86 protein-coding genes, 6 tRNA genes, 1 rRNA gene and 2 pseudogenes (1 of these 95 running past the window's edge) are annotated in these 115,343 nt (G+C 22.5%); 54 read left to right on the forward strand and 41 right to left on the reverse strand.

The genetic code is table 11. The features are described from left to right. From rsmH to map, 5 genes are all read right to left on the reverse strand, one after another. Positions 1–22 carry the beginning of a 16S rRNA (cytosine(1402)-N(4))-methyltransferase RsmH gene (rsmH, locus tag BUCISPPA3004_RS00725; RefSeq protein WP_154048840.1) on the reverse strand. It extends 899 nt beyond the left edge of the window, so 22 of the gene's 921 nt are visible here — the first part of the coding sequence; it begins with the start codon at positions 20–22; the stop codon falls past the left edge of the window. Positions 23–178: 156 nt separating this feature from the next. Further along, entirely contained in the window at positions 179–658 is a 480-nt protein-coding gene (ilvN, locus tag BUCISPPA3004_RS00730) for an acetolactate synthase small subunit (protein ID WP_154048841.1), read from the reverse strand. Between the two features lie 14 nt (positions 659–672). Next, entirely contained in the window at positions 673–2,391 is a 1,719-nt protein-coding gene (gene ilvB, locus BUCISPPA3004_RS00735) for a biosynthetic-type acetolactate synthase large subunit (protein ID WP_154048842.1), read from the reverse strand. Between the two features lie 182 nt (positions 2,392–2,573). Beyond that, positions 2,574–3,404 carry a 2,3,4,5-tetrahydropyridine-2,6-dicarboxylate N-succinyltransferase gene (gene dapD, locus BUCISPPA3004_RS00740; RefSeq protein ID WP_154048843.1) on the reverse strand — a complete coding sequence of 277 codons (831 nt, stop codon included), beginning with the start codon at positions 3,402–3,404 and terminating at the stop codon, positions 2,574–2,576. Positions 3,405–3,545: 141 nt separating this feature from the next. Beyond that, on the reverse strand, positions 3,546–4,337 hold the full coding sequence (gene map / locus BUCISPPA3004_RS00745; protein ID WP_154048844.1) for a type I methionyl aminopeptidase: 792 nt from the start codon (positions 4,335–4,337) through the stop codon (positions 3,546–3,548). Positions 4,338–4,688: 351 nt separating this feature from the next. On the opposite strand from map, the gene rpsB reads away from it, so the two are divergent. From rpsB to dnaE, 7 genes are all read left to right on the forward strand, one after another. Beyond that, complete coding sequence (gene rpsB, locus BUCISPPA3004_RS00750) at positions 4,689–5,414, forward strand: 30S ribosomal protein S2 (protein ID WP_154048845.1); 726 nt, start codon at positions 4,689–4,691, stop codon at positions 5,412–5,414. 46 nt (positions 5,415–5,460) lie between these two features. After that, positions 5,461–6,273, forward strand: a complete 813-nt coding sequence (tsf, locus tag BUCISPPA3004_RS00755; RefSeq protein ID WP_154048846.1) for a translation elongation factor Ts — start codon at positions 5,461–5,463, stop codon at positions 6,271–6,273. Positions 6,274–6,384: 111 nt separating this feature from the next. Further along, the gene (pyrH, locus tag BUCISPPA3004_RS00760) at positions 6,385–7,107 is read left to right on the forward strand and encodes a UMP kinase (RefSeq protein WP_154048847.1); all 723 of its coding nucleotides are present in this window, start codon (positions 6,385–6,387) and stop codon (positions 7,105–7,107) included. 43 nt (positions 7,108–7,150) lie between these two features. Next, on the forward strand, positions 7,151–7,708 hold the full coding sequence (gene frr, locus BUCISPPA3004_RS00765) for a ribosome recycling factor (protein WP_154048848.1): 558 nt from the start codon (positions 7,151–7,153) through the stop codon (positions 7,706–7,708). A 259-nt stretch (positions 7,709–7,967) separates the two neighbouring features. Further along, positions 7,968–10,397 (forward strand): outer membrane protein assembly factor BamA, encoded by a 2,430-nt coding sequence (gene bamA / locus BUCISPPA3004_RS00770; protein WP_154048849.1) that lies wholly within the window; start codon positions 7,968–7,970, stop codon positions 10,395–10,397. 76 nt (positions 10,398–10,473) lie between these two features. Then, positions 10,474–10,932 (forward strand): 3-hydroxyacyl-ACP dehydratase FabZ, encoded by a 459-nt coding sequence (fabZ, locus tag BUCISPPA3004_RS00775; RefSeq protein WP_154048850.1) that lies wholly within the window; start codon positions 10,474–10,476, stop codon positions 10,930–10,932. Positions 10,933–11,222: 290 nt separating this feature from the next. Beyond that, positions 11,223–14,744, forward strand: a complete 3,522-nt coding sequence (gene dnaE, locus BUCISPPA3004_RS00780) for a DNA polymerase III subunit alpha (protein WP_154048851.1) — start codon at positions 11,223–11,225, stop codon at positions 14,742–14,744. 113 nt (positions 14,745–14,857) lie between these two features. Here the strand turns inward: dnaE and proS are convergent, their stop codons facing one another. Further along, positions 14,858–16,468 (reverse strand): proline--tRNA ligase, encoded by a 1,611-nt coding sequence (proS, locus tag BUCISPPA3004_RS00785; protein ID WP_172598685.1) that lies wholly within the window; start codon positions 16,466–16,468, stop codon positions 14,858–14,860. 479 nt (positions 16,469–16,947) lie between these two features. Between proS and BUCISPPA3004_RS00790 the strand changes: the two genes are divergently transcribed. Both BUCISPPA3004_RS00790 and BUCISPPA3004_RS00795 read left to right on the forward strand, forming a co-directional pair. Next, positions 16,948–18,057, forward strand: a complete 1,110-nt coding sequence (locus BUCISPPA3004_RS00790; protein WP_154048853.1) for an EscU/YscU/HrcU family type III secretion system export apparatus switch protein — start codon at positions 16,948–16,950, stop codon at positions 18,055–18,057. Positions 18,058–18,095: 38 nt separating this feature from the next. Further along, complete coding sequence (locus BUCISPPA3004_RS00795) at positions 18,096–20,177, forward strand: flagellar biosynthesis protein FlhA (RefSeq protein WP_154049070.1); 2,082 nt, start codon at positions 18,096–18,098, stop codon at positions 20,175–20,177. 27 nt (positions 20,178–20,204) lie between these two features. On the opposite strand, the gene argS is transcribed toward BUCISPPA3004_RS00795, so the two are convergent. Then, the gene (gene argS / locus BUCISPPA3004_RS00800; RefSeq protein WP_154048854.1) at positions 20,205–21,920 is read right to left on the reverse strand and encodes an arginine--tRNA ligase; all 1,716 of its coding nucleotides are present in this window, start codon (positions 21,918–21,920) and stop codon (positions 20,205–20,207) included. A gap of 446 nt (positions 21,921–22,366) precedes the next feature. Between argS and BUCISPPA3004_RS00805 the strand changes: the two genes are divergently transcribed. From BUCISPPA3004_RS00805 to tadA, 8 genes are all read left to right on the forward strand, one after another. Continuing rightward, positions 22,367–23,922: ribosomal RNA gene (locus BUCISPPA3004_RS00805) — 16S ribosomal RNA — on the forward strand. A 64-nt stretch (positions 23,923–23,986) separates the two neighbouring features. Then, positions 23,987–24,063, forward strand: a tRNA-Ile gene (locus BUCISPPA3004_RS00810). A gap of 10 nt (positions 24,064–24,073) precedes the next feature. Beyond that, positions 24,074–24,146: transfer RNA gene (locus BUCISPPA3004_RS00815), tRNA-Ala, on the forward strand. A 183-nt stretch (positions 24,147–24,329) separates the two neighbouring features. After that, positions 24,330–25,037 (forward strand): DNA polymerase III subunit epsilon, encoded by a 708-nt coding sequence (gene dnaQ, locus BUCISPPA3004_RS00820; protein ID WP_154048855.1) that lies wholly within the window; start codon positions 24,330–24,332, stop codon positions 25,035–25,037. A 79-nt stretch (positions 25,038–25,116) separates the two neighbouring features. Beyond that, positions 25,117–25,190: transfer RNA gene (locus BUCISPPA3004_RS00825), tRNA-Asp, on the forward strand. 153 nt (positions 25,191–25,343) lie between these two features. Next, the gene (locus BUCISPPA3004_RS00830) at positions 25,344–25,880 is read left to right on the forward strand and encodes a nucleotide exchange factor GrpE (protein WP_154048856.1); all 537 of its coding nucleotides are present in this window, start codon (positions 25,344–25,346) and stop codon (positions 25,878–25,880) included. Between the two features lie 87 nt (positions 25,881–25,967). Beyond that, positions 25,968–26,456, forward strand: coding sequence for an SsrA-binding protein SmpB (gene smpB, locus BUCISPPA3004_RS00835; protein ID WP_154048857.1), 489 nt, complete (start codon positions 25,968–25,970; stop codon positions 26,454–26,456). Between the two features lie 25 nt (positions 26,457–26,481). Then, positions 26,482–26,943 (forward strand): tRNA adenosine(34) deaminase TadA, encoded by a 462-nt coding sequence (gene tadA / locus BUCISPPA3004_RS00840; RefSeq protein ID WP_154048858.1) that lies wholly within the window; start codon positions 26,482–26,484, stop codon positions 26,941–26,943. Between the two features lie 12 nt (positions 26,944–26,955). Here tadA and acpS read toward each other — a convergent pair whose 3' ends face one another. From acpS to lepA, 5 genes are all read right to left on the reverse strand, one after another. Next, positions 26,956–27,336, reverse strand: a complete 381-nt coding sequence (gene acpS, locus BUCISPPA3004_RS00845; protein WP_154048859.1) for a holo-ACP synthase — start codon at positions 27,334–27,336, stop codon at positions 26,956–26,958. A gap of 33 nt (positions 27,337–27,369) precedes the next feature. Further along, the gene (gene era, locus BUCISPPA3004_RS00850) at positions 27,370–28,215 is read right to left on the reverse strand and encodes a GTPase Era (RefSeq protein WP_154048860.1); all 846 of its coding nucleotides are present in this window, start codon (positions 28,213–28,215) and stop codon (positions 27,370–27,372) included. Between the two features lie 7 nt (positions 28,216–28,222). Next, positions 28,223–28,903, reverse strand: coding sequence for a ribonuclease III (gene rnc / locus BUCISPPA3004_RS00855; RefSeq protein ID WP_154048861.1), 681 nt, complete (start codon positions 28,901–28,903; stop codon positions 28,223–28,225). Between the two features lie 82 nt (positions 28,904–28,985). Continuing rightward, on the reverse strand, positions 28,986–29,876 hold the full coding sequence (gene lepB, locus BUCISPPA3004_RS00860; RefSeq protein WP_154048862.1) for a signal peptidase I: 891 nt from the start codon (positions 29,874–29,876) through the stop codon (positions 28,986–28,988). A gap of 22 nt (positions 29,877–29,898) precedes the next feature. Next, a complete protein-coding gene (gene lepA, locus BUCISPPA3004_RS00865) occupies positions 29,899–31,689 on the reverse strand; it encodes a translation elongation factor 4 (protein ID WP_154048863.1) in 1,791 nt (596 codons plus the stop codon). A gap of 307 nt (positions 31,690–31,996) precedes the next feature. On the opposite strand from lepA, the gene mnmA reads away from it, so the two are divergent. From mnmA to lipA, 6 genes and pseudogenes are all read left to right on the forward strand, one after another. After that, positions 31,997–33,106, forward strand: coding sequence for a tRNA 2-thiouridine(34) synthase MnmA (gene mnmA, locus BUCISPPA3004_RS00870; RefSeq protein ID WP_420021853.1), 1,110 nt, complete (start codon positions 31,997–31,999; stop codon positions 33,104–33,106). Positions 33,107–33,381: 275 nt separating this feature from the next. Beyond that, the gene (locus BUCISPPA3004_RS00875) at positions 33,382–34,146 is read left to right on the forward strand and encodes an enoyl-ACP reductase FabI (protein WP_154048865.1); all 765 of its coding nucleotides are present in this window, start codon (positions 33,382–33,384) and stop codon (positions 34,144–34,146) included. Positions 34,147–34,264: 118 nt separating this feature from the next. Beyond that, positions 34,265–36,217, forward strand: coding sequence for an exoribonuclease II (locus tag BUCISPPA3004_RS00880; RefSeq protein WP_154048866.1), 1,953 nt, complete (start codon positions 34,265–34,267; stop codon positions 36,215–36,217). A 141-nt stretch (positions 36,218–36,358) separates the two neighbouring features. Further along, on the forward strand, positions 36,359–37,009 hold the full coding sequence (locus BUCISPPA3004_RS00885) for a MarC family protein (RefSeq protein ID WP_154048867.1): 651 nt from the start codon (positions 36,359–36,361) through the stop codon (positions 37,007–37,009). Between the two features lie 140 nt (positions 37,010–37,149). Continuing rightward, positions 37,150–37,715, forward strand: a pseudogene (gene lipB / locus BUCISPPA3004_RS02115) (lipoyl(octanoyl) transferase LipB). A 90-nt stretch (positions 37,716–37,805) separates the two neighbouring features. Beyond that, complete coding sequence (gene lipA / locus BUCISPPA3004_RS00895) at positions 37,806–38,747, forward strand: lipoyl synthase (protein ID WP_154048868.1); 942 nt, start codon at positions 37,806–37,808, stop codon at positions 38,745–38,747. Between the two features lie 204 nt (positions 38,748–38,951). Here lipA and sppA read toward each other — a convergent pair whose 3' ends face one another. The 7 genes from sppA to trpD all read right to left on the reverse strand — a co-directional run bounded on the left by sppA (position 38,952) and on the right by trpD (position 47,149). Next, positions 38,952–40,817, reverse strand: coding sequence for a signal peptide peptidase SppA (sppA, locus tag BUCISPPA3004_RS00900; protein WP_154048869.1), 1,866 nt, complete (start codon positions 40,815–40,817; stop codon positions 38,952–38,954). 376 nt (positions 40,818–41,193) lie between these two features. Continuing rightward, positions 41,194–41,616, reverse strand: coding sequence for an acyl-CoA thioester hydrolase YciA (gene yciA / locus BUCISPPA3004_RS00905; RefSeq protein WP_154048870.1), 423 nt, complete (start codon positions 41,614–41,616; stop codon positions 41,194–41,196). Between the two features lie 234 nt (positions 41,617–41,850). After that, positions 41,851–42,588: a YciC family protein gene (locus BUCISPPA3004_RS02120; RefSeq protein ID WP_420021854.1), complete on the reverse strand. Its 738-nt coding sequence runs from the start codon at positions 42,586–42,588 to the stop codon at positions 41,851–41,853. Between the two features lie 122 nt (positions 42,589–42,710). Then, a complete protein-coding gene (trpA, locus tag BUCISPPA3004_RS00915) occupies positions 42,711–43,532 on the reverse strand; it encodes a tryptophan synthase subunit alpha (RefSeq protein ID WP_154048872.1) in 822 nt (273 codons plus the stop codon). Positions 43,533–43,540: 8 nt separating this feature from the next. Then, a complete protein-coding gene (trpB, locus tag BUCISPPA3004_RS00920) occupies positions 43,541–44,725 on the reverse strand; it encodes a tryptophan synthase subunit beta (RefSeq protein WP_154049071.1) in 1,185 nt (394 codons plus the stop codon). A gap of 4 nt (positions 44,726–44,729) precedes the next feature. Then, entirely contained in the window at positions 44,730–46,130 is a 1,401-nt protein-coding gene (trpCF, locus tag BUCISPPA3004_RS00925; RefSeq protein WP_154048873.1) for a bifunctional indole-3-glycerol-phosphate synthase TrpC/phosphoribosylanthranilate isomerase TrpF, read from the reverse strand. 23 nt (positions 46,131–46,153) lie between these two features. Next, a complete protein-coding gene (trpD, locus tag BUCISPPA3004_RS00930) occupies positions 46,154–47,149 on the reverse strand; it encodes an anthranilate phosphoribosyltransferase (RefSeq protein WP_172598686.1) in 996 nt (331 codons plus the stop codon). Positions 47,150–47,953: 804 nt separating this feature from the next. On the opposite strand from trpD, the gene BUCISPPA3004_RS00935 reads away from it, so the two are divergent. Continuing rightward, positions 47,954–48,685, forward strand: a complete 732-nt coding sequence (locus BUCISPPA3004_RS00935) for a pseudouridine synthase (protein WP_154048875.1) — start codon at positions 47,954–47,956, stop codon at positions 48,683–48,685. Positions 48,686–48,862: 177 nt separating this feature from the next. On the opposite strand, the gene BUCISPPA3004_RS00940 is transcribed toward BUCISPPA3004_RS00935, so the two are convergent. Then, positions 48,863–49,672, reverse strand: coding sequence for an inositol monophosphatase family protein (locus tag BUCISPPA3004_RS00940; RefSeq protein ID WP_154048876.1), 810 nt, complete (start codon positions 49,670–49,672; stop codon positions 48,863–48,865). 180 nt (positions 49,673–49,852) lie between these two features. On the opposite strand from BUCISPPA3004_RS00940, the gene rlmN reads away from it, so the two are divergent. The 3 genes from rlmN (at position 49,853) to glyA (ending at position 53,713) form a co-directional block, all read left to right on the forward strand. Continuing rightward, on the forward strand, positions 49,853–50,974 hold the full coding sequence (gene rlmN, locus BUCISPPA3004_RS00945; RefSeq protein ID WP_154048877.1) for a 23S rRNA (adenine(2503)-C(2))-methyltransferase RlmN: 1,122 nt from the start codon (positions 49,853–49,855) through the stop codon (positions 50,972–50,974). 97 nt (positions 50,975–51,071) lie between these two features. Continuing rightward, complete coding sequence (gene hisS, locus BUCISPPA3004_RS00950) at positions 51,072–52,349, forward strand: histidine--tRNA ligase (RefSeq protein ID WP_154048878.1); 1,278 nt, start codon at positions 51,072–51,074, stop codon at positions 52,347–52,349. A gap of 113 nt (positions 52,350–52,462) precedes the next feature. Then, a complete protein-coding gene (gene glyA / locus BUCISPPA3004_RS00955; RefSeq protein WP_154048879.1) occupies positions 52,463–53,713 on the forward strand; it encodes a serine hydroxymethyltransferase in 1,251 nt (416 codons plus the stop codon). Positions 53,714–54,035: 322 nt separating this feature from the next. Here glyA and BUCISPPA3004_RS00960 read toward each other — a convergent pair whose 3' ends face one another. Then, positions 54,036–55,031, reverse strand: coding sequence for a beta-propeller fold lactonase family protein (locus tag BUCISPPA3004_RS00960; RefSeq protein ID WP_172598687.1), 996 nt, complete (start codon positions 55,029–55,031; stop codon positions 54,036–54,038). A gap of 75 nt (positions 55,032–55,106) precedes the next feature. Continuing rightward, positions 55,107–57,218 carry a transcription-repair coupling factor gene (mfd, locus tag BUCISPPA3004_RS00965; RefSeq protein ID WP_154048881.1) on the reverse strand — a complete coding sequence of 704 codons (2,112 nt, stop codon included), beginning with the start codon at positions 57,216–57,218 and terminating at the stop codon, positions 55,107–55,109. Between the two features lie 657 nt (positions 57,219–57,875). Between mfd and gap the strand changes: the two genes are divergently transcribed. Beyond that, positions 57,876–58,874: a type I glyceraldehyde-3-phosphate dehydrogenase gene (gene gap, locus BUCISPPA3004_RS00970; protein ID WP_154048882.1), complete on the forward strand. Its 999-nt coding sequence runs from the start codon at positions 57,876–57,878 to the stop codon at positions 58,872–58,874. A 166-nt stretch (positions 58,875–59,040) separates the two neighbouring features. Here the strand turns inward: gap and fldA are convergent, their stop codons facing one another. Then, a complete protein-coding gene (gene fldA, locus BUCISPPA3004_RS00975) occupies positions 59,041–59,562 on the reverse strand; it encodes a flavodoxin FldA (RefSeq protein ID WP_154048883.1) in 522 nt (173 codons plus the stop codon). A 1,472-nt stretch (positions 59,563–61,034) separates the two neighbouring features. On the opposite strand from fldA, the gene BUCISPPA3004_RS00980 reads away from it, so the two are divergent. The 5 genes from BUCISPPA3004_RS00980 (at position 61,035) to pfkA (ending at position 68,157) form a co-directional block, all read left to right on the forward strand. Continuing rightward, positions 61,035–61,784: a Nif3-like dinuclear metal center hexameric protein gene (locus BUCISPPA3004_RS00980; protein WP_154048884.1), complete on the forward strand. Its 750-nt coding sequence runs from the start codon at positions 61,035–61,037 to the stop codon at positions 61,782–61,784. Between the two features lie 64 nt (positions 61,785–61,848). After that, complete coding sequence (locus BUCISPPA3004_RS00985; protein ID WP_154048885.1) at positions 61,849–64,680, forward strand: 2-oxoglutarate dehydrogenase E1 component; 2,832 nt, start codon at positions 61,849–61,851, stop codon at positions 64,678–64,680. A 12-nt stretch (positions 64,681–64,692) separates the two neighbouring features. Next, complete coding sequence (gene sucB, locus BUCISPPA3004_RS00990; protein WP_154048886.1) at positions 64,693–65,904, forward strand: dihydrolipoyllysine-residue succinyltransferase; 1,212 nt, start codon at positions 64,693–64,695, stop codon at positions 65,902–65,904. A gap of 400 nt (positions 65,905–66,304) precedes the next feature. Next, positions 66,305–66,997 (forward strand): 2,3-diphosphoglycerate-dependent phosphoglycerate mutase, encoded by a 693-nt coding sequence (gpmA, locus tag BUCISPPA3004_RS00995; protein ID WP_154048887.1) that lies wholly within the window; start codon positions 66,305–66,307, stop codon positions 66,995–66,997. A gap of 194 nt (positions 66,998–67,191) precedes the next feature. Further along, entirely contained in the window at positions 67,192–68,157 is a 966-nt protein-coding gene (pfkA, locus tag BUCISPPA3004_RS01000) for a 6-phosphofructokinase (RefSeq protein ID WP_154048888.1), read from the forward strand. 258 nt (positions 68,158–68,415) lie between these two features. On the opposite strand, the gene tpiA is transcribed toward pfkA, so the two are convergent. The 5 genes from tpiA to serS form a co-directional block, all read right to left on the reverse strand. Beyond that, a complete protein-coding gene (tpiA, locus tag BUCISPPA3004_RS01005) occupies positions 68,416–69,180 on the reverse strand; it encodes a triose-phosphate isomerase (RefSeq protein ID WP_154048889.1) in 765 nt (254 codons plus the stop codon). Between the two features lie 433 nt (positions 69,181–69,613). Continuing rightward, positions 69,614–71,284 carry a 30S ribosomal protein S1 gene (rpsA, locus tag BUCISPPA3004_RS01010; protein ID WP_154048890.1) on the reverse strand — a complete coding sequence of 557 codons (1,671 nt, stop codon included), beginning with the start codon at positions 71,282–71,284 and terminating at the stop codon, positions 69,614–69,616. Positions 71,285–71,782: 498 nt separating this feature from the next. Next, entirely contained in the window at positions 71,783–73,069 is a 1,287-nt protein-coding gene (gene aroA / locus BUCISPPA3004_RS01015) for a 3-phosphoshikimate 1-carboxyvinyltransferase (RefSeq protein WP_154048891.1), read from the reverse strand. A 57-nt stretch (positions 73,070–73,126) separates the two neighbouring features. Further along, on the reverse strand, positions 73,127–74,215 hold the full coding sequence (gene serC / locus BUCISPPA3004_RS01020; RefSeq protein ID WP_154048892.1) for a 3-phosphoserine/phosphohydroxythreonine transaminase: 1,089 nt from the start codon (positions 74,213–74,215) through the stop codon (positions 73,127–73,129). A 95-nt stretch (positions 74,216–74,310) separates the two neighbouring features. Further along, complete coding sequence (serS, locus tag BUCISPPA3004_RS01025; protein WP_154048893.1) at positions 74,311–75,615, reverse strand: serine--tRNA ligase; 1,305 nt, start codon at positions 75,613–75,615, stop codon at positions 74,311–74,313. A 327-nt stretch (positions 75,616–75,942) separates the two neighbouring features. Here serS and trxB point away from each other — a divergent pair, with 327 nt between their 5' ends. The 4 genes from trxB to BUCISPPA3004_RS01045 all read left to right on the forward strand — a co-directional run bounded on the left by trxB (position 75,943) and on the right by BUCISPPA3004_RS01045 (position 79,882). Next, positions 75,943–76,908: a thioredoxin-disulfide reductase gene (gene trxB / locus BUCISPPA3004_RS01030; RefSeq protein WP_154048894.1), complete on the forward strand. Its 966-nt coding sequence runs from the start codon at positions 75,943–75,945 to the stop codon at positions 76,906–76,908. A gap of 37 nt (positions 76,909–76,945) precedes the next feature. Then, a complete protein-coding gene (gene infA, locus BUCISPPA3004_RS01035; RefSeq protein WP_154048895.1) occupies positions 76,946–77,161 on the forward strand; it encodes a translation initiation factor IF-1 in 216 nt (71 codons plus the stop codon). Positions 77,162–77,333: 172 nt separating this feature from the next. Then, positions 77,334–79,049, forward strand: coding sequence for an aspartate--tRNA ligase (aspS, locus tag BUCISPPA3004_RS01040; RefSeq protein ID WP_154048896.1), 1,716 nt, complete (start codon positions 77,334–77,336; stop codon positions 79,047–79,049). A gap of 110 nt (positions 79,050–79,159) precedes the next feature. After that, complete coding sequence (locus BUCISPPA3004_RS01045) at positions 79,160–79,882, forward strand: YebC/PmpR family DNA-binding transcriptional regulator (RefSeq protein WP_154048897.1); 723 nt, start codon at positions 79,160–79,162, stop codon at positions 79,880–79,882. Between the two features lie 415 nt (positions 79,883–80,297). On the opposite strand, the gene pyk is transcribed toward BUCISPPA3004_RS01045, so the two are convergent. Further along, positions 80,298–81,740 carry a pyruvate kinase gene (gene pyk, locus BUCISPPA3004_RS01050; protein ID WP_154048898.1) on the reverse strand — a complete coding sequence of 481 codons (1,443 nt, stop codon included), beginning with the start codon at positions 81,738–81,740 and terminating at the stop codon, positions 80,298–80,300. A 412-nt stretch (positions 81,741–82,152) separates the two neighbouring features. Here pyk and zwf point away from each other — a divergent pair, with 412 nt between their 5' ends. The 3 genes from zwf (at position 82,153) to tsaB (ending at position 87,032) form a co-directional block, all read left to right on the forward strand. Next, positions 82,153–83,616 carry a glucose-6-phosphate dehydrogenase gene (gene zwf / locus BUCISPPA3004_RS01055; protein WP_154048899.1) on the forward strand — a complete coding sequence of 488 codons (1,464 nt, stop codon included), beginning with the start codon at positions 82,153–82,155 and terminating at the stop codon, positions 83,614–83,616. A 1,101-nt stretch (positions 83,617–84,717) separates the two neighbouring features. Further along, positions 84,718–86,307 (forward strand): TerC family protein, encoded by a 1,590-nt coding sequence (locus BUCISPPA3004_RS01060; RefSeq protein ID WP_154048900.1) that lies wholly within the window; start codon positions 84,718–84,720, stop codon positions 86,305–86,307. A gap of 50 nt (positions 86,308–86,357) precedes the next feature. After that, positions 86,358–87,032: a tRNA (adenosine(37)-N6)-threonylcarbamoyltransferase complex dimerization subunit type 1 TsaB gene (tsaB, locus tag BUCISPPA3004_RS01065; RefSeq protein WP_154048901.1), complete on the forward strand. Its 675-nt coding sequence runs from the start codon at positions 86,358–86,360 to the stop codon at positions 87,030–87,032. A gap of 30 nt (positions 87,033–87,062) precedes the next feature. Here the strand turns inward: tsaB and minE are convergent, their stop codons facing one another. The 3 genes from minE to minC are packed head-to-tail and all read right to left on the reverse strand — an operon-like array spanning position 87,063 to position 88,881. Beyond that, complete coding sequence (gene minE / locus BUCISPPA3004_RS01070) at positions 87,063–87,308, reverse strand: cell division topological specificity factor MinE (RefSeq protein WP_232036873.1); 246 nt, start codon at positions 87,306–87,308, stop codon at positions 87,063–87,065. Positions 87,309–87,310: 2 nt separating this feature from the next. Further along, positions 87,311–88,123 (reverse strand): septum site-determining protein MinD, encoded by an 813-nt coding sequence (minD, locus tag BUCISPPA3004_RS01075; protein WP_154048902.1) that lies wholly within the window; start codon positions 88,121–88,123, stop codon positions 87,311–87,313. Positions 88,124–88,161: 38 nt separating this feature from the next. Next, positions 88,162–88,881 (reverse strand): septum site-determining protein MinC, encoded by a 720-nt coding sequence (gene minC, locus BUCISPPA3004_RS01080; protein WP_154048903.1) that lies wholly within the window; start codon positions 88,879–88,881, stop codon positions 88,162–88,164. Positions 88,882–89,134: 253 nt separating this feature from the next. Between minC and BUCISPPA3004_RS01085 the strand changes: the two genes are divergently transcribed. Next, positions 89,135–90,169 carry a methyltransferase gene (locus BUCISPPA3004_RS01085; RefSeq protein WP_172598688.1) on the forward strand — a complete coding sequence of 345 codons (1,035 nt, stop codon included), beginning with the start codon at positions 89,135–89,137 and terminating at the stop codon, positions 90,167–90,169. Positions 90,170–90,190: 21 nt separating this feature from the next. On the opposite strand, the gene BUCISPPA3004_RS01090 is transcribed toward BUCISPPA3004_RS01085, so the two are convergent. From BUCISPPA3004_RS01090 to BUCISPPA3004_RS01105, 4 genes are all read right to left on the reverse strand, one after another. Continuing rightward, positions 90,191–90,275: transfer RNA gene (locus BUCISPPA3004_RS01090), tRNA-Leu, on the reverse strand. Between the two features lie 28 nt (positions 90,276–90,303). Continuing rightward, positions 90,304–90,374, reverse strand: a tRNA-Cys gene (locus BUCISPPA3004_RS01095). Between the two features lie 31 nt (positions 90,375–90,405). Further along, a tRNA-Ser gene (locus BUCISPPA3004_RS01100) sits at positions 90,406–90,490 on the reverse strand. Positions 90,491–90,630: 140 nt separating this feature from the next. Further along, positions 90,631–91,722 carry a hypothetical protein gene (locus BUCISPPA3004_RS01105; protein WP_172598689.1) on the reverse strand — a complete coding sequence of 364 codons (1,092 nt, stop codon included), beginning with the start codon at positions 91,720–91,722 and terminating at the stop codon, positions 90,631–90,633. Between the two features lie 2,186 nt (positions 91,723–93,908). Here BUCISPPA3004_RS01105 and BUCISPPA3004_RS01110 point away from each other — a divergent pair. The 11 genes and pseudogenes from BUCISPPA3004_RS01110 (at position 93,909) to BUCISPPA3004_RS01155 (ending at position 102,088) form a co-directional block, all read left to right on the forward strand. Next, positions 93,909–94,625 (forward strand): hypothetical protein, encoded by a 717-nt coding sequence (locus tag BUCISPPA3004_RS01110; protein WP_154048906.1) that lies wholly within the window; start codon positions 93,909–93,911, stop codon positions 94,623–94,625. 266 nt (positions 94,626–94,891) lie between these two features. Continuing rightward, a complete protein-coding gene (locus tag BUCISPPA3004_RS01115; protein ID WP_154048907.1) occupies positions 94,892–95,560 on the forward strand; it encodes a flagellar basal body L-ring protein FlgH in 669 nt (222 codons plus the stop codon). A 42-nt stretch (positions 95,561–95,602) separates the two neighbouring features. Beyond that, the gene (locus tag BUCISPPA3004_RS01120; RefSeq protein WP_154048908.1) at positions 95,603–96,382 is read left to right on the forward strand and encodes a flagellar basal body P-ring protein FlgI; all 780 of its coding nucleotides are present in this window, start codon (positions 95,603–95,605) and stop codon (positions 96,380–96,382) included. Positions 96,383–96,719: 337 nt separating this feature from the next. After that, on the forward strand, positions 96,720–96,965 hold the full coding sequence (locus BUCISPPA3004_RS02095) for a S4 domain-containing protein (RefSeq protein WP_232036874.1): 246 nt from the start codon (positions 96,720–96,722) through the stop codon (positions 96,963–96,965). Positions 96,966–96,976: 11 nt separating this feature from the next. Beyond that, a complete protein-coding gene (locus BUCISPPA3004_RS01125) occupies positions 96,977–97,684 on the forward strand; it encodes an RluA family pseudouridine synthase (protein WP_232036875.1) in 708 nt (235 codons plus the stop codon). Positions 97,685–97,783: 99 nt separating this feature from the next. Beyond that, positions 97,784–97,981, forward strand: coding sequence for a 50S ribosomal protein L32 (gene rpmF, locus BUCISPPA3004_RS01130; protein WP_154048909.1), 198 nt, complete (start codon positions 97,784–97,786; stop codon positions 97,979–97,981). A 280-nt stretch (positions 97,982–98,261) separates the two neighbouring features. Further along, complete coding sequence (locus BUCISPPA3004_RS01135; protein ID WP_154048910.1) at positions 98,262–99,200, forward strand: ACP S-malonyltransferase; 939 nt, start codon at positions 98,262–98,264, stop codon at positions 99,198–99,200. Beyond that, a complete protein-coding gene (gene fabG, locus BUCISPPA3004_RS01140) occupies positions 99,197–99,934 on the forward strand; it encodes a 3-oxoacyl-ACP reductase FabG (protein WP_154048911.1) in 738 nt (245 codons plus the stop codon). Before BUCISPPA3004_RS01135 ends, fabG begins: the two co-directional genes overlap by 4 nt. Before the next feature lie 76 nt (positions 99,935–100,010). Beyond that, entirely contained in the window at positions 100,011–100,274 is a 264-nt protein-coding gene (gene acpP / locus BUCISPPA3004_RS01145; protein WP_154048912.1) for an acyl carrier protein, read from the forward strand. After that, positions 100,267–101,250, forward strand: a complete 984-nt coding sequence (locus tag BUCISPPA3004_RS01150) for a DNA polymerase III subunit delta' C-terminal domain-containing protein (protein ID WP_154048913.1) — start codon at positions 100,267–100,269, stop codon at positions 101,248–101,250. The genes acpP and BUCISPPA3004_RS01150 overlap by 8 nt, the downstream gene beginning before the upstream one ends. 32 nt (positions 101,251–101,282) lie before the next feature. Then, positions 101,283–102,088: pseudogene (locus BUCISPPA3004_RS01155) on the forward strand (TatD family hydrolase). A 519-nt stretch (positions 102,089–102,607) separates the two neighbouring features. Here the strand turns inward: BUCISPPA3004_RS01155 and asnS are convergent. The 3 genes from asnS to BUCISPPA3004_RS01170 form a co-directional block, all read right to left on the reverse strand. Then, the gene (gene asnS / locus BUCISPPA3004_RS01160; protein ID WP_154048914.1) at positions 102,608–104,005 is read right to left on the reverse strand and encodes an asparagine--tRNA ligase; all 1,398 of its coding nucleotides are present in this window, start codon (positions 104,003–104,005) and stop codon (positions 102,608–102,610) included. Between the two features lie 641 nt (positions 104,006–104,646). Next, positions 104,647–105,600 carry a rhodanese-related sulfurtransferase gene (locus BUCISPPA3004_RS01165; RefSeq protein ID WP_154048915.1) on the reverse strand — a complete coding sequence of 318 codons (954 nt, stop codon included), beginning with the start codon at positions 105,598–105,600 and terminating at the stop codon, positions 104,647–104,649. Between the two features lie 103 nt (positions 105,601–105,703). Beyond that, entirely contained in the window at positions 105,704–108,571 is a 2,868-nt protein-coding gene (locus tag BUCISPPA3004_RS01170) for a valine--tRNA ligase (protein ID WP_154048916.1), read from the reverse strand. 907 nt (positions 108,572–109,478) lie between these two features. Between BUCISPPA3004_RS01170 and argF the strand changes: the two genes are divergently transcribed. Together argF and BUCISPPA3004_RS01180 are read left to right on the forward strand one after the other, a co-directional pair. Next, positions 109,479–110,504, forward strand: coding sequence for an ornithine carbamoyltransferase (gene argF / locus BUCISPPA3004_RS01175; RefSeq protein WP_154048917.1), 1,026 nt, complete (start codon positions 109,479–109,481; stop codon positions 110,502–110,504). Between the two features lie 77 nt (positions 110,505–110,581). Then, complete coding sequence (locus BUCISPPA3004_RS01180; RefSeq protein WP_154048918.1) at positions 110,582–110,971, forward strand: Rid family detoxifying hydrolase; 390 nt, start codon at positions 110,582–110,584, stop codon at positions 110,969–110,971. 68 nt (positions 110,972–111,039) lie between these two features. Here BUCISPPA3004_RS01180 and BUCISPPA3004_RS01185 read toward each other — a convergent pair whose 3' ends face one another. Next, on the reverse strand, positions 111,040–112,785 hold the full coding sequence (locus BUCISPPA3004_RS01185; protein ID WP_154048919.1) for a DEAD/DEAH box helicase: 1,746 nt from the start codon (positions 112,783–112,785) through the stop codon (positions 111,040–111,042). Positions 112,786–113,053: 268 nt separating this feature from the next. After that, positions 113,054–115,156: a polyribonucleotide nucleotidyltransferase gene (pnp, locus tag BUCISPPA3004_RS01190; protein WP_154048920.1), complete on the reverse strand. Its 2,103-nt coding sequence runs from the start codon at positions 115,154–115,156 to the stop codon at positions 113,054–113,056. Between the last annotated feature and the right edge of the window lie 187 nt (positions 115,157–115,343).

Below are 115,343 nucleotides of genomic sequence, written 5' to 3' on the forward strand. Positions count from 1 at the left end.
GTAATACTGATACATGTGACATAATTTTTATTATTAATAATAAATTTATACATTCTCTAAGCATTATGTTTTAAAAATAAAAATTTTTAAAATATTTAATAGAAAATGTATAAATGGTTAAAATGAATGATTGTAATCAAATAATATAATTTATTTAGTATTTTTTTATTAAATATAGTTAATGACAATTAATACTGATTACTCCGGATCTAGATAATTCAATAATTTTAAAAGATTTTTTTATGATTTTTAAAAATGAATCAACAATATGGTTAGTACCTGATATTTGAATAATATATTTTTTTGAGGAACAATCAATTATAATTCCTTGATAAATATCAAGTAATTGATTAATTTCATGGAGTTTTTTAAATTCATGTATTTTGATTCTTATCAATAGAATTTCTCTTTCTATATAACTTTTATTAGTAATTTCGATAACTTGATGTACATCAATTAATTTTTGTAGTTGTTTTTCAATTTGCTCGATTGTTTTTTTATTTCCAAAGGTTTGAATAGTTAATCGAGAAATCTTATTGTTCTCTGTTGGAGCTACTGTAAGGCTATCTATATTATATCCGCGTTGTGAAAATAGACCAATTACTCGAGATAGTGCTCCTGATTCATTTTCTAGTAAAATTGATAAAATACGACGCATAATTTAAAATTATCCTATTTTTGTAATAACATATCATTCATCCCACCATTTTTAATTTGCATAGGGTAAATATGTTCATTCGGTTCTATGTAGACATCTACAAATACCAATGATCCTAATTGAACTTTTTGTATGGCTATTTTCAATTTTTCAATGATTTCTTTAGGTCTTTTGATTTTTAATCCTACATGTCCAAATGACTTAGCTAGTTTTGTAAAATTTGGTAAAGATTTCATATATGAGTGAGAATGTCTTCCTTCGTATATTATATCTTGCCACTGCTTTACCATTCCTAATGATTGATTATTTAAATTAATTACTAGTATAGCAAGGTCATATTGCTTTGCGGTAGATAATTCTTGTATATTCATTTGAATACTACCATCTCCAGTAATACAAATTACAAGTTTGTTAGGAAATGCTATTTTTACTCCTAAAGCTGCTGGCAAACCAAATCCCATTGTTCCTAATCCTCCAGAATTAATCCAACGGCGGGGTTTATCAAATGTATAATTTAATGCAGTAAACATTTGATGTTGCCCAACATCAGATGTTATATACGCATCTCCTTTTGTTAATTTATATAAAATTTTTATAAAATTTTGTGATTTAATAGTAGTATTTAATTTGTTGTGATTTTTGAGTTTTAGTTGTTTCCATGAGTTAATTTTTTTCCACCATGTATGCAGGTAGTTTGTAGGTCTATTAAATGGATTTTTTTTAATAATATTTAACATAGTTATTAATATTTTTTTTGCATCTCCAATGATAGGAATATTTGCAGTAATAGTTTTTGAAATAGAAGTTGGATCAATATCAATGTGTATTATTTTTGCATTAGGACAATATTTTTCTATATTGTTAGTTGTTCTATCATCGAATCTAACTCCTATAGCTAATATTGTATCGGAATGATGCATTGCCATGTTAGCTTGATAAGTTCCATGCATACCTAACATAGATAAACATTGAGGATTATTTCCAGGAAAAGCTCCTAAAGCCATAAGAGATAGTGTAACTGGAATATTTAAAAGAGTAGCTAGTGAATATAATTCAGAGTGACTATTAGAACTAATTATACCTCCTCCAGCATAAATAATAGGTTTTTTAGATATTAAAATCTCATTTAATGCTTTTTGTATGCTTTTTTTGTTGTTTTTTTTTTTAAAGTGATAAGATTTAATTTTAATAGTTTTGGGCCAAATATATTTTTTTTTTGTTTTTTGATCTAAAATATTTTTCGGTAAATCAATCACAATAGGGCCAGGTCTCCCTTTAGATGCTAGTAAATATGATCTTTTAAAAATTAATGGAATATCTTCAGATTTTTTTACTAAAAAACTATGTTTAACAATAGGTCTAGAAATGCCAATCATATCACATTCTTGGAATGCATCAAATCCAATTAAATCAGAAGATACCTGTCCTGAAATAATGATTAATGGGATAGAATCCATATATGCTGTTGCAATTCCGGTAATTGCATTAGTTGCTCCAGGTCCAGATGTTACTAAAACTACTCCAATCCTCCCTGTACATCTAGCATAGCCATCAGCCATGTGTACAGCTCCTTGTTCATGTCGTACTAGTATATGTTGTATTTTTTTTTGACCTAAAGTATATAATGCATCATATATATCTAATACTGCTCCTCCAGGATATCCAAATATTGTGTCTATTTTTAAATCTATTAATGATTTTACAACCATTTCAGCGCCTGATAACAATATCATTGATTACAAGTCCTTTTTAAAACTATTTTGATCATAAAAAATATACAGTTATATGTATGATTATTGTTGTATAGTACATTTTATGTTTAGTAATTATAGTGTATAACGAAACATACAATGATATCCGCCTTTTTAGGCGGATATTTATTAACAATAAAAGATTATTATTTAATAATATTCAATTAATTTTTAGTGTTACGTAACAAGGTATTTAATTCTGTTTTTTTCAAGGTATTTTTATCAACTTTTTTAACGATTACCGCACAGTATAAATTTACATTATAGTGATTTTTAGAAGGTAAAGTACCTGATACTACTACTGATCCTGATGGAACTCTTCCGTAGAATATTTTTCCTGTTTCTCGTTCGTATATTTTTGTACTTTGACTAATATATACGCCCATAGAAATTACTGAATTTTTTTCTATAATAACTCCCTCAACAATTTCAGATCGTGCTCCAATAAAACAATTATCTTCTATAATAGTAGGATTGTTTTGTAAGGGCTCTAATACACCACCGATACCTACTCCTCCAGATATATGTACATTATTACCAATTTGTGCACATGAACCTATAGTAGACCAAGTGTCAATCATAGTATTTTTACCAATGTAAGCTCCAATATTGATAAAGCTAGGCATAAGTACTACATTTTTATCAATAAAAGCACCGAATCTTACTATTGCATTCGGAATTATTCGTATAGAATCTTGAATAAATTGTGATTCATTATAATTTCTATATTTTAATGGTATTTTATCATAAAAAACATTGTTTGATGTTTTTATAATTTTGTTACTTTTAGAATAAAGGTACAATAATACACATTTTTTTATCCATTGATGTGTAATCCATTTTCCATGAATTTTTTCTGCTATTCTAATTATTCCAGAGTTTAACTGTGATATAGTTTGACGGATATACTTTTTTTCATTAGTGGTGATTTTGTAGTCATGTTCTTTTTTTTTTTTTTGAAAGATTTCTTCAATATAATGCTGTATTTTTGTCATCTGAATTATTGACCTGTTAGATTCATACAATTATTTTGTACTATTTTTGTATATTAAATTTTAATATTATTTAAAATAATTGGGTAATTTAATTTATTTAAAGATACAAATATTATTTTTTTTAAGTGTTAAGTATATATATTATGTATTTATAAAAATTTTGGGAATTTTTTCATTTTTTTGGTGTGTGATTACCTCACATCCAGTTTTAGTTACTAAAATTGTGTGTTCATATTGTGCAGATAAACCACCATCATTAGTTTTTATGGTCCAACCATCTTCCATGCATTTTACATATGGTAATTTTTCATTTACCATAGGTTCTATAGTAAATATCATTCCGGTTTGCATAATTATATAATCGTTATGATTGTAAAAATGTAAAATATGTGGAAATTCATGAAAATTTTTTCCTATTCCATGTCCACAATATTCTCTAACTACTGAAAAATTTTTTTTTTCTACATATTTTTGGATAATTTTTCCGATAGTATTTATTCTTACTCCATTTTTTATGCATTTTAAAGATAAATAAAGACTTTTTTTAGTAATTTGACATAAATATTTATTTTTTTTTCTAACAGATCCTACGAAAAACATTTTTGATGCATCAGTGTAGTAATCATTTTTAATGACTGATACGTCTATATTAACAATATCACCATTTTTTAATAATAATTTTTTATCTGAAATTCCATGACAAACAACATCGTTAATAGATATGCATATAGATTTAGGAAAATTTTTGTATCCTAAACAAGCAGGTATAGCATGTTTAACTTTTGTTATATAATAATGACAAATTTTATTAATATCTTCTGTAGAAGCATCTGGTACTATATACGGCTTAATTATTTCTAGTACATTCGCTGTAATTTTTCCAGATATTCGCATTTGTTGAATATCGTATTTGTTTTTTAAAGTATTTTTCATTTTTACGGGTTTGTTTTTTGGTTTATTTTATAAATCTTTATATAAACAATAATAATTTATTTATATAAAAATATTATTTTAAATAAATATTATGTATTTTATTGGAAACACAAAAACGATATCAATAATTTTATTATAATATGATATAATATACATATTACATACATCTTTATGTATTAGAGATTTTCAAGATATGATTCTAAATTTAGTTTTAAATTTATTAAATGTATAATGATTTTTTTTAAAGTAAATATGAAATATTTTGATAAAGATTACTTTATTTTGATATTAACTTATATATTATTATATTAGCATATTTTTTTTTATTTTAAAAATTACAGGAGAATTGTTATGGATGTTCCTTTAATGAAGAATATGATTAAAGCCGGAGTTCATTTTGGACATCAAACACGATATTGGAATCCAAAAATGAAACCTTTTATTTTTGGTACTAAAAATAAAGTACATATCATTAACTTAGAGAAAACATTACCGTTATTGCAATCAGCTACCGCAGCTCTTCAAAAAATTATTCAACGTAATGGTAAAATATTATTTGTAGGAACAAAAAAAGCAGCCAGTGTAGCAATTAAATTAATTGCATTATCATGTCATCAATTTTATGTAAATCATCGTTGGTTAGGAGGCATGCTAACAAATTGGAAAACAGTTAGACAATCTATAAATAAGTTAAAAGATTTAGAAAAGCAATCAATTGATGGTACATTTGACAAATTAACAAAAAAAGAAGTTTTATTAAGAAAACGTTCTTTAGAAAAGTTAGAAAAAAGTTTAGGTGGTATTAAAAATATGGGAGGTTTACCAGATGCAATTTTTGTTATTGATACTATGCATGAACATATAGCTATTCAGGAAGCTAATAATCTAGGAATATTAGTATTTGCTGTAGTAGATACTAATTCTAGTCCGGAGGGTATTAATTATATTATACCAGGTAATGATGATGCAATTAGAGCTATTAATTTATATTTAAGTATATTGTCTAAAGCATTGTCGAAATGTTATAAAACAAAACAAGAATCTTTTCTTTTAAAAAAAAGATTAAAAGAATTATAATTTTAAAAAAGAATATAAATGATATTAATATCAGGTAATTAATATAATGGATATTTCAATACTACAAATAAAACAGTTGCGAGCACAAACCGGTTCTGGATTTATGGAATGTAAAAAAGCTTTACAAAAAGCTAATGGAAATATTGAGAATGCTGTTGACTATTTAAGAACACTAGGAATATGTATTGCGGATAGAAATATTTCACATCATGCTAATTGTGGTCGTATATTTTTATATCAAGATAAAAATTTAGGAGTATTATTAGAATTAAATTCAGAAACTGATTTTGTAGCTAATAATGATGAATTTAAAATTTTTGGGCAAAAAATAGTAGATTATATTGGTACAAAAAAATTATTTAATTTACAGGATATACGTGATTTTTTTAATTCACAAAATATTGCTTTAATTGCTAAAGTACGAGAAAATATTATTATTCGTAGAATCAAATATTTAATAGGTAGTGTTACAAACTCTTATCTTCATTTAGGAAAAATTGGAGTAGTAGTAACAGGAAAAATTTTATCGGATATGAATGATTATAAATATCAATGTTTTAAACATGTCGCTATGCATATTGCTTCTTCTCGTCCATTGTTTTTATTTGAAAAAGATATTCCTCAAGATATTTTGGATCGAGAAACTCAAGTTCAACAAAGCATTGCTAATAAAACTGGTAAAAATTCTTATGTGCTAAAATCTATTGTGAATGGACGTTTAAAGAAGTTTATTAATAATATTACATTAGTGCATCAAAAATTTATCATGGATCCTAAAATAACAGTTGGTGATTTTTTAAATAAAAATTCTATTTCTATACAAGACTTTATATATTTTAAAGTAGGAGAATCCTTATAATTTTATCATATATATTAATATGATTTTATTAAATATATTTTAGTGTAACAAAAGAATTGTATTCATTAATTTTTATTAATAAATATATTAAATGGGTTTTAATCTAAAATTATGAAAAAAAAAAACAAGTATAGTCGAATTTTATTAAAAATTAGTGGAGAATTTTTAAAAAGTGATTCTACATATAACATAAATATTAATTTTATTCATTGTTTAACACAACAAATACAGTTATTAGTACAATCTGATGTTCAAGTTGCTTTGGTAGTAGGTGGAGGAAATTTATTCAGGGGATCTGAATTAACAAAAATAGGTATACGACGAACTATATCAGATCAAATTGGTATGTTATCTACAGTCATGAATAGTTTATTAATTTACGAATTTTTTAAAAAAAGTAATATTAAAGTAAGACTTTTTTCACCTACATCTCTAGAAGGTTTGTGTGAGCGGTATAGATTAGATAAGGTGAATAATGCTCTTGAAAACGGGTATGTTGCTATATTTTGTTTTGGACTTGGTATACCCTTTTTTACTACTGATTCAGCAGCATGTGTTTATGGGATTGATATAAAAGCAGATATTTTTCTAAAAGGAACAAAAGTTAATGGAATTTATTCATCTGATCCATTAATACACCCAAAGGCAAAGTTATATAAAAAATTAAAATATAAAGAAGTATTAAAAAAACAATTAAAAGTTATGGATCATGCATCATTAGTTTTAGCTTATGAACATAAATTACCTATTTTAGTTTTCAATATGTATAATCCAAAAATTTTACATGATATTTTTATGAGTACGAATCATATTGGAACTTTAATTTCTGAATAAATTATATTTTTGAGTTATATAATTATCAAGAGAACAATTAATTATGTTAACTACATTAAAAGAACGTGTTTATATACAAATGGACAAATGCTTTTTATTACTAAAAAAAGATTTAAGCAAAGTTCGTACAAATCGTATTTCTAGCACAATACTAGATGATATCTATATAGAATATTATGGTACTTCTACAGCTTTATCTAAATTATCTCATATAATTATAGAAAATAATAATACATTAAAAATAACTTTATTTGATGTTTCAATAAAGAATACTGTAGAAAAAGCTATTCTTAATTCTAATTTAGGATTGAATCCTGTTTCTACTACTTCTTGCATACGTGTGCCAATGCCAAATTTAACAGAATCTAGAAGAAAAAATCTAATTAAAGTTATCAAACACGATGCAGAAAATGCGCGAATATCTATCCGAAACATTAGACGAGAAGCTAATAGTCGAATAAAAATTTTATTAAAAAACAAAGAAATTAATAAAGATATAGAACAAGATATTAAACAAAATGTTCAGAAAAACACTGATTTGTTCATAAAAAAAATTAATGATATTGTTGAATCTAAAGAAAAAGAATTATTATTAATTTAATTATTTAAAATGTTATTTTTTATAGAATTGCTTATATATAGTTTATATATGTAAAATATTTAAATATAATTGTGTTTTTTAAGTTTATTTATATTTGTATTTTATAAATACAATGGTGATATACAAAATATTTTTATAAATTAATGACTATATTTTTTTAAAAGATGCATGTATTATAAAAAATTTTTATTAAGTATCATAAATACATGATTTAAAATTATCGAACACAATAAAGTTTATATAGGAATATGATGCAAATATGTTATATAAAAAGTTTTTTTTTATATGTTGTATGGTATTTTCTTTTTCTGTTTCGGCTACTAAAATTCAGCATATAAAGCGTGTTTCTATATGCGGTATTAAAAATATATCGAAAAATAGTATATTACGAACATTACAATCTAATTTTTTAAAAAAAAGATCTGTAATGGATGTTTCTAATTTAATTTTATGTTTAAGAAATACTAATCGTTTTATTAAAATAAATACTACTACAGTTAATGATACTTTAATTTTATCGGTTCAAGAGTTTCCTACAATTAACAAAATTAGTTATGTTGGTGTTAATCATATCAAAAATAAAAATATAAATGTTATGTTAAAAAAATTTAATCTTATAGAAAAAGGATTTTTTTGTAGGGTTAATTGTAATAGTTTTTTTTCTATTTTGAAAAAAAAATATGAAAATAAGGGATATTTAAATGCTAAATTTAGATTGATTATAATTCGCAGAACTAATAATACAGTAAATCTAAAAATTATAGTTGATGAAGGAATTCCATCGGTTATATCTAGAATTGATATGAACGATGAAAAAAATTTTTTTAAAAAAAAAATATTTACAGACCTATCTATTTCTAAAACTAATCTTTTATGGAATTTTTTTTCTATTCATCAATATAACAGTATTAAGTTTAAAAATTTATTACGTGAATTACATTCTTTTTACATACGTAATGGATACTTAGATTTTAAAATAAAATCAGTACAGAAGTACTGTTCTACAGATAAAAAAAATATTGTAATTAAAATTAATATTTATACAGGATTACAATATTATATTAAACATGTTTGTTTACATGAATGTGATAAATTATATAATTATTCTATTATAAATCAAGTTCAAAAAAAATTATCACATTCTCTTTATTGTGAATCTACTCTTTACCAGGCAAAAATGTATTTTAAACATATTTACTTGCCATTAGGTATATCAAATACTCGTTTTTTTTTTCATTCTGAAATTAATAAAAATAATCATTCGGTATGTCTGTATGTTGGCGTGGATGTCTTAAAACCGTGCATTATTAATAATGTATATTTTTCTAGAAATTCTAATATAAGTAGTAAGTTCATAAACTGTTATACAAATCATAGTAAACACGATTTTTTTAACGAAAATTATATTATAAAATCTTGTAAAAATTTATTTAAAACCGGATTGTTTAACAGAATTCAAGTATATGTTAAACAACATGCAAATAATAGTAATAAAATTGATATTTTTTATAGTTTTAAGGTATCTACAAATACTAGAACGTTTAATGTATCAACTAACTATGGAAAAGATAGAGGTTTATTATTACAATTACTATTGTTAGATAAAAATTTAATTGGTACTGGAAGTGAATTGTATGTTAGAATTTTGAAAAATTTTGCTGATACTGATGTTAAAATTCATGTATTAAAGCCAGTAGGCTTTTTAAAGAATTTTTTTTTAAAATCTGATATGTTTTATAATTTTGTCCATAAACGTTATTTTTTTGCGCATAAATATATTGATAAATTATTTGGTTTTAGTTCTTCATTATATACTTCAAATTTAAAGCATAAAAAATTTTCTGTATCATTTGAATATGAAAAGATAAAAATTATGTGCAAAACTCCATATATTACACTATATCAGTATTTTTCATCATTGTCGGAAAAATTGCGTTTAAAACCTAACATTAGCGATTTTTTTGTTAATGATTTTTTTATTAAATACATTTTTGATTTTAATAATATTAAAGAAAAAGATTTTTTAAAAAAAGGATGTCATGTAAAACTTATAGGAAAATTTACACTACCTTTTTCCGATAATTTTTATCATAAATTATTTTTCAATGTTAATCAGTATGTTTCTTTGAAGAATATATATAATTCGATATTGCATAATTTTTTAGAATTTGGAACTGGTTTTACGTCGGGTAAATATGTTTTTCCTTTTTATGAAAATTATAAATTTTATAATAAAAAAACAAAAAGTGGATTTCAAGATAATTCAATTGGTCCAACTGCTGTATATTATGAACATAAAAATGATTTAGTTGATGGTCAAGAACATCAAAGTTCATTAAATTTATTTCCTTCTACAAAACATATAGGTGGTAATATATTAGTTCATGCTAATACAGAACTGTTATTCCCTAATATTCATATAGTAAAAAAAATATTCAATATGTTTCAAGCAGGTCTATTTTTAGATGCTGTTAATATTTGGGATACATCTAAAAACAATACTATTCCTTTATATTTAATAAGTAATGAAAATAATATTAAAAATTCTGATTCTGCACATATATCTATAGGTGCTTTTATACGTTGGATGTCTTTTTTCGGCCCTATTACATTTTACGCTTCAGCTCCTTTACATCCATATAATGCTCCCAATAATTGTTTAGATGAGTATGGTATGAATTTTTCTTAATATTTGTATAACACTTATATTAATATTTATCTTAAATATAATAAGTGTTATTTATTATATAAATAAGAGATGAGTCATGACAGATATAAAAAGTATTAAACATGTATTTAATTTAAATGATATTTTACGAATTTTACCTCATCGTTTTCCTTTTTTATTGATAGATCGAATATTAGAGTTTAAAAAAAAATTATATATTTGTGCATTGAAGAATATTACTGCAAATGATTTTTTTTTTTTTGGTCACTTTCCTAAAAAATATATTTTTCCTGGTGTATTAATAGTAGAATCAATTGCTCAATCCAGTGGATTTTTGCTTACATACTCTAAAAAAAATACTACTGTTAATAGTAAAATATGTGGTTTAACTGGAATATATGATACAAGTTTTATTAATCCAGTATATCCTGGTGACCAAATGATAATAAAATCTTGTTTTAAAAAAAAATTAAGTGGTATTTACATATTCAGCGGTATTGTTATGGTCAAAAAAAATATTGTATGTAAATCTACTATATCTTTAGCTTTTTTATAAACTGCTATATATATAAAATTATATATTAAATTAAAATTTTATATATATAGTTATTAAAAGTATAAAAAAACTAATTGTTTATCAAAAATACTACTTATTGCTAGTAAATATGTTGCTGAGTTTATATAAAATGTAATTATTTTTAATATTAGATTTGTATGATCTATCAGTTTTATATACAGAAAAATATTTTATATATATTTAATATATTTAAAATAATTACAGAAATACAATATTTATGTTATCGGAGTATATTTTAATTAACTAATATAAATAACTTTAGGTTATATATGTATTCAAAAAATTTTGTGCATCTTCGAACACATAGTGACTATTCTATGATCGATGGTATGGTAAAACCAGAACAGTTAGTACAACAAGCTAAATTAATGAATATGACATCTTTAGGTATTACTGATGTAAATAATTTACACGGTGTTATTAAGTTTTATTCATCTGCACATCGAGTAGGTATTAAACCAATTATTGGTATTGATATAATGGTTCAATCAAATATTCTCAAGAATACTATATGTCGATTAACTGTGTTAGCCGCTAATAATCAAGGCTATAAAAATATAATTGAGTTGTTATCAGAATCATATAAATTAGGATATAATGATAATTTTGGATTAGTAATTTGTATGAATCATCTATTAAAGTTTAAAAAAGGTGTATTAATTTTATCTGGAGGTATGCAAGGAGATATTGCTAAATGCATATTTAAAAATGATATAAATTTATTGAATCATTGTATTTTGTTCTATAAAAAACATTTTCCAAATAAATATTATTTAGAAATTTCTAGAATTGGTTTACCTCGAGAAGAAGAATATATTACATATATAAAACATATCTCTCATAAATATTCTTTGCCAATAATCGCTACTAACGAGGTATTATTTTTAAAAAAAAATGATTTTTATGTTCATCAAATAAAAGTAGCAATATATAAAAAAACAACTATTACTGATTTAAAATTTGTATATAAATATACAAAGGATCAGTTTTTAAAAAGTCAATATGATATAACTGAAATTTTTCATGACATTCCGGAATCAATAATTAATAGTGTTGAGCTTGCAAAACGTTGTAACGTCATTATTCCATCTGGTTCTTATTTTTTACCTGTTTTTCCTACTCGATCTATGGATCCTTATCAGTTTTTTGTACAACAATCAAGTATCGGTCTGAAATCACGTTTAATAAATTTATTTCCTGATATACACCACAGAAATATAAAAAAAAAAATATATTTTTCTAGATTAAAACATGAGTTATTAATTATAAAAAAAATGGGTTTTGTTAGTTATTTTTTGATTGTTATGGAGTTTATTCAATGGGCAAAAAATCATAATATACCAGTTGGTCCAGGTAGAGGTTCTGGTGCTGGATCTTTAGTATCATTTTCTCTTAATATTACAGAAATAGACCCATTACAATTTGATTTATTATTTGAACGATTTTTAAATCCTGATCGTGTTTCTTTACCAGATTTTGATATTGATTTTTGTATGGAAAAAAGAGATTTAGTTATTGATCATGTAATAAAAAAATATGGTCGTAATTCTGTTTCACAAATCATCACTTTTGGTACCATGGCTGCTAAAGCAGTTATTCGGGATGTAGGTAGAGTTCTTGGCTATCCTTATGGATTAATGAATAAAATTTCTAAATTAGTACCTTTAGATCCTAAAATGACTTTAAAAAAAGCATTTTCTGTACAAAAAGAATTAGTAGATTTATATAATCATAATCACGATATTAAGATATTAATTGATATAGCTAAAAAATTAGAAGGAGTTATTCGTAATATAGGTAAACATGCGGGAGGTGTTGTTATTTCTCCAACTAAAATTTCTGATTTTGTACCTATATTGTGCGATTTTCAAGGAAAGAATCAAGTAACACAATTTGATAAAAATGACATTGAATTTGTAGGTTTAGTAAAATTTGATTTTTTAGGTTTAAAGACTTTAACTATGATTGATATGGTTGTTAACATGATAAATAAAAAATATGTACGTCAAGAAAAACAAAAATTTTTTATTGGTAAAATTAATTTAAAAGATAAGAAAAGTTTTTTTTTATTGAAAAAAGCTGATACTATTTCTGTTTTTCAGTTAGAATCTTTAGGAATGAGAAATCTGATTAAACGTTTACAACCAGATTCTTTTGAAGATATTATTGCTCTAGTAGCTCTTTATAGGCCTGGACCACTACAGTCAGGAATGGTAGATAATTTTATAAATCGTAAAAATGGTACAGAAAAAATCTCGTATCCTGATCATAGATGGCAGCATAAATGTTTAAAACCTATTTTAAAATCAACATATGGAATTATTTTATATCAAGAACAAGTTATGCAAATTGCTCAAGTTTTATCAAATTTTACTCCAAGTGAAGCAGATATTTTAAGACGAGCTATGGCAAAAAAAAATCCTAAAGAAATGATGCAACAAAGACAATTATTTCAATTAGGTGCTTCAAAAAATTCTATAAATTTAAATTTGTCAACAAAGATTTTTGACTTGTTAGAAAAATTTTCTGCGTATGGTTTTAATAAATCACATTCTGCTACATATGCTTTATTAGCATATCAAACATTGTGGCTAAAAGCTAATTATTCTGCTGAATTTATGGCATCGTCTATGACATTAGATATGATGAATACTAAAAAGATAGTTAATCTAATTCATGATGCACGTCGTATGAATTTAAATATTGTTTCTCCTAATATAAATTTTAGCGACTATTTTTTTTCTGTAAATAAATTTGGAGAAATAGTGTATGGTTTAGGAGCAATTAAAGGTTTAGGAAAATCTTCTATTGATATAATTTTAAAAGAAAGAAATAAACCTGTTGGTGTTTTTTCTGATTTTTTAGATTTATGTGTTCGTTTACTTTTAAAAAAAACAACTCGTCATATTTTTGAAATATTAGTAATGTCCGGATCATGTGATTGTTTTAATAAATGTCGTGTTCAATTATTTGATAATATTGGAAAAATGATACAAATTGCTAAAAAAAAAATTTTAGCAATGAAAACTAAACAGGATGATTTATTTCATTTTAAAGATTGTTTTTCTAAGAAAATATTTATTAAAAAAAACAGAAATTTATATACATCTTTTATATATACTAATGAAATAATTTCAACGATTTTAAAGTGGGAGTATGAAATGCTGGGCTTACATCTCACTAGTCATCCTATTAAAAATTTTTTAAAAGAAATACATTATTATACTAAAGGTATAACTTTACATGATTGTTCTTTACTAAGCCAAGATAATTATATCGTTCTTATAGGAATGATTTGGTCTATAAAAATAGCATTTACTAAAAAAAAAAATAAATTTTATATTATTACTTTAGATGATTCATATAGTCGCTTAGATGTAATTTATTTTGATAATATTAATAATATTATGGATCAATTTTTTTGTAAAAAAAATACCATTGTAGTGGTGACCGGAAAATTATCACATGATTCTTTTACTAATCGATCACGTTTTTTAGTAAAAACAATTTGTAATATTGAACAATATAGAGAAAGAAAGATGTATAATATTAAAATATATATAAATAATAATACTACTGAATATAAAGATATTTTAGATAATTTATATAATTATTTGTCAAATAATATTCTTTCTGGACGCGTGTCATTAACTTTTATTGTATCATCGCAATTATGTATACAACATAAATTATTTAATCACATTTATTACATATATCCTGACAATAATTTTTTAAATTATTTAAAATTATTCCAAGATTATATAACTATTAAATTAAATTTTTATAAATAATATATTTATTACATTACAGTTATAGTTAATTTTAATAATAAATATTATTTATATTTAATTTAAATTAATTTATTATTAAAATATTGTTCTACTTTTTTGGAAATTATAAAAACTTATAAAATTTTTTTTATAAAATTAAATAGTTGATTAATAGGAATTCTTTTTTTTAAGTTGGTTTTTCTAAAATAAAATTCAATTTTTTGAACTTTTAATGTATTAGCACTAATAATTATTCCATAAGGAATACCGATTAAATTCATATCAGCAAACATTTTCCCTAAGTATTCCTGCCTGTTATCTAATAATACATCAATTTTTTTATGTATTAATTTTTTATAAATATGTTTTGCTGTATCTTTTATTTTTTTGTTTTTATGCATGTTAATCGGAATAATAAAGATTTGAAAAGGAGTGATACAGTCAGGCCAAATTATTCCATTATTATCGTGATTTTGTTCTATAACGGCAGATATAATTCGATTGATTCCAATTCCATAACAACCCATTTGTAATATTTTTTTCTTTTGTTTGTGATTAAAAAGTGAAAAATTTGTTTTTTTTGTATATTTTTTTCCAAGTTGAAAGATATGACCAATTTCAATACTATTTTTAGTATATACTTTTTCCCCTAGTAAAGAATAATAAAAATTTTTATTAATATTATTCGTAGTAATGATTTTATTAAATATTATTTTTTTTCTCCATAATAAAGGAGACATCGTTTCTTTAAACCAATCTTTTTTTAAAATAAAATAAGGTATATTTTTTATTGAAGCATCTACTATTATGAATATATTCTTGTTAGTATAAAACTTTTTATCATTCGTTAATTTATATGATAAAATCATTTTTTTAGGTTTTATTAATTTAATTGGATATGCAAGAATTTTTATATTTTCTAGATCTTTTATTTGAAGAGAATCATGTTTACGCATTAATACAACAGCTATGGAATAACGTGATTGAGTAGATTTAGTTTGTATTAAATACATTTTTATTTTATTAGGTGATGTGTGGTATTTATCAGAATGTATTGCATAATTCGATTTTTTAGAAAAAACAATTTTATCTTCTCCAATGTTAGCTATTGCATGAAATTCATGAGATGTTGATCCACCCATTGTTTTTGAATGAGTTTTGACAATTTTGAAATTAAGTTTAAATGCAGTAAATATTTGTATATAAATATTTTTTATATCTTGATATGTTTCCTTTAAAGATTTTTTATTAATATGAAAAGAATATGCATCTTTCATGAGAAATTCTATAGATCGAATAACTCCGAATCGAGGTCTAATTTCATCTCTAAATTTTCTTTGTATTTGATAAAATACAATTGGTAATTGTTTATAAGAATGGATTTCTTGATGAAAAATATGACTGATAACTTCTTCATGTGTCGGACTTAATATGTATTTTTTTTTTTTTCGATCCATTAAATGTATTAATTCTTCGCCATATAATTGTGTCCGTCCACTCTGATCCCATAATTTTTTTGGTTGTATAATAGGCGCACAAATTTCCAAATATCCGTGTTTGTTCATGATATTAGAAATAAAATTTATAATTTTCTTTACTACCCTATACCCAGTGGGTAACCATGTATATATTCCTGAAGATAACATTCGTATCATACCAGATCGTAACATTAACTGGTGACTTATAGATTCTGTATTTGCAGGTTTTTCTTTGATTGTAGAAAGTAAATATTTAGTAGCATACATAATTAATATCCTAAAAAATAAATAGATGATTAAGTATGATTGATAATCATACATATCAATATTGTATAATATATTATATACACAAAATAAATTTTTAGTAATTTTTAATAAATTTTAGAAAATAGTAATTACAATATATAAATCATATTTTTATGTGTAAAATACTATGAATTTGTAGTTTGTATATATAAATTATTTTTATATAAATAATATATAATAAATTTATTAACGTAAATATTTAAAAAATATCTTTCTAAACATATAGTGAGCACTATATGTAGATTTTATATTAATATTTTAATTTTATACTTATAAAACTATATATAATAAATGTATTTTTTTTTAAATAAAATTTAAGTAATTTAGTAAAAAGGACGCAAAAATGATTTTCATGGTGAATTTATGATAATAAATCATTTTTACTTAAAACTTGAATATATATTAAATAATATTAGTAAAATGTATATAAAGGTATATATATGAATTATAACGTAAATGAAGATAAAACTGAATCTGCTACTCCGCATAAAATTAAGCAATTTAAAAAACATGGAGAAATACCATATTTATTTGATTTAAATTCTTTTTTTATATTATCTTTTTTTTTTATATTTTTGTATATAAATAAAAAATTTATTTTTTTTTTTCTTTTAAAACTATTTATTGTAAATTTAACTTTTGATCATAAAATTATAAATTATACTAAATTATGTGATTTGGTAGTATTACCTAATTTTAAAAATTTTATTTTTCTTTTTTTGATTTTATTTACAGGAATATTATTTATATTAATTTTTTCTCCTGTTGTTTTTCAAGGATATTTCATAAGAATGGAATTCTTTAAAATTAAAATGGATTCTTTACATATTATTAATAATTTTAAAAAAAAATTTTTTTTAAATATAATTATTGATTTTTTTTGTAACATGTTAAAAATAATGATAATTATCATATTTTCGATTTTTTTTATATGGATGAATCGATTATCAATAAATCAGTTTTGTTTTGATTCGTTACTCCATGATATTTGTATTAGTTTTAATTGGTTTAATAAATATATTTTATTCATTATGACAATTATAGGTATTATTGCAATAATAGATACTAGTATAAAATATATTCAATATTGTTATAAACTTAAAATGACTGTTCAAGAAGTAAAAGATGAAAAAAAAGAATTAGAAGGAAATCCTTTAATTAAACAAAGGGTTTATACATTAATTCGGCAGTCATCTAAAAAATCTTCTATATATTCTGTTATGCAATCTAATGTAATTATTTTTAATGCAAAAAATTGTGCTGTAGCAATACATTATAATGTGAAAATTATGTCTTCTCCTCAAGTTTTATTTAAAGGTTTAGATGATTTGTCTACACAAATTATAAAAATAGCTCAGAAAAGTAATATTCCTATATTTATTTCAGATTCTATAGCAAAATACTTATACTATAACTCTTTTATTGGTCACGATATACCAATAATTTTATATCCATCAATTGCAAAAATTTTAGCATGGACTCATCAGTTAGAACGCTGGAAAAAGTATGGAGGTACGTATCCACCCGTTCCTATTGTATTTTTTCATTAATAAAAATTTTTGAGAGGAATACATTCTTGATAAGAAAAATGTTTATTTTATTAGATTTTATTAAAAAAATTAATAGTGGAGAATTATATTCCTTATCTGCTCCGATATTAATTTTAGTAATTTTATTTATGTTGATTTTACCACTACCATCTTTTTTACTAGATTTTTTATTTACTTTTAATATTGTTATTTCAATTATTATTTTAATTGTGGCTATGTTTATTACTGAAATATTGGATTTTTCTTCTTTTCCTACCATATTACTATTTTCAACTTTATTACGATTATCATTAAATATTGCTTCTACGCGTATAATTCTATTAAACGGACATACCGGTTTATTTTCCGCAGGGCATGTTATTGAATCATTTGGTTCTTTTTTAATTGGTGGAAATTTTTTTATTGGCTTAGTTATTTTTGTCATTTTAGTAATTATAAATTTTTTTGTTATTACTAAAGGTTCTGGAAGAATAGCAGAAGTAGGAGCTAGATTTATTTTAGATGCTATGCCAGGCAAACAAATGGCTATTGATGCTGATTTAAATGCTGGTTTTATTTCCAAAAAAGAAGCACAAATTAGACGTATAAATGTATATAAAGAAGCAGATTTCTACGGATCTATGGACGGAGCTAGTAAATTTATTAGAGGAGATGCTATCGCTGGCATTATAATAATGCTTGTAAACATTATCGGCGGTTTAATTGTAGGAATTTTTCAACATAACATGTTGTTTTTGCAAGCAGTAAAAATATACAGTATATTAACCGTTGGAGACGGCTTAGTAGCTCAAATTCCTTCTTTAATTATATCAATAGCTTCAGGTGTAATTTTAACACGCGTGGGTTCTGAAAAAATTAGTATTAGTAAACAGATAATTAATCAGGTTTTTAATAATTCTCAAGTTATATTTTTTAGCGGAATTATTTTTAGTATATTTGGTGTAATACCAGGAATGCCAAATTTTGTTTTTTTGTTTTTTTCTGGGAGTTTATTTATATTATCATGGTATTTATATAATCAACAATATATAAATAAAAATCTTTCTATACAATTATTATCACAAAAAAATAAAAAACTTCATTTGTCATGGAATGATATTCAATTTGAACGTTTAATAGTACTACAGTTAAATTCTCATTTTTTTCAGTCGTCATATAAAAATATGTATGATGATTTATTGTATAAGTTGCATGTTTTAAGGAAAAATATAGCTAAAAATTTTGGATTCTTGATTCCTGAAATCGATTGTATTCATAATTGTAAATTAGAAGATGGGCAATATAAAATTCTCATAAAAGGAGTAGAAGTTGAATCAGGATATGTTTTTTTTGACAAAATATTGGCTGTAAATACTAGAAAAAAAGAAATTAATATGCCAGGTATACAAGTAAAGGAACCGGTTTTTGATCTGCCTGCATTTTGGATGGATATAGCTTCTAAAGATTTAATTATAAAGAAAAAATTATTAGTAGTAGAACCTAATACTGTTATTATTACACACCTAAATAAAATTATTAGATACAATTTACATGATTTTTTTGGTTTTCAGGAAACACAACAATTTTTAGATCATGTTTCGCAAAATTTTCCAAAATTAGTTGATTATGTAGTACCAAAGATAATTTCAATAACTGTTTTACAAAAAATCTTACAAAATTTGTTACATGATAGAATATCAATTAAAGATATAAGAACAATTTTTGAGACATTAATAAAACATGGTGATGCTGTAAAAAATGATGTAAATAAGTTAACTAGTATTATTCGTATTTCTTTACGAAAATTTATTACACAAAAGTTTTTTTCAAAATCTAATAATGTTTGTGCTATTGGATTAAGCGCTGAAATAGAAAATGTTTTATTAAAAATAATTAGTAGTAAAAATAGTAAATTAGAACCTTTATTTGCAGAAAAATTAATTAAAAAAACTAAATTATCAATTATTTTTCAAAAAAAAAATAATTTACCAATGGTATTATTAGTGCATCCAAAAATTCGTGTTTTTTTAGCTAAATTATTTATTACAAGTATTCCTGAATTAACAGTTTTATCATTTTTAGAAATTTCTGAAGACCGAATAATCAAAATTGTTTATACAATCGGTAAAGATATAGTTTAATTTTATTGATGAAAAATAATTATATTTTTACATTTTTGATACAGTATTGATCCCCAATAAATATAAACCTTTTTTAATTATTCTAGCAGTTAACATAGATAGTTTTATTCGACTTAATTTGATGTGTATTTCTTGTACGAACAAGATAGAACAATTTTCATAAAATTTTGAAAATTTTCCAGAAAGATCGTATAAATAATTACACATCAAGTGTGGTGTTCCATGTTTTTCTAATTGAGATATAGTTTCTTCAAATTGTAATATCGTTAATACTAATGTTCGTTCATATGGTGTAAAAATTTTAATAGGATATAGATATAGATTATTGTATGATTGGTTTTTTTTAATAACTGATTGAATCCGCGTGTATGCATATTGTATATAAGGAGCTGTATTACCGTCTAAAGATAACATTTGATTCCAATCAAAAACATAATCAGATTTTCTATTTTTTGATAAATCGAAATATTTTATAGCTCCAATTCCAATATCATAAGCAACTGATTTTATTTCACTATCGTGCATCTGTGGATTTTTTTTTTTAATTATTTTTTCTGCTCTATGAATTCCTGTGTTTAATAAATCCAGTAATCGAATTACTTTTCCGTGACGTGTTTTAAAAGGTTTTTTATTTTTATATAAAATCATTCCAAAAGAATGATGTTCTAATATTGTATTAATATTTACATATTTTGCTTTTCTAGCTATTTCCCATATTTGTAAAAGATGTTGTGTTTGTCGTTTGTCAACGTAATAAATAATTTTATGTGCTTTTAAGATATTGCATCTATATTTTAAACAAGCAATATCTGTTGTGGTATACAAGAAAGCACCATTAGATTTCTTTATCACAACTCCCATATTTTGACCTATACGATTTTTAAATTTTTTTAGAGGAACAATAATGGATCCTTCATGATAAATGGCAATTTTTTTTTTTTTTAAATCAGAAATTATATCAGGTAACATACCATTATAAAAACTTTCTCCTCGAACATCATTGTTAGTAAGAGAAACATTTAATTTTTTATATACTTCATTGTTTTTTTGTATGGTTGATTTTACTAAAATATTCCATATTTTTAAACAATTTTGATTTTTTTTTTGTAACTTTACTACATTTTTTTGAGCTTGTTTTTTAAAAACTGGATTATTTTGATATTTTAAATATGCTTTTTGGTAAATTGATTCAATATTATTGTACGATTTATATGATTTTAATTGTAATTGAGTAATTAATATGCCAAATTGTGTACCCCAATCGCCAATATGGTTTTGTCTAATTACATTGTGTCCTAAAAATTCCATGACTCGAGCGGTTACATCGCCTAAAATAGTTGATCGTAAATGTCCTACATGCATTTCTTTGGCAATATTAGGTGAAGAATAATCAATTACAATATTTTTTGATGTTTTTTTTGAAATATTGAAGTTTTTTGAATAATACATATTATTTATACATTTATTGAGCCATGTAGATTTTAAAGTAATATTAATAAATCCTGGTGGAAGAACAGAAATTTTTTTGTATATATTTAATTTTCTCATATGATTAGAGATATGAATGGCTAAGTTATATGGAGAAAATACTGTTATTTTTTTAAATCTAATGATTCCGTTGACTTGATAATCAATTTCATTATTTTTTATATTTTTTCGAATAATAGGATCTAAATCATTTGAAATTCCATATTTTTTATATATTTTTTTTATTTTTTTTTTTAAAAATTTTTGAATATTCATACACTCACCAAAATAAATTATAATTAATATACATTAATAAAATGTTTTTGATATTTTTAATATTATACATGAAAATAATATTTAATTATTATTTTCATGTATAATATTAAAAATTCCATAAAAAAAAAAAAAAGTTTTATCTATTAGATAATAAATTTATTTTTATAAAAAAGTTTTAATGATATATGTTGTAATATATATGTATATTATATAATTCTTTACTTACATAAAATATAAATTGTTACAAGTGTCACATTTAATACAAATTAAAAATATATGTTGACTTTTTTAAAAAATAAGATAATATAGATCTTGTAAGAAAAAGCTCTTTAAAAAAATATTTCAGAAAATTTGTGTGGGCACATGAAAATTAAATGTTCAGATACAAATTATTCATTATTAATTTTAATGTAAAAAAAAATTAGTTTTGTAATAAAAGTTACACGTAAATGAAGAGTTTGATCATGGCTCAGATTGAACGCTGGCGGCAAGCCTAACACATGCAAGTTGTGCGGCAACGGAAAAATATTTATATTTTTGACGGCGAGCGGCGAACGGGTGAGTAAAATCTGGGGATCTACCTATATGAGGGGGATAACTATTGGAAACGATAGCTAATACCGCATAATGTTCAACAACCAAAGTAGGGGACTCCCTTAAATAAGGGGGCCTTGCGCATATAGATGAACCCAGACGAGATTAGCTTGATGGTAAGGTAATGGCTTACCATGGCAACGATCTCTAGCTGGTCTGAGAGGATGACCAGCCACACTGGAACTGAGACACGGTCCAGACTCCTACGGGAGGCAGCAGTGGGGAATATTGCACAATGGGCGAAAGCCTGATGCAGCTATGCCGCGTGTATGAAGAAGGCCTTCGGGTTGTAAAGTACTTTCGTCAGAGAAGAAGGTGATAACGCTAATATCGTTATTAATTGACGTTATCTGAAAAAGAAGCACCGGCTAACTCCGTGCCAGCAGCCGCGGTAATACGGAGGGTGCGAGCGTTAATCAGAATTACTGGGCGTAAAGAGCTCGTAGGTGGTTATTTAAGTCAGATGTGAAATCCCTGGGCTTAACCTAGGAACTGCATTTGAAACTGAGTAACTAGAGTTTCGTAGAGGGAGGTAGAATTCTAGGTGTAGCGGTGAAATGCGTAGATATCTGGAGGAATACCTGTGGCGAAAGCGACCTCCTGGACGAAAACTGACACTGAGGTGCGAAAGCATGGGGAGCAAACAGGATTAGATACCCTGGTAGTCCATGCTGTAAACGATGTCGACTTGGAGGCTGTATCCACAGAGAAATGGCTTCTGAAGCTAACGCATTAAGTCGACCGCCTGGGGAGTACGGTCGCAAGGCTAAAACTCAAATGAATTGACGGGGGCCCGCACAAGCGGTGGAGCATGTGGTTTAATTCGATGCAACGCGAAAAACCTTACCTGGTCTTGACATCCATAGAATTTTGTAGAAATACGGAAGTGCCTTAGGGAACTATGAGACAGGTGCTGCATGGCTGTCGTCAGCTCGTGTTGTGAAATGTTGGGTTAAGTCCCGCAACGAGCGCAACCCTTATCTTTTGTTACCATCGGTTAGGCCGGGGACTCAAGGGAGACTGCCGGTTATAAACCGGAGGAAGGTGGGGACGACGTCAAGTCATCATGGCCCTTACGACCAGGGCTACACACGTGCTACAATGGTGCATACAAAGAGAAGCAACTCTGCAAAGATAAGCAAACCTCATAAAGTGTATCGTAGTCCGGACTGGAGTCTGCAACTCGACTCCACGAAGTCGGAATCGCTAGTAATCGTGTATCAGAATGTCACGGTGAATACGTTCCCGGGCCTTGTACACACCGCCCGTCACACCATGGAAGTGAGTTGCAAAAGAAGCAGGTTTCCTAACCAAATTTTGGAGGGCGCCTACCACTTTGTGGTTCATAACTGGGGTGAAGTCGTAACAAGGTAACCGTAGGGGAACCTGCGGTTGGATCACCTCCTTAAAATATAAAACATTTAATTGAAATGTGCTCACACAAATTTTCTGATTTATTGTTTAGTAAAAACAGGCTTGTAGCTCAGCCGGTTAGAGCACACCCCTGATAAGGGTGAGGTCGGTGGTTCAAATCCACTCAGGCCTACCATAATGAAAAAGGGGCTATAGCTCAGCTGGGAGAGCGCCTGCCTTGCACGCAGGAGGTCAGCGGTTCAATCCCGCTTAGCTCCAGTATAAATATAGTTTTTACATTGTATTTTTCTTATTTGAGTTAAAAATAAATAAAATAATTAATATAAAACTGTTATTTTTTGTGTAAAAAATTTGTTTTATAGTTCATAACTATTAATCACTAAAAGTGATTAATTACATATATATTTTTTGTAAACTTATAATATTTTAAATATATTCATAATGAATTCCTTATATAATTCTAGACAAGTTATTCTCGATATAGAAACTACTGGAATGAATAAATCTGGTTGTTTATATCTTAATCATAAAATAATAGAAATTGGAATTATAGAAATTATTGATAGAAAATATACTGGTAAATATTTACATTATTATTTAAATCCAAAACGTATTGTTGAAGAAGAAGCATACAAGATTCATGGTATTTCTAATAAATTTTTATCTGATAAACCATATTTTTCTGACATTTATTTAAATATTATAAATTTTATAAAGAAATCAGAAATTATAGTACATAATTCTGTTTTTGATATCAGTTTTTTAGATTATGAATTTAGTAAATTAAATCTTAATATTAGTAAGATATGTGAATTTAGTACAATTACAGATACTTTATTTATTGCAAGAAAATTATTTCCCGGAAAAAAAAATAGTTTAGATGCTTTATGTAGTAGATATAATATTAAAAATTCAAGAAGAAATTTTCACGGAGCTTTACTAGATTCTTGGATACTTTTTAAGTTATATTTATATATGACTAGTAATCAACAAGAAATAAATTTCCGATCTAGTAGTACAAAAAAAATACTGTCACCATTAAATAGTAAATATAATAAGAATAAACCTTTAAAAATTTTACTTGCTTCTGTTTCAGAAAAAAAAACCCATCAAAAATATATAAATATGATTAATAAAAATTATATTTAAGCATATTTTTAATCATTTTTTTCTTGACTGTTTAACAAACTAAATATAAAATCTATATTGTAATTTAGTATTTATATTAGGTGCGGTAGTTCAGTTGGTTAGAATATCGGCCTGTCACGCCGGGGGTCGCGGGTTCGAATCCCGTCCGCACCGTAAAATATTATTTTGAATTAAATTTCTATTTAATATTTATTTTTATAACTTTAATAAAGTAATGATGATTAATAATAAAAAAAATATGTATTTCTTGGAAACTTTTAATTGATAAAAAAGTATTTTATATGAATATAATTAGGAAATATATTTATGAATAACAATGATTTTTTACAAAATAAATCTGAAAAAAAAAAAAATAGTACATTAGAAAGTTATAGAGAATCGTTAAAAAAAAAAAAAATAAAATTATCATTTTTAAAAAAAGATCTATTAAAAATATCTAATAATTATTCAGAAAAATTTTTACAAATTGAAAAAAGATTACAAAAAAAAATTAATAATACCTATTGTTTTTCTCTTGAAAAAAAGATTCTATCCATGTTACCTGTAATTGACAGTATAGATTCAACAGAAAACGTATTGAATAACTGTAACTATGAAAATTCAGATATTTATATATTTTTAAAAAAAATACAAAAAAATTTTTCATCCTTTTTTTTAAAATATAATATCTTAGTTATTAATTCTATCAATATACCTTTTGATCCTCATTTACATCAAGCTATATCTATTGATTTTTCTAAAAAATATCAAAACAATTATATTGCTAATATTATCCAAAAAGGATACTTATTACGAAATAGATTATTAAGACCAGCTTTAGTTTCAGTTTCTAAAATAAAATAAAATAATATTTGTACATATAATTATTTTTTTTGGTTTATTATATTTTGAGTAAAATGTTGTAATTCAATTAAAATAAAGGAATATATATTGAAATCTATACAAAAAAAAACAAAAAAAGTTTTTACAAACAAACAAGTCAAATATAATTTTTATATACAAAAAACTATTATATCCGGTATTGTTTTACAAGGATGGGAAGTTAAGTCTATTCGTTTAGGTCGTGTACAACTTACTTCTGGATATATAAATATCAATAATAATGAAATATATTTAATTGGAGTACATATTCAGCCCTTAAATACTGTTGTAAATTCTTGTTTATGTAAATCAGATCGTATTCGGAAATTATTATTACATAAAAAAGAGATAGAAGTAATAATTAATTATGTACAAAAAAAAAGTTATACAGTTGTTCCTATACAATTATTTTGGCATAAATCTTGGTGTAAAGTTAAAATAGGAATAGCAAAAGGTAAATCAAAAAGAGATAAAAGATTAGAAAAAAAAAATAATTCTTGGAAAATAGAGCAATCTACTATCTTTAAAAGAATATTTTTAAATAAAAAAAATAATTGAGGTGTTTTTTTAAAAAAAAATTTTTATGAATTCAATTAATATTGACAATTATTGGATGAAAAAAGCATTAAAACAAGCTCACCATGCAAAAAATAAAGGAGAAATACCTATTGGATCTGTTTTAGTTAAAGATAATAACCTTGTGAGTTCTTCATGGAATTCTTGCATTTCTCTTTGTGATGTAAGTGCTCATGCAGAAATTTTAGTAATACGAAGAGGAGGAAATAGATTAAGAAATTATAGACTATATAATACAGTTTTATATGTAACACACGAACCATGTTTAATGTGTTCTTCAGCTATTATTTCTTCTAGAATACGTAAAGTAGTTTATGGTTCTTATAGTTTTAAAAAATATAACTTTTCTTTTTTTATGGATTTACTATATATACATAATGTAAAACATCATGTTCAAGAAATTAAATCTGGCATTCTATTAAATGAATGCTCAAATTTATTAAAAGATTTTTTTAAAACAAAAAGATAGTTCTATTTTTTTTTAATTTTCTATTATAACAATAGATTGAGTATATTCTAATGAATCTGCAACACTTAAAAAAATATTTTTAACTTTTAATTTTTTTAGTTTGTTTTTTAAAAATCCGTACATACGAACAACTAACGTTCCATATGAATTACATATTATTTCGCAGTTTTTAAAAAACATATTTTCATAAATTCCTATATTCAAAGCTTTAGCTATTGCTTCTTTTGCAGAAAATCTTATAGATAAAAATTTTTCTTTATTATAAAATATATTATAATCTATCAATTCTTTATGTGATAAAATTTTATTAGGTATTGCAAGACCATAACAAAAAATCAATTTTTTAAAACGTATTATACTCACTAGATCTATTCCAATACCAATAATTGCCATGATTTCCTCTAATATTATTGTTTACACTATAATTTATTTGATTTTTACTTGTATTTTTAAAAAAATATATTCTTTAAATAATTTTTTCAATTTATATTGCGATATACGACAACACTGTCTTATTTTTTCTCCTTTATATCCAATAATTATTTTTTTGTGACGTATGTTTTTAATAAAAATTAAACATTCAATGATATATCTTTTTTTTTTATCTTGATATAAACAAGATACTGATACTGTGAAAGCATATACTAATTCCTGATTTAAAAGATTTATTAAAGTTTCTCTAATTATTTCTGTAGTTAAAAATTTTTTAGTACAAGTTGTTTTTACATCATTTAAATATTTATGCTGCGATATTGGTAATTTTTTACTAATATAAGTTAATATCTGTTCTAGATACATTTTTTTTTTAGCTGAAATTAAAAAAATTTCATGATTTTCAGTTAACTGACTTATTTTAAAAATAAAAGGTAGTAATGATTTTTTATTTTTAATTTTATCAATTTTATTAATTACTACTATATATGTATCATTATTTTTTTTAATATAATCTAATAATTGTTGTTCCTGTGAGGTCCATACAAAACTAGTAATCATAAAAATAATAATATTTGTTTCTTGAATCAAATTATAAGTATTACGCAAATTTTTTTTATTTAGATATTTTTTGTGACTGATCTCTACTCCTGGAGAATCAATTAATTCAAATTGTGTTACATTAGAAGTATAAATACCTGTTACATATGATTGAGTGGTATTCGGTTTTCGTGATGTAATAGAAACATTAGATGCTATAAATTGATTTAATAAAGTAGACTTGCCTACATTAGTTCGACCAACTATTAATACTTTACCAAAAAAAGTATTTTTTTTCATAAATATTCTATTCTACCTCCAATCGAATTAATGCATTTTGAGCAGCATCTTGTTCAGCTTTTCTTCGACTAGCTCCAATTCCAATCAGTATCTCTGATAATCCATTTACTTTACAATAAATAGTAAAAATTTGGTTATGTGCTGCACCACATATCTGACCTATATTGTATATAGGTAGAGGAAAACGTTTAGATTGTAAAAATTCTTGTAATCGAGTTTTAGGATCTTTTTTCGTTCCTACAGGATTCATTTTCATAAAACGATGTTTGTACCACTGTAATACTATTTTTTCTACAGTATAAATATTACTATCTAAAAATATACTGGCTATTACAGCTTCAATCGCATTTGCTAATATAGATTCTCTCTTAAATCCTCCGCTCTTTTTTTCTCCATGTCCTAATTTTAAATAATTTCCTAAAGAAAATTCAGATGCAATTTCTGCTAATGTATTACCTCTTACTAAAGTTGCACGCATTCGACTCATACCTCCTTCATTTACTTTAGGAAAATGATGATATAGAGCTTTTGCTATAACAAAACTCAAAATAGAATCTCCTAAAAATTCCAATCTTTCGTTATGTTTGATACTGGCACTTCTGTGTGTTAAAGCATGTTGTAATAAAGATACATTAGTAAATGTATAGCCAATAAATTGTTGTAATTTGTTCATTACTGTTGCATTCATATAACACCGGTTAAAAATAAAAATAATTGATATATTCGTAATACAAATTGTTTTATTTAATTTAATATTTATGATGATTTTATTAAATTTTTTTAAAAATCCTATTACAAAGTATTGTATTCCACCAATTTTTATTAGTATAATTTACATTAAACCATACATATTTTGCTTTTCCTATAATATTTTCTTTTGAAACTAAACCCCAAAATCTACTATCTGAACTTTGATCTCTATTATCACCAATTACAAAATATTTATTTTTAGGAATAATCCATGTCCATTTTTTTTTATAATTATATGGTTTATATGGTTTATATAAAAAATTTTTTATTCCGTGCGTAATTATTATATTATGTGAATAATTAAAAATTTTTTCTTGATAAAATTCCTTTTTTAAACATCTGTATGTACCTACATTTTTATTATTATATTGAGAATAAGCAAGATTTATCGTTTTGTCTGTCTTAGTACAAGACTTATTATAGAAAAAAGTTGTATGTTCTATATGTCTATTATTTATAACATATACTTTTTTTGTAAAAGGATTATATATGATTATATCCCCTGGCATACCTATAATACGTTTAATATAATTTTTTTGTATATAATTTGGATATTGAAATACTATGACATCATTTCTAATAGGTTTATATTTTTTAAATTCAATTTTATTATTGTATATATTATTTTTAAAACAAGAAAATTTTTGCACAATAATGCAATCACCTGTAAATAATGTTGGATACATGGAATTTGATGAAATAGTGAAAGGTTCATAAAAAAACAACCTAGCGCCAGTAATAAAAATAATTAATGGAAATATTTGATATAATTGGCTTAATAATTTGTTTTTATGTGTTTGTTTTTTTTTTTTTAAAAATATGTTGTAAATAATACTTATATAATGTGATATCCATAAAATACATAATATTCCAGTTACAATAATAAATATATATTTATTTAAAAATTTCATATATTTTTCTTCCACATAATTTCTAATCTAATTGTAATATCGAAAAAAATATTTCATGAGGAATTTTAACATTCCCTATGATTTTCATTCTTTTTTTTCCTTTTTTTTGTTTCTGTAATAATTTCTTTTTTCTACTGATATCACCTCCATAACATTTAGATAATACATTTTTTCTGAGTTGAATAATATTAGCTCGAGAAATAACATTATTATTAATAGAAGCTTGAATTGGTACATTAAATTGATGTCTAGGTATTATTTTTTTTATTTTTTCTATCATTTTTTTTGCAAAAAAAACAGAATTTTTTCTATGACATATAGATGATAATGCATCAATTTTAATAGAATTAATTAAAATATCAATTTTAACTAAATCACTTTTTTTAAAACCAATAGTATTATATTCTAATGAAGCATATCCACTGGATATAGATTTTAACTGATCAAAAAAATTTAAAATAACTTCAGATAATGGAATTTCATATTGAATTATAGTTTGAGTATTATGATATATTAAATTTTTTTGTATACCTCTTTTTTTAATACATAATTTAATAATGTCCCCTATGTATTTAACAGGTGTTAAAATATTACAAAATGCTATTGGTTCTCTAATTTCATAAATACAATTAGAATTTGGAAATTTAGCAGGATTGTCTAAATAGATTTTTTTTTTATTTTTTAGAATAATTACTTCATATACCACTGTAGGTGCCGTTATAATTATTTTTATATTATATTCTCTCTCTAGACGAGATTGAACAATCTCCATATGTAGCATTCCTAAAAAACCACATCTAAAACCAAATCCTAATGCTTGTGAATTTTCTAATTCATAAAATAAAGAAGAATCATTTAATTGAAGTTTTTTTAGAGCCTCTTTAAACTGATTATATTGATTATTTTGTACAGGAAATAAACCTGCATATATTTTAGGCTTAATTTTTTTAAAACCTGAAAGTAATTTATTAGCAGGATTGATTAATGATGTAATTGTTTCTCCTACTAATATAGATCGGATATTTTTAATACCGCAAATCATCCAACCAACTTCTCCGCATGATAATATTGACTTTAAAATTCTTTTTGGTGTAAATATACCTAATTGATCTACTTGATAGACTTGTTTAGTTCTTAGAATAAGAATTTTATCATTTATTTTTATAACACCGTTTTTTATACGTATCAAGGATACTACACCTAGGTATTTATCAAACCAAGAATCAATTACTAATGCCTGTAAAGGATTATCACAACTCCCTTCAGGGAATGGAATAACAGTTATGATTTTTTCTAATAATTCTGGTATTCCCGAACCTGTTTTTGCAGAACAAAATACAATATTTTTGGTAGAAATTCCAATTATATCTTCTATGTCTTTACAAACTTTTTTTGGATAAGAATTAGGTAAATCAATTTTATTTAAAACAGGTAAAATAAATAATTTCATTTTTAAAGCGTTATGGCAATTTGCAACAGTTTGTGCTTGAACGCCTTGCGCAGCATCTACTAATAATAATGCACCTTCACATGCTGATAATGCTCTTGAAACTTCATATGCAAAATTTACATGTCCAGGTGTATCAATAAAATTTAAACAAAATTTTTTTCCTTTTTTAGAAATATAGTCAATTGTTACGCTTTGTGCTTTAATTGTAATACCACGTTCTCGTTCTAAATCCATAGTATCTAAAACTTGTTCTGACATTTCTCTTTTAGATAAACCACCACAAGTTTGTATTAATCGATCAGATAAAGTAGATTTTCCGTGATCTATATGAGCAATAATAGAAAAATTTCTTATATATTTCATAATATAACCTATTTATTATCTATTATAATGTTAATTTAATCAATTATGTATTCAAAATAAATATAATTATTTAGCAATAACTTTAATTAAATATTTTTAATAAATTTTTTTGCATATCATATATAATATAAAAATTATATAAAATATATTATATATATTATATATAATATAATAGGAAAATTTTATTTATTTACTAATTTTATTTAAATAGATTAAATTAATAAATTTTAATGTAATATTTTAGTATATAACAAATTTTCTCTATATATACATACATTTTTAAATAAAACTAATGTGGCGTTATAATATTAAAATGAAAAAAAAAAAAGTTATTTTAGCTATGTCAGGAGGAGTAGATTCTTCAGTTTCAGCATGGTTATTATTAAAAAAAGGATATGATGTAGAAGGTATATTTATGAAAAACTGGGAAGAAAATGATTCTAGTGATTATTGTTCTTCTAAAATTGATTTATCTGATGCTAAATCGGTATGTAAAAAATTAGGTATTAAATTACATACTATTAATTTTTCTTTAGATTATTGGGAAAAAGTATTTCATGAATTTATTATAGAATATAAAAAAGGTTACACTCCAAATCCCGATATTTTATGTAATAAAATAATAAAATTTGATATTTGTTTAAATTTTGCGCTAGAACAACTAAAAGCTGATTATTTTTCAACTGGCCATTATGCTGCAATTAAAAAAAAAAAAAATGAATACTATTTGTACAGAGCTAAAGATTTAGATAAAGATCAAAGTTATTTTTTATATACTTTAAAATTAAATATTTTGCCAAAAATTATTTTTCCTCTTGCAAACATAAAAAAAACAAAAATACGAAAATTAGCAAAAAAAATAAAATTATGTGTATATCAAAAAAAAGATTCTACTGGAATTTGTTTTATTCAACCTAAAAAATTTAAATTATTTTTAAATCAATATATTCCTTATAAAACAGGAAAAATATTGACAATGTCTGGAGAATTTTTAGGGTTACATTACGGTTATGAATATTATACGATTGGTCAAAGAAAAGGATTAGGAATAGGAGGAAAAAAAAATAAAAATACATATCCTTGGTATGTAGTTAAAAAAAATATTAAATTAAATATTATTTTTGTTGTTCAAGGAGCAGGAAATCCTTATTTATTATCATATGGGTTTTTAACAAAAAGAATTTATTGGATTAATTACAAATTATGTACATTTAAATTACAGTGTATGGTACAAATCAGACATCAAAGCTATCCAATAAATTGTATTGTTTATATTAATAAAAAACACAAAAATAATTATGTTATTTTTACTAAACCCATAGCAAGTATTGCACCTGGACAATCAGCAGTATTTTATAACCATAATCAGTGTATGGGTGGAGCTATTATACATAAAAGAATAAAATACTTACCGTAAGTAAAATAATAATATTTAAATGCACTATTAAAATTAATTACTTTAACATCATTAAATATATATTTAATTATATTATTAATATTTATATATTAAAAGAAATAAAACATTCAAAAAATATAATTTAGTTATAAACAATTATTGTTATTTAAACTATATAAATATTTTTTTTTAAAATAAAAATTAATTAATTATATATAATATAAATATATAATTTTTCTTTCTATTAATACTAAAAAATATTTCATCATTAATGAAATAATAGGTATATCTAATATATGGCTTTTTTAAAAAATAAAAAAATTTTAATTTTTGGTATAAAAAATCACTTTTCTATTGCTTGGGGAATTGCAATTGCAATGCATAAACAACAAGCTAAACTAGCTTTTACATATCATGATATAAAATCAAAAAAAAAGATTGAGCATTTAGCAAAAAAAGTTCATTCTAAAATAATTTTAGCATGTGATTTAAATTCAGATGAATCAATAAAAATACTATTCAAAAATCTACACAAAATATGGAATACTTTCGATGGAATTGTACATTCTATATCATATGTACCTCACGTACAATTAAATAATAATTATGTTAAAATAATTAACCGAAAGGATTTTTTAAATGCACATGAACTTAATTCTTTTAGTTTAGTAGCAATAGTTAAAGAAGCTAAAAATTTTCTTAACAATAAATCAGTTATTTTAACATTATCATACATTGGTTCTATTAAATATGTTCCGTATTACAATATAATGGGTATAGTAAAAGCTTCATTAGAGGCAAATGTTAGATATTTATCTGTTTCTTTAGGAAAAAAAAATATACGAGTAAATGCAATTTCAGCAGGACCTATAAAAACTACTTCAGCTTATGGAATAAAAAATTTTTATAAAATTATAAAAAATAACAAAAATAATTCTCCATTACGTACAAATATAACTACACAAGAAATAGGAAATGTTGCAGCATTTTTGTGCTCTGATTTGTCTAGTGGGATTACCGGACAAATTATATATGTCGATCATGGAAATAATATTATGTAATTTTATGTTATTTTATAAAAATATTTCTTATTTTTTTTATTAAAATAACATCAATATATGTTAGCATTAATTTGATTTCATTCTAAAAATAGTAATAAAATTATTAGGTTATAATATTATGTTTCGAAATAATCCTGTACTTATGCAATTAAAAAATCAATTATATAATAACAAACCTCAAGTAGAAGGAATTGTAAAAAGTACATCTAAAGGTTTTGGTTTTTTAAGAGTAAATTCTAAAACGACATATTTTATTCCCCCAAAAAACATGAAACAAGTTATTAATGGAGACAGGATAATAGGATCAATTGAAAAAATAAATAACAGAGAAATTGTATTTCCTAAAAAATTAATAGAACCTTTTTTAAAAAAATTTATAGGATCTATACATAAATACAAAAATTCAATTTATATACAATCTAGATATCCATATATACAAAATATAATGTTCCATAAATATAGCACTACTATTAAAAGATCTTGGAAAAATGGTGATTGGGTCACTGCAGAATTAAAACAACACGGTTTACGTGATAAAAATAACTGTTTTAGTATTAAAATAACAGGATTTATTTCTGAAAAAAAAAATCCATTATCACCCTGGCATGTTATTTTATCAAAGTACAATTTAGAAAAAAAATCACCTAAAGTAGATTTTTTAAATGTTTTTCCAAAACATATTTCTGATAATAATCGTATTGATTTAACAAATTTAGATTTTATTACTATTGATAATAATCATACTCAGGACATTGATGATGCTACTTATATTGAAGAAACCAATTCAGATCATCTTATCCTTACTGTAGCTATAGCTGATCCTACTGAATATATATCAGTAAATACAGAAATAGATAATATAGCAAAAAAACGTGTTTTTACAAATTATTTACCCGGATTAAATATATCAATGTTACCAAAAGAATTTTCTGAAAATATCTGCTCTTTAAAACCTTTCGCTAAAAGACCAGTATTAGCATGTAAAATAATAATTGATGGTGACGGTACAATCATAACAAAACAAACAAAATTTTTTTTAGCTTGGATTAAATCTCAAAGCAAGTTATCATATGATGATGTATCCGATTGGTTAGAAAAATCAGGAACATGGAAACCATTCAATAAAAGAATTGAAAAACAAATATTTTTATTAAATAAAATATATATTATTCGGAATAATTGGAGAAAAAAACATGCTATTCTATTTCAGAATTATCCTGAATACACATTTCATTTATCTAAAAAATGGGAAATATTAGATATTTCTGTAGATAAAAAAAGAATAGCTCATAGAATGATTGAGGAATCTATGATTTCTGCAAATATCTGTGCTGCTGATTTTTTAGACAAACAATTAGGTTTTGGTTTGTATCATGCACATTCTGGATTTAATTATTTTAATATTAAAAATGTGGTCAAATTTTTAAAAAAATATAATATATTATATACATCTGAAGAACTCATGACGATATCTGGTTTTTGTAGATTAAAAAGATCTTTAGATATATTATCCAATGAATACGTAAATTATAGAATATATAAATTTCAGTCTTTTGGAGAAATATGTACATTTCCAAAACCTCATTTTTCTTTAGGGTTATCCTCGTATGCTACTTGGACATCTCCAATAAGAAAATATAGTGATATGATAAATCATCGATTAATTAAATCAGTAATTAAAGGATGCAAAAATATATCTCCTCCGGATCATACAGTAATATCACATATTGTTAAACGTAAAAGAAAAACACGCATGGCGGTTAGAAAAATAGAAGAGTGGTTATATATAAATTTTTTTCATTCAATAAATTATAATGAAAAAAATTATTATGCATATATTATTGATGTTTCTAGAAGAGGAATGAGCGCTCGTTTATTAAAAAACGGAGCTTTTATATTTATTCCTGTTACATATATTCATAATATTAATCATGAAATAATATGTAAACCAGAATCAGGAATTATATATATAAAAAATAAAATTCATTATAAAATATCAGATAATATTCTTGTACGTTTATTATCTATAAATTACATAACAAAAAAAATTACTGCAACTTTAGTAAAATAAAATGATATATGATATCATCATAATATTTCAAAATAACATAATTACTCATAAATAAATCATAGTAATACACTATTTATTAAAAATTAATAAATAATTATTAATATTAAAAAACAATATTATAATTATATAAAGGATTTTTCTATGAACTTTTTAAATACCAATATATATCTTTATTTAAATTTTTTTATTACTTTATTTATCTTAATCACTCCAATTAATGTAATATTAATGTTTTTATCTTCTTTTTATTTAAAAAATAATGAACAAACAAATAAGATAAATATATTAATGCATTTTAGTTTATCTATAATTTTATGTGTTACTTTATTCTTAGGATCTGTTATTTTAAAATTTTTTAATATACCTTTAGCTTTTGTAAGTATTACTGAAGGTATAATTATGTTATTTACTTCTTGGACATTTCTTAAAACCACTATTGATAATGTTTCTAATAAGAATTTAAAAAATAACAATTTTATGGATATAAATATACAACCACCTTATCTCACCTTAATTACACCCTTCCTTTTAGGAATAGGTTCTATTGCAATGATTATTACATGGAGTATACATAATAATAGTATTTATAATTTATTAGGTGGAACTGCTGTTATAATTTTATTTTCTATAATATGTTATTATATATGTAAAATTAGCTTATATATTTTTAAATTTATAAATTATTCAATTATTTTAACAATGATACGTATTTTTGGTTTTTTTTTATTAACTATTAGTATAAAATCCATTATTTATGGAATTCATAATATTTTTTGTACACCTATAATATAAAAATCATAAAAAATATTCATTTAAATATAATAATTACATTAAATTATTTTTTAATTAATTAATATATGTATAAAATTAAAACAATGAAAATTATTATACGAGACTTAGGTTTATGTGATTGGTCAAATATAGAAAAGAAAATGCATAAATTCACAAAAAAAAGGGACCGAAAAACTATTGATGAATTATGGTTAGTTGAACATTATCCTGTTTTTACATATGGTATATCAGAAAAAAAATATAACACTTCTTATATTAATGAAATACCAGTTTTTCAATCTATTAGAGGTGGAAAAATTACATATCATGGACCTGGTCAATTAACAGTATATCTTTTAATTAATTTACAAAGAAAAAAAATCAAATTTTACAAATTAGTACAAAAAATTGAAGTCGTAATAGTTAAATTACTAAAAGACTTACAAATATCTTCATATATAGACAAAAAATGGCCCGGAGTATATGTAAAAAAAAAAAAATTTGTTCTTTAGGTTTTAGAATTATAAAAGGTTGCTCTTTGCATGGTTTATCTTTAAATGTAAATATGAATTTAACTCCATTTAAATATATCAATCCTTGTGGCAATAAAAAAATGTCAATGACACAAATAAAAGAATTCAATAAAAATATTTCTATAAAAATTATAAAAGATTTATTCATAAAAAATTTTTGTATTTTTTTTGATTATTTTGTAATAAATAATTGATTATTGACTTATACATTTAACAAAAATCAATATATGGTTTTACCTACTGATTTTCTTTAAAAAACAAAACAAAATCATAGAAGAATAAATATGTTTCAAAAAAAAAAAATTAATGTACGCATAAAAAAAGAAAAAGATACACATATTATATCTAATATATTATCTAATAAATCCCAGTCACTGACTTTAAAAAAACCGAAATGGTTAAAAATTAGATTACCATCTAACTTGAAAAAAATTAATAAAATTAAAAATATATTAAAAAATTATAAATTACATTCTGTGTGTGAGGAAGCCAATTGTCCTAATTTATCTGAATGTTTTAATCAAGGAACTGCTACATTTATGATTTTAGGCTCTATATGCACACGTAAATGTCCTTTTTGTGCAGTAAAAAAAGGAAGACCTTTAGCAATAGACCTTAATGAACCTAAAAAAATATTTCAGGTTACCAATAAATTAAATTTGAAATATGTTGTATTAACAGCAGTATCTAGGGATGATTTAAAAGATGGTGGAGCTAATCATTTTGCTAAATGTATATCTGAACTTAGAAAAAAAAAAGATACAAAAATAGAAATTTTAGTACCTGATTTTCGTGGAAAAGAAAAAATAGCATTAAATATATTTAATAGATATCCTCCAGATGTATTTAATCATAACATAGAAAATGTTCCAAGATTATATACAGAAGTTCGTCCTGGAGCTAATTACATTAATTCTTTAAATTTATTACATCAATTCAAAGAAATATGTCCAAGCGTGCCTACAAAATCTGGAATTATGCTAGGTTTAGGGGAGGAAAAAAAAGAGATAATATCTGTACTTGAAGATTTAAAATCCGTAGGTGTATCTATAGTTACAATTGGTCAATATATGCAACCTAGTAAATATCATTTATCTGTAAAAAAATATATTACACCTCATGAATTTAAAGAGTTTGAAAAAATTTCTTTATCCTTAGGTTTTCTTAAAGTTTTTTGCGGTCCTTTAGTAAGATCATCGTATCATGCTGAAAAGCAATATATTTAAATATATAAATAATTTTTACATTAAATAATAATTTTAAAAATATAATATATATTTCATATATATTTATTATATCAATAAATATTAAACATTTATTTTTTATAAAAATATTAAATACATGAATTAATTTATTAAATTATATTAAAACACCAAAAAAAATTAATTTATTTTTTATTGGTGTTTTATTAAACTTAAAAAATGTTACTATTACATAGTATATTTATCAAAACAAAAGGAATTCAATTTATTAAATTTTATAATTTTACAGATATAATGAATTTTTTTATAAAAAGATACAACTGTATCTATAGATTTTTTAGGTAAAAATGTTTGTAGAATACTATAAGATTTTTGTTTTAGTAATGTTTTTATTTTATTTTTAGCTATTTCAGAAATAGTATAATTTTTAGTTGTCCATATAACATCAAAATTGTTTAATTTTGCTAGTTTTGCTGCTTTTTTAATAGCAAGATCTAGATCACCTATTTCATCTACTAATCCTATTCGCTTAGCATGTACTCCTAACCAAACTCTACCATTAGCAATTTTTTTTATATATTTCTTAGTTTTATTGCGTGCATGCGCTACTATTTTAATGAATTTTTTATATCCATAAGAAATATCTAGCAATACTCTTTTTCTTTCTTGAAGCGATATATTAGTAAATGAATCAAATGAATTATAACAATCGGTATGTACTCCGCTAGAATGTATACCTATTAATGATAATGTTTTTTCTAAAGTCGGTATAATAGAAAAAATACCTATAGATCCAGTAAGTGTAGTAGGATGAGCTACGATATAATCACCAGCTGTAGAAATCCAATAACCTCCAGATGCAGCCATATCTCCCATAGAAATTACTATTGGTTTTTTACATTTTTTTAACTTAAGTAATTTTTGTCTTATAAGTTCTGAATCTTCTGTATTACCACCAGGACTATTGACTCTCAATACTATAGCTTTTATTTTATCATTATATTGAGCATGGTTAATTTCACTTAAAACATATGGAATATCCATAGCATCCGGTTCATCAGAACTATCTCCAATTACACCATTTGCTATAATTACTGAAATTTTATTTGAATCTGAAGAAACTTTTTGCCCATAAAGAGGGTATTGATGAATGTCAACAACAGGATAATCGTCGTTATTTGTATTTTTATAAAATTTTTTAATTAAATACTCTGTACAACTATTTTTTTCAGCAATATAGTCTATTAAGTGATTATGCAAAGCATACTGTGCGAAATTATTTTTATTTTTATCTAATTTTTCAATAAATTCATCAGTACTAGGGCAAATATCTTGTACAGGTATTCTTCTATTATGCGCTATCACATTTAAAAAATGTTTCCATTTACACTGTACAACATTTTTATCTATTTTTTTATTTTCTTTGGATGCACTATTTCTTAAAAAAGGTTCTACAGCTGATTTATATTTTCCTATTTTAAAAACATGTATATGTATTTTAAACATTTTTAAAAATTGTTTTAAAAACATTTTAGTATTAGAAATACCATTAAAATAAATAGATCCACCAGGTAACAAAAATATTTTGTCAGCAAAACTCGCTAAATAGTATTCACTTTGTGAATAACTACTTCCTATTGCAACAATTGGTTTCTTTGATTTTTTAAATTCGTATAATTTTTTTCCAAAATATTCTAAAACTACTTGATCACTAGAAAAATTATTTTCTGCTTGTAGTACTATACCTAATATAGAAGGATCTGTTTCTGCTTGTTTAATTTTTTTAGTAATTTCAAAAACAGAGTTATCTGGATTATCAGAATCCTGATCATTTGAAAAATAATGAAAAAATCCATGTTTAAATATGCTTTTTAATGGTTTTTCTTCAAAAGAATCATATAAACGTATAATCAATACTCTAGGATTTTTCTTTACAACATCAGTTTTTGGCTGATTTTTAACATCTTGAATAAACCAAATAAATATACAGATCATTATTAATAACATTAAATTAAGTAGTACTTCTCGTACTATAGTTAATAACTTATATATACATTTAAATATTTTGATTATAAAACTAAATAACATAGTCATATAAATAATGATCCCCTTGTAATAAGCTAAATTTTTTAAAAATAAAATAATATATAAAATTTGCAAAAAATGAATTTAACAAAATTACATATGCATTGCAGTTATTAATTATTCTAATATAAAATATATATATTTTATATATTTTATATATAAATAATATAAATTTAAAAAAATTTAAATAAATATATTAATATAATTTTATATCAAATAAATATTTTTTAATAAAAATGTTTATCTATACAAAGAATTATTTTAATATATAAAAATTTTTAATTTTAAATATAATTATTTATCCTTACTAATATATATTAATATATTTTACAAAATTTTATTTATTTTATTTTAATTAATAGAAAAATTCTATCGTATAGAATTTTTATTTTTGTGCCGTGTTAATAATAGACAATAATTTTGGTTTACCTTTTTCATTTATAGAAACATACACAAATGTAGCTGTTGTTGCACAATATGATATTCCATAAGAACTAGGATTCATTTTTTTAATCCATATTTCAATTTGAATAGTCATAGAGGTATTACCCATTTTTATACATTGAGCATAACAAGTTACCACATCTCCTACTGATATAGGTTTAATAAAATTTATATCTTGAGCGCTCACAGTATATACTAATCCCTTTGAAATTTCTTTTGCTAAAATTCCACCACCAAGATCCATTTGAGCCATAATCCAACCTCCAAATATCTTTCCATTGACATTTCTGTAGGATGGCATAGCAAGTGTTTTTAACATTATGTTATCAGCTTTAGCAATACTGTTATTTTTATATTTTGACATTTGATTCACTAGTTGAACTTTAATATTTTTTAAAATTTTTATAAAAATTGTCTTTGATAATTATGTTAATTTTTACATGTAAAAAATTATTATAAACAATTAACTTTTTTAAATTAAAAATATCAAATATATTTAATATATTTATAAAATTTATTAATTAAATAATTATGATATAGTTATATAATGTTTTTTAAAAAAAATCAAAAAACATATTTTAATATACGAGAATACAGTCTAATAGACTATATTTTTATATTTAGAAAAATAATACAATCTAAATAAGTATATAATTATATAAGAAAAATATATATTTATTAATATATTTAACAAAAAAATATTTATATAAATTGGAAATATAATCAATAATTTTAATAATATTGAAATTAACCATCTAAATATTAACCAAATTAAAATTTTAGGAATCATGAGATTAATATTAAAAAATATGATTTCTATACCATTACACAACGCATTAGCTACATCTTTTTTTTCAGATATATAGTAAATAAAGGATATAAAAAACATACTATGTAATAACATTTTCAAAATTGTAAATAAACTAAATTTAACTTCTATTAATGAATATTGCAAACAAAGAATTAAAGAAAACAAAAAAAAAGATTTAAATACATATTTAATTATGTAATAAAAATTTTTTATTAAAAATGATGAAATAAATGGTATCACACCAAATATTAATGTTAATAAAAATAAATTACTAATAACTGTACTAATAATTTTCATAAATATAGAATAAAAAATTATTTTTTTTTGACTTGCGTTCATATTATATATCATTTGAAATGAAGATATTTTTTTAAAATAATCTATATTATATAAGCAAGATGCTTCATGTGTAGTAACACTAAAAGCACAGTGTATTAATAATTTTATAAGCGAGGTTATAGTAGAAAATATTAATATTTTTGTTATATTTTTATAAAAAAAATGATGTACATCTATCATTATCATATATATATTAAACAAGATATATCCTCCTTATATTAAGTAAATAATATATGTCGATATTATAAATAATATAACTATAAAAATATATTTTATTAAAAATTTTTTTACATAAAAACATTTATTTCTTAGGTAAAAATATTTTTTGTTTCATTCTTAAATCTAATCACTTGTTGTTTCATTTTTATTAACATTTTTTCAACATCACAAATATTATCTTCTATAATTTTTACTATACATGAACCACACACAATACCTTGTATACCAGTTTTCAAAATATCTTTAACTTGAGAAGGTTTATTAATTCCAAATCCTTGTATAATAGGAGAAGATTGATATTTTTTTAATTTTTTAATGGTTTGTACTAATAATTTATTAGAATATATTTTTTGAATACCAGTTACTCCAGGTCTAGATACGAGATACACGTACCCCTGGCTACTATCAGCTATTTTTTTTACTAAATTACTACTAGCGTCCGGAGGGCAAACAAAAACTGACAATATGTTATATGTATTTGCTATTTTTTTAAATGAATAAGATTCTTCTATTGGTACATCTGCAATTAAAACAGAATCAATACCAAATGAACTACAATATGAATAAAAATACTTTAATTTATGATATAAAATAAGATTAGCGTATGTTAATATTCCAATTGGAATTGCAGGATGTTTAGATCGTATATTTTTAATAGCACTAAAAAACTGCTTAACAGTAACATTATTTTTTAAAGCTCTATCATGTGCTTTTTGTATAATAATTCCATCTGATATTGGATCAGAAAATGGTATTCCTAATTCTAATGCATCAGCACCATTTTTGATTAAGATATCAACAAGCTCTAAAGAGACATCCATAGATGGATCTCCTAAAACTACAAAAGGAATAAAACAACATTCTTTTTTAGAATACAACTGTTTAAATAAACTTTTATATCGTGAGTTCATGTTTATACTTATTTTGACTTATTAATAATATTATCAATAGTTGTAAGATCTTTGTCTCCCCGACCAGATAAGTTCACAATTATTGTTTGTTTTTTTGTAGGATTCATATGCATTAATTTTAACGCATATGCAATAGCATGCGATGACTCTAAAGCTGGAATTATACCTTCTAGTCTAGATAATTTTAAAAATGCATCAATTGCTTGTTTATCAGTAATAGTTACATATTTAACTCTTTGTATATATTTTAACCATGCGTGTTCTGGTCCGATTGAAGGAAAATCTAAACCAGCTGAAATTGACCACGATTTTCTAATTTGTCCATCATTATTTTGCATGAGATATGATTTCATACCAAAATAAATTCCTTTCTTACCTAAATTTAAAGCAGCTCCATGTTGATTCGTATGTAATCCTAGTCCAGCAGGTTCAACACCAATTAATTTAACTGATTTATCCTTTAAAAAAGATGAAAATATTCCAATTGCGTTAGATCCTCCACCTACGCAAGCAACAATAAAATCAGGTAGAATATTATTTTTTGACAAAATTTGTTTTTTAGTTTCTTGTCCAATTATTTTTTGATATTCTCGTACAATAGTAGGATAAGGGTGGGGGCCTGCTACTGTTCCAATCATATAATGAGTATCAGGATAACTATTAGACCAATCTCTTAAAGCCGCATTACAAGCGTCTTTTAGAGTTCCTAATCCAGATGATACAGGAATTACTTCTGCTCCTAATAATCTCATTTTAAGAACATTTTGAGATTGTCTAGACATGTCTGTAACTCCCATGTATATTCTACACTTTAACTGCAACAGAGAACAAGCTATAGCAGAAGCTACTCCGTGTTGACCCGCTCCTGTTTCTGCAATAACGCATTTTTTTTTCATTTTCTTTGCTAATAGAGCTTGTCCTAATACTTGATTAGTTTTATGAGCTCCTCCGTGCAATAAATCTTCTCTTTTTAAATAAATTTTAGTTTTTGTATTGTTAGTAATATTTGTACATAATGTTAAAGGAGTAGGTCTACCTGCATAAGAACACAGTAAATTATGCAATTTTTTATTAAATTTTTTATTATTTTGCGCTTCAATAAAAATTCTTTCTAATTCATATAAAGCTGGCATTAAAATTTGTGGAACAAACATTCCTCCAAATTTTCCAAAATAGGGATTAAGTATAGTCATAATATTAACTGTTAATTTTTTTTTTAAGTAAATTCTTATTTTTTGAACAGAGTCGTAATATTGCAAATACTGATTTAATTTTATCAGGATCTTTAACTCCCGGACTTTTTTCTAAACCTGAATTTAAATCTAATCCAAGAAAACCTAATGTAGATGCTAAAAAAATATTTTTTATATTTAAACCTCCAGCTAACATCATATTAGATATATTAAATTGTGTTATTAATTTCCAATCAAAATTTTTTCCTGTTCCACCTGTTTTATGGTCTAATATGTAACGATCAATATATTCATTTTTATATATAACAGTATTTTGATTTACAGATACTGCTTTCCAAATACGCACATTATTAGGTAATAATTTCTTTAAAGTATTAATAAATTCATTAGTTTCTGTTCCATGTAATTGTACAGCATGTAGATTTAATTTATAAACTTTTTTTAAAATATCTTGATGCGTTTGATTACAAAAAACACCGACATATTTTAATGAAGCATTTTTTACAATTTTTATTCCTTGTTTTGTAGTAATGAATCGTTTTGATGAAGGAATAAAAATTAAACCTCCATATACACAACCTACTTGTTCTGCTAATTTAGCATTTTCATAAATTGTTAAACCACAAATTTTGTTATCACCGTATATTAATTTACGTACACAAAATTCTAAATTAGTTGAATGCATTAAATGTGTTCCAATTAAAAAACCATCAACTAATTTACTAAGTAAGCGAATATCTTTATAATTATTAATACCTGATTCGCAGATAATAATTTTATTTTGAGGAATTAACGGGGCAAGTTTTTTAGTAGTATCAAGATTTACAGATAAATCATTTAAATTTCTGTTATTAATTCCAATTACTGTAGCTTTTAAAAATAAAGCACGTTTTAATTCATTTAAAGTATGTACTTCAGTTAATATTCCTAAGTTCATACTAATTGCGATTTTAGATAATTGTATATACGTTTTATTATCAAGAATAGATAGCATTAATAATATTGCATCTGCTTGATGATACCGTGCATAATATATTTGATATGGATCAATAAAAAAATCTTTACATAATAATGGTTTATCTGTTTTTTCACGTGCTTGTAATAAATATTGAAAACTACCATGAAAAAATTTTTTTTCTGTAATCACCGAAATAACATCAGCATGTTTATGATAAGTTGATATTATTTCTGAAATATTAAATTTTTCTCTAATAATGCCGTGTAAAGGAGAAGATTTTTTACACTCTAATATAAATGATGGACTATTTTTTTTTAATTTTTTTTCAAAAAAATAGTTTGTTTTTTTAATTTTTCTAGAAAAAGAACTTAAAGGTACACTTTGTTTTTTATGTTGAATCCATTTTTGTGTATATTTTAATATTTTAGAAATTATATTATTTTTCATAATTTTTCTTAAATAAATAATATTTATAATGTAGATAACTTAGTAACAAAATCATATACTTGACCCGTATTAATGAAATTTAAAATTTTTAATGTATTTTGTGAAATATTATCATTTCCTAAAACTTTCATTAATAATGCTACATTAATTGCAATTGTTTGTGCATATACGGGACTCCCTTTTCCTTGCAATAATTTTATAGTTTCCATATAATTTTCTTGCTTAGTTTTGTTGATAAGATATTTTTTATTACATTTTTCTAAGCCAAAATCCTTCGGGTAAATTTTATATTTAATAATTTCTTTGTTATTTAATTCAACTACATGCGTTCTAGAATAGAGTGTAGCCTCGTCCGTTCCTCCACTATGTACAATAATAGCTCGTTTATATTGCAAATTAGACAATATTTGAGCATATAAAAACATTAATTCTTTTTTATATACACCAATCAATGCATGTTTAGGTTGAGCGGGATTCAGTAAAGGACCTAATATATTAAAAATAGTTCTAGTATATAGTGATTTACGAATATTTGAGATTTTTTTAAAATCATTAAAATATGAATTGGCTAATAAAAAACAAATATTTTCGTTATCTAGACATTTTCTAGATTTTTTAGGTGATAATGCAATATTTATATTTAATTTTTTTAATAAATTTGCAGATCCAAAGTTTCCAGAAGAACTTATATTGCATATTTTTGCTATTTTAATACCATAACATGCTGCAACCAAAGCACTAACAGTAGATATGTTAAAACTATTTTTTTGATCACCTCCTGTACCTACAATATCAGACACAATATAATTAGGTTTAGGAAATAATTTTACTGATTGCATTAAAAATTTTCTAGCTCCAATAATTTCTTCGTATGTTTCTGTTCTATACGACAGAATCGATAATATCGATGATATCTGTATATCATTAATATTTTTACGAAAAATATTATTAAATAAAGTATAACTTTCCAATTCATTTAAATATTTTCCATTATATATTTTTTTTAAAATTTTTTTCATTTGCATATACAACCATAAATAATATTCAGTTAACAATAGTAAAATGTATTAATATATCATTATAACTCTATTTTAAAAAATTGTTATATATCATATCTATGTTGTACTATATGATATTTTATATTAAATATTTTATGAAAAAACTTATTATTTAATACGTATTATATTAATTGCAATTTTTTATAAATTATTAATATATTAATATTAGTAAAATTAATTTTAAATATAAACATTATGTACAATATTTATATTTTCATAAATGAAAATTTCAATAAATACATCAGGATATTAAAATTAATTATAAATTATAATCAAACAATAAAATACGATTATATTTAAAAGCATACATAAAAATGTATGAAATATTATAAATAAATATTTATGAATATTTTTTCTAAAAATTGTTTTATTGAATTATTCATATAATTTATGTGAATAATAGATACAGAATATATGAACTAAAAAAAAATAGATATATATTATACATATAATAATTTTTATTATATTAATATATTGAATATTACATAAAATATAAATATATTGTTTATAATCAATAATTTATATATTATAATAATTATTTAGTTTAATGATAACACTCTTTTTTTATAAAAACAAAATATTTATTTTGTTAAAAATGTTTTAATAGATAAATATTTTTATAAACATATTTAAAAAATTATTTATATGTTTAAACAAAAAATTATATAATTATATTTATAATAATAAACTTGTTAAATGTAAAAAATGTTGTATATAAAATTATCAATAAAATTTATTATAATTTATATATATAGGAACTATTTTATGAAAGAAAGAATTCAAAAAATATTATCTAACTTTGGTTTAGGATCACGTCGTACTATTGAAAAAAAAATTCATCAGAAATTAATTAAAATAAATGGACAAATCGTCTCTTTAGGACAAAGTTTTTTAAAAAATGAAATAAAATGCGTTTTATTAAATAATAAAAAATTTTTTCTAAAAAAAAATACAACAAAAATCATTATTTATAATAAACCTGTTGGTGAAATTTGTACTAAAAAAGATGAAAAAAAAAGAAATACTGTTTTTGATAAATTACCGAAATTATTGTATTCTAAATGGATCAGTGTAGGAAGATTAGATATTAACACTTCAGGTTTATTGTTATTTACTAATTATGGAGAATTAGCATATAGACTCATGCATCCACGTTATATGATTAAACGAGAATACTTAGTTAAAATTTTTGGAAAAATATCAAAAAAAAAAATTTTAACTTTAAAAAAGGGAATTAAAATTGGTTCATCGATTTCAAAATTTTACGAAATTCTTAGTATAAATAATCAAAAAAAAAACAAATGGTTTCGAGTATCCTTGCTACAAGGTAAAAATCGTGAAGTACGTTTACTATGGAATTCAATTGGTATACAAGTTAATAAATTAATTCGAATTAGTTATGGTTCTATACTTTTACCAAGAAATTTACAGAAAGGAAAATTTATAGAACTAAATTCTGTTAATATAAAAAATATTTTTAATTCCGTCAATTTATAAATATTAAAATTTTTATAGTTAACAAAAAACAATTTTTAAAAATATTAATTATATATTTAATAAAAATAAACATAACACCATTTAGTTGATGTTTATTCTTAAAATATAAAATTACTGTAAATTTAATATGTTAAAATAAATACTTTATAAATACGTAATTCTTACTATATTAGTTATTTATTTTTTTGACGAATTAATTTTTTTATATACTGTACGTGTTTTTTTTAAAAAATATTTTAAAATATTGGCTTGTCCTATTAATATAACTTGACTTTTAATATAATCATGTCCTCCAATAAAATCTGTCATCAATGCTCCTGACTCTCTAATCTGTAATTCTGCAAAATTTATATTTAATAATTTTTCATTAAATCCAATATAAATATTAATTTTTCCAGAAGATAAATATGCTAAATCTAAAATAGAACAACCAGTGTGTCGAAAAGAAGTTGTTTCTCGGATAAGTTGTTGAATTAATAAAACATACAAATTAGTATTATATTGACTTCTTTGTCTAAAATAAAAAGCTATAATTTTATCAAAATCATTATCGTATGTACAACATCTAGTACGAAAACCGTTTAATTGAGCACCTTGACCTTTAATAGCTGTAAATAAATCATTTTTAATGGGATCATATATCACTGACATATACATTTGATTTTTTTCTTTTATTAATATTGATAGACAAAAATGTGGAATTTTTTTAATAAAATTCATTGTTCCGCTCAAAGAATTAACTAACCACTGATTATTTTGTATTGTAGATATTTTTTTAGAATATATATCATGAATAGAATGTTGAGGATATGATTGATGGATAATAGAATAAATTGAAGAAAAAATTCTTTTTCGTATTTTACGAAGATAATAGATTTTATTTAATGAATTTAACTCGTTCCTAATATCTTTAGAATCATAATTTTGAGCAATGATTTTTCCACCCATTCGAATAGCTCTGATAGCAATATTTAACATAGGATTCATTTAATAATCTCTCATATATAATATTATTTATAATAATAACTACAAATAAATATTTTTTAATATTAAAATTCAGAATCTTTATCTAACTGAATGTTTATTATATACTTGTTTAAATAAATTTAAAAAATTTATTTTTGTTTTAGGAAAAAATCATATCAATTAATATATTTCGGAAAAATAATGTTTAAAAAACAATGTTTAGAAAATAAATCAAAAAAAAAAATCAATTTATTAAATTTTAATTTGCAAAAAATGATAAATTTCGTATTACAATTAGGAGAAAAAAAATTTCGAGCTATACAGATAATGGAGTGGATTTATAAAAAAAATTGTATTAAATTTGAAAAAATGAATAATTTAAGTAATTTCTTACAAGAAAAATTAAAAAAAAAATCTGTTATTCAATTACCTTACTGTATAAAAGAATTAAAATCAACTGATGGTACAATAAAATGGAATTTTTTATTTGATACTGAATGTGTTGAAACAATATATATCCCAGAAAAAAAACGTGCTACTTTATGTATTTCATCTCAAGTAGGATGCATGTTAAATTGTAAATTTTGCGCTACAGGTAAACTAGGATATACTCGTAATTTGCTAGTTTCAGAAATTATTGGTCAAATATGGTATGCTATAAATAGAATAAATCAATATGGAAAACAAGCCTGTATTTTACCACCAATCAAAAATATTGTTATGATGGGTATGGGAGAACCTCTATTAAATTTAAAAAATATTCTTATTGTAATTGATATTATTTTACATAAATATGGTTTTAATTTTTCTAAAAATAAAGTTACTTTATCAACAGCGGGTCTTGTTCCAGCTATAAATAAAATAGCAGGAAAAATAGACGTCTCATTAGCAATTTCATTACATGCATCTAATGATTGTGTTCGTAACACAATTATGCCTATAAATAAACGTTATAATATTAAGATGTTACTATCATCTGTTAAAAATTATTTAAATAAATCAACAGCAAATCGAGGTATAGTAACAATTGAATATGTTATGTTATTATATATCAACGATGATAAAAGTCATGCAAAAGAATTAGCATGTTTATTAAAAAATATACCCTGTAAAATCAATTTAATTCCTTGGAATTCTATAAAAAATTCTTCTTATAAATGTAGTAGTTATAATAGAATCACTACATTTTTTGAATATTTAAAAAAAAAAGGTTTTATTATTACAATTAGAAAAAATAGAGGATCTGACATCCAGGCTGCGTGCGGACAATTAATAGGTACACAGAATTCTTTTCGTAAATCAATAAATATCTTTAATTTATAAATTTCATGTTTTATATAAAACAAAAAATTTTTTATATATCAAAATTTTTAAAAATTTAATTTAATTAATAATTTTAATCCAGAAGGTTTTATTTTATATGAGTAAAAAATATCAATCAGTTAGAGGTATGCACGATATTCTTCCTGTAGAAACTTATTTCATACAAACAATTGAAAAAAAAATAAAAAAAATTTTAAATAGTTGTTCATATTTTGAAATTCGTAGCCCAATAATTGAATATACCAAATTATTTAAAAAATCAATTGGCAATAATACTGATATTATTCATAAAGAAATGTATAATTTTAGAGATAAAAAAAAGAAAAAAATCTCATTGAGACCGGAAGGAACAGTCAGTTGTATTCGAGCTTGTATACAAAATAATATATTTTATAATTCTAAAATTCAAAAATTATGGTATTACGGTCCTATGTTTCGTTATGAACGACCACAAAGAGGACGATTTAGACAATTCCAACAACTTGGAGTTGAATACTTTGGTATAAATAATATTTTTATTGATTATGATATCATCATGTTAACCGTAACTATTTGGAAAAAATTAAATCTATCAAAATATCTAATATTAGAAATAAATTCTCTTGGTAACATAGAAGATAGAAAAGATTTTGTTTTAGATTTAAAAAAATTTTTTCAAAAATATATGTCAAAACTAACTACGTATGAAAAAAAATTATTATCCACTAATCCCATTCGTATTTTAGATAGCAAAAATACAAATATTATAAAATTATTAAGATTTGCACCTATGTTACATCATTACATAAATTCACATTCATATAAACGTTTTAAGAAATTATGCAATTTGTTAACTCAATCTAAAGTTAATTATATTGTAAATCATCGATTAGTTAGAGGTTTAGATTACTATAACGATACTGTATTTGAATGGACAGCAAAAAAATTAGGTTCACAAAGCGCTATTTGTGCAGGTGGTCGATACGATAATTTAGTAGAATATTTAGGTGGAATGAAAAATCCAGCTATTGGTTTTGCTATGGGTATAGATAGATTAATCACGTTAAAAAAATTAATTAATCCAGAATATTTTGAAAATTTTTTTATTGATATAAACATTATTTTTTTAGAATCTATGTATTCAGTATTATCAATATACATCGCTAATCAATTACACTCCATGTGGCCAAAATTAAAAATTAATACTTCTTTGAACAAATTTAGAAAAAATAATTATTTAAAAAAATCAAAAAAAATAAAATCAAAATTTTTATTAATTTTACAATCTAATCTATTAAATGTAAATAAAATTTTAGTTAAAAATATATGCAAAAAAAAAAATAAAATAATTTCAATAAATCGAATTTTTCAAAATCCATGTATTTTTATTAATTGATAATATTATTATATGACATATGATATTAAGATATGAAATTATTTAATCAATAAAATAATTTTTTACATCTTTCAAATATTAAAAATAATTGATACTTTATTATAAGAAAAAAAATGATAAATAAAAAACTACAAATAGCAGACAAAGAAATCTGGAATTTAATTCAAAAAGAAAAAGCAAGACAAGAATCATGTATTAATTTAATCGCATCAGAAAATTATGCAAGTCATTCTATATTAGAAGCTCAAGGTTCCTGTTTAACAAATAAGTACGCAGAAGGATATATTGGAAATCGTTTTTATAATGGATGTAATATAATCGATGAAATTGAAAGTATTGCTATTAATAGAGCTAAAAAGCTTTTTAATGTCGAATATGCTAACGTGCAACCTCATTCTGGGTCACAAGCCAATTTTGCAATTTTTCAGGCGTTACTAAAACCAAGAGATGTAATTTTAGGTATGAATTTAAATCATGGAGGACATTTAACACACGGATCTACTGTAAATTTTTCCGGAAAAATTTATAAATCTTATACTTATGGTATTACTTCAAATGGTGAAATAGATTATAAAAATTTTCAATATTTGTCAATGTTACATCGACCTAAAATGATCATTGGTGGATTTTCTGCATATTCAGGTATTTGTGATTGGCAATATATGCGTAAAATTGCTGATAAAATTAATGCTTACTTTTTTGTAGATATTTCGCATATCGTAGGTTTAATTATAGCTGGATTATATCCTAATCCTATTAAATATGCTCATGTTGTTAGTACTACTACACACAAAATTTTAGGGGGACCGAGAGGAGGATTAATACTTTCAAATAATGGAAACAAAACGTTATATTCTAAATTAAATGCGTCTGTTTTCCCTGGTAGTCAAGGAGGACCTTTAATGCATGTTATTGCAGCTAAAGCTATTTCTTTTAAAGAAGCTTTAAGTTCAGATTTTTTATTATTACAAAAAAATACAATTATATTTGCAAAAAAAATGGTTGAAATATTTTTAGAAAAAAAATTTAGAATTATTTCGAGAAAAACAAAAAATCATTTATTTTTAGTTGATGTTTCTACTAAAGGAATTACTGGAAAAGAAGCTAGTGATATATTATCTACTGCTAGAATTATTGTAAATAAAAATACTATACCTAATGATCCTAAAACACCTTTTATTACATCTGGAATTCGTATTGGTACTCCAGCACTTGCTAAACGTAAATTTAAAATCAATGATGTTAGTCAAATTACTTATTGGATATGTAAAATTTTAAATAATCCACATGATTTATCTTATATTCAAAAAACAAAAAAAAGAACAAAAAAACTCTGCAAAAAATATCCTATTTATAATGTATAAAAATTATTTATAATTAATTACTTATATAATTAGTATACATATTATCAAATTTATATTTTTTTTATATAAAATTTTAAATATAAAAATGTCTTACATAATATTTTTTTGTTCAATAATTAGTAAAAATATTTTATGTTACATGTATTATGTGTAACATAATTCTTATTAAGATAAGAATATAATATAAAATGTATCAATATAAATTATTTTTAATTGATTAAATTAACTATATATTAATAAATTATAATATAATTTTTTATTAAATAATTATTCACTATATTTAAAACTAATAAATATTAATAAATATAATAAATTAATTATATTATTCTATCAAAACCCACAAAGGATTTATTCCAGTAGATTGTGTAGTAATTTCAAATAAATAACCATTGTTATTATTAATATAATAAATTTTTATAGAATTAGATAATTCTCCAACAATTACTAATATATTACCATCTTCACTAATGTTAAATGATCTCGGTTGTAATAAGGTTCGATAAGTATGTATCTTTAATAATAAACCTTGTTTTTTATCAATATAAAAAAGAGAAATAATACTATTAGCTCGATCACAGGCATATAAATAATTTCCCGTAGGGTGAACGTGGATGTCTGAGGACCAAGCAGAGCATATAGATGATTGTGATATTAATGAAATCGATTGTATTAACTGTAATTTTATTAATTGATCATTAATAAACCACACATCAATTGTTCCGCTTAACTCATTAATTGAATATAAATATTGACGTAATGGATGAAAAGTAATATGTCTTGGACCACTATTATAGGCAGTACTAATAATATTTTTTAAAATTACAGTTATCTTTTTATTTTTATTATGTTGTATTTGATAAATATAAATTTTGTTTTCTTTAAGAGCTGATGCAAATAGTAAATTACTTGTATAATGCATTCTTATAGAATGACATCCTTTTAAATTTTCTATTAAAGAAACAGTACTACGAATTAACCCGTATAAATTTAAAGAATAAACACTAAATCCATTTCCGTGATATGAAGCACAGAATAACATTGTTTTTTTTTTATTTAATGAAATATAATTAGGTGTATTAAATACTTTAACTTCGTGTATTTTTCTAAACTGATTATTTAAATTTTTTTTATAAGTAATAATTTTATTATTTCCTGTTTCTCCAGTATATAATAATTGATATTTTTTGTTGTATTTTAATGGTTGAGGTTTACCAGGAGTAGTAATGGTATCTACCTTTAATAAAGTTAAATTATTTTTTAAAATCCAATGTTCAATGCAATGACTTACTGAACAAGAAATAAATATATCTTTTTTCACGTTTATTTCCACTTAAATTTATTCCTAATTTAGTAATTAATCTTTTTATATTACATACTTTATATTAAAGTAAAATCATTTTGATGTAGTAATATTACTTAATCGATTTTTTATTATATTAATCAAAAATTTTTCAATCCACAATAAAATATCCAATTCGTTATTAAATAAATGATAGTAATATAACTTGTTAGTAATTAATTTCCAATTATTCGGATTTTTAATAATTTTTTCACATATCCAATTAATATTTAAAATATTTTGTTTTTTAAAAACAAGACATACTTTCTTTTTAGAACATTGAATTTTTTTTATTCCTATTTTACTAGACAGAATTTTTACTTTTTTTAATAAAAAAAAATTTTTTACACATCTTGGTAATGTTCCGAATAAATAGTATAATCTTTTTTTAAGATTATTTAATTCTCTATTATTATTAATACGTGAAATCTTTTTATAAAAAAATAATCTAAGATTTACATCATTTATATAGTCTTCAGGAAAAATAGCTGATATATGTAATTGAATATTTACATTATTATCGCTAGAACTTAATTCATTAAGAGCAACGTTATTTTTACTTTTTTTGATTTCATCAATAGCATTATTTAAAAATTTTTTGTATAATTTTATTCCGATAGTTTTAATATGTCCACTTTGATTTTTTCCTAATAATTCACCTACTCCTCTAATTTCCGAATCGTGTATAGATAATATAAATCCAGAACCTAAATTTGTTAAAGATTGTATAAGGTTTAATCTTTCTTGTGCTTTTTTGCTAGGTTTTATATTATTTGACATAAAAAAAAATGCATACGCTTGTATTTTAGATCTACCAATACGACCCCTTAATTGATGTAATTGCGATAATCCAAATTTATCAGCATGTTCTATAATTATAGTATTTACATTGCTAATATGAATTCCGGTATCTATTATTGTAGTACATATAAGAATGTCAAAATCTTTATTTGAAAATTTACACATGATTTTATGTAAATCTTTTCGAGGTATTTTTCCGTGGCTTATTTGAATACGTGCTTCTGGAACTAATTTAGATAAATATTTTTTTTTTTCTTCTATATTTTTTATAACATTATATATGTAATATATTTGACCTCCTCTTTTTAATTCTTTAATAATAGCTTTTCGTATAGTCTGATTATCAGAATACTGAACAATTGTTTTTATAGCTAATCTTTTTTTTGGAGGTGTTGATATAATCGATAAATCCCGTATACCTAATAAAGACATATGTAAAGTTCTAGGAATTGGAGTAGCAGTTAATGTTAGAACATCTATATTTATGTATAATCCTTTTATTTGCTCTTTATGGTATACACCAAAACGATGTTCCTCATCAATAATTAACAACCCTAAATTTTTCCATATTAAAGATTTTGATAAAATTTTATGAGTACCTATTAATATATGAATACTACCTAGTTTTATTTTTTTTTGAATATCACGTTCTTCTGATAAAGAAGTAAAACGAGAATATGTATCAATATTATATGTATATTCAGCAAACCTATTTATAAAAGTATGATAGTGTTGTTGTGCTAATAATGTTGTAGGCACTAATAAAGCTACTTGTTTTTTATTATTAAGAGCTATAAAAGAAGCTCTCATGGCTATTTCAGTTTTTCCAAAACCTACATCTCCACACAATAATCGATCCATTGGAACAGGTTTTTGCATATCACTTATAATTTCTTCAATAGATTGTTGTTGATCTTTCGTTATAAAATATGGACATGTATTACAAAAATTATGATATTCTTGAGCATTTTTTTTAAAAGAAAATCCTTTTCTTAGTAATCGATGAGATTCATTATCAATTAATTGAATAGCTATATCATGAATTTTTTGTTTTATTTTTTTACACTCTAGTAACCATTTTTTATTGCCCAAAGTATGTAAAGGAACGTCTGAAAGTGTTGTAAAACCATATGATTTAATTAATTCAAGAGAAGTTATAGGAACATATAATTTAGCTTGATCTGCATACATAATAACACAATACTCTGCTAGTATCCCTTTAGTATTTAAAGTACATAAACCAACATATCGACCTATACCATATTTAATATGAACAACTAGTTGATTTTTTTTAAATGGTTGTTTTTTTGAAATAAATTCAGAAAAATTTTTTTTTATTATCTTTTTTTTTATATTTTGTGCCATATAATAAAAATATTCCAATATAAGATTAATAAAAAGAAAAATAATAACAGTTTTATACATAATTTTACTGAAAAAATATGTATAATATATTTTCTACAATTGATTCGTATATTTAAACTTTATAAATATAAATATCATATTATACTAAAGTAGTATAAATAAAAATAAAAATTTTAAAATATATATGTATTAATACTACTTAAACATACCACGAATATCATACATAATATTTTTAACTATATTAAATGATATTTATAAATATTGTTAATAATATTATTAATCATTTTAACATATAAATTTTATTAGAATTAAATATTTATATGTAATTATATACAAATATTTGTGTTTTTAAAAATCAAATAATATAGAAAATAATATTCAATTATATTAAGATGATATTTAACAAATTAAGTATTCTACACTGTAATATTGAAAATGGTTAATAAATCATTTAAAATATATTTAAATATAAAAAATTCATGTAGAAAATATTATTTCTATAATAATTATTATACTAATTAATATTATAGTTATAATTTTTTTTTAAATAAAATATTATAATATTAAAAATAAAAATTTTTTTACACTCATTCTAAATATGTATCTTAAAAAAATAATATTTAATATACATATTTAAATTTATTGGTATCTATTCAAATGAATATTAGAATTGCTATAAATGGATTTGGTCGAATTGGACGCATGATATTTCGACTAGCTCAAAAAAGACCCAATATAGAAGTAGTTGCAATTAATGATTTATTGACTCCACAATATATTGCATATATGTTAAAATATGATTCGACACATGGCTTATTTAAAGGATTAATTCAAGAAAAAGATAATTATTTACTCATAAATAATAAAAAAGTTTATATCTTTTCTGAAAAAGAACCTAAAAATATTGATTGGTACTCTCTTGATGTTGATATTGTTATGGAATCTACTGGAATTTTTTTAACTACTGAATCTGCTTCACAACACATACAAGCAGGAGCAAAAAAAGTTATTTTGACAGGACCGTCGAAAGATGACACTCCTATGTTCGTGAGAGGTGTTAATTTTAATCAGTATAATAATCAAAAAATTGTTTCTAATGCATCTTGTACAACAAACTGTTTAGCTCCTTTAGCAAAAGTAATAAATGATGAATTTGAAATTATTGAAGGTTTAATGACTACAGTTCATGCGACAACAGCTACTCAAAAAACAGTAGATGGAGTTTCTTTAAAAGATTGGAGAGGAGGAAGAAGTGCTTTACAAAATATAATACCTGCATCTACAGGAGCAGCACAGGCTGTAGGAAAAATTCTTCCAGAATTAAATAAAAAAATCACTGGTATTGCATTTCGAGTACCTGTAGCAAATGTATCAGTAGTAGATTTTACTGTTAGATTAAATAAAAAAACAAGTTATTTAAACGTTTGTTCTGCTATAAAATTAGCATCACAAACATACATGAAAGATGTTATTGGATACACAAATGAAGAATTAGTATCTAGTGATTTTAATGGATTGCATTTAACATCAATATTTGATGAAAAAGCCGGTTTATCTTTGAACAAAAATTTTATTAAACTAATATCTTGGTATGATAATGAAATTGGTTATTCTAGTAAAGCACTAGACTTAGCAGAATGGATTTCATCAAAATAATTTTATATATTTTATGAATGTATAAATGTCATATTTATATATATTCTGACAGTATTCAGTAATATTTATTTTAATACTGTCAAATATATATCTATTATGTATAAAAATTTTTATTAATAATTATTATATAATTTATATAATCCAAAATATTTTTAATAATTAAAGATTAATTACATAAATTATTAATTTCTGAAGCAATTAATTTCAACCAATTAGTAACGCGTTTTCTAGTTAAATGTGGTTGATTATCTTCATCAATTGGTAATCCAAAAAAATGTGTTTTGTCTTTTTGTGCGCGAGAAGCTTCAAAGAAATAGTTTTTAATTGGCCAAGAACCTACAAATTTAACATTTTTTTTTTTTAAAAGGTGATACATAATTCCTAGTGAATCACAGAAATATTCTGAGTAATCTTCTTGATCACCACATCCAAACAATGCTACTATTTTTTTATTTAAATGTATTTTTTTTAAAACATGTAAGGATTCTTCCCAGTCGCATTGTAATTCTCCGTAATACCATGTAGATATACCTAAAAATAAAATATCAAAATTTTCCATATTTTTTAATGGAGAAACAGCAATATCAAATATTGCAGATTTTTTAATATTTAATTTTTTCTGTATCATATAAGAAACTTTTTCTGTATTTCCGGTATCACTGCCATAAAAAATACCTATGTTTTTCATTGTGTATCCATATAAAAAAATATTAATAAAAATTGATATTATTAATACATAAAATGTATACTATATTTATAGTAGTGTTGTTATTTTAATTTTTAAAAAACAGATAAAAAAATAATTATTATTTATATATATATATAATATATTATATATATATATAAATAATAATTTAAAGTAGTTTATATAAATATTTTGTTTATATATTTTGTATAATATAGTATATTATATTTAATAGTATATTTTTAATATTCATTTATTTTTAATGTCTGTTTAAAAATAAATGAATATTAAAAATATTCTAAAAAAATATTTATATATAATGTATTTCTTTCAAAATAAAAAATAAATTTTTATAAAAAACAATAAAAAAACTATATTCATATGTTTAAAATTATTAAATAAACTCTAAATATAAAAAAACAAAGTTGTCGTGTAGTGCACACAAAAAACATAAATACATCTATTTTTTTATTATTATATCAATTTTTTCGAAATAGAAATATAATAATCAATTATCTCAATAACAATTTAATTTTTATAAAATCAAAAAAATTAAATTTATCCGTTTGTATAAAAAATTATTTTTTATTTAATCAATAAAATATATTAAAATTGAAAATATAATTTCAACCAAGAAAAGAGACAAACCTATTCAAAATATTTTTTATAAAAAAGATATTACTATTAATAAATTTTATAGTCAAAAAATATTATATACAATATATTAATAATAATTTTTATTTACTGTATAAAAATTTGATTTTTATAGAAATCATCAAATCATATGTTTAAAAATTACTTTTTATATACAATTTAAATTAATATTTTTAACAATTAAAACCATAAAAAAAACATAAATTTTATTTAATATACATTAAAATTTAATATATTAATTTTTCTGTAATAAAAATTAAAAATAGTACTTCATTCAAAAATTTTTATAAATTATGTATCCTATTGAATAGAACCATGAAATAAACATTTACATTAATATTATTAATTTTTAATATCTACTTTGAACGCAAGAATTTTATTAATATAAATATATTTATTGAGTATGCTAAAAAACAATCAATTCAAATACTCAATTAAGTATTATAAAAGAAAAATTCTTTAAAAAAAATTATTTTAATTATCATATAGAAAGATATATACTTAAAATAAATTAATATAAAATAATCAACAAAAATTATTAATAGTAAGTTGTATTGATTAAAACTAGAAATAATTTTTTTTAAAAAAATTAATACTATTTTTCTATCTATAATTATGAATTTTAATGATACTTTTAAAAATAAATAAAAAAAAATACAAAAATATTTTAAAAATATATAAATCCCCGCAATTCATAAAAAATATATTTAAATATAATTAGAAATTTATTTTCAAATATCAATATATATAAATATTATTTATAATTTACTACAAAATTTTTTAAAAAAAATCAGTATTTAAAAAAAAAAGAGTTCTTTAATATGAATAATTTTATTCTCGAAGAGATTATCAATAAAAAATTAAAAAGCCATAAATATAAAAAAGATTATACACCTAACGGTTTACAGGTAGAAGGAAAAGATGAAATAAAAAAAATAATTACAGGAGTGACAGCTTGTCAAAATCTTTTAAAAATTGCTTTACAAAAAAATGCAGATGCAATTATTGTACATCACGGTTATTTTTGGAACAATCAAGAAAAAAAAATTTTAGGTATGAATAGACATCGTTTAAAAATATTATTATCAAATAATATTAATCTATATAGTTGGCATTTACCGCTAGATTTACATCCTGAATTCGGTAATAACATTCAACTAGGAAAATTACTAAACATTACTACTTATGGTTGTGCATTTTCATATGTCTTTATAGGAAAATTCAAAAAAAAACAAACTGTAACATCATTAATTCAAACCATATCAAAAAAATTAGATAGAATTCCATTTCATTATGGTCGAACAGGACCTAAATATATTAAACGTGTTGCTTGGTGTACAGGAAAAGGGCAAAACTTTTTTAATCAATCTATAAAATTAAAAATTGATGCATATTTAACTGGAGAAGTTTCGGAAGAAACAATTCATATAGCTGAAGAAAATAATGTACATTTTTTTTCTTTAGGACACCATGCTACAGAAAAATCAGGAATTTTTTCATTAGGAAAATGGTTATCTCAAAAAGATCAAAACTTGAACGTTACCTTTGTTGATATACATAATCCAATTTAATAATATATTCCATTTATTAAATTTTAATTCGTAATTCACTATATAATAGATATGTAAAATATATATGACAAATAAAAAAAAAATATTTTCATTATGGAAGACAGGATGGTTGTACTCAAACAACCAATTATTTTTAGAAAACATTTATAAAAAATTTTTATCCAATTCAAAAACACTAGATTCATCTTGGAAAAAAACATTTAATAAGATATCTAATAATAAACGTATAACGAATAGTAACAACATTACTGCTCAACCTAAATCTCAAACAAAAAAAAATACTTTATATTCTTATTCTGATGTCATCTCAAAAAATTTAATACAAGAATATAAAAACAAATTATTAAAAGAAAAATTTTTAAATTTAATAAATTCTTACCGAATATATGGACATTATATGTCAAATTTAAATCCGCTGACATATTTAAAAACAATAAAAAACATTCCTGAATTATCTTATTTATTTCATAATATTCAATCAAAAGAACTTAATTATAAAATAAATTTCAATTTTTTATGTTTTAAAAAAAATATCAATTCCTTTAACGAAATGTATTTATTTTTCAAAAAAAAATATTGTAGTTATATTGGATTTGAATATATGCATTTAAATAATATCAAACAAAAAAAATGGTTACAAAATTATATTGAAACTAAAAATGTTAAAAACTCACTGTCTAGTAGTGAAAAAAAAGAAATATTAGAAGATTTAATTCAATCTACTACTTTTGAAAAATTTATTCATACTAAATTTCCAGGAAACAAACGATTTTCTTTAGAAGGATGTGACATTTTAATTCCAATGTTAAAAAGAATTATAATGTTTTGTATTAAAAAAAAAACCAAAAAAATATTTTTAGGTATGGCTCATAGAGGTCGATTAAATGTAATGTATAATATTTTACACTATAATGTATTACACATGTTTCATAATACAGATTTGTCCTGTAAACATCATAACGGTACTGGAGATGTAAAATACCATATAGGATTAAAAAAAACCATCCAACAAAACAACAAAAAAGTTGAAATTAACTTGTTAGATAACCCTTCACATTTAGAAATTATAACACCTGTTGTTATTGGTTGTTGTAAATTTTTTTTAGATCAAAAATCTTCTCAATATAAACCTTTACCTGTTATTATACATGGAGATGCTGCTTTTATTGGACAAGGTGTAATACAAGAAACTTTAAATATGTCTCAAGTTCCTGCATACAATGTTTTAGGTAGCGTACATATTATTATTAACAATCAAATTGCTTTTACTACATCTAAAAAAAAATATTTAAGAACTAGTTTTTATTGTACAGATATTGCGAAGATGATTGATTCCCCTATTTTCCATGTTAATGCCGATCAACCTGAACATGTGATATTTACTATTGAGTTAGCTTTAAAATTTCGATATTTATTTAAAAAAGATGTTTTTATTGAATTAGTCTGTTACCGAAGATTAGGTCATAATGAAGTTGATGATCCATATATAACTCAGCCAAAAATGTATAATATAATAAAAAAACATAAAAGTATTTGTACTTTATACTCTAAAAAAATAATAAATATATTAAAAAAAAGAAATACTTCATATGAACAACTATATATACATTTTATGCAAAAATTATATAAAAGAATACAAAACTATAGTTCCGATAAAAATAATTTAAAAAAAATACATCATAAAAACAATCCTAAAAAATATTTAATTAACCGAGTTCACGATTTAGATTCTCTAAATAAAATAGCAACTGAACTATTCACTTTACCAAAAAATTTAATTGTACACAATCAAGTAAAAAAAATTTTTTTTAATCGCATGCAAATGATTAATAACAAAATTCCTTTGGACTGGGGTTCGGCAGAAAATTTAGTTTATGCTGTTTTAATGTACTATGGTATTACATGTCGATTAACTGGAGAGGATGTACGAAGAGGAACCTTCTGCCATAGACATGCTTCTGTTATTTGTCAACAAAAAAATACTACATATATTCCATTACAAAATCTATCTTCTGTTAGCGGTTTATTTTATGTTTGGGATTCAGTTTTATCAGAAGAATCTACTTTAGCCTTTGAATATGGTTACTCAAAAGTATCTCATACTACATTAAATATATGGGAAGCTCAATTTGGTGATTTTTCTAATGGAGCTCAGATTGTTATAGATCAATTTATAACATCTGGTTTACAAAAATGGGGATATTCTTCATCTCTAGTAATCTTACTCCCACATGGTTATGAAGGACAAGGACCTGAACATTCATCTGGTCGATTAGAACGATATTTACAACTGTGCGCACAAAACAATATTAAAATTTATATACCTACTACAGTATCCCAAATGTATCATATTTTGTTACAACAAGGATGTAGTAAATATAAAATTCCTATAATTATATTTACCCCTAAATCATTGTTAAGAAACCCATTAACATTTATATTCATGAAAGAATTATTAATAGAAAAATTTCATAAAATTTTATTAACACAATTAAACAGTACTTATAATTCAATATCTTGTATTATTTTTTGTTCAGGCAAAATTTATTATGAATTACTAAGTTTTTACCAAAAAAATAATATTATTGATACTATAATAATACGTATTGAACAATTATATCCTTTTCCATATTTAAAAATAAATAAAGCTATCCATAAATTTACTCAAGTAAAATATTTTATATGGTGTCAAGAAGAACCAATAAATCAAGGTAGCTGGAAATATATATATTTTTATTTCAAAAAATATATTTTAATAAATTATAAATCAATTTTTTTAAAATACATTGGTCGACCAAAATTCTCTTCTACTGCAGAAGGAAATTTAATAGATCATAAAATGCAACAAAAAAAAATTATAAAATCAGCATTTTCAATGTCAATGAAAAAAAAATAACAAGTGAAAAATATGAATAAAAATATTAAAATTTTAGCTCCTGATTTACCCGAATCAATTAATAATGCAGTAATCTTAAAGTGGCACAAACAAATAGGAAATACTGTTCAAGAAGATGAATTAGTAGTTGAAATTGAAACAGATAAAATTATATTAGAAGTATCATCTCCTGTTTCTGGTATCTTATACTCACAAAATATGTCTATAGGCCAGAGTATACAGTCACAGTCTGTATTAGGATATGTTCAGCCAATTAAAAAAAAATCAAATATATTTAATACAAAAACCCATTCAGTAAAAAAAAATAATGAAAGAGATTTTTTTACACCAAAGATACGTAGATTAATAACAAATAATGAAATTAATAAAGTGATGATTAAAGGAATAAAAATAAACAAAAAAATTACTAAGGATGATTTTATTTTTAAAAAATCATGTATTTTAAATAAAGAAAAACAAACTGAAAAAACAAAAACAAACATTTTACTAGAAAAAATTGTAAATAATGACACGTCATCTAGAACAAGATCTTGTAATCGGATTGCAATGAATCCATTAAGAAAAAAAATATCAGAAAGATTATTATCAACTATTCAAAATACAGCTATGTTAACTACTTTTAATGAAGTTAATATGAAACCAATTATGTTGTTAAGAAATAAATACGATGACTGTTTTAAAGAAAAGCATGGTGTAAAACTAGGATATATGTCTTTTTATGTAAAAGCAGTAATACATGCATTAAAAAAATTTCCGGACATGAATGCCTCTATAGAGGGCACTGATATTATTTATCACGATTATTATGATATTAATATTGCTGTATCTACTCCTAGAGGATTGATAACACCTGTTCTAAAATACGCTAATCATTTATCTATGTTTGAAATTGAAAAAAAAATAAAATCTTTTTCTATTTTAGGTCAGTCTGGAAAATTACAGTTAAAAGATCTAGAATCTGGTACATTTACTATTACTAATGGAGGAGTTTTTGGTTCACTATTTTCTACTCCAATCATTAACCCCCCCCAAGTAGCTATTCTAGGCATGCATTATATTAAAAATAGACCAGTAGTTATATGTAATAAAATAAAAATACTTCCTATGATGTATTTAGCTATATCCTATGATCATCAATTAATTGATGGAAAACAAGCAATACAGTTTTTAAATTGTATAAAAGATACTATAGAAGATTTTTCTAGAATTATAATAGACATATAATGTCGAGATATTTTATAAATGATATTTTAGTATGATTATTTTAATATAATAAAATCAATATATAATTAATATACCTTGAATATTTTTTATATAATAATTAATTATATTATTAAAATTTATGTATTGCACACCAAATCAATTATATAAAATGTTAAATTTGTTTTATTACTTTAAAAGATTAGTTAATCATACTTTCTGACATACCGAATATAATATATGTACTATATTTTTTATTTTATAAAAAATAAAAAATACATTGTACTGTGATTAATATTTAGTACACAATACTAATTAATTTACATATTTTAACAAAAATAATACAATATTTACTGTATACAGAAAAATATACATGAAATTATGACATTCTATGTATTTTGAAAACATAAAATTTAGGTGAATGATGAAAAATAAAAAAATAGTACTAATGAGACACGGAGAAAGTCAATGGAACCAACTAAATAAATTTACTGGATGGAAAGATATTTCATTATCCGAAACAGGAAAAAAAGAAGCTCGGCATGCAGCTAAAATATTACAAAAAAATAAATTTAAATTTGACATTGCATATACATCAGTATTAAAAAGAGCTATCCATACTTTATGGATAATATTAAAAAAATTAGATTATGCATGGATACCAGTGCATAAATCATGGAAATTAAATGAAAGAAATTATGGATCTTTAGAAGGTTTAAACAAAGATGAAGTAGTGAATCAGTATGGGCACAAACAAGTTCAATTATGGAGAAGAAGTTTCTCTGCTCTACCTCCAAAAAACAATAATTCAGATATTATTTGTTTAAAAAATGACGAAAAATATAAAAATATAAAAACAGAAGACCTTCCAAATTCTGAAAACTTAAAAATGACATATCATAGAGTAATTAATTTTTGGAAATCTAATATTTTACCTCAAATACAAAAAAACAAAAAAATAATCATAGTAGCACATGGTAATTCCTTACGTGCATTAATAAAGTACTTGAATAATATTAATGATGTTGAAATTGAAAAAGTAGATATTTCTACTGGTTCTCCAATTGTATATGAATTTTCTCACGATATTAAACCTTTACAATATTATTATTTATAATATATTTTATATTAAAATTAAATTCTTAAATTATTTGATAAAATATTAATATAAATGTTTTTTCAGTTTCTAATAAAAACGTTCTATTTAAATAATCTTAATTTTTAAAATTAATACATTATTTTCATAAAACTAATATTCAAAATTTTTATGTTATTTAAATAAATATTAAACATTAAGGTCGCGTCATTATAATGATTAAAAAAATAGGAGTTTTGACAAGCGGTGGCGATGCTCCGGGAATGAACGCAATTATACGGTCTATAGTATATACAGCTCGAAATAATAATTTAGAAGTAATTGGTATCAAAAATGGTTTTTTAGGTTTATATAACGATACTATTATTCCATTATATCGTAATAATGTATCTAACTTAATGAATACAGGTGGAACATTTTTAGGATCTTCTAGATTTTTAGAGTTTAGATTGCCGCAAATACGACAAACTGCTGTTAGTAATATTTTAAAAAGAAAAATTGATGCTTTAATTATAATAGGTGGTGACGGATCATATATAGGAGCTAAATGTTTAACTGATATGAACGTTCCTTGCATAGGAATTCCAGGTACAATTGATAATGATGTTTCTGGAACTGACTATAGTGTAGGGTATTTTACTGCCTTAGAAACAATAGTTAATGCTGTTGATAAATTAAGAGACACCATTTCTTCACATCAAAGAATTTCTATTATTGAAATAATGGGTCGTTATTGCGGAGATTTAACATTATTGGCAGCTATTGCCGGAGGGTGTGAATTTATTATTATTCCAGAAATAATTTATAGAAAAGAATCATTATTATTAGAAATACAAAAAAGCATAAAAAAAGGCAATAAACACGCTATTGTAGCTGTTACTGAACATATATGTGATGTTAACAAATTGGCCAAATATATTCAAAGAAAAACTAATAAAGAAACGCGAGCTACTATATTAGGACATATTCAAAGAGGTGGAATACCAGTAGCATACGATAGAATACTGGCATCTCGTATGGGTATACATGCTATAAAACTACTTTTAAATGGACATAAAGGAAAATGTGTTGGTATTATAAATAATCAAATGGTTCACCATGATATTGATTATGCATTAAAAAACATGAAACAATCATTCAAAAAAGATTTATTACACGTAATAAATAATCGTATCGTCTAAAAAAATTTTTAATTTATTTAAATACTATTGTTCCAATAAGTGCCGGTAATCCGGCGCTTAAATATAAGTTATTATCTCAAAAATTAAAAATATTATACATACATATATATAATATTCAATTTTATAATAATAACTCATATTATTTAATTTTAAAAAAATATTGTAATAATAAATCATTTATATGAAAAATAATAAATTATTTACATAATTATTAAGAAATATATTGTACAAAAAAAATGTTTTGCACAAAAATACAAATTAAACATTTATTAATTTTATAATTTTAATAAATTCTGTTATTTCTAGAGCAGATCTACCAATTAAAAAACCATCAATATCTTCTTTAGACATCAATTCTGATACATTTTTATTTGTTACTGCTCCACCATACTGAATAAAAAAATTTTTTATTTTATAATTTGATTTAAAATTTATATATTGACGAATAAATTGAGCAACATATTGTACTTCTGAAGGAGTAGCAGAATTTTGTGAACCAATAGCCCAAATCGGTTCATAAGCAATAATAGAGTTATCAAATGCATGTGTACCACACATATTTAATATAATATCTATTTGTTTAATACAGACTTCTTCAATTCTATTATTAATTTTTTCTTGTTTAGTTTCTCCTATACATAAAATTGGAATCAGATTTTCTTGTTTTAATAATCTAAATTTATTTGCAACTACATGATTAGTTTCTTTATGATTAAATCGTCTTTCAGAATGACCAATAATTACATATTTAATCATCATATCATTCAGCATATTAGGAGAAATTTCTCCAGTAAAAGATCCTAAAATATGATTATCAACATTTTGGGCGCCTGAAAAAATTTTTTTTTTTTTAAAAATTGATAAATTTTTAATTATATAAGCATATATAATAGGTAAAGAAATTATTATTGTCCCTTTAGGATTATATTTTGTAATAAATAGACTCAATAATTTTAAAAATTTTTTTATTTTTTTTTTTGTACCATTTAATTTCCAATTACCTACAATTATTGGTTTTATCATTTTATAACACCTATAGAAGCAATTATTAGAGTTCAATATACTCAAATAATTGCTAAATTATAAAAAATTATTTACTGAAAAATATCAAATTTTAATTATTTAAAATCAAGTAATATATTTAACTATTTTTTATATATAAAATATATAATTTTTAGTTTTTTAGTTCAAAATAAGATACATATTTTTTAAAAAAATTCTCATCTATGCTATACCTTATATCTACAATAATTTATTGATAAAAATAAAAAATCACTAAATCCCCTTATTTTCATATATTTACTATTATTTTAAAAAATAATATATTTTAAAATATTTTTTACTCAAAATTTAATAATTTTTTTTGAAATATAAATATTTATTAACTTAATAAAATAATTCTAATTATATTAGATATTTTTTAAATAAATGTGTTGAAAATATTTCTGTAAAAATATTAATTTTTAGCGTCTTCAAATGCTTGTGTCATAGTATTATCATTTTTTTTAAAGTCAATTGAATTTTCTTTTAATGAAAAATTTTGTATATTTTTTAAATATAATTCTTCTGTGATTGATACATATACAGTTCTATTTTTTTTATCAAATCCAAGAATTTGAACTAACAAAGTATTCCCAATAGATAAATTAGATATATATTTTTGACGATAAGAAGATGGTATATTTGCTAATTTTAAACATCCTAAAATACCTGTTTCTATTTTTAATAATATAGCTTTTTCTTCAATTGATTCAACTACACCAAAAATAACTGTATTTTTTGGATTATTTGAGATATATTTATAGAATGGATCTTCTTGAAGTTGTTTAATTCCTAAAGAAATCCTCTCTCTTATGGAATCTACCTGAAGGACTACTGCTTCTATGTTTTGACCTTTTTTATATTTTTTTACTTCTTTGTCTCCTGAAACAAACCAAGATAAATCGGATAAATGAACTAAACCATCAATACCACCTTTTAAACCTATAAAAATTCCAAAATCAGTAATAGATTTAATTTTACCGGATACCTTACATCCTTTATTATTTTTTTCAGCAAATATATTCCATGGATTAATTTTACATTGTTTAATTCCCAATGAAATACGTCTTCTGGATTCATCAATATTTAAAATAGATACATTAATTTTTTCTCTAGGTTTTACAACTTTAGAAGGATGAATATTTTTGTTAGTCCAGTCCATTTCTGAAACATGTACTAATCCTTCTACACCTTCTTCGATTTCTACAAAACAACCATAATCAGTTAAATTAGTAACATATCCCGCATGTTTACTACCTTCTGGATAACGTTGTATAAGATTAGTCCAAGGATCAACTCCTAATTGTTTTAAACCTAATGATACTCTTATTTTTTGTTCATCAAATTTTAATACTTTAACTTGAATTGTATCACCTATTTTAACTATTTCACTGGGATGTTGGACTCTTTTCCAGGCCATATCAGTAATGTGTAGTAATCCATCTACTCCTCCCAAATCAATAAAAGCACCATAATCTGTTAAATTTTTAACTATTCCTTTAATGATGTTACCTTCTTGTAAGTTTTTTAACAACTGATCACGTTCAGCGTTATTTTCTAATTCAATAACTGCTTTTCGTGAAACAACTACATTATTTCTTTTTTGATCTAATTTAATAACTTTAAAGTCTAGATTTTTTCCTTCTAGATGCAGAGTATCTCGGATAGGACGAACATCAACTAAAGATCCAGGCAAAAAAGCTCGTATATCATTTAATTCAACAGTAAAACCGCCTTTTACTTTACCGTTAATTATACCTCTGACATTACGTGATTCTTTATGAGCTTTTTCTAGATTAACCCAAGATTCATGTCTTTTGGCTTTTTCTCTTGATAAAACAGTTTCACCAAAACCATCCTCTATAGCATCTAGAGAAACATCGATCATGTCTCCTACCTTTACTTCTAACTTACCACTAGAATTTTTAAATTGTTCTATAGGAATAAAGGATTCTGATTTTAATCCTGCATCAACTATAACCATATCATTATCTATTGATATTACTGATCCTTTAATAATGGATCCTGGACGAGTTTCTACTTTTTTTAGCGATTCTTCGAATAGTTCAGCAAAAGATGTTGTCATATAAAATGTTTTATTCATGTATATTATGAAAGTTTAAAAGTGTTTAAAATAAGTTAAACAACCATAAAAAGTTAATTAAAAACCATTTATTTTTTAAATGGAGTATAATAAAAAAATATATAAAAATTAATACTACTATTACCTAAATAGATAATTAACATGTAATTATAGTGATATTAATAAAAAACAATAATTTTATAAATAAAAAACTTTAAATCATTAAAATTACAATTTTAATATTTCGCGTGTTGACTAATTTAATAAAATTATTGATTATTAAATAACATCTTTTTATTTGAAAAATAATTTAATAAAAAAATACAAATATATATTAATTATCATAAAAAATCGCTGTATTAAAAATCAATATATATACTAAAATATTTAAAAAATTTTATACGCAATTATTTATATTTACAATTATTTTTAATCAATGAAATATAAACTAATTAATTAATAGAATTTTATATTCTAGATAAAATTACTACATTCAATTTTTTAAAAATGACAAATTGAATTAAATTTTTCAAAAAAAGACGGAAATGTTTTATTTACACAAGTTGGATTTAATAATGTTATTGGTACCTCAGATAAAGCAATTAAAGAAAAACACATAGCTATACGATGATCATTGTACGTATTAATAGTAGCTTGTAAGAATTTTTTTACAGGATAAACAATTATAAAATCACGTCCTTCTTGTACTGTAGCACCAATTTTTTTTAATTCAGTTGTCATAGCATACAAGCGGTCTGTTTCTTTAACTCTCCAATTATATATGTTTTTAATATAAACAAAATTATCTGCGAACAAACCTAGCATGGCAATAGTCATAGCTGCATCTGGGATATGATTACAATCAATAGTAATACCAGATAAGTTATTTTTAGTACAAATTAGTGAATTTTTTTTCCAAAAAATAGATACTCCCATTTTTTTTAATACATCAATAAATTCCACATCTCCTTGTATACTATTTTTTTTTATACCGTTAATTTTTACAAATCTTCCTTTTATAGCTGCAGCTGCTAAAAAATAAGTAGCAGAAGACATATCACTTTCTACTAAATATTTTTTAGGAGAAACATACGTTTGATTTCCCTTAATAAAAAAATACTTATAATTATCTATAATATTTATTGAAATGCCAAATATTTTCATTAAATTAATAGTCATGTCAATATATGGTTTAGATACTAATACACCTTTAACAATAATTGTTGTATCTAATTCTGCTAAAGGAGCAATCATTAAAAGCGCACTTAAAAATTGACTTGATATTGAGCCATCTACAACAATTTTTCCTCCTGTAAATCCTCCTTGTACATATATAGGAGGATACTCTAAGTTGTTTAAATAACTAATATTAGCTCCTCCTAATTGTAATGATTCTACTAAATGATGAATTGGTCGTTCTTGCATTCTCTTGTCACCAGTTAAAATAATTTTATTATTTTTAATAGATAATACTGCTAATAATGGACGCATAGCAGTTCCAGCATTACCTAAATACAAAGTAATTTTTTTTTTCATATAAAAAGGACCAGAATTTCCTTCTATTATACATTCTGATTTATTATAATCCCAATGATATAATACACCTAACTGAGATAATGCTTCTAGCATATATTTAACATCATCACTATATAATAAATTTTTTATAATCGTACTACCTGTAGATATAGCTGATAATAATAATACTCTATTTGAAATACTTTTTGATCCTGGTAAATTTAATTCACCTTCAATATATTTAATAGGTGATAAAGTTAAACTTTTTTGCATGACAAACAAACTCCTACAAATAAATAGTAATAATTATAAGATTTTTTTATATTGGTGTTAACTGAACTTTTCTTCAAAATATTTCATAAAACTAATTAAATGATAAATCCCTTCAATAGGCATAGCGTTATATATAGAAGCTCGAATTCCTCCTACTAAAGAATGTCCTTTTAAACCCAACAATTTATATTTTTCGGCAGTATCAATAAATAAATTAGTTAATTTTTTTTCCTTTAAATGAAATGTCACATTCATATGTGACTGATGAGAAGGTATAATATAATTTTTATAAAAATTAGTAGAATTTAAATATTGATATAGTAATTTTGCTTTTTTTTTGTTATTTTTTTCTATAACAGATAAACCGCCTAAATTTTTGATCCATTTAAAAACTAGTCCAGCTACGTACCAGGAAAATACACTGGGAGTATTTAACATAGAATTTGATTTCATTAATAACTTATAATTTAAAATAGAAGGAGATTTTATATTTGACTGCATTAATAAATCGTCACGAATAATTACTACAGTAATACCTGCAGGACCAATATTTTTTTGAGCACAGGCATAAATAATACCGTATTTTTCTATATTAATTTTTCGTGATAAAATAGTAGAAGAAAAATCACCTACTATAATTTTATTATTAAGTACAGGTTCTTCAAAAATTTCTATTCCTTCAATCGTTTCATTTGGACAATAATGTAAATATGTATGTCTAGAAGAAACTTTCCACTCTTTTACTGGTTGAATGGAAATAACTTTATTCCTTAATATTTTTCGTACGGATATACATGTAGGGCTACAGTATTTTTTTGCTTCTTGATAAGCACACAATGACCAATATCCACTGTGTATGTACTCTGGTTGGGTAAATTTATGTTTTAAATTTAACGGAATAGCAGAAAATTGACCTCTTGCTCCACCATGACAAAATAAAACATAGTAATTATTAGGTATATTTAATATAAAACGTAAATCTTTTTCAACCTGAACAGCATATTCCATAAACTTTTGACTACGATGACTGATCTCAATAATTGAAGATTGAGAGTCATTCCAATTAAAAAAATTCTTTTTTATTTCAGACAAAACTATTTTTGGAAGAATAGATGGGCCAGGATTAAAATTATACACAATAGCCATATTTATCACCAATATAATTGCTTTATATTTTAAGTACTACAGAATAGAAATAAGGATTTTTATGCATTAACGTATACACTAAAATTTTTAGTAAATTACATTAAAAATTTCATACCGTTCATATAAGGTTTTTGCAATACTTTTGGAATAGATATTTTTCCATTAGAACATTGAAAATTCTCTAAAATAGCGGCTAAAATCCTACCAACAGCTAATCCCGAACCATTCAAAGTATGTAAGAAAAAGTTTTTTTTAGTACTACTATCTTTATAGCGAGCATTCATTCTTCTAGATTGAAAATCACCAATCATTGAACATGAAGATACTTCTCTATATATTTTTTGAAAAGGAAACCATACTTCTAAATCATATGTTTTTTGAGATGAAAAACCTAGTTCACCTGTACATAATAATATTTTTCTATATGGTAATCGTAATAATTGCAATATTTTTTCTGCATGTTGTGTTAAAATTTCAAGTGTATTTTCAGATTTAAGAGGATGTACAATTTGTATAATTTCAACTTTATCAAATTGACGATTCCTAATTAATCCTTTAACATTTTTTCCATAAGTATTTTTTTCAGCACGAAAACAAGAACTCAGAGCAACAAATTTTAACGGCAATTCTTTAAATAAAACAATTTTATTTTGAACCAAATTTACTAAAGGTACTTCGGATGTTGGTATCAAAAAAAGTTTGTCATATCTATTCTTTTGATGATCATTATGCAATGTATACGTATGAAATAAATCTGATTTAAATTTTGGTAACTGACCTGTACCAAACATACAAGAATCTTTTACAATATGAGGAACATACACTTCTTCATACCCGTGTATTTGAGTATGTACATCCAACATAAATTGTCCTAATGCGCGATGTAAGTGTGCAATCGGACCTTTCATAATCACATAACCAGAACCAGAAATAACAGAAGATGTCTTCCAATCAAAACCTTGTAATTTATTTCCAATTTCTATATGATCAATAATAGAGAAGTTATATTTTTTTTTTTTTCCCCATGAATAAATTTTTTTATTATTTTTTTCTCCTGTACCTATAGGTACATCATGATGCGGTATATTAGGAACAAAAATAAGTATTTTATATATTTTTTTTTTTATTTTTTCTAATTTTTTTTTCAGACTATTAATAGCTAAACGAGAGGCAATAATTTGATTTTTAAAAACATCACAGTCATTAAAAAATTTTTTTCTATACACTAAATGTTTTGACATTCTTTTATGTTCTGATATTTTTTTTTCACTAAAAATCTGTATTTTTTTGCGTTTTTTTTCTAATTCTTTTAATTTATCTATATTTAAAATATAATTTTTTTTCTTTAATAAATCTTGATAAAAAAAATAATTATCTTTAACTGCATTAAAATTTAACATAGTACTTATAATTTTCCAGTATACAAATTTTTAATAAATATATAATATGTATAAAATATATATATATTTATTATATACATGATGTTTAATAAAATAAATTCATAAATACTGCATATTTCTTGTATTATTAAAACATTTAATAATTTTATTATTAAAACCTTTTTTATATAAATATATATTTTGATTATTAATACAAAATAAAAAACAAACAAAATTATATTTAAAATAATAATCCTATTATTATACACAAATCTTACTTTTATTATATTAACTATTTTTATTTAAAAATTTTAAAATAAAAATTCGTTTTTAGGGAAGAACAATAGTATGAATAAAATAAAAAAAAAACATGCACAATTAATTATTATTGGATCAGGACCAGCAGGATATACAGCGGCAATTTATTCTGCTCGATCTAATATTGATACTCTATTAATAACTGGATCTCAAATAGGCGGGCAATTAATACAAACTGATGAAATAGAAAACTGGCCAGGAGACTATAGTCATATCAACGGAATTACATTAATGAATCGTATGTTACTTCATGTAAAAAAATTTTCTGTTAACATTATTCATGATGTAATTAAATCTGTAAATTTTAAAAAAAATCCTTTTGAGTTACTTGGGGAAGAGTATTCGTATACTGGTTACGCTATTATTATAGCAACTGGATCTCATACAAAATTGCTAAATATTAATTCAGAAAATCTGTACATGGGAAAAGGAGTGTCTACCTGTGCCGTTTGTGATGGATTTTTTTATAAAAACCAATTTGTAGCTGTAGTAGGAGGAGGAAATTCAGCTTTAGAAGAAGCTATATATTTATCTAATATAGCTAAAAAAGTGTATTTAATTCATCGTCGTAATCAATTCCGAGCAGATAAAATATTAATTAATCGATTGTATGATAAAATAAAAAAAAGAAATAATATTATTATTTTATTTAATTCTATTGTTATGGACATCTTAGGAAATGATATATCAATGAATAAAATTAAAATTTATTCTAATATAGATAGTACGGTTAAATATTTAAATGTATCAGGATTATTTATTGCAATTGGACATATTCCAAATTCTCAAATATTTTCTAAATATATTGACATTCAAAATAATTATGTAAAAATCGATTATAATAAAAATTATATGAAAACACAAACTAACATACCAGGAATATTTTCTGCTGGAGATGTATCTGATTCAATCTATAAACAAGCTATAACAGCTGCGGCAAGTGGATGTATGGCTGCTATAGATGCTGAAAAATACTTAAATAATAATTTAAAATAATATAAAAATTTATATAAACTAGTTAAGGATTTATTTAATGAAAGAAAAAAGCATAGAAATGCAAGGCATAGTAATAGATACTCTTCCTAATACTATGTTTAAAGTTGAATTAGAGAACAAACACATAATTATAGCTCATATATCTGGAAAAATGAGGAAAAATTATATAAGAATCTTAACAGGTGATAAAGTTACATTAGAAATGACACCTTATGATCTTAGTAAAGGAAGAATTATTTTTAGAAGTAGATAAAATTTTTAATAAATATTTTTTTTTTTTTTGAAAAATAAATTAACTTGTTTATGAAAAAGTTATAATTATACGAAAATATTTGTAATAGTTAATATTATCTATTTTTATGATGTTCAAAAAATCATCAAATAAATAACTTAATTATTATAAATTAAAAAATATTAGGATAAATATGCGTACTAAATATTGCGGAGAAATTACACCAGTTGATATAAACACAATAATTACTGTATGTGGTTGGGTTAATAAAATACGAATTTTAAAAAAAATAATTTTTGTTGAAGTAAAGGATACTACAGGAATCATACAAGTTATTTTTAATAAAAAAAATGATGCATATATTTCTTCAGTACTACGTTTACGTAATGGTTTTTGTATACAGATTCAAGGACTAGTCACCATAAAAAAATCGTTTAATTTATTACACAATACTTTACAGGAAAAAATCATAGAAATTATAGGATTTACATGTTTAATATTTAATAAAACACTTCCTATACCATTAGATTATACAAAAAAAAATAAGAAAGATATAAGATTTAAATTTCGTTATTTAGATTTACGCCGCACTGTAATGTTTAAAAACATTGAAACACGTAGTAAAATAACTACTATAATTAGAAAATTCTTTATAAAGAATAAATTTTTAGAAATTGAAACTCCTGTTTTAACTAAATCTACTCCAGAAGGAGCATTAGATTATTTAGTTAATAGTCGATTATATCCAGGTAAATATTATGCATTACCTCAATCTCCACAATTATTCAAACAATTATTAATGATTTCAGGAATAGATCGATATTATCAAATTGCCAAATGTTTTAGAGATGAAGATCTACGATCTGATCGACAACCAGAATTTACACAAATAGATATAGAAATAGCTTTTTCAAAAATACATTGTATACAAAAATTGATAAGTAATTTAATACAAAAATTATGGTTATCAATTAAAAAAATAACATTAAAAAAAATAAAAAAAATAAGCTATTATGATAGCATATTAAAATATGGAACAGATAAACCGGACTTAAGAAATCCTATTCAATTTATTGATTTAGATAATTTTTTTAAAAATGATTTCCAATTTTTTTTTCCTTGGTTATTGAAAAAAAAACCTAATCGTATTATTTCTATTAGAATTCCTAATGGAATAAATTTAATTTCAGAAAAAAAAATAAAAATTTATGAAAAATTTTTAAAAAAAATTAAATTAAATCAATTGATGTATATAAAAATTGTTGATATAGATAGCTTTAATATACATATAGATCCATATTTAAGCAAAAAAATCAAAAAAAAACAAATATATCAAATATTTCCTCAAAATATTATCTGTAACGGAGATATATTTTTTATAGTAGCAGAAGAAACAAATTTAGCTAACAAAATACTAAGTAATTTAAGATTAAAAATTGGAATTGATTTAAAAATAACAAATTTAGAACAAGTATGTCCAATTTGGATCACAAATTTCCCTTTATTTAAAAAAGATAAACATGAAAATTTAAAATCTATGCATCATCCATTTACTTCTCCACAATATGAGATACCAAATATAACTTTTACAGATCCATGCAAAATATTATCTAGCGCATTTGATTTAGTAATTAACGGTTGTGAAATAGGCGGAGGATCTCAAAGAATTCATGATTATAACCTTCAAAAAAAAATTTTTAATATACTTCAAATTAATAAAATTAAACAAAAAGAAAATTTTGGTTTTTTTTTAAATGCTTTAAAATATGGTGCACCACCTCATGCGGGATTAGCATTAGGTTTAGATCGTTTAACTATGTTATTAACAGATAGTAGTACTATTTCTGACGTAATTGCTTTTCCAAAAACTACTTCAGCAACTTGTTTGATGACAGGCGCTCCATGTTAATAAATAGTCTTATAATCAATATTATATGATTTAATTTATATTTAAATAGATAATGATAAGTTATATCATAAACGTTTAAAAAAATTATTTTATGATATAAATGAGGAACTATGGCAGGACATAGCAAGTGGGCAAATACAAAGCACAGAAAAAACGCACAAGACATAAAACGTAGTAAAATATTTACTAAAATAATCAAAGAAATTTCTACTTCTAGTACAAAATATGGTTCAGATATAAATAAAAATTTTCAATTAAGAAATCTTTTAGAAAAAGCTAGTACATATAACTTAAAAAAAAAATCAATCAATAAAGCTATACATGGTAGCATTTTAGGTAATAAAAAAGATATATTTAATTCCATGAAATATGCAGGATACAGTCCATTTGGAATTGCTATCATTGTTTACTGTAATACTGATAATAGTAATAGAACAGTATCTAATATTAGGAATATTTTTTCAAAATTCAATACTCATTTAATAAACTTTAACAATATTAAATATTTATTTGATTATTTTTATACAATAAAAATTGATCTTATGTTATATGAAAAAAAAAATTTATTAAATATAATAAATATGAATAATCTAATTATTTCAAAAAAAATAAATAAAAGTTTTTTAGAAATAACAATTTCTACAAAATATCTAAACAAAATAAAAAAATATTTTTTATCCTATTCTGTTATTTTTAAAAATGTTACTACAAAAATTATTCCCAAGAATATTTTAAAAATTAAAGTAGATGATCATAAAAAATTAATGAATATGATTCATTTATTAGAAAAATTAAAAGAAACAACATACATAATTCATAATGGAAATAAATAAATTAATTATAATTATAATATATAAATGCTACTGTATTACAATAGAACTTAAAAAACATTTTTATATTAAATATAATATATTTGTTATATATAACACTTAAGTTATAAAAATTTTATTATTATATTACGTAATATATACGCGATTTTAGAAATAGACTAAATTTCTGAATTGACTATATATGATAAACAATTAAACATTATATTTATATATACATGACAGTCATACATGATTTTTTAAAATGATGTTTTAGAAAAAATAACTATTTATCGTAACTCATCATTATGCACTAATAAAAATTTTTAAAAAATTTATCTGTATATAATTACATATATTTTATATAGAACATATTCTATATGTTTACTCATATTAGTCAATACAGAATTTTTCTACTAATTAAAAAATTCAAATAATACTGTTATTTTATAGGCATAATTTTTAACATATTAACGATATTGGTATTGTTTTCTTTACCAGATTCTATAATTACTACATTTGTGTTGACAGGTAGTAAATATTTTGTTTTTAACAATAATATAATTGAATTAATAGAATCACTCTTAGTAGAATAATTTTCTAAATATATCGGAACAACACCCCTATATAAACAGGATAATCTAAGCTTTTTTATATGATTAGATACGTAAAAAATTGGTAATCCAGATGTAATTCTTGATGTTAATAAAGCAATTTTACTCGTCGTAAACATAACAACAATTGCAGAAACGTTTATTAAATGATTAGCTGCATACATAACAGACATTGAAATTGTTTCAGAAATACTATTAAATTTTTTATTCAGTCTATGTTTTGAAACATTCATAGCGGGTAATTTTTCAGCACCTAAACATATTTTTGACATAGTCTGTACAGTAATATTAGGAAAATTACCAGAAGCTGTTTCTGCTGATAACATAACCGCATCTGTTCCATCTAAAACAGAATTAGCAACGTCCATGACTTCTGCTCGTGTAGGAAAAGGATTTACAATCATAGATTCCATCATTTGCGTAGCAGTAATAACTATTCGATTCAATTTTCTTGCAATTTTAATTAATTTTTTTTGTATCCCTATTAATTTATAATCACCAATTTCAACGCCTAAATCTCCCCTAGCAATCATGATTACATCTGAGGCTAACACAATATCTTCTATTATTTTATCAGAAAATACAGCTTCTGCTCTTTCAATTTTTGCAATAATTTTGGCTTTACTGCCAGATTTTTGCATTAATAATCGAGCTTTATGCAAATCTTTTGGAGATCTAGGAAAAGATACAGCTAAGTAGTCTACATCAATTAAAGCTGCCAATTTTATATCATCTTTATCCTTTTGAGTTAAAGCAGAAGCAGATAAACCGCCCCCTAATTTATTTAAACCTTTATTATCCGATAAATATCCACCAATAATCACTGTAGTAAAAATTTTTGTATGATTCTTTCTTATAACCTGTAATTGTATTTTTCCGTCATCTAAAAGAAGTACGTCATTTCGGGAAACTTCATTTGGTAAATTAGTATAATTTATTCCTACGGAATTTGTGTTTCCTTCATGCTCTAAAACTTCTAAATCTAATACAAAATCATCTCCTTTTTTTAAAAAAATTTTATTTTTTTTAAAACTAGAAATACGTATTTTTGGTCCTTGCAAATCACCAATTAAAGCCACAAAACAATTTAACTCTTTTTCTATTGATCTAATTTTTTTAACTCGATCAATATGATCTCTTGCTGTACCATGAGAAAAATTTAATCTTAATACATTAACTCCGGACTGTATTATTTTTCTTAAAATTTTTTTATCATCTGTTGCAGGTCCCAAAGTAGAAACAATTTTTGTTCTTCTTATGGAGTGTTTCATATACTAATTCCTTAAATATACATGTAGATATATAAAATAGTTCATTATAAATAAATAGTTTTTTTAAAAAAAAATTCTATGCTATTTAATTTATCAAATATCTTAATTATATTGATATAAATATTATATATATAATTTATATTGGTATAGAAAAAAATCATTAATATTTATATATATCAAATACTATATTATACATATTGTTGTACAACATACATTACATATATAAATAATTTTTAAACAAAAAATCAATTATTAATGAATAATAGAGAAAAATTTAAATATATGTCTATACTTTAAAAAATTAATGTTTATTATGAACATTAATATAAATTAATATTATTGTTTTAAATAAAATAAGTATTAATATTATTTGAAATATATATTAACAATTTTTAATACATAGGGTGTAATAATGTTGCTTAAAAAAAATTATGATTTAATTATCTTTGGAGCTACAGGCGATTTAGCTCAAAAAAAATTATTTCCAGCTTTATATCAATTAGAAAAGAAAAAATATCTTATCAGTAGTATGCAAATTATTGGAGTAAGTAGAACTAATTATACAATAGAAGAATATCTTAATATTATTTATAATTCTTTAAAAAAATTTTTAAATGAAAATATACAACCATTTATATGGAAATTATTAAAAAAACGTTTTATATTTATTACTATAGATATTAATCAAATTCAAAGTTTTACAAAATTAATACCTTATTTAAAAAAAAAAAACTCAACGATAATTAACTATTTAGCCGTGTCATCAGATATGTTTGAAAAAATTTTCAAAGGGTTGTCTTTAATTAAACTTAATACATTAAATTCTAAAATTATAGTAGAAAAACCAATTGGTAAATCTTTAAGTACATTTTTAATTATTGAAAAATCCATGAAAAAATATTTTTTTGAAAAAAACATATTTCGTATCGATCATTATTTAGGAAAAAAAACAATACTTAACTTAATTAAATTAAAATTTTTTAATCCTATATTTAATAAATATTTAAATAAAAGCTATATTGATCATGTACAAATTACATTATCTGAAAGCATTGGAATAGAAAATAGATGGAATTATTTTGATAATACTGGACAAACAATAGATATGGTGCAAAACCATATGCTACAAATCATTTCTATTTTTGCTATGAAAATACCAAAATTATTTAATCGAAAAAATATTTGTAATGAAAAAATTAAAATTTTAAAATCATTACGAATAATTAACAAAAAAAACATCCATAATTATGTATCACTTGGACAATATTCTTCAGGTAAAATTAATAACCATACTGTAAAAGCATATGTCAATGAAAAACAAGCACAAAAAAATAGTTCTACTGAAACATTTGTAGCTATAAAATTATATATAGACACTAAACAATGGAAAAATATTCCTTTTTATATACGTACAGGAAAAAGATTATTTAAAAAATCTTCCAAAATTGTTATTTTTTTTAAAAATCAACACAATACTTTATTTAAAAATAAATATATACATTCTACATCAAATCGTATGACAATTAATTTACAACCTATACTTGAGATGATTTCAAAAAACAAAACTAAAGAATCACAGTTAAATTCGAATATTACTTATAAAAAAAATAAATTATTTAATGATGATAAAAATTTATTTTTCAAAAACAACAGTTTAAAAGAGTACGAAAGATTACTATTAGAAATAGTACAAAATCGTCAATTTTTATTTGTTCAACAAAAAGAAGTTATTCATGCTTGGAAATGGATTGATCCAATAATACAAGCATATAAAAGTTGCCCTAAATTATTACAATACTATACTTCTGGTACATGGGGCCCTCAATCAGCTTTTAATTTAATAAAAAAAGATAAAAAAAAATGGGATAATAATTAATTATTGCGCTTATACATAAAGTATAAATATTTTTAATGAAATTTATAAAAATTTTTAAAATATATAACCATTGCTTAAATATAAAATAAAAAAAATATATTTAAAATATTATTGTATTAAATATTATTAATATTTTTATAAAAATTAACTTAAAAAAATTATTACTATATTCATAGTAATAATTAAAAAATCAAAAAAATAAAATAAATTACACTATAAATATACAAAAATAATTATAAATGTATAAAAATATATAATTAAATTAAATTAATTATATAATATTAATCAATATCTAGATTAAAAAATATTTTTACAATATTATTATTTTATTAAAATAAAATAATAATATCTCTTAATCATTATTTTAATTTTTAAAGAATTTTAATACATATGCATTTATACAATTACATTATTAACAATAATATATAAAATATATTATCATTTAATATATAATGTAGTATGTAATTATATTTTTATATTACATAAATTTTATGATATTTTAAAAATTTGTATATATACAAATATTATTTAAAAAATATAATCCTACTTAATAAGAATTTACGAAAATATTTTTTTAAAAAAGAATGTAATAATATAAATTTTCTATAAATTTTTATCTTTGTTACAAAAATAGCTTAAAAGAATTAACATATGTTTAAAAAAATAACCAATGGCAATAATAAGTAATACTTATAAATAGATGCTTATATAATATATATACAATCATTTTAATTTTGATATACTAATATTTTACATATATTAATAATCATTAAATTTTATATAAAAGAATTATAATATAAATATATTTACACCCTAAAAATAATAACAAGAAATATACATGAATAATATAAAAATTTTTTCTCTTTAAAATATTGAATTTTTTATTAATTTTATATAAAACAATTCATTTATAAAATATCGAATTCATAAAATTTTTTTCAGGATTATAAATTTTATAAAAAATTTTTATATATAAAAAAATAATGTAGTGTTAATAGCATAAAAAATCATTATAAAACGAATAATATCGTACACTAAGTACCATATTCTTTTAATTCATTTAAAATAAAACAAAGTATCTTTGTGTGGAGTAATTTTGTTATGCACGTTTTTTTGGATCCATCCGCTTGGGCGGGTCTCTTTGTATTAATATTTTTGGAAACAGTATTAAGCATTGATAATATAATATTTATTGCTATTTTATCTAAACAATTACCACATTACCAACGTAATCGAGCAAGATATACCGGTTTAATATTAGCGTTATTGATGCGTTTTGGATTATTAATCATTGCATCTAGTTTAGTAAATTTAACTAAACCCATTATAACAAATAAATTTTTCACATTTTCTACAAAAGAAATCATATTACTAATTGGAGGATCATTTTTATTTTTTAAAACAATGTTCGAATTATACAACCATATAACAAATATTACTTATCAATCTCATAAAAAAAATAAACAATCGAGTTTCTGGTATGTAGTAATTCAAATTGTAATATTAGATGCAATATTTTCACTTGATTCTGTTATGACTGCTATAGGAATGATGCACAATATAGTAATTATAATATCTGCAGTAACTATATCAACTATTATAATGATATTTATATCTGAAGTATTTATTAATTTTATTAATTCACAAAAAACAGCAATAATCTTATGTTTAAGTTTATTATTAATGATTAGTATAAATTTAATTATAGAATCACTGGGTTTCTGTTTTCCAAAAGAATATTTATATATATCTATTGGATTTGCTTTATTTGTTGAAATTATGAATCAAATTAGAATCAGAAATATAATTTTAAAAAAATCTAATCAACCTCTTAGAACAACAATTCTATATTCAGTAAAAAAAATAATTCAACAAAATTTAGACAACAGAACTAATACAGTTAAAAAATCAGAAATATCATATGTAACTAATAAATCTAATCATAATTATTTAAACAATATAATTTCTACTAATACAATACAAAAAGAAGAAGTTAACATTATTAATAATGTATTAAAAATAGGTGATACATCTATAAATAACATTATGATTCATAAAGATAAAATTGTATGGATAGATATTACTAATAATTATAAACAAATAAAAAAGATAATATTAAACACTTCATATAATATACTTCCGGTGTGTTATAAGCAATTAAATGAAATAATTGGTGTAGTGCCTAAATATAAACTTCTTCATGCAATAAATACACATCAAGACATACATAATTTTGTAATGCAATATCCACCTATTATTATTCCAAATACAACCAGTACAATTAACATATTAAATTTATTACGTTATTCAGAAAATAATGTAATTATGATTAATAATGATTTAGGTTTAATTCAAGGAATGATAAAATATACTGATATATTTAATATAATTATAGGAAAATTTTTAAATTCAAAAAAAATGCCTAAAATAATAATTAATAATAATAACTGGATTGTACAAGGATCAATATCTTTAAATGATCTAAAAAAATTATTAAATATAAGAATTATTAAACCTAATAATCATTGTTATTCAATTTCTGATTTCTTACTCAATAAATACAAAAAAATTTCTAGAAATGGACAAATTCTTCACCATGGATCTTACTCTTTTTTTATACTACAGTCTAGTTTATATAAAATACATTTAGTTAAAATTATTAAAAATAAAAAAAATAACCATGACAAGTAAAATATACAATATAATTTATATAGAGTATATACAAAGGAATAATTTCAAACATGACTTTTACAAAAACCATATTAGCCTTGGATACAACATTATTTTCTTGCTCTGTATCTTTATTACATAAAGGCATAATATATAACTTATTTAAACAATGTTCTAAAAAACACGAAAAAAATATTCTTTCTATGATTACCCAACTTTTAAATAATGCAAATATTACTTTAAAAAATGTTAATTTAATCGCCTGTACCATAGGACCCGGAAGTTTCACAGGAATTAGAATATCTATAGGAATATCACGAACTATTTCTATAGTCTATAGAATTCCTGTTATTGGCTTTTCTACATTACAGATTTTATCGGAACAAAGTTGGAATATTAATAAAATTAATCGTGTATTGCTTACTATTCAAATATCAAAAAATCAAGTTTTATGGGCTAAATATTTAAAAAAAAAAACAGGTTTATGGACAGGACATCATACAGAACAATTATTTCAAAACACTTATAAAATAAAAAAAATAATAAAACATTATTCAGGAATTTGGTCTATAGTAGGATTAAATTTACATATGAACCATTTTAAAAAAAATGTTCAATTATTTTACACAAATATTACTACCCCTCATGCTAAATATATTATTATGTGTACTATCACATACTTAAAATATAATTTAAAATATAAAACAACACAACTGTATCCAAGATATTTACATACAATGTGCTAAATCACGTTTATTAACTAATTGTTTTTTGAACTAAACAGGAATATTAAATTCTAATGTAAATACATTTTTCTTATTTCTTTCTATTTTAATATATATTTCATTGGGTGAAACGTTGATATATTTCGCAATTACTAATAATAAATCATTTTTTAATTGCGAAAAATAATCTGGATTATAAATATTTTGTTTTTTTTTTTTAATAATAATTTGTAATCTTTTTTTAGCTAAATTAGCTGTATAATTTTTTTTTGATAAAAATAAATCCAATAAAATCATACTTATCTCCTAAACAACCACTGTAAAAAACTCTTTTTTTCTTCTTGCAAAAATCGTAATGGTTTGTTATTTCCAAGCAAACGTTGAGTTGTATCAGAATATGCTTGTCCAGCTATGGATGTAGTATCTAATACAATTGGTAATCCTTGATTCGAAGACTTTAAAACAGAAGAATCTTCTGGAATAACACCGATTAAAGAAATTTGGAGTATATCTATTACATCTTCTACACTCAACATATCTCCTTTTTGTACTTTTTTAGGATTATATCGTGTTAAAAGTAAATACTCTTTGATTGGTATATCATTATTTTCAGCTCTTCTAGATTTAGATGATATAATTCCTAAAATTCGATCAGAATCTCGAATAGATGCAATTTCTGGATTAGTTACTACAATTACTTCGTCAGAAAAATAGAAAGAAAGAATAGCTCCATTTTCTATTCCTGCTGGAGAATCACAAATAATAAAATCAAAATCCATTTTTACAAGAATTTGCAAAATTTTTTCTACTCCTACTTTTGTTAAAGAATCTTTGTCTCGGGTTTGAGAAGCAGGTAATAAAAATAAATTTTTTATACGTCTATCGCGTATAAGAGCTTGATTAATAGTAGCTTCTTTATTAATAACATTTATAAAATCATAGACTACTCTACGTTCACAACCCATAATTAAATCTAAATTTCTTAATCCTATATCAAAATCAATAACTACAGTTTTTTTTCCATACAACGCTAAGCCAGTAGCAATAGAAGCACTAGAAGTTGTTTTTCCAACACCACCTTTACCAGAAGTAACAGTTATAATTCGAGACATATTCTTCATACCTTTTGTATTATATTATACATCAAGATTTATTTTAAATATTTTATACATAAAATTCGATTTTTTAAACTAATTTCTACACTTTGACCTAAAAATTTAACAGGTATTTGTTCAATAGTTAAATATTCTCCAGCAATTGATACTAACTCTGCAAATAAACATGTACAAAAAATTTTTCTAGTAACATCTCCATTCATACCAGCCAAAACTCTTCCTCGCATATGTCCATATATGTGTATGTTGCCTCCTGAAATTAATTCAGCTCCAGAACTAACATTATTAGTAACAATTAAATCATTATATGGAGAATAAATTTTTTGACCAGAACGTATTAAATGATTAATAATATAACTTTTATAAGAGATAGATGAACGTGATTTTTGAAATATTTTATTTTTATGACAACTATTAATATTATTATTAGATCTTTTTAATGTAGCAGAATATTGATCAGAAAGAATAGGTAAACCAGAACATAAAATTTTTTTTTTTAAATGTTTATCCTTACAATCCATAATTCCAATCAAAAACAAACCAACTGATAAAATAAAATTTTTGATATTAATCCAATCAAATTTATGTGATATATTTTCTACATTTAATACGATGAATTTATTTTGAAAAAAAGAAGGAGATTCTTGAATTTTTTCACGCAAAAAACTTTCAAAATAATCAGGTTTTGTATTTTTTAAATAAACAACTAAAATAGAAAAATTTTTGTTTTTAAAAGTCACAGATTGATTTTTCATATATTTTAACCTAATACACTATAATTATTATATAATAACAATTTTTATATATAAAATAAATTTTATATATAAAATAAAACCTAATATTTTAAACTAAATAAAATATTTTTTTAAAAAAAGAAACAAAAAATTAATACTTATTCAAAATAAATTATTATATAATATTTTTATTTAAAAAAATAATTATAATGAAATTATTATAAATATAATTTTAAATATCACTAATATTCTTATAATGATTTGGTTAAAAACCATGAATAATAAATACACTAAATCTTCAAAAAAATCTAAAGAATATCAAATATTAAAGAAAAATTTTCAAATCTTTATAAAAAAAAATACTATTTTATCAGGAATCATACCAATAGATTTATGTTATAAAAATTTTTTCAAAAAATCTATTATGTACATTCAATATTATAATTTGTATGAAATAATTTTTAAAAAAAAACACAGCACTGTAATTTTTAACAATTTTTATAATCTACATCAGTTTTATTTATCAAAACAATTAATCTATTTTTGTACTAAAAACAAAGAAGAAACGCGTCTACAATTAACATATTTATTATCATGTATATCAAAAAATTGTATTATTTATGTAATTGGAAAAAAAAATAGTGGAGTTAATAGTATAATTAATATATTCAATAAATATGTTATATTTAATAAAGTAGATTATGCAAGAAATTGTTGTTTATATCAAGGATATATGCAAAAAAAACCAACATTTTATTTTCAAAATTTTATAAAAAAATACATCTGGAACAATACTATTATTTATAGCTTACCTGGAGTATTCGGATCCAATAAAATAGATCAAGGAAGTAAATTACTAATATCAACTTTTACTAAAAATATAACAGGAAAATTATTAGATTTAGGTTCTGGGACAGGAATTATTGGTATTTCTATAGCAAAAAAAAACCCTTCAATTGATTTAACATTAACAGATATTTATGATGCAGCAATTTGGTGTAGTAAAAAAAATTTAAAAAAAAACGGTTTGATTGGAAAAGTATTGTTTAGCAATATTTACTCTAAAATAAATATAAAGTATGATTTAATTGTCTCAAATCCTCCTTTTCATAATAATTTAAATATTACAGTAAGTTTAATCCATAAAATTATAAAAAATTCAACTAAATTTTTAAAAAAAAGAGGAGAATTAAGAATAGTTGTTAGTTCTTTCATATCATATAAAAATATTTTTAAAAATGAAGATATTAATTTTAATATAATATTAAAAACAAATCGTTATACAGTGTATAGTATACAAAATAATTAAATCATCATATATACAAACATATACCCGGAGCGGGACTTGAACCCGCAAAGCCATAAAAGCCGAGGGATTTTAAGTCCCTTGTGTCTACCAATTTCACCATCCGGGCATGAAATTTATCAATATTTAGTAATTAAAGGCGCGTCCTGGAATTGAACCAGGTTTCACGGATTTGCAATCCGTTACATTACCAATCTGCCAACGCGCCACATAATTATATCTATTTATATTATGTAAATTGGAGGAAGAGGGATTCGAACTCTCGGATAATTTCTCATCGACGGTTTTCAAGACCGCTGCCTTAAACCACTCAGCCATTCCTCCTAAAACAGATATATTAAGTATATTATAATAAAAAAAAAAACAAAAGTAAAGTACTTCAAAAAAACGTTTTAAAAAATTAAATCCATTAAGTTTATATATATATAATATATAATAAAAAATTATTACAATTAATAAAATAATTATTTTTTATTAAAAAAATAATTGTATTTATATACAATATCTAAACTACATGCTTTAAACAATTTTTTAATAACAAGTTTTTTTTTACTTAAAAAATCACAAAAATCATTGTTTTTTCTTATAAAATTAGAATTTATTCCTTGAATAAAAGTATTTTTTTTTAATAAACCATTTTTAACAAAAAAATTAGATACTTCTAAGGAACGTTTAAGAGGAAGTTTTACACCTTTATTCTTATTTTCTATAGAATCTTTATCATCAGAAATAAACAAGAAAACATTTTTTTTACCTATATGTAAAATTCTATTTTTTAAATTATTTAAGATACGATAAGCTGAAGGCGTTAATTTAGAACTATTAAAAAAACAAGAAATATTTTTATGTCTATATATAATATTTTTTATATTTTTCCTGTTTTGTAAAAATAATTGTCCTTTAATTTTTTTAAAAATATTATACTTTGGATCAATCTTAGGATATACATTACAATGCATTCCTATTCGTATATTATTCAATATACTAAATAGATTATTTAAATCTATTTTGTTAAACGATTTGTTTAAGTCAATATTCATATTAAAATTCAAGTATTGACTAAATAAATATTCTAAGCCGACAGCAAAAGTAGTTTGAATCTGTTTTTTTTTTTGTAAAATTAAAACATTATCAAACCTATTATCATTAATTGCAGTAGTTAATGTTGTACCTAATTTAGTATAAAAATTAATATTTTTTTTAACTGGATAATTAGCGCGAGCAGCGTACTCTGTGGTTGAGAAGTACAAACTGGATATGTTATTTTTAATATCTTTTATAATATGTTCAAATATGTTAGATGTTACTTCTATATTAAAACGAGAATTAAACTGATATTTTGAAAAAATTCCTGGATGTAATGCAAAAATACCTCTAGTTATATCGCTATAATTTCCGCAATATAAATTTTTGTATTTTTTGAATATTTTCATTGGATGTAAAGAATTACTGTGAATTCCAAAATGCCATTTTCTTGCATGAGACGTAGATTTCGCATGCGCTGTTGGAAAAAAACTAGATACAAATAAAATACATACAATAGTAATTTTGTTCATATACATTCCATTTATTAACGTTTAAAACATAATAATTATCATCTTTTTTAAAAAATTTTTTAAAAAATTATCAATACAATTGATATCATCTAAATAAATATCATTTATGGGAATTATTTTAATTTTTTTAAAATATATCAAGATATACAATATGATATAATGAAAAGTACATTACTCATATATTTTATAATAAAAATCAAATATTAATATTTTTATAAAAAATATTATAAAATTTTTAAGCATATATTATTTAAATTTATTTTTTAATTTTAAAATTAACTTATTTTTAACATCAAAACTAACAAATCAATAATACAATTTGTTTACTATAATATCAAGTCACCTTATAAATTTTTATATTAATAATCAATCTTTAAAATAAATTCTAAGCATACAGTTATATAGCTTATATAGAATTTTATTCTATATAAAAACTGTATTTTTAAACAAAATATCAATAAAACTAACGCAACGATTAATTAAATTTTTATGTAAAATATATTTTTTTTGATTAAAAAAAATATATTTTAATACGTAAAACTACAGTAGTATTATATTTTTTTTTAAAAGCTACTAGACTAGCTTCATATAATAATTAATTAAAAATTTTTATCAATAAATATAAAAAACCAAACAAAATAAAATATTTATATTTATTAAATAAAATTTAAAAAATATATAATAAATATTTTTATTACAGAAATTACTAAAAAATATATATAATATTGAATTATTATTTTATTCACTTTAAACTTTTAAACTAAATTATGTCATTTAGATTAAAAATATCAGTAATTCTTTAAATAATTATTTTTTAAAAAATTAGAAAATAAAGAATAGATTATGTATTATATATATTTGTAATAACATTATTTTTCAGATATTTATACATATTCAATAGAATAAATGTTTTGAAAAATAATATTTTCAATAAAAATATTTGATTTATGGTAATATATTCTATATATTCTGTATATTCTCATTAATAGTAAGAATTAAAACTATAATATGTAGTCAAAATAAAAAAATATATATTCATAAATTTCATTTTCATAAAACATTTAAAATCTTGAAAAATAAATTCTTTTATTTTTACATAATAATTACATTATTTTTTCCTATGTAGTATAGGAAAACTAATCTTCGATTCAATCAATTAAACAAATATAATTAAAATTTTTAAAAATACAACAAATACTAAAATATATATTAATTGCTGATAACTTAATATGTTATATTTTAGTTTTATCGTAATATACATACTAAAATAATTTCAATAAAAAAGATACTTTCTTGAAATCAAATGTTATATATGAATTTTTCATAATAAAAAAATTAATTTATAAAATTATTAATATATGTATATCATACATCAACTTTTGAAACTATTAAACATAAAATGCAAACATATTTGTTATAAAATTAATAAATTTTATATATACGTACGTAGTTTTTAATAATTAAAAACATTTAAACATTCTATTTATATAAATACATTATATATCAGTAATATTAATACTACTAAAAAATATAAAAAAAATATAAGTATATTTTTAATACTCTAGTGATATTTTTCATATATAAAAATTTATTTATATTAAAAAATATCTCTGATATTATTATGACTATATTTATATAAAAACATGTATATAATACTATACTCATAAAATAATAATATTTATGTATATAACTATATTTATAATAATGTATAAATAATAAAAATTTGTTTATAATAATAAAAAAATACGTAAAAAAACAATCTCAATTATTTTATTTTATAAAATAAAAAATTACTATTTGTAAAAAACAATTTTGTATTGTATTATATAAAAAATAAAATTTATTAATGTTTATTATAAAAACATATCTAATATATAAATTGTATGTCAAGAAAATCAAAAATAATAATAATAACATAAAAAATAAATTTTTATTAACAAAATTGTTTATGTATGATAGAATTATCTATTCTATAAATTAAATATATATTACTAAATTTTCTTATATTATAAAAATAATGTTTCTTTTGTATAAAAAGAAAATAGTTAATTAAGATTAAATATTTTATTAATTTTAATTAAAAAAAATTATTATACATTTATAAGCGCCAAGATATTTAATTAGAAATTTTTAAACCATAAACTATAATTCAAAAATATTAAACATTTAAAAAAATGGAAATGTAAATGAACAACACAATATATTCAACAATTATTTTAGATGACAAAAATATAGCAAAAAATAATTCTATACATACCAAAAAAACAGAAAATATAGAAACTGATTTTCAAAAACAATATATATATAACATAAAAATTACATCTGACCATAGAAAAATAATAAACAAACAAAATATGGAATCTGATGATGTTCATATACAACCATCAAATATCATTAATGAATCTTCTAAAAATTTAGACGATACAGAAATTGGATGGTTTTCTGTTTTAGACGATCAAGGTTATGAAAGATTTATACGTGATGGCCACGTTACAATAAATGAGAATAGAGAAGTAGCTATGGATAATTATACCGCTTTAGACAATAATGATAGACCAATAGTAGTTCCCGTAGGAACAAAAATACTAATAAAAAATGCAGGAATAATTGTAATTAAAGAAGATAATCATCAGAAAGGTCAAGAACCAATTTTTTTAGGACAATTAAAATCTACTTTATTGAATGATAATGATGTCATAGCTCATAAAAATAGTAAAATGCATGACTTAAACACCTCAGGATTAGAAAAATATAAAAAAAATGATTTAAAACTTAAATCTAAATTGATGTCACAAGAAACAATGATGGAAAAATATGAGCAAGAAACGATCAATTTAATGAACACACTTAAATTAGTTCGATTGATTGAATCTGATATGACGGCACAACAAGAAGACTATTAATTTGTTAAAATATTGAAAAAAATACATTTTTATTATAAAAATACAAAATAACCTAAAGTAGTATAAAATAATAGAAACTAGATTTATATTGGTTTCTATTATATGATTCTAATTTATAATTAAAAAAAGAATCTACAAAAAAACAAAAAAATTCAGTATTTATATATAAAAAATAAAAAAAAGTATATTTAACAATATAAAAAATCTATTTTTTATAAAAAAAATACATGAAAAACCATTATTATTACTAGGTGTAATATGACATAATGAAGTCTTTTTTTTTAATTTGCAAAAATATCTTATATTGTATGTTATTGACATTTCATATACATAATCAACCAATGTCTTATAATACTGTTAAAAACAAACCTTATGTTTTACAACCACTATCTTTAGTTACTAATATCACAAATAAAAAATCGATCCAAAATGATTTATCGTGGTTTACTACATATAATCATTACAAAGTTGGTGATGTTATAACTGTAATATGTAATGAAAATAATACTATCAGCACTATTGTTAAAAATACCTATAATTATAAATTATATAATAAATTATATTCTTGTTTATTTTTAATAAAAAAACACATTTCATATTTTTCTAAGCTAGAAAAAACGAGAAAACCACTCACTCTAAAAAAAACATACTTAAAAAATCAAATACATTCACATTTTTCGGTTAAAATAGTTTCTATTCTAAAAGATAAATATTTAAATGTATTTGGAGAAAAAAAAATATTGATTGATGATCATTATCAAAAATTCCAATTTTATGGAACAGTCAATCCAAAAAAAATAAATTTAAATGATTCTATTGAATTTTACAAAATATCTAATTTTGTTATAAAATATACACAAAAAACAAAAAAAAAGAATTTTTTTATTTTAAAAAATTTTTATATGATTTTTTATAATTTAATAAAAATTATTTAATCAAAAATATACATAATGCATTAAATAAAAAAATTTGATTACATGAAAAAAATATCAATATTAAAAAATATAATAATCATGTTTGTCTTACTACTAAATATATCAAGCGTATCAGCAAAAAAAATTCATAGTTTAATAAATATTTCTGGTATTAAAAATATACAGATTATAGGATATGGATTAGTAGTTGGATTACCTGGAACTGGAGATAACACATTACACATTCCATTCACACGTCAATCTTTGAATAATATGCTAATAAAACTTGGAATATATACAACATGTAATAATAATATACGTACAAAAAATGTAGCAGCTGTAATAGTAACAGCAATAATTTCTCCTTGGAGTTATGTTGGAAAAAAAATTGATATCACAGTTTCTTCTATTGGAAATGCTAGTAGTTTAAATGGTGGAACTTTATTAATGACACCTTTACAAGGTATAGATAAAAAAATATATGCTGTTGCTCAAGGTAATATATCCATGAATTGGAGAAAAATAAAACTAAATTATACAAAAAAAATTTCTATAAATAATCCAACACGAAAAAAAATAATTCATGGAGCAATCGTAGAAAAATCTACATCAAATATTCTTAATAAATATAAAAATGGAATTTTTTTATTAAAAATAAAACATAAAAATTGGTGCTTGTTACAAGAAATTTATAATACTATTAATATACATTATTTTGATATAGCTACTATTATAGATGGTAACACTATACAAATAATAATACCTAAGAACAAAAAATTACAAAATCAAATTTTAATGAATATTATGAATATAAATATATCTATAAAAAATTATAAAAAATAATTCATAAAATTAAAAAAATCAAAAATTATTATAAATAATATCAAAATATATATTTTAAGATACATAAAAATATATACCTTAAAATATATATTAAACTTAATATGCATTAGTATATAAAAATATGTAAAATTATATATATGTATAACTTAAATAAAAATTTTTATATAATTCTAATATTTTATTTAACATCACAAATATGTTAACTATAAATATAAAAATTTTATTAACATAAAATTATAAAAATATCAGTATATTATAAAAAATTTGTATATTTAATACAAGTTATACATAATTGAATACATATTTTTAATAAACCTTAATTTTACAGAATCAATATATGAATACTATTCATGCTAAACCAATATCCATTATTATTACGAAACATATGTCAGAACAAAGAATCGACAATTTTTTATTTAAAACTTTTAAAAAATTACCCAAAAGAATGATATATCGTAGTATACGAATCGGAAAAATAAAAATTAATAAAAAAAAAGTACAACCATTTTATAAATTAAAAATACATGATAACCTTACTCTATACTCAATAAAAATTGAGATAAAAAAAAAAATATTAATTTAAAATCATCAATAGTGCATTTATTTTTAAAAAATATATTATTTGAAGATAAATATTTAATTATTTTCAATAAACCATATGGAATCGCAGTACACGGAGGGAGCGGTATAAATTATGGTGTAATAGAAATATTTAGAAAAATTCGTCAAGAATTAGCATTTCTAGAATTAGTTCATCGTATTGATAAAGAAACTTCTGGAATATTAATACTTGCAAAAAAACGTTCTATTTTAAAAAAAATGCATGAAAATTTAAGAAACAAACTAATACATAAAGAATATTTAGCATTATTACATGGTCATTGGTCCGAAAAAAACACTACCGTTAGTCTTCCTTTACTAAAAAAAAAAAATGATCATCACAAAAAAAAAGTATGTGTTCACAAAAATGGAAAACCATCAATTACTCGTTTTAAAATTTTTCAATACTTCCATAATACTACCCTTATGTCCATAATTCCAATAACAGGACGCACACATCAAATTCGAGTACATGCTGCACAATTTGGACATCCAGTTGTTTTTGATCAAAAATATGGAGACATTAAAAAAGAAAAAAAAATCCTTCATAAAAAAAATGGCAGACTGTTATTACACGCTTATAAAGTTTTTTTTTATCATCCATTAAATAATGAAAAAATTTTTATAACTGCTAAATTAGATGAACGATTTAAAAAATTATTGAAAATATTTTCAAAAAAAAATATATTTAATAACTTTTAAATTGATATAATAATTGTAGTTGTTAAGAATGTTTAATATACTAAAAATATTACATTACAAATTAATAAAAATAATTATTAGTTATTGCAAGGAAAAAAAATGGCCGTACAAAAAAGCAAACCTAGTCGTTCAAAAAGAGGAATGAGACGATCTCATGATCACGTATTAGAGAAAAAAATATCTATAGATAATACTTCCAAAGAAATACATATTCGTCATCATATTACTGAAAAAGGCTATTATAAGGGAAAAAAAACATTTTTATTCCAGAAAAAATCTACAAAAATAATTAAATAAATTATCAATAATTTTATATAAATAAAAATTATATGGTAATTGCAATGAAATTGTATCTATATAAGATATAAAGTTTAATAATTTATTTTTAAATGAAATAAATTTCTATATTTTATCTTAATACCTCTTTTTAATATATGTTAGTAATTTTAATAAAAAAATTAATAAACAATGTTTACTATCATTAATTATTATAAATATTATTTATAATATATTTATACAAAAAAATATTTTCTATATACTATATAGTAGTATATAGAATAAACAGGTAATTCAATTTATGAAAAAAATTTCATTAATTTTTCCGGGATATGGATTATCTAATATAGATTATTTAAAATCATTTTTTAAAAAACATTCTGTAATAAGAAAAACATTTGAAGAAGCGTCTGACATATTGCACAAGAACATATACAATAACTGTTTAAAAAAAAAAAACAATTCCTTGTATTTACAAAAAAACATGCATTTATTGATATTTATATCATCTATTGCAATATATAAATTATTAAATCAAAAAATATATATTAAACCATCTATTTTTGCTGGACACAGTCTGGGTCAATATTCAGCATTAGTATGTAATAATAATATCTTATTTCAAGAAGCTTTAAAAATTGTAAATATACGTCATAAAATATTGTTGCTAGCTGTAAAAGATACTCGAGTATTAACATTAGTTATAATTGGATTAAATTATACTTTGATTAAAAAAATTTGTTCATTTATTTCAAATAAAAAAAAAGTATTTATTTCTATTATTAATTCTAGAACACAAGTAGTGATAACTGGACATTACTCAGCAGTATATACAGCTGGTCAAATATTTAAACAACAGTTACATGTAAAAGTAATACGTTTACCTATACCATTTACATCACACTGTGTTCTCATGAGAAATTATAAAAAAAAATTTTCTAAATCTTTAAAAAAAATAAAAATATCAAAAGGAAAATATCCTATCATTGGTAATTATCGTTCAAAAATTTTAACTTCTAAAAAAGATATATATATTTCACTACTAAAACAAATATATAAAAAAGTACACTGGAAACAATGTATTGTAAAAATAATTTCTATGGGTATCAGTATTTTTATTGAAATAGGCTTAGGACAAGTTTTAACAAATTTAAATAAAGAATACAGTAAAATTTCATCATACTCAACTAATAATAACCAAAAATTATCATTAATTGTTGATATAATAAAAAAATTATGAAAAAAAATATAGCATTAGTGACAGGAGCTAATAGAGGTATTGGAAAAAAAATTTCAAAAGAATTAATAAATGCAGGAATATATGTAATAGGTACTTCTACAACTCCACAAGGAGTAGATAAAATAAAAAAAACATTTAAAAATCATGGAATTGGCATATTGATAAATTTTTTGAAAATTATAGAAACCAAAAAAAAAATTCAACAATTAATTAAAAAATTCAAAATAATTGACATATTTGTACATAATGCAGGTATTATACAAGATAGTATTTTACTTAAAATGAATGATTCCTGTTGGAACAATGTAATTAACATTAATTTATCTGCAATATTTCATGTTACAAAAATTATTTTGTCACCTATGATTAAACAAAGATATGGGAGAATAATAGTTCTTAGTTCAATATCAGGTTATACAGGACAAATTGGACAAACTAACTATGCTGCCTCAAAATCTGGACTCATTGGATTTTCAAAGTCCTTAGCTTTAGAAGTAGCATCAAAAGGAATCACTGTTAATATGATTTCTCCTGGATATATATATACTGATATGACTAAAAAAATATTATCTTTAAAGAAAGAAGAAATTTTAAAAAAAATACCTGTAGGTCGTTTTGGAAATACACAAGATATTGCTTACGTTGTATCTTTTTTATCATCAAAAAAATCTTCGTATATAACTGGTCAAAATATTCATGTAAATGGAGGTATGTATGTTGATTTTAATATGTAAATTATTATTTTTATAAATAAAATTTTCATTTAACAAATTTATTTTAATTATTATTAAATACATAGGAAGTTATTATATGGGACATGTCTTTAAGAGAATAGAAAAAATTCTAGCAAAACAATTCCAGATAGATAATAAAGATATTTCTTTATCTAGCAATCTGAAAAAAGATTTACAGGCAGATTCATTAGATTTTGTTGAATTAATTATGTTATTAGAAGAAGAATTCAATATTGAATTGTTTGATATGAACCCAGAAAAAATACAATCTATAAAACATCTAGTTACATATATTAGTGATAAACTTAAAAAAAAAAGTAAAATACATATACATGAATAAATATCCTTGGTTAATCACTCAGTATTTACAGATAATTAATAAATATCGTAAAAATTCATTACATCCTATAACTTTAATTCAAGCCCCTACCGGCGTAGGAATTTCAAAATTAATCTTTAATATTTCTAAATGGATACTATGCTCACATAAAAATAAATTTACTAATTGTAAAAAATGCATATCATGTTTTTTAATAAACAAAAAAAATCATCCTGATTTTTACAATGTAAATTATATTTCTCAATATAAAAATATTGGAATTAATATAATTCGAAATATAATTAAGAATTTATATAAAACGTCACAACAAGGAGGATGTAAGATAGTTTATTTTTCAAATATTAATTCTTGTACTTTAGAAGCTAGTAATGCTTTATTAAAAACTTTAGAAGAACCTCCAATAAATACTATTTTTTTTTTACATACAAGAAATATCACACAAGTAATTAATACTATTAAAAGTAGATCAATTATATATTATATACATGCACCACAAGAAAAAATAGCTATTTCATGGCTAAAAAAAAAAAATAAACAACATAATTTTTTACAATTATTAACTGCGCTACGAATAAATAATAATGCCCCTATATCTACTCAAAAATTTTTAAAAAGTAATGCATTTAAGCAGAGAAATATATTTATGCGTGCAATACATACATATGTCAATGAAAAAAATGACAGTGATTTATGGAATATAATATTAGATTATGATGAAAAGATCATAACTACTTTAATTTGTTATTTTTTATTAGATATTATTAAATATAACATATGCAAAGATAACAAAATCAAAAATGTAGATCAATTAAAATTAATCAAAAAAATTGCACATATAAATAAATTTAACGTATTAAAAAATAATTTGATATCTTGGATTCAATTTCAACAAATACTATCTACGTCTTATCAAGTAGATAAACAATTAATATTCATAGAACAAATTTTTTTATGGATGAAAATACTACATATATAGAATTTTAATTAAAAAAATTAAGGATATTAAATATGTATCTAATAGATACTCATTGTCATATTAATCGCATAGACGATACTAATAAGCCTGAAACATTAGATTATATCTTAAAAAAAGCATATGCAAATAATATAAAATTATTCTTATCCGTATCTACCTCTATTGAAGATTTTTATAATGTATATAAATATACTTATACTCATAAAAACATTTTACTATCATGTGGTTTACATCCTAATGATCAACATACAAATAATGATTTGCAAAAAATACTATCATTATCTAAAAAAAAAAAGTTATTGCAATTGGAGAAACAGGATTAGATTTTTATAAATCTACAAAAAACAAAAACAAGCAAATTGAATTATTTAAATATCATTTATATATATCTGACATAACTAAAAAACCTCTAATTATTCATAACAGATATGCTGATTACGAAATATTTCAATCTCTAAATTCAAATAAAAATAAATTATATTCCGGAGTTATACATTCTTTTACTGGAACGATAGATACAGCAAGAAAATTTTTAGATGCTGGATTTTATATATCATTTTCTGGAATTATTACATTTAAAAAATCTAATGAATTAAGAAACGTATTAAAATTTATACCATTGAATAGATTATGCATAGAAACAGACGCACCTTATTTATCTCCAGAACCGTACAGAGGAATGATTAATCAACCATCGTTTTTATATTACACAGCAAAAACTATTCAAAAATATTTAAAAATTGATTTTTTTAAATTTACTAAAATTTTAAACAATAATTTTTTTAAATTATTTAATATTAAAAAAAAAAATATAACTAGTCTTATCAAGACTGAATAAAAGACTATAACAAATATGATGTAAATCAATATTATCAATACTATTAACCGTATACATGGTATCAGTTCAAAAAATTATTTAATAAAAATATCAATATAAATTGTATATGTATTTAATAAATCTAAATATTATAAATATTTTTAAAAATTATAAATCAAAAGAAAACATTAAAAATAAAAAATTTTATTTTTACAAATACATATTAATAATTTTTTATATAAAAATATATATTAAGTTATTACAATACATCAAATTACATTGAAAATTGTATTATCTATAAAAAAATCAATAATTAATGATATTTATTATTAATAATAAACAGGAATGTATAGTAATATGTTTGCTCTATTTTGCATATAAAATATATTTTTATATTTTATAAATATATTAAATAAAAACATACGTAACTAATTTGCATATAAAAAATATATATATTAAATAAATCAATTATATATTAATAAAATTCATATTTGTTCACACAAAAAAAAAATTATTTATAATTTATATTTAATAAATAATTTAAAAATCCGCATGTCCTACAGTTCTAGGAAAAGGAATAACTTCTCTAATATTATTAATTCCAGTAATAAATAATATTAATCTTTCTAATCCTAAACCAAAACCAGCATGCGGGACTGTTCCATATCTTCTTAAATCTTTATACCAATCATAATTTTTATTATTTAATCCTATTTCTTGCATTCTATGATCTAAATAATCAATTCTATCTTCTCGTTCAGAACCTCCAATAATTTCACCTACTCGTGGAATTATTATATCAAAAGCAGCAACTGTATTATTATCATCGTTTAGTCGCATATAAAATGCTTTTAATTTCTTTGGATAATTTCGTATTATTACTGAAGATTTAAAATGATTATCTACTAGATATTTTTCTTGTTTAGAAGATAAATCTTTGCCCCAAAATATATCCTCATCAAAAATATTTTTATTTTTTAACAAAATATCTATAATATCAGTATATTCTACATGTATAAAATTAATTCTCAAAAATTTATTTAATCGATGAATAATAGTATTATCAACTTTTTTTTGTAAAAAAAGTAATTCTGACATACAATTATTTAAAACATCTACAATAGAATTTTTCAATAACTGTTCAGCAAAAACTGATATGTCGTTAATATCTGAAAAAGATTTTTCTACTTCTAACATCCAGAACTCAGTTAAATGTTTTTTTGTATTAGAATTTTCAGCTCGAAATGTAGGACCAAAAGAATATACTTTAGATAAAGCACAAGCATAAGATTCTAAAGTTAATTGACCGGATACAGTTAAAAAAACCTTTTTTTTAAAAAATTCATTTTTTTTTCTTATACAATTAATTTGATTATTAGCATTGTTATTATCCAATATAGATACCCTAAACATAGATCCAGAACCTTCAGTATCAATACTAGTAATAATAGGAGTAGATACCCAAAGATATCCAAATTTATTTAAAAATTGATTTAATGACTGAAATACTACATTTCTAATTCTAGAAATTACTCCAATTAAATTAGTTCGTGGACGCAAATGACAATAACTTCTAATATATTCAATACTATGTTGTTTAGCAGACATAGGGTATATGTCTGGATTATCTATCCATCCCAAAACTTTTATATGAATTGCATGAATCTCATATGTTTGCAAATTTCCTTTAGATAATTTCAAATAACCAGAGATTAAAACTGAACAACCAATAGTTAATTTAACAATTTCTGTAAAATAATTGCATAGAATTTTCTTTGCTATTACCTGCATTGTAGATGTAGAAGATCCATCATATACAGTTAAAAAAGATATTCCTATCTTAGAAAATCTATTATTACGTATCCAACCATTAATAGTAATTAATTTATTTAAATGGTTATTTTGTTTATAAATATCTAATATAGAGATTTTTTTCATAATTATATCCTATTTTATAGTATATATATTTTTATAATATATAAACAATTTAATTTGATTATTTAACATATATTTTTTGTATATATTAATCTTTATAAAATCTATATGAATATCATGAATCTATGACCGCATATATTAATATAAAAACTAAAATAATCAAATCAAATATCTATCAGAAAAATTAAAAATTTAAAAAAAATTCATATATTTTATATTAAAAGTAACGCTATTATTATAAATATAAATTCATCTAGTTTTTTATTCAATTAAAATATTAACTTATTAAATTTATTAATATTTAAATGTAAAATAAAAATATCATTATTAATAAATAAATATATATAAAATAAATTATATTTATTTCAAAATATATCTTGTATTAATGCAAATAACAAAATCAAGTGCAAAGCTATATTATTTTTAATAATAGTTAAAAACTATATTAACATTTCTTTATACAATAAAGCCTATTATTTTTACGTCAATTTTATAAGCTTGCAATGAAAAAATCACTATTTATGCATAAAATAAAAATGATATTAATATATATACTATGTTAGTATGTTTTTAATAAAATAATTAAAATTGTGTAAAAATAGTATAATTTTTAAAAAATATGTTTAAAAATCACTCATAAAACACTATATAATGTTATGCAATTGATTTTTACAATCCATACAACAACATGAATTTAATTTAACTGAACATCTTTTACATTGAATAAATAAACGATGACAAGAATCATTAAAACAATTTATATGATTGTGATTAGTATATTTTTGACAATTTATACATATAGAAAACACATCATTAGTAACTTTTTTTGATAAACGCGCGTCAAAAACAAAAATTTTTCCTTTAAAATAATTAGGTAAATTATATTTTTGAACTTGTTTAATATAACTTAAAATTCCTCCATATATATGATATACATGAGAAAAACCATAATATTTTAATAAAGCAGTAGATTTTTCACAACGTACACCACCTGTGCAATACATTACAATTTTTTTATTTCTATATGGTTCTATGTAACTAGGTAATTTTTTTAATTGATCACGAAAAGTTCGTGCAGGTATAGTTAATGCATTACTAAAATGCCCAATTTCATATTCATAATCATTGCGCATATCAAGAAAAATATAGTCTGTATCAATAAAACATTTATTTACTAAAAATGCATTTAAATATGTACTTTTTTTACATTTAAAAAAACAAAAATTTTTGATTTTACTAGATACAATTTGTTTTTTTATTTTTATTTTTAAATCCCAAAAAGCCATTTGTTTATTTTCAAAAGTATAATTTATATACATTTTTTTAGTTTTTATATCAATTTTTTTAAAAAATTGAGCAATATATTTATATTTAAAAAAAGGAATACTAATTGTAGCATTTATTCCTTCTTTAGCAATATAAATTCTACCTAAAATATTTTTTTTTTCTAAATTTGATTTTAGAAAAAAAAACAATTTTAAAGGATCAATAACACAAAAATATTTATAAAAAGATAAAATAACCCGTCTATTATTAATAGAATGCAAATAAATATTTTTTAAATGCATATTTGAAGAAACTTTTGTAATTTTATACACAATAACAACCAATTTATTTTAAAAAATTCAAATTGCATAATATATACATATACAAGATGACATCATTTAGTACAATATGTATATATAATAAACAAAAAAATATTTATACTGATATTTGTTGTAATAAAATTTTTTTTTGATTATTAATTTCATACAAAGAATTTTGAAGATTTAATAACAAGTGTCGTTTTTTTGATATGAAAGATGTAGGTGCATTTTTTAAAAATTTTTTATTTATTAATAAATTTTCAATTGTGTTAATTTTAATACTAATAGACTGAATTTTTTTGTTTAATCTATTAACCTCGATATTTATATTTAATTTAGCATCTAGTATAATGAATATTTCTACGTCATCGATAATTCGCATTATAGAAGGAGGTAATTTATCAGTTACTTTAATTTCTATTAAACAATCTAAATAAGCAATTTTTTTTAACAGACTATTATGTTCTAATAAAAAAATTTTTTTTTGTAAAGTAACCTTTTTCAAATATACTTTTAATAATGTAGTATGTTTAACTTTTGTATCAATTCGAACAAATCGTAAAACAGAAATAATTTTTTTAAACCAAGATACAAATTTAATAATAACTCTATTATTTAGTGAACTGTCATATTGAGGAATAGGATTCAAAATAATAGATGAATTAAATATTGTATTTAGCTTGTCTAAAATATTCCAAATGTATACCGTAATAAATGGCATTATAGGGTGCATTAAAAGAACTAAAGAACTTAAAATCTGAAATAAAGTATTTTTAATTAATTTCTTTTCATATTCCTTACCACTATAAAGAATAGGTTTAATCATTTCTAAATATTGATCACAAAATGTACGCCATACAAATTTATATAATAATGACGATAACTGATCAAATCTAAATGATTTTAAAAAAAAATGATATTTTTTAATAACATTATTAAATTTTGAATAAATCCACTGATCTAGCAATATAGTAGAAAAATATTTTTTTGTAAATACATTATTTTTAATGTTGTTAATAACAAAACGACTAGCATTCCAAAGTTTATTACAAAAATTTTGATATCCTTTTAATCTATTCATATCCCAATGAATATTTCTACTCGTAGAAGCTAAAGATAAAAAAGTATATCGAACAGCATCAACACTATGAGAAGAAATGCCTTGTGGAAAATTTTTTACAGTATTTTTTTTAATAAAATCAAATTTTTTCGAATGAATTAAATTATTTGTTCTTTTTTTAATTAATTTTTTTAAGCTAATTCCATCAATAATGTCTAAAGGATCTAAAACATTACCATAAGATTTAGACATTTTTCTACCATGCTCATCTCGTATTAATCCAGTTATATATACTTTTTTAAAAGGAATTTGAGGTTTTCCATATTTATCCTTAATGATGTGCAAGGTTAACATAATCATACGAGCAATCCAAAAAAAAATAATATCAAAACCACACACTAAAACATCAGTTGGATGAAACATTTGTAATTTTTTTTTATCTGTTGGCCAACCTAAACCAGCGAACGTCCATAAGCTAGAAGAAAACCAAGTGTCTAATACATCCGGGTCTTGTACTAGAAGTACATTTTTATTTAAAGAATATTTTTTTCTAATAGATTTTTCATTTTTTCCTACATAAATATTATCTTTTTTATCATACCATATCGGAATTCTGTGTCCCCACCATAATTGACGTGAAATACACCAATCTTGAATATTATTCATCCAAGATAAAAACATATTTTTATACTGTTTTGGTATAAATATAATTTTTTTTTCTTCTACAGACCTAATAGCTTCTTTGGATAAAAATTTAGTACTCAAATACCACTGATTCGTTAATCTAGGCTCTAGAATTACTCCACTTCTATCACCATAAGGCATGGTACCTGTCCAATTACTAGATTTTTTTAACAGATTTAGTTGCTTTAATAAAAATAAAATTTTTTCTCGTACAATAAAACGATCTAAATTTCGCAAATTTTTAGGAACAAAATTATCAATTGTATTAATATATTTCCCTTGATAATTAAAAATATTTAATTTTTTTAATACTTTTCCACTTTTTGTAAAAATATCAATCATAGGTAACTTATTACGTATACCAATTTCATAATCATTAAAATCATGAGCAGGTGTTACTTTCATACACCCAGTACCTTTAGTCATATCAATTGAATCATCACTAATTACTGGAATAATACGATTTACAATAGGAACTATAACGTGACTACCAATATATTTTTTATATCTTATATCTTGTGAATGAACAGCTAAAGCTGTATCTCCCAGTAATGTTTCTGGTCTCGTGGTAGCAATAGTTAGACTTGTTTTATCAAGTGAATCTATATTGTTACATTTAGATGTTAAAAAATATTTTATGTACCACATTGTGTTATTACTAACACGATTTTCTACTTCTAAATCAGAAACTACAGTTTTAAATTTTGGATCCCAATATACTAATTTCTTATGTCTATAAATTAATCCTTCTTTATATAACATAATAAAAACTTTGTTAATAGCTTTTGAAAAATCAGAATCTAATGTGAAACGAATAGTATTCCAATCAATTAAATGACCTAATCTTTTTATTTGATTAAACATGATCAATTCTGATTTTTTTTTCCAAACATAGACTTTATTTATAAATTCTTCTCTAGAATATGCGTTCTTATTTTTTCCCTCTTGAATTAATAAATTTCTTTCTACTACCATTTGCGTTGCAATGCCAGCATGATCTGTTCCTAATTGCAGTAGTGTATTTTTTCCAGACATGCGTTGATATCGTGTTATTACATCCATGATAGTCTGCTGAAATGCATGACCCATATGCAAGTAACCAGTTATATTTGGTGGAGGGACCATAATACAAAAATTTTTATTTTTTATATTATTATTGTCATAGTTAATACACTGATGTGTTTTCCAATATTTTTGTATTTTTTTTTCTATTACGTTAAAATTATAGTTTTTATCCATAGTCTTACTACATCTATTCAGTTATTTAAAATTATATAATATATTATTTTAACAGTTAACAATTAGAAATATTGTTTTATTTATATATTATATGTTAAATAATACATTTAATAAATATTAATAAAAATTTTTAAAAATAGTTGTTTATAAAAAAAAAATTTTATAAAATAAAAAATTTCTAATATTTAAATTTTATATTTAACAAATATCTTATTTTAAAAAACAATTCAATTGTTATTCTTATAAAAATCTGATTATAGTTATAATATATATATTTTATTTAAAATTATAAATATTAATTAATATTTAACCATATGAAATTATATTCAAAAAATTATTTAATTAAAAAATTATGTTATTTTATTTTTAAAAAAAATAAAAGTACTATTTTATAATTTTTAAAAATAATATTTATTTTTTTAATTTATATAGTTAGTTATTATGTAAAATTAAAAAAATTATTTTATTAATATAATATTAATATTTAAAAAAGTTATAATTTATATATATAATGGTATTAATAATATTTATGTTTCATATAAAGTATATTGTAAAACATAATTATTTTATTATCAATTAATTAAAAATATAGATATACTAAAATATATCAAAAATATTCTATATACTGTATGCTGTATATACATACATATAAAACATATCAATAAAAGAAATTTTAAAAAATAGTATTTTTAATATTTAAAAATTATTAATATTTTGAATTAAAATATTTTATATTGTAAAAACTGAAATTACTCTAAAATTTAAAATTTTTTATACATATAAATCAATATATAGCTTAAAAAACATATTTTTTAAGTGCATAAAAATAATCACCATTTATAAAACATAAAATAATATGTAATTTATTTATTTATTTAAAAAAAGTTTTATATATACAAGGTCTGCGATGAAAACACTATATAAAAAAAGTTTTTTACGATTTTCAGATTTTACACAAGAAGAAATTTTATATTTAATTAAATTATCTGGATTTGTAAAAAATCAAAAAAACAAAAAAAAAGAAAAAAAATATTTAAAAGGAAAAAAAATAGTATTAATTTTTGAAAAACAATCTACTAGAACTAGATGTTCTTTCGAAATAGCTGCAAATGATCAAGGCGCTTATACTACATATATTGGTCCTAATGATACTCATATTGGATATAAAGAATCTGTTCAAGATTCTGCAAAAATACTAGGTACAATATATGATGGAATCCAGTATAGAGGTTATGATGATAGAGTTCTTCATGACTTTAAAAAATATTCCAATAAACCAGTTTGGAATGGTTTGACTAATACTTTTCATCCTACTCAAATTTTAGCAGATTTATTTACTATGAAAGAAATCTATCCTGATAAAAAATTACAAAAAATAAGATTTGCATATATAGGAGACGCTCAAAATAATATAGCAAATACACTTTTAGATGCAGCTAATTTTATGAATTTAAAAATAAACATTATATCTCCTAAAATATATCAACCTAAAAAAAATTTTTTATTAAGTTTAAATAAAAAAAGAAAAAAAAATATCAATGTTTTGTATACTGATAATATTAAAAAAGGTGTAAAAAACGTTGATTTTATTTATACTGATGTATGGGTTTCTATGGGAGAAAAAAAAAGTGCTTGGCAAGAAAAAATAAACACACTATATCCTTACCAGGTCAATCAAAAAATGTTAGATATGACAAAAAACCCTAATGTCAAGATACTACATTGTTTACCAGCCTTACACGATAAACAATCTTCTTTAGGGTTAGAAATTCATAATACATTTAATATTAATAATGGATTAGAAATTAGTAATGACGTTTTTAACTCTAATTTTAATATCAGTTTTCAACAATCAGAAAATCGATTACATACAATTAAAGCTCTATTAATATCATGCTTATCAAAAAAAATTTTTTTTAAAAACAAAAATTAAAAAAAATACTTTTATACTCTATATTCAAAATATAATTTATATAGAATAAATCACTAAAAAAATAATGGGGAAAATTTGTGTCAAAAAAAAAACATGTTTTAAATACTGTATTTGGACCATATTCTTCTGTTATACAAGCAAAAGATTTATTTTTCATTTCAGGTCAAATTCCAGTAGACAAAAAAACAGGAGCAATACCTAAATATATATCAGATCAAACTACATTAGCTTTACAAAATATAAATTTAATATTACACGAAAATCATTTAAGTATACGAAACATTGTTAAAATTACTATTTTTACAACTAAAATGGATGAATTAAAAGAAATCAATTTATCCTATCAAAAATTTTTCAACAAATATACTAACCAATATCCTGCACGATCATGTATAGGAATATCAGAACTACCTCAAAAAGTATCTATAGAAATTGAAGCAATAGCATCTATATTATATAAAAAATAAATATGCCACTACGTGGCATAAAATTAATATACTAATTAGTTTTATAATCACCTACATTGTACAAGAATTTAAACAGTACGTTTAATATAATTTTTACGATTTCCAAAAGATAAGGATTTTTTATTTTCCCGTAATGATGAATGCGCTATGAGCTTAATATTAATAGGTTTATTTAAAATACGTGTACGCAATAAACAAGAAAGTAACCTTTTAGAATGATTTTTAGGTAATTCAATAGTAGAATAAGTCGCAAACAATTTAATTGCTCCTATTAATCGACTACTAATATCTCCTTCATTAGCAATTGCTCCAACAATATGACGTACTTCTACACCATCATTTTTACCGACTTCAATACGATATAATGTCATATTTTCTAATTTCTTACGATCGTGAATAAAACGAGAATTCGAATTTATTTTATTATTATTAAACTTACGTATATTATACGTATTTGTTGAATAATTATTATTAAAAGATAAAGATGAATAACGTTTATCTGGCGGAATAATCAAAGGTCGTTCGCCTTGAACTAATTTTAATAAAGCTGCTGATAAATTTTCAAAATTCCAACCATCTTTTAAATTTAGTTTTGATAAAAGTAATTGATATGATTTTAAATCAGAACTATTTAATTGTTTTTGTATTTTTTCTGAAATAATTTGTAATCTTCGCTGTACAACAAGTTCAGATTTTGGTAATTCTATTTCTTTAATAGGATGTTTAATAGTTCTTTCAATATTATTTAATAATCTACGTTCACGATATTCAACAAATAATAAAGCCCTTCCTGTTCTTCCCGCACGACCAGTACGACCAATACGATGAACATATGATTCAGAATCCATGGGTATATCATAGTTAATAACAAAACTAATGCGATCTACATCTAAACCACGCGCAGCAACATCCGTAGCAATTAATATATCTAATTTACCTGTCTTTAATCTTTCTAATGTTTGTTCTCGTAATGATTGATTCATGTCACCGTTTAATGCAGCACTATTATATCCATGCTTTTCCAATGCTTCTGAAACTTCTAAAGTAGCATTTTTAGTACGAACAAAGATAATAGTAGCAGAAAAATCTTCAACCTCTAAAAACCTAATTAAAGCATCAGTTTTTTTTCCACGTACAATCCAATAACTCTGTTGTATGTCTGGACGTGTAACACCAGTAGACTGTATTTTAATTTCTTGCGGACTATTCATAAAACGCTTCGATATTCTACGAATTATATTTGGCATAGTAGCAGAAAATAAAGCTGTTTGATGTTTTTTAGGTATTTTAGACATAATATTTTCTACATCTTCTATAAAACCCATACGCAACATTTCATCAGCTTCATCTAAAACTAAACTATTTAAATTTACTAAATTTAATGTTCCACGTTTTAGATGATCTAATAAACGACCAGGTGTTCCTACAATAATTTGCGGTCCTTGTCTAAGAATTTGTAATTGAATGTCATATCTTTGACCACCATACAATGCTAATACTTTAACACCAAAAATATATCTAGAAAAATCAGAAAAAGCTTTCGCTACCTGTATGGCAAGTTCTCTAGTAGGAACTAGAACCAGGATTTGAGGATATTTTAAAGAAGCGTTAATATTATTTAATAAAGGTAATGCGAAAGCGGCTGTTTTACCGCTACCCGTTTGGGCCATTCCAAGTACATCCTTTCCTAATAATAGGTGGGGCATGCAAGCTAACTGAATTGGTGAAGGTTTTACATATCCTAATTGTTCTAGAGATTTAAGTAAATAAGAATTAAGCCCAAAAATAGAAAAAGAATGATGAATTTGAGTCATGCAGAGTATAAGCCTCTTTATGTTACAATCACGACCAGTATACTACATCACTCATGATGAAAATTTTTTTGTATTTTCATTAAAAATGTATGAACCGGCTAAATTGAATGTATATAAATTTTTTAAAAATAACAGATATATTTAAAACAATTAAAATACAAAAATACTAAATATAAATAAATAAACTAACAAAATTTATTATACAATAAATATTAGTAATAAGATAGTCTGTCTATCTGACAAAATCTATTATACACAATACATAAATTTAAATTTTATTTAATACATCAATATTTTTCATACTTAAACGAATTCTTCCTTGTCGATCTATCTCCAAAACTTTAACTGAAATAATTTGATCTATTTTTAAATAATCAGCTACTTTATCTATTCTTTTATGTGAAATTTGTGAAATATGTATTAATCCTTCTTTTCCAAAACCAACAGAAACAAATGCTCCAAAATCTAAAATACGTGTTACCTTACCAGTATAAATTTTTCCAATTATAATATCTTCTGTAATTTCCTTTATTCTACGAATAGCATGTTTAGCTTTTTCATCTATAGTAGCTGATATTTTTACTATTCCGTCATCTTTAATTTCAATAACAGTACCAGTTTCTTCAGTTAGCATTCTAATAGTAGATCCTCCTTTTCCAATAACGTCTTTTATTTTTTCTGGATTAATTTTCATTGTATATATTCTAGGTGCAAATTTCGATATATCACTTCTAGGTATTTGTAAAGTAGCTTCCATAATGTCTAAAATTTTCAATCTAGCAATTTTTGCTTGATATAAAGCATCTTTAATAATATTACTAGTAATACCAGAAATTTTTATATCCATTTGCAATGCAGTAATCCCGGCTCTACTTCCAGCTACCTTAAAATCCATATCACCTAAATAATCTTCATCTCCTAAAATATCTGATAAAATCATATAAGTATCTTTTTCTTTTATTAAACCCATAGCAATTCCTGCTATAGCTGATTTAATAGGAACCCCTGCATCCATTAAAGCTAAAGATGCACCACATACAGAAGCCATAGAAGATGATCCATTAGATTCTGTAATTTCGGAAACCAAGCGAATTGTATATGGAAATTCTTCAATATTTGGCATAACTGCTACAAAACTACGTTTAGCTAATTTCCCATGACCTATTTCTCTTCTTTTAGGTGATCCAACTATTCCTATTTCACCTACAGAATAAGGAGGAAAATTATAATGAAATATAAAATTATCAGTTCTATCTCCCAAAAGATCATCTAAATTTTGTGCATCCCTAGAAGTGCCTAATGTTGCAGACACTAAAGCTTGTGTTTCTCCTCTAGTAAATAAAGCAGACCCGTGGACACGAGGAAGAACACCTGTTCTTACGTCAATTGGTCTGATTACATTATTTGTGCGACCATCAATTCTTACGTTGTCTTTTAAAATACGTTGACGAACTATATTACGTTCTAAAGCATAAATATTTTCTTCAATTTTAAAGTTCGTTAAGGTATTATCATCATTTAGCAAATCTATAACTATTTTTTGCTTAATATCACTTAATTTACTTAATCGATCTTGTTTGACAAAAATACGATATGCTGATTCAATATCTTTACTAAATTTTTTAGATACTAAATCATAAAAAATTTTATCAGGTATATTTTTAATAAAATTAAAATTAGAACGTTTATTAGCTTTTTTAGAAAAAGCAAAAATATTATCAATTAATAATTTTTGTTTATCATGACCAAATAAAATAGCTTGTAAAATATTTTCTTCAGACAATATACTAGCTTCTGCTTCAACCATCAAAATATTTTTTTTTGTTCCAGAAATTACTAAATCTAGGCAACTATTTTTAATGATTTCTACTGATGGATTTAAAATATATTCATTATCTATCAATCCAACACGGGCTGCTCCTATAGGACCTAAAAATGGTAGTCCAGATATACATAAAGCAGCAGATACACCAATAATAGAAATTATGTCTGGATTAATCTGAGGATTTACTGAAATAACTGTTACAATAATTTGTACTTCATTGAAGAAATCTTTAGGAAACAAAGGACGAATAGGTCTATCAATTAATCTAGAAATTAAAATTTCATTTTCACTAGGCCTTCCTTCACGACGAAAAAATCCACCAGGAATTCTACCTGCTGCATACGTACGTTCTTGATAATTTACAATTAACGGAAAAAACTTTTGTCCGGATAAAATAGGAGTTGCCCCGCTTACTACAGTAATCAAGGCAGTAGTATCATCCATACTAGCTAGAACTGAAGCGGTAGCTTGTCGAGCTATCATACCAGTTTCTAAACTAACAGAATGTTTACCATATTTAAATGTATGTATAATTGGTTTCAACAAAATCTACATCCTTAAATAAAGATAAATCAATTTAAAAAATATTTTAAAAAATATAACTTTTATATTTTTTAATAAAAATTTTTAAAAAAATAAAACTATAGTTTTAATAATATTTATATACATCAAGAAAAGAGCTGTAACAGCTCTTTTCTTTACACAAATTATACTCTATTTTTAATAAATTTTA

This window comes from Buchnera aphidicola (Cinara splendens) (assembly GCF_900698975.1).
In the GTDB taxonomy this organism is placed as follows: Bacteria; Pseudomonadota; Gammaproteobacteria; order Enterobacterales; family Enterobacteriaceae; genus Buchnera_F; species Buchnera_F aphidicola_AI.

Coding starts and splice junctions, on each gene's coding strand:
- ilvN (WP_154048841.1), bottom strand. CDS start 658: ATGCGTCGTATTTTATCAATTTTACTAGAAAATGAATCAGGAGCACTA.
- ilvB (WP_154048842.1), bottom strand. CDS start 2,391: ATGATATTGTTATCAGGCGCTGAAATGGTTGTAAAATCATTAATAGAT.
- dapD (WP_154048843.1), bottom strand. CDS start 3,404: ATGACAAAAATACAGCATTATATTGAAGAAATCTTTCAAAAAAAAAAA.
- map (WP_154048844.1), bottom strand. CDS start 4,337: ATGAAAAATACTTTAAAAAACAAATACGATATTCAACAAATGCGAATA.
- rpsB (WP_154048845.1), top strand. CDS start 4,689: ATGGATGTTCCTTTAATGAAGAATATGATTAAAGCCGGAGTTCATTTT.
- tsf (WP_154048846.1), top strand. CDS start 5,461: ATGGATATTTCAATACTACAAATAAAACAGTTGCGAGCACAAACCGGT.
- pyrH (WP_154048847.1), top strand. CDS start 6,385: ATGAAAAAAAAAAACAAGTATAGTCGAATTTTATTAAAAATTAGTGGA.
- frr (WP_154048848.1), top strand. CDS start 7,151: ATGTTAACTACATTAAAAGAACGTGTTTATATACAAATGGACAAATGC.
- bamA (WP_154048849.1), top strand. CDS start 7,968: ATGTTATATAAAAAGTTTTTTTTTATATGTTGTATGGTATTTTCTTTT.
- fabZ (WP_154048850.1), top strand. CDS start 10,474: ATGACAGATATAAAAAGTATTAAACATGTATTTAATTTAAATGATATT.
- dnaE (WP_154048851.1), top strand. CDS start 11,223: ATGTATTCAAAAAATTTTGTGCATCTTCGAACACATAGTGACTATTCT.
- proS (WP_172598685.1), bottom strand. CDS start 16,468: ATGTATGCTACTAAATATTTACTTTCTACAATCAAAGAAAAACCTGCA.
- BUCISPPA3004_RS00790 (WP_154048853.1), top strand. CDS start 16,948: ATGAATTATAACGTAAATGAAGATAAAACTGAATCTGCTACTCCGCAT.
- BUCISPPA3004_RS00795 (WP_154049070.1), top strand. CDS start 18,096: ATGTTTATTTTATTAGATTTTATTAAAAAAATTAATAGTGGAGAATTA.
- argS (WP_154048854.1), bottom strand. CDS start 21,920: ATGAATATTCAAAAATTTTTAAAAAAAAAAATAAAAAAAATATATAAA.
- dnaQ (WP_154048855.1), top strand. CDS start 24,330: ATGAATTCCTTATATAATTCTAGACAAGTTATTCTCGATATAGAAACT.
- BUCISPPA3004_RS00830 (WP_154048856.1), top strand. CDS start 25,344: ATGAATAACAATGATTTTTTACAAAATAAATCTGAAAAAAAAAAAAAT.
- tadA (WP_154048858.1), top strand. CDS start 26,482: ATGAATTCAATTAATATTGACAATTATTGGATGAAAAAAGCATTAAAA.
- acpS (WP_154048859.1), bottom strand. CDS start 27,336: ATGGCAATTATTGGTATTGGAATAGATCTAGTGAGTATAATACGTTTT.
- era (WP_154048860.1), bottom strand. CDS start 28,215: ATGAAAAAAAATACTTTTTTTGGTAAAGTATTAATAGTTGGTCGAACT.
- rnc (WP_154048861.1), bottom strand. CDS start 28,903: ATGAATGCAACAGTAATGAACAAATTACAACAATTTATTGGCTATACA.
- lepB (WP_154048862.1), bottom strand. CDS start 29,876: ATGAAATTTTTAAATAAATATATATTTATTATTGTAACTGGAATATTA.
- lepA (WP_154048863.1), bottom strand. CDS start 31,689: ATGAAATATATAAGAAATTTTTCTATTATTGCTCATATAGATCACGGA.
- BUCISPPA3004_RS00875 (WP_154048865.1), top strand. CDS start 33,382: ATGGCTTTTTTAAAAAATAAAAAAATTTTAATTTTTGGTATAAAAAAT.
- BUCISPPA3004_RS00880 (WP_154048866.1), top strand. CDS start 34,265: ATGTTTCGAAATAATCCTGTACTTATGCAATTAAAAAATCAATTATAT.
- BUCISPPA3004_RS00885 (WP_154048867.1), top strand. CDS start 36,359: ATGAACTTTTTAAATACCAATATATATCTTTATTTAAATTTTTTTATT.
- lipA (WP_154048868.1), top strand. CDS start 37,806: ATGTTTCAAAAAAAAAAAATTAATGTACGCATAAAAAAAGAAAAAGAT.
- sppA (WP_154048869.1), bottom strand. CDS start 40,817: ATGACTATGTTATTTAGTTTTATAATCAAAATATTTAAATGTATATAT.
- yciA (WP_154048870.1), bottom strand. CDS start 41,616: ATGTCAAAATATAAAAATAACAGTATTGCTAAAGCTGATAACATAATG.
- BUCISPPA3004_RS02120 (WP_420021854.1), bottom strand. CDS start 42,588: ATGATAATGATAGATGTACATCATTTTTTTTATAAAAATATAACAAAA.
- trpA (WP_154048872.1), bottom strand. CDS start 43,532: ATGAACTCACGATATAAAAGTTTATTTAAACAGTTGTATTCTAAAAAA.
- trpB (WP_154049071.1), bottom strand. CDS start 44,725: ATGACTATACTTAATCCCTATTTTGGAAAATTTGGAGGAATGTTTGTT.
- trpCF (WP_154048873.1), bottom strand. CDS start 46,130: ATGAAAAATAATATAATTTCTAAAATATTAAAATATACACAAAAATGG.
- trpD (WP_172598686.1), bottom strand. CDS start 47,149: ATGAAAAAAATTTTAAAAAAAATATATAATGGAAAATATTTAAATGAA.
- BUCISPPA3004_RS00935 (WP_154048875.1), top strand. CDS start 47,954: ATGAAAGAAAGAATTCAAAAAATATTATCTAACTTTGGTTTAGGATCA.
- BUCISPPA3004_RS00940 (WP_154048876.1), bottom strand. CDS start 49,672: ATGAATCCTATGTTAAATATTGCTATCAGAGCTATTCGAATGGGTGGA.
- rlmN (WP_154048877.1), top strand. CDS start 49,853: ATGTTTAAAAAACAATGTTTAGAAAATAAATCAAAAAAAAAAATCAAT.
- hisS (WP_154048878.1), top strand. CDS start 51,072: ATGAGTAAAAAATATCAATCAGTTAGAGGTATGCACGATATTCTTCCT.
- glyA (WP_154048879.1), top strand. CDS start 52,463: ATGATAAATAAAAAACTACAAATAGCAGACAAAGAAATCTGGAATTTA.
- mfd (WP_154048881.1), bottom strand. CDS start 57,218: ATGGCACAAAATATAAAAAAAAAGATAATAAAAAAAAATTTTTCTGAA.
- gap (WP_154048882.1), top strand. CDS start 57,876: ATGAATATTAGAATTGCTATAAATGGATTTGGTCGAATTGGACGCATG.
- fldA (WP_154048883.1), bottom strand. CDS start 59,562: ATGAAAAACATAGGTATTTTTTATGGCAGTGATACCGGAAATACAGAA.
- BUCISPPA3004_RS00980 (WP_154048884.1), top strand. CDS start 61,035: ATGAATAATTTTATTCTCGAAGAGATTATCAATAAAAAATTAAAAAGC.
- BUCISPPA3004_RS00985 (WP_154048885.1), top strand. CDS start 61,849: ATGACAAATAAAAAAAAAATATTTTCATTATGGAAGACAGGATGGTTG.
- sucB (WP_154048886.1), top strand. CDS start 64,693: ATGAATAAAAATATTAAAATTTTAGCTCCTGATTTACCCGAATCAATT.
- gpmA (WP_154048887.1), top strand. CDS start 66,305: ATGAAAAATAAAAAAATAGTACTAATGAGACACGGAGAAAGTCAATGG.
- pfkA (WP_154048888.1), top strand. CDS start 67,192: ATGATTAAAAAAATAGGAGTTTTGACAAGCGGTGGCGATGCTCCGGGA.
- tpiA (WP_154048889.1), bottom strand. CDS start 69,180: ATGATAAAACCAATAATTGTAGGTAATTGGAAATTAAATGGTACAAAA.
- rpsA (WP_154048890.1), bottom strand. CDS start 71,284: ATGACAACATCTTTTGCTGAACTATTCGAAGAATCGCTAAAAAAAGTA.
- aroA (WP_154048891.1), bottom strand. CDS start 73,069: ATGCAAAAAAGTTTAACTTTATCACCTATTAAATATATTGAAGGTGAA.
- serC (WP_154048892.1), bottom strand. CDS start 74,215: ATGGCTATTGTGTATAATTTTAATCCTGGCCCATCTATTCTTCCAAAA.
- serS (WP_154048893.1), bottom strand. CDS start 75,615: ATGTTAAATTTTAATGCAGTTAAAGATAATTATTTTTTTTATCAAGAT.
- trxB (WP_154048894.1), top strand. CDS start 75,943: ATGAATAAAATAAAAAAAAAACATGCACAATTAATTATTATTGGATCA.
- infA (WP_154048895.1), top strand. CDS start 76,946: ATGAAAGAAAAAAGCATAGAAATGCAAGGCATAGTAATAGATACTCTT.
- aspS (WP_154048896.1), top strand. CDS start 77,334: ATGCGTACTAAATATTGCGGAGAAATTACACCAGTTGATATAAACACA.
- BUCISPPA3004_RS01045 (WP_154048897.1), top strand. CDS start 79,160: ATGGCAGGACATAGCAAGTGGGCAAATACAAAGCACAGAAAAAACGCA.
- pyk (WP_154048898.1), bottom strand. CDS start 81,740: ATGAAACACTCCATAAGAAGAACAAAAATTGTTTCTACTTTGGGACCT.
- zwf (WP_154048899.1), top strand. CDS start 82,153: ATGTTGCTTAAAAAAAATTATGATTTAATTATCTTTGGAGCTACAGGC.
- BUCISPPA3004_RS01060 (WP_154048900.1), top strand. CDS start 84,718: ATGCACGTTTTTTTGGATCCATCCGCTTGGGCGGGTCTCTTTGTATTA.
- tsaB (WP_154048901.1), top strand. CDS start 86,358: ATGACTTTTACAAAAACCATATTAGCCTTGGATACAACATTATTTTCT.
- minE (WP_232036873.1), bottom strand. CDS start 87,308: ATGATTTTATTGGATTTATTTTTATCAAAAAAAAATTATACAGCTAAT.
- minD (WP_154048902.1), bottom strand. CDS start 88,123: ATGTCTCGAATTATAACTGTTACTTCTGGTAAAGGTGGTGTTGGAAAA.
- minC (WP_154048903.1), bottom strand. CDS start 88,881: ATGAAAAATCAATCTGTGACTTTTAAAAACAAAAATTTTTCTATTTTA.
- BUCISPPA3004_RS01085 (WP_172598688.1), top strand. CDS start 89,135: ATGAATAATAAATACACTAAATCTTCAAAAAAATCTAAAGAATATCAA.
- BUCISPPA3004_RS01105 (WP_172598689.1), bottom strand. CDS start 91,722: ATGAACAAAATTACTATTGTATGTATTTTATTTGTATCTAGTTTTTTT.
- BUCISPPA3004_RS01110 (WP_154048906.1), top strand. CDS start 93,909: ATGAACAACACAATATATTCAACAATTATTTTAGATGACAAAAATATA.
- BUCISPPA3004_RS01115 (WP_154048907.1), top strand. CDS start 94,892: ATGAAGTCTTTTTTTTTAATTTGCAAAAATATCTTATATTGTATGTTA.
- BUCISPPA3004_RS01120 (WP_154048908.1), top strand. CDS start 95,603: ATGAAAAAAATATCAATATTAAAAAATATAATAATCATGTTTGTCTTA.
- BUCISPPA3004_RS02095 (WP_232036874.1), top strand. CDS start 96,720: ATGAATACTATTCATGCTAAACCAATATCCATTATTATTACGAAACAT.
- rpmF (WP_154048909.1), top strand. CDS start 97,784: ATGGCCGTACAAAAAAGCAAACCTAGTCGTTCAAAAAGAGGAATGAGA.
- BUCISPPA3004_RS01135 (WP_154048910.1), top strand. CDS start 98,262: ATGAAAAAAATTTCATTAATTTTTCCGGGATATGGATTATCTAATATA.
- fabG (WP_154048911.1), top strand. CDS start 99,197: ATGAAAAAAAATATAGCATTAGTGACAGGAGCTAATAGAGGTATTGGA.
- acpP (WP_154048912.1), top strand. CDS start 100,011: ATGGGACATGTCTTTAAGAGAATAGAAAAAATTCTAGCAAAACAATTC.
- BUCISPPA3004_RS01150 (WP_154048913.1), top strand. CDS start 100,267: ATGAATAAATATCCTTGGTTAATCACTCAGTATTTACAGATAATTAAT.
- asnS (WP_154048914.1), bottom strand. CDS start 104,005: ATGAAAAAAATCTCTATATTAGATATTTATAAACAAAATAACCATTTA.
- BUCISPPA3004_RS01170 (WP_154048916.1), bottom strand. CDS start 108,571: ATGGATAAAAACTATAATTTTAACGTAATAGAAAAAAAAATACAAAAA.
- argF (WP_154048917.1), top strand. CDS start 109,479: ATGAAAACACTATATAAAAAAAGTTTTTTACGATTTTCAGATTTTACA.
- BUCISPPA3004_RS01185 (WP_154048919.1), bottom strand. CDS start 112,785: ATGACTCAAATTCATCATTCTTTTTCTATTTTTGGGCTTAATTCTTAT.